This is a genomic window from Nocardia sp. NPDC058666 (genome assembly GCF_042714895.1).
Taxonomy (GTDB): domain Bacteria; phylum Actinomycetota; class Actinomycetes; order Mycobacteriales; family Mycobacteriaceae; genus Nocardia.
In genome coordinates, this window is record NZ_JBHXRY010000001.1 from 254647 (window position 1) to 367947 (window position 113301).

At 65.7% G+C, this 113301-nt stretch carries 116 protein-coding genes, 2 tRNA genes and 4 pseudogenes (2 of these 122 cut by a window edge); 55 read left to right on the forward strand and 67 right to left on the reverse strand.

Translation table 11 applies throughout. From position 1 onward, the window contains the following. Nucleotides 1-114 carry the 3' end of a class II glutamine amidotransferase gene (locus ACFWVD_RS00970; RefSeq protein ID WP_379239852.1) on the forward strand. Its footprint begins 765 nt before the window's first position, so 114 of the gene's 879 nt are visible here — the last part of the coding sequence; its start codon lies beyond the left edge, outside the window; its stop codon occupies nt 112-114. Further along, complete coding sequence (gene egtD / locus ACFWVD_RS00975; RefSeq protein WP_379239853.1) at nt 111-1082, forward strand: L-histidine N(alpha)-methyltransferase; 972 nt, start codon at nt 111-113, stop codon at nt 1080-1082. Before ACFWVD_RS00970 ends, egtD begins: the two co-directional genes overlap by 4 nt. Nucleotides 1083-1124: 42 nt before the next feature. On the opposite strand, the gene ACFWVD_RS00980 is transcribed toward egtD, so the two are convergent. From ACFWVD_RS00980 to ACFWVD_RS01005, 6 genes are all read right to left on the reverse strand, one after another. Continuing rightward, nucleotides 1125-1499 carry a hypothetical protein gene (locus ACFWVD_RS00980; RefSeq protein ID WP_379239854.1) on the reverse strand — a complete coding sequence of 125 codons (375 nt, stop codon included), beginning with the start codon at nt 1497-1499 and terminating at the stop codon, nt 1125-1127. Between the two features lie 48 nt (nt 1500-1547). Next, entirely contained in the window at nt 1548-2189 is a 642-nt protein-coding gene (locus tag ACFWVD_RS00985) for a DUF2461 domain-containing protein (protein ID WP_379239855.1), read from the reverse strand. Between the two features lie 13 nt (nt 2190-2202). Beyond that, the gene (locus tag ACFWVD_RS00990) at nt 2203-2919 is read right to left on the reverse strand and encodes a hypothetical protein (RefSeq protein WP_379239856.1); all 717 of its coding nucleotides are present in this window, start codon (nt 2917-2919) and stop codon (nt 2203-2205) included. Between the two features lie 286 nt (nt 2920-3205). Then, nucleotides 3206-4186: a ribose-phosphate diphosphokinase gene (locus tag ACFWVD_RS00995; protein ID WP_379239858.1), complete on the reverse strand. Its 981-nt coding sequence runs from the start codon at nt 4184-4186 to the stop codon at nt 3206-3208. Beyond that, nucleotides 4183-5673 (reverse strand): bifunctional UDP-N-acetylglucosamine diphosphorylase/glucosamine-1-phosphate N-acetyltransferase GlmU, encoded by a 1491-nt coding sequence (gene glmU / locus ACFWVD_RS01000; protein ID WP_379239859.1) that lies wholly within the window; start codon nt 5671-5673, stop codon nt 4183-4185. Before glmU ends, ACFWVD_RS00995 begins: the two co-directional genes overlap by 4 nt. Nucleotides 5674-5762: 89 nt before the next feature. After that, nucleotides 5763-5833 (reverse strand) — tRNA-Gln (locus ACFWVD_RS01005). 225 nt (nt 5834-6058) lie between these two features. Here ACFWVD_RS01005 and ACFWVD_RS01010 point away from each other — a divergent pair. Both ACFWVD_RS01010 and ACFWVD_RS01015 read left to right on the forward strand, forming a co-directional pair. Next, nucleotides 6059-6697: a TetR/AcrR family transcriptional regulator gene (locus tag ACFWVD_RS01010; RefSeq protein ID WP_379239860.1), complete on the forward strand. Its 639-nt coding sequence runs from the start codon at nt 6059-6061 to the stop codon at nt 6695-6697. 160 nt (nt 6698-6857) lie between these two features. Beyond that, a complete protein-coding gene (locus tag ACFWVD_RS01015; protein ID WP_379239861.1) occupies nt 6858-7505 on the forward strand; it encodes a TetR family transcriptional regulator in 648 nt (215 codons plus the stop codon). A 1-nt stretch (nt 7506) separates the two neighbouring features. Here ACFWVD_RS01015 and ACFWVD_RS01020 read toward each other — a convergent pair whose 3' ends face one another. Beyond that, entirely contained in the window at nt 7507-8130 is a 624-nt protein-coding gene (locus tag ACFWVD_RS01020) for a TIGR03085 family metal-binding protein (RefSeq protein ID WP_379239862.1), read from the reverse strand. 147 nt (nt 8131-8277) lie between these two features. Between ACFWVD_RS01020 and mfd the strand changes: the two genes are divergently transcribed. Continuing rightward, nucleotides 8278-11889 (forward strand): transcription-repair coupling factor, encoded by a 3612-nt coding sequence (gene mfd, locus ACFWVD_RS01025; RefSeq protein ID WP_379239863.1) that lies wholly within the window; start codon nt 8278-8280, stop codon nt 11887-11889. Between the two features lie 71 nt (nt 11890-11960). Beyond that, nucleotides 11961-12593 (forward strand): MazG family protein, encoded by a 633-nt coding sequence (locus ACFWVD_RS01030; RefSeq protein WP_379240930.1) that lies wholly within the window; start codon nt 11961-11963, stop codon nt 12591-12593. 4 nt (nt 12594-12597) lie between these two features. On the opposite strand, the gene ACFWVD_RS01035 is transcribed toward ACFWVD_RS01030, so the two are convergent. After that, on the reverse strand, nt 12598-13179 hold the full coding sequence (locus ACFWVD_RS01035; protein WP_379239864.1) for a hypothetical protein: 582 nt from the start codon (nt 13177-13179) through the stop codon (nt 12598-12600). A 212-nt stretch (nt 13180-13391) separates the two neighbouring features. On the opposite strand from ACFWVD_RS01035, the gene ACFWVD_RS01040 reads away from it, so the two are divergent. Both ACFWVD_RS01040 and ACFWVD_RS01045 read left to right on the forward strand, forming a co-directional pair. Further along, nucleotides 13392-13877 (forward strand): hypothetical protein, encoded by a 486-nt coding sequence (locus ACFWVD_RS01040; protein ID WP_379239865.1) that lies wholly within the window; start codon nt 13392-13394, stop codon nt 13875-13877. 39 nt (nt 13878-13916) lie between these two features. Next, nucleotides 13917-14492 (forward strand): TerD family protein, encoded by a 576-nt coding sequence (locus tag ACFWVD_RS01045; RefSeq protein ID WP_379239866.1) that lies wholly within the window; start codon nt 13917-13919, stop codon nt 14490-14492. A 40-nt stretch (nt 14493-14532) separates the two neighbouring features. Here ACFWVD_RS01045 and ACFWVD_RS01050 read toward each other — a convergent pair whose 3' ends face one another. The 5 genes from ACFWVD_RS01050 to ACFWVD_RS01070 all read right to left on the reverse strand — a co-directional run bounded on the left by ACFWVD_RS01050 (nt 14533) and on the right by ACFWVD_RS01070 (nt 20568). Beyond that, nucleotides 14533-15924: an MATE family efflux transporter gene (locus tag ACFWVD_RS01050; RefSeq protein WP_379239867.1), complete on the reverse strand. Its 1392-nt coding sequence runs from the start codon at nt 15922-15924 to the stop codon at nt 14533-14535. A gap of 112 nt (nt 15925-16036) precedes the next feature. Beyond that, nucleotides 16037-17065, reverse strand: coding sequence for a PLP-dependent cysteine synthase family protein (locus tag ACFWVD_RS01055; RefSeq protein WP_379239868.1), 1029 nt, complete (start codon nt 17063-17065; stop codon nt 16037-16039). A gap of 20 nt (nt 17066-17085) precedes the next feature. Beyond that, nucleotides 17086-18375, reverse strand: a complete 1290-nt coding sequence (locus tag ACFWVD_RS01060) for a Y4yA family PLP-dependent enzyme (protein ID WP_379239869.1) — start codon at nt 18373-18375, stop codon at nt 17086-17088. A gap of 113 nt (nt 18376-18488) precedes the next feature. After that, a complete protein-coding gene (locus tag ACFWVD_RS01065; RefSeq protein ID WP_379239870.1) occupies nt 18489-19499 on the reverse strand; it encodes an ornithine cyclodeaminase family protein in 1011 nt (336 codons plus the stop codon). After that, the gene (locus ACFWVD_RS01070; RefSeq protein WP_379239871.1) at nt 19471-20568 is read right to left on the reverse strand and encodes a TauD/TfdA family dioxygenase; all 1098 of its coding nucleotides are present in this window, start codon (nt 20566-20568) and stop codon (nt 19471-19473) included. The genes ACFWVD_RS01065 and ACFWVD_RS01070 overlap by 29 nt, the downstream gene beginning before the upstream one ends. Before the next feature lie 301 nt (nt 20569-20869). Here ACFWVD_RS01070 and ACFWVD_RS01075 point away from each other — a divergent pair, with 301 nt between their 5' ends. The 8 genes from ACFWVD_RS01075 to ACFWVD_RS01110 all read left to right on the forward strand — a co-directional run bounded on the left by ACFWVD_RS01075 (nt 20870) and on the right by ACFWVD_RS01110 (nt 30174). Next, a complete protein-coding gene (locus tag ACFWVD_RS01075; RefSeq protein WP_379239872.1) occupies nt 20870-22375 on the forward strand; it encodes an ABC transporter substrate-binding protein in 1506 nt (501 codons plus the stop codon). Beyond that, nucleotides 22375-23304, forward strand: a complete 930-nt coding sequence (locus tag ACFWVD_RS01080) for an ABC transporter permease (RefSeq protein ID WP_379239873.1) — start codon at nt 22375-22377, stop codon at nt 23302-23304. The genes ACFWVD_RS01075 and ACFWVD_RS01080 overlap by 1 nt, the downstream gene beginning before the upstream one ends. A 169-nt stretch (nt 23305-23473) precedes the next feature. Further along, on the forward strand, nt 23474-25879 hold the full coding sequence (locus ACFWVD_RS01085; RefSeq protein ID WP_379239874.1) for an ATP-binding cassette domain-containing protein: 2406 nt from the start codon (nt 23474-23476) through the stop codon (nt 25877-25879). Between the two features lie 70 nt (nt 25880-25949). Continuing rightward, nucleotides 25950-26678 (forward strand): lytic transglycosylase domain-containing protein, encoded by a 729-nt coding sequence (locus tag ACFWVD_RS01090; protein ID WP_379239875.1) that lies wholly within the window; start codon nt 25950-25952, stop codon nt 26676-26678. 115 nt (nt 26679-26793) lie between these two features. After that, nucleotides 26794-28080 (forward strand): phosphopyruvate hydratase, encoded by a 1287-nt coding sequence (gene eno / locus ACFWVD_RS01095; protein WP_379239876.1) that lies wholly within the window; start codon nt 26794-26796, stop codon nt 28078-28080. Nucleotides 28081-28103: 23 nt separating this feature from the next. Then, nucleotides 28104-28667 carry a septum formation initiator family protein gene (locus tag ACFWVD_RS01100; RefSeq protein WP_379239877.1) on the forward strand — a complete coding sequence of 188 codons (564 nt, stop codon included), beginning with the start codon at nt 28104-28106 and terminating at the stop codon, nt 28665-28667. Continuing rightward, the gene (locus ACFWVD_RS01105) at nt 28664-29179 is read left to right on the forward strand and encodes a DUF501 domain-containing protein (RefSeq protein ID WP_379239878.1); all 516 of its coding nucleotides are present in this window, start codon (nt 28664-28666) and stop codon (nt 29177-29179) included. The genes ACFWVD_RS01100 and ACFWVD_RS01105 overlap by 4 nt, the downstream gene beginning before the upstream one ends. 38 nt (nt 29180-29217) lie before the next feature. Continuing rightward, the gene (locus ACFWVD_RS01110) at nt 29218-30174 is read left to right on the forward strand and encodes an exopolyphosphatase (RefSeq protein ID WP_379239879.1); all 957 of its coding nucleotides are present in this window, start codon (nt 29218-29220) and stop codon (nt 30172-30174) included. Between the two features lie 25 nt (nt 30175-30199). Here ACFWVD_RS01110 and ACFWVD_RS01115 read toward each other — a convergent pair whose 3' ends face one another. Next, nucleotides 30200-31009 (reverse strand): alpha/beta fold hydrolase, encoded by an 810-nt coding sequence (locus ACFWVD_RS01115; RefSeq protein WP_379239880.1) that lies wholly within the window; start codon nt 31007-31009, stop codon nt 30200-30202. A gap of 168 nt (nt 31010-31177) precedes the next feature. Then, complete coding sequence (locus tag ACFWVD_RS01120) at nt 31178-31444, reverse strand: YdeI/OmpD-associated family protein (protein WP_379239881.1); 267 nt, start codon at nt 31442-31444, stop codon at nt 31178-31180. 95 nt (nt 31445-31539) lie between these two features. On the opposite strand from ACFWVD_RS01120, the gene ACFWVD_RS01125 reads away from it, so the two are divergent. Genes ACFWVD_RS01125 through ACFWVD_RS01135 form a run of 3 tightly spaced genes read left to right on the forward strand, consistent with a single transcriptional unit; the run spans nt 31540 to nt 34626 of the window. Further along, entirely contained in the window at nt 31540-32772 is a 1233-nt protein-coding gene (locus ACFWVD_RS01125; protein WP_379239882.1) for a cytochrome P450, read from the forward strand. After that, on the forward strand, nt 32769-33347 hold the full coding sequence (locus tag ACFWVD_RS01130; RefSeq protein ID WP_379239883.1) for a TetR/AcrR family transcriptional regulator: 579 nt from the start codon (nt 32769-32771) through the stop codon (nt 33345-33347). Before ACFWVD_RS01125 ends, ACFWVD_RS01130 begins: the two co-directional genes overlap by 4 nt. Before the next feature lie 52 nt (nt 33348-33399). Continuing rightward, the gene (locus ACFWVD_RS01135; RefSeq protein WP_379239884.1) at nt 33400-34626 is read left to right on the forward strand and encodes an acyl-CoA dehydrogenase family protein; all 1227 of its coding nucleotides are present in this window, start codon (nt 33400-33402) and stop codon (nt 34624-34626) included. A 42-nt stretch (nt 34627-34668) separates the two neighbouring features. On the opposite strand, the gene ACFWVD_RS01140 is transcribed toward ACFWVD_RS01135, so the two are convergent. Continuing rightward, the gene (locus ACFWVD_RS01140) at nt 34669-35217 is read right to left on the reverse strand and encodes a carboxymuconolactone decarboxylase family protein (protein WP_379239885.1); all 549 of its coding nucleotides are present in this window, start codon (nt 35215-35217) and stop codon (nt 34669-34671) included. 137 nt (nt 35218-35354) lie between these two features. Between ACFWVD_RS01140 and ACFWVD_RS01145 the strand changes: the two genes are divergently transcribed. The 3 genes from ACFWVD_RS01145 (at nt 35355) to ACFWVD_RS01155 (ending at nt 36921) form a co-directional block, all read left to right on the forward strand. Next, nucleotides 35355-35975 (forward strand): YdeI family protein, encoded by a 621-nt coding sequence (locus ACFWVD_RS01145; RefSeq protein WP_379239886.1) that lies wholly within the window; start codon nt 35355-35357, stop codon nt 35973-35975. Nucleotides 35976-36268: 293 nt separating this feature from the next. Beyond that, nucleotides 36269-36676, forward strand: a complete 408-nt coding sequence (locus ACFWVD_RS01150; RefSeq protein ID WP_379239887.1) for an ankyrin repeat domain-containing protein — start codon at nt 36269-36271, stop codon at nt 36674-36676. After that, nucleotides 36673-36921 carry a hypothetical protein gene (locus ACFWVD_RS01155; protein ID WP_379239888.1) on the forward strand — a complete coding sequence of 83 codons (249 nt, stop codon included), beginning with the start codon at nt 36673-36675 and terminating at the stop codon, nt 36919-36921. Before ACFWVD_RS01150 ends, ACFWVD_RS01155 begins: the two co-directional genes overlap by 4 nt. 96 nt (nt 36922-37017) lie before the next feature. Here the strand turns inward: ACFWVD_RS01155 and ACFWVD_RS01160 are convergent, their stop codons facing one another. After that, nucleotides 37018-37338, reverse strand: a complete 321-nt coding sequence (locus tag ACFWVD_RS01160; RefSeq protein ID WP_379239889.1) for a hypothetical protein — start codon at nt 37336-37338, stop codon at nt 37018-37020. Between the two features lie 294 nt (nt 37339-37632). Between ACFWVD_RS01160 and ACFWVD_RS01165 the strand changes: the two genes are divergently transcribed. After that, nucleotides 37633-37800 (forward strand): hypothetical protein, encoded by a 168-nt coding sequence (locus ACFWVD_RS01165; RefSeq protein WP_379239890.1) that lies wholly within the window; start codon nt 37633-37635, stop codon nt 37798-37800. 90 nt (nt 37801-37890) lie between these two features. Here ACFWVD_RS01165 and ACFWVD_RS01170 read toward each other — a convergent pair. Next, a pseudogene (locus tag ACFWVD_RS01170) lies at nt 37891-39033 on the reverse strand (IS3 family transposase). A gap of 353 nt (nt 39034-39386) precedes the next feature. On the opposite strand from ACFWVD_RS01170, the pseudogene ACFWVD_RS01175 reads away from it, so the two are divergent. The 4 genes and pseudogenes from ACFWVD_RS01175 to ACFWVD_RS01190 form a co-directional block, all read left to right on the forward strand. Then, a pseudogene (locus tag ACFWVD_RS01175) lies at nt 39387-39858 on the forward strand (ISAs1 family transposase); the annotation flags it as partial. Between the two features lie 157 nt (nt 39859-40015). After that, entirely contained in the window at nt 40016-40309 is a 294-nt protein-coding gene (locus ACFWVD_RS01180) for a hypothetical protein (protein ID WP_379240931.1), read from the forward strand. Nucleotides 40310-40347: 38 nt separating this feature from the next. Next, nucleotides 40348-40560: a cyanobactin biosynthesis system PatB/AcyB/McaB family protein gene (locus ACFWVD_RS01185; RefSeq protein WP_379239891.1), complete on the forward strand. Its 213-nt coding sequence runs from the start codon at nt 40348-40350 to the stop codon at nt 40558-40560. A 58-nt stretch (nt 40561-40618) separates the two neighbouring features. Beyond that, nucleotides 40619-41281, forward strand: a pseudogene (locus ACFWVD_RS01190) (S8 family serine peptidase); the annotation flags it as partial. A gap of 453 nt (nt 41282-41734) precedes the next feature. On the opposite strand, the gene ACFWVD_RS01195 reads toward ACFWVD_RS01190, so the two are convergent. The 3 genes from ACFWVD_RS01195 to ACFWVD_RS01205 all read right to left on the reverse strand — a co-directional run bounded on the left by ACFWVD_RS01195 (nt 41735) and on the right by ACFWVD_RS01205 (nt 44978). Continuing rightward, nucleotides 41735-41808 (reverse strand) — tRNA-Leu (locus ACFWVD_RS01195). Between the two features lie 116 nt (nt 41809-41924). Continuing rightward, complete coding sequence (locus ACFWVD_RS01200; protein WP_379239892.1) at nt 41925-43436, reverse strand: amino acid permease; 1512 nt, start codon at nt 43434-43436, stop codon at nt 41925-41927. A gap of 54 nt (nt 43437-43490) precedes the next feature. Then, nucleotides 43491-44978 (reverse strand): peptide MFS transporter, encoded by a 1488-nt coding sequence (locus ACFWVD_RS01205; protein WP_379239893.1) that lies wholly within the window; start codon nt 44976-44978, stop codon nt 43491-43493. Nucleotides 44979-45143: 165 nt separating this feature from the next. On the opposite strand from ACFWVD_RS01205, the gene ACFWVD_RS01210 reads away from it, so the two are divergent. After that, complete coding sequence (locus tag ACFWVD_RS01210) at nt 45144-45590, forward strand: SRPBCC family protein (RefSeq protein ID WP_379239894.1); 447 nt, start codon at nt 45144-45146, stop codon at nt 45588-45590. 149 nt (nt 45591-45739) lie between these two features. Continuing rightward, complete coding sequence (locus ACFWVD_RS01215) at nt 45740-46570, forward strand: MHYT domain-containing protein (RefSeq protein ID WP_379239895.1); 831 nt, start codon at nt 45740-45742, stop codon at nt 46568-46570. Between the two features lie 37 nt (nt 46571-46607). Here the strand turns inward: ACFWVD_RS01215 and ACFWVD_RS01220 are convergent, their stop codons facing one another. The 9 genes from ACFWVD_RS01220 to ACFWVD_RS01260 all read right to left on the reverse strand — a co-directional run bounded on the left by ACFWVD_RS01220 (nt 46608) and on the right by ACFWVD_RS01260 (nt 52142). Then, complete coding sequence (locus ACFWVD_RS01220) at nt 46608-46820, reverse strand: hypothetical protein (protein WP_379239896.1); 213 nt, start codon at nt 46818-46820, stop codon at nt 46608-46610. A gap of 44 nt (nt 46821-46864) precedes the next feature. Beyond that, on the reverse strand, nt 46865-47020 hold the full coding sequence (locus tag ACFWVD_RS01225; protein ID WP_379239897.1) for a DUF6131 family protein: 156 nt from the start codon (nt 47018-47020) through the stop codon (nt 46865-46867). 114 nt (nt 47021-47134) lie between these two features. After that, the gene (locus tag ACFWVD_RS01230) at nt 47135-47383 is read right to left on the reverse strand and encodes a hypothetical protein (protein WP_379239898.1); all 249 of its coding nucleotides are present in this window, start codon (nt 47381-47383) and stop codon (nt 47135-47137) included. A 79-nt stretch (nt 47384-47462) separates the two neighbouring features. Continuing rightward, nucleotides 47463-48200, reverse strand: a complete 738-nt coding sequence (locus ACFWVD_RS01235) for a GntR family transcriptional regulator (protein WP_379239899.1) — start codon at nt 48198-48200, stop codon at nt 47463-47465. A gap of 107 nt (nt 48201-48307) precedes the next feature. Continuing rightward, the gene (locus ACFWVD_RS01240; RefSeq protein ID WP_379239900.1) at nt 48308-49606 is read right to left on the reverse strand and encodes a serine hydrolase domain-containing protein; all 1299 of its coding nucleotides are present in this window, start codon (nt 49604-49606) and stop codon (nt 48308-48310) included. A 93-nt stretch (nt 49607-49699) separates the two neighbouring features. Next, a complete protein-coding gene (locus tag ACFWVD_RS01245; protein WP_379239901.1) occupies nt 49700-50239 on the reverse strand; it encodes a hypothetical protein in 540 nt (179 codons plus the stop codon). Nucleotides 50240-50396: 157 nt separating this feature from the next. Next, the gene (locus tag ACFWVD_RS01250; protein WP_379239902.1) at nt 50397-50996 is read right to left on the reverse strand and encodes a DUF305 domain-containing protein; all 600 of its coding nucleotides are present in this window, start codon (nt 50994-50996) and stop codon (nt 50397-50399) included. Between the two features lie 59 nt (nt 50997-51055). Then, on the reverse strand, nt 51056-51523 hold the full coding sequence (locus ACFWVD_RS01255) for a hypothetical protein (RefSeq protein ID WP_379239903.1): 468 nt from the start codon (nt 51521-51523) through the stop codon (nt 51056-51058). 37 nt (nt 51524-51560) lie between these two features. Then, nucleotides 51561-52142 (reverse strand): hypothetical protein, encoded by a 582-nt coding sequence (locus ACFWVD_RS01260; protein ID WP_379239904.1) that lies wholly within the window; start codon nt 52140-52142, stop codon nt 51561-51563. Nucleotides 52143-52535: 393 nt separating this feature from the next. Here ACFWVD_RS01260 and ACFWVD_RS01265 point away from each other — a divergent pair, with 393 nt between their 5' ends. The 3 genes from ACFWVD_RS01265 to ACFWVD_RS01275 all read left to right on the forward strand — a co-directional run bounded on the left by ACFWVD_RS01265 (nt 52536) and on the right by ACFWVD_RS01275 (nt 54917). After that, nucleotides 52536-53684, forward strand: coding sequence for a class I SAM-dependent methyltransferase (locus ACFWVD_RS01265; RefSeq protein ID WP_379239905.1), 1149 nt, complete (start codon nt 52536-52538; stop codon nt 53682-53684). A gap of 149 nt (nt 53685-53833) precedes the next feature. Continuing rightward, complete coding sequence (locus ACFWVD_RS01270) at nt 53834-54691, forward strand: Bax inhibitor-1/YccA family protein (protein ID WP_379239906.1); 858 nt, start codon at nt 53834-53836, stop codon at nt 54689-54691. Nucleotides 54692-54758: 67 nt separating this feature from the next. Then, complete coding sequence (locus ACFWVD_RS01275; RefSeq protein WP_379239907.1) at nt 54759-54917, forward strand: hypothetical protein; 159 nt, start codon at nt 54759-54761, stop codon at nt 54915-54917. A gap of 64 nt (nt 54918-54981) precedes the next feature. On the opposite strand, the gene ACFWVD_RS01280 is transcribed toward ACFWVD_RS01275, so the two are convergent. The 3 genes from ACFWVD_RS01280 to ACFWVD_RS01290 all read right to left on the reverse strand — a co-directional run bounded on the left by ACFWVD_RS01280 (nt 54982) and on the right by ACFWVD_RS01290 (nt 58297). Beyond that, nucleotides 54982-55881, reverse strand: coding sequence for a nucleotidyl transferase AbiEii/AbiGii toxin family protein (locus tag ACFWVD_RS01280; RefSeq protein WP_379239908.1), 900 nt, complete (start codon nt 55879-55881; stop codon nt 54982-54984). Next, complete coding sequence (locus ACFWVD_RS01285; RefSeq protein ID WP_379239909.1) at nt 55878-56792, reverse strand: type IV toxin-antitoxin system AbiEi family antitoxin domain-containing protein; 915 nt, start codon at nt 56790-56792, stop codon at nt 55878-55880. The genes ACFWVD_RS01280 and ACFWVD_RS01285 overlap by 4 nt, the downstream gene beginning before the upstream one ends. 122 nt (nt 56793-56914) lie before the next feature. Continuing rightward, nucleotides 56915-58297 (reverse strand): cystathionine beta-synthase, encoded by a 1383-nt coding sequence (locus ACFWVD_RS01290; protein ID WP_379239910.1) that lies wholly within the window; start codon nt 58295-58297, stop codon nt 56915-56917. A gap of 165 nt (nt 58298-58462) precedes the next feature. Between ACFWVD_RS01290 and ACFWVD_RS01295 the strand changes: the two genes are divergently transcribed. Further along, the gene (locus ACFWVD_RS01295) at nt 58463-59332 is read left to right on the forward strand and encodes an SGNH/GDSL hydrolase family protein (RefSeq protein ID WP_379239911.1); all 870 of its coding nucleotides are present in this window, start codon (nt 58463-58465) and stop codon (nt 59330-59332) included. A 63-nt stretch (nt 59333-59395) separates the two neighbouring features. Further along, nucleotides 59396-60616: an acetyl-CoA C-acetyltransferase gene (locus ACFWVD_RS01300; protein ID WP_379239912.1), complete on the forward strand. Its 1221-nt coding sequence runs from the start codon at nt 59396-59398 to the stop codon at nt 60614-60616. Between the two features lie 214 nt (nt 60617-60830). Here ACFWVD_RS01300 and ACFWVD_RS01305 read toward each other — a convergent pair whose 3' ends face one another. Next, complete coding sequence (locus ACFWVD_RS01305) at nt 60831-61793, reverse strand: LysR substrate-binding domain-containing protein (protein WP_379239913.1); 963 nt, start codon at nt 61791-61793, stop codon at nt 60831-60833. A 157-nt stretch (nt 61794-61950) separates the two neighbouring features. Here ACFWVD_RS01305 and ACFWVD_RS01310 point away from each other — a divergent pair, with 157 nt between their 5' ends. Further along, the gene (locus tag ACFWVD_RS01310; protein WP_379240932.1) at nt 61951-63171 is read left to right on the forward strand and encodes a Glu/Leu/Phe/Val dehydrogenase dimerization domain-containing protein; all 1221 of its coding nucleotides are present in this window, start codon (nt 61951-61953) and stop codon (nt 63169-63171) included. A 64-nt stretch (nt 63172-63235) separates the two neighbouring features. Here ACFWVD_RS01310 and erm read toward each other — a convergent pair whose 3' ends face one another. Continuing rightward, on the reverse strand, nt 63236-64060 hold the full coding sequence (gene erm, locus ACFWVD_RS01315; protein ID WP_379239914.1) for an ErmE/ErmH/ErmO/ErmR family 23S rRNA (adenine(2058)-N(6))-methyltransferase: 825 nt from the start codon (nt 64058-64060) through the stop codon (nt 63236-63238). Between the two features lie 324 nt (nt 64061-64384). On the opposite strand from erm, the gene ACFWVD_RS01320 reads away from it, so the two are divergent. Next, nucleotides 64385-65188 (forward strand): hypothetical protein, encoded by an 804-nt coding sequence (locus ACFWVD_RS01320; RefSeq protein ID WP_379239915.1) that lies wholly within the window; start codon nt 64385-64387, stop codon nt 65186-65188. 28 nt (nt 65189-65216) lie between these two features. Here the strand turns inward: ACFWVD_RS01320 and ACFWVD_RS01325 are convergent, their stop codons facing one another. After that, nucleotides 65217-65582 (reverse strand): DUF6401 family natural product biosynthesis protein, encoded by a 366-nt coding sequence (locus tag ACFWVD_RS01325; RefSeq protein WP_379239916.1) that lies wholly within the window; start codon nt 65580-65582, stop codon nt 65217-65219. 227 nt (nt 65583-65809) lie between these two features. On the opposite strand from ACFWVD_RS01325, the gene ACFWVD_RS01330 reads away from it, so the two are divergent. Then, the gene (locus tag ACFWVD_RS01330) at nt 65810-66106 is read left to right on the forward strand and encodes a hypothetical protein (protein ID WP_379239917.1); all 297 of its coding nucleotides are present in this window, start codon (nt 65810-65812) and stop codon (nt 66104-66106) included. Here ACFWVD_RS01330 and ACFWVD_RS01335 read toward each other — a convergent pair. Next, the gene (locus tag ACFWVD_RS01335) at nt 66099-67280 is read right to left on the reverse strand and encodes an acyl-CoA dehydrogenase family protein (protein ID WP_379239918.1); all 1182 of its coding nucleotides are present in this window, start codon (nt 67278-67280) and stop codon (nt 66099-66101) included. The two genes, ACFWVD_RS01330 and ACFWVD_RS01335, sit on opposite strands and share 8 nt — an antisense overlap. 63 nt (nt 67281-67343) lie before the next feature. Then, entirely contained in the window at nt 67344-67922 is a 579-nt protein-coding gene (locus ACFWVD_RS01340; protein ID WP_379239919.1) for a TetR/AcrR family transcriptional regulator, read from the reverse strand. 256 nt (nt 67923-68178) lie between these two features. Between ACFWVD_RS01340 and ACFWVD_RS01345 the strand changes: the two genes are divergently transcribed. Then, nucleotides 68179-69777 (forward strand): MFS transporter, encoded by a 1599-nt coding sequence (locus tag ACFWVD_RS01345; protein WP_379239920.1) that lies wholly within the window; start codon nt 68179-68181, stop codon nt 69775-69777. A gap of 71 nt (nt 69778-69848) precedes the next feature. After that, nucleotides 69849-70991 carry a cystathionine gamma-synthase gene (locus ACFWVD_RS01350; protein ID WP_379239921.1) on the forward strand — a complete coding sequence of 381 codons (1143 nt, stop codon included), beginning with the start codon at nt 69849-69851 and terminating at the stop codon, nt 70989-70991. Nucleotides 70992-71099: 108 nt separating this feature from the next. Here ACFWVD_RS01350 and greA read toward each other — a convergent pair whose 3' ends face one another. Together greA and ACFWVD_RS01360 are read right to left on the reverse strand one after the other, a co-directional pair. Further along, the gene (gene greA / locus ACFWVD_RS01355; RefSeq protein ID WP_056813695.1) at nt 71100-71591 is read right to left on the reverse strand and encodes a transcription elongation factor GreA; all 492 of its coding nucleotides are present in this window, start codon (nt 71589-71591) and stop codon (nt 71100-71102) included. A gap of 225 nt (nt 71592-71816) precedes the next feature. Further along, nucleotides 71817-72278: a DUF4307 domain-containing protein gene (locus tag ACFWVD_RS01360; protein ID WP_379239922.1), complete on the reverse strand. Its 462-nt coding sequence runs from the start codon at nt 72276-72278 to the stop codon at nt 71817-71819. A 119-nt stretch (nt 72279-72397) separates the two neighbouring features. Between ACFWVD_RS01360 and mca the strand changes: the two genes are divergently transcribed. The 4 genes from mca to ACFWVD_RS01380 all read left to right on the forward strand — a co-directional run bounded on the left by mca (nt 72398) and on the right by ACFWVD_RS01380 (nt 75061). Next, nucleotides 72398-73258, forward strand: coding sequence for a mycothiol conjugate amidase Mca (gene mca / locus ACFWVD_RS01365; RefSeq protein ID WP_379239923.1), 861 nt, complete (start codon nt 72398-72400; stop codon nt 73256-73258). Beyond that, entirely contained in the window at nt 73258-73506 is a 249-nt protein-coding gene (locus ACFWVD_RS01370; protein WP_379240933.1) for a hypothetical protein, read from the forward strand. The genes mca and ACFWVD_RS01370 overlap by 1 nt, the downstream gene beginning before the upstream one ends. Nucleotides 73507-73586: 80 nt before the next feature. After that, on the forward strand, nt 73587-73907 hold the full coding sequence (locus tag ACFWVD_RS01375; protein ID WP_379239924.1) for a hypothetical protein: 321 nt from the start codon (nt 73587-73589) through the stop codon (nt 73905-73907). Continuing rightward, entirely contained in the window at nt 73904-75061 is a 1158-nt protein-coding gene (locus ACFWVD_RS01380) for an amidase domain-containing protein (protein ID WP_379239925.1), read from the forward strand. The genes ACFWVD_RS01375 and ACFWVD_RS01380 overlap by 4 nt, the downstream gene beginning before the upstream one ends. A 384-nt stretch (nt 75062-75445) precedes the next feature. Here the strand turns inward: ACFWVD_RS01380 and ACFWVD_RS01385 are convergent, their stop codons facing one another. The 8 genes from ACFWVD_RS01385 to ACFWVD_RS01420 all read right to left on the reverse strand — a co-directional run bounded on the left by ACFWVD_RS01385 (nt 75446) and on the right by ACFWVD_RS01420 (nt 83391). Further along, nucleotides 75446-75634, reverse strand: coding sequence for a hypothetical protein (locus tag ACFWVD_RS01385; RefSeq protein ID WP_379239927.1), 189 nt, complete (start codon nt 75632-75634; stop codon nt 75446-75448). A 76-nt stretch (nt 75635-75710) separates the two neighbouring features. Continuing rightward, nucleotides 75711-76109, reverse strand: a complete 399-nt coding sequence (locus ACFWVD_RS01390) for an NUDIX domain-containing protein (protein ID WP_379239928.1) — start codon at nt 76107-76109, stop codon at nt 75711-75713. Nucleotides 76110-76172: 63 nt separating this feature from the next. Next, nucleotides 76173-76976, reverse strand: coding sequence for an ethanolamine ammonia-lyase subunit EutC (gene eutC, locus ACFWVD_RS01395; RefSeq protein WP_379240934.1), 804 nt, complete (start codon nt 76974-76976; stop codon nt 76173-76175). A gap of 56 nt (nt 76977-77032) precedes the next feature. Further along, nucleotides 77033-78445, reverse strand: coding sequence for an ethanolamine ammonia-lyase subunit EutB (locus ACFWVD_RS01400; protein WP_379239929.1), 1413 nt, complete (start codon nt 78443-78445; stop codon nt 77033-77035). A 73-nt stretch (nt 78446-78518) separates the two neighbouring features. Next, entirely contained in the window at nt 78519-79997 is a 1479-nt protein-coding gene (gene eat, locus ACFWVD_RS01405) for an ethanolamine permease (RefSeq protein ID WP_379239930.1), read from the reverse strand. 166 nt (nt 79998-80163) lie between these two features. Then, nucleotides 80164-80553 carry a DUF779 domain-containing protein gene (locus ACFWVD_RS01410; protein WP_379239931.1) on the reverse strand — a complete coding sequence of 130 codons (390 nt, stop codon included), beginning with the start codon at nt 80551-80553 and terminating at the stop codon, nt 80164-80166. Nucleotides 80554-80566: 13 nt separating this feature from the next. Beyond that, entirely contained in the window at nt 80567-82084 is a 1518-nt protein-coding gene (gene adh, locus ACFWVD_RS01415) for an aldehyde dehydrogenase (protein ID WP_379239932.1), read from the reverse strand. 101 nt (nt 82085-82185) lie between these two features. Next, the gene (locus ACFWVD_RS01420) at nt 82186-83391 is read right to left on the reverse strand and encodes a transcriptional regulator (RefSeq protein WP_379239933.1); all 1206 of its coding nucleotides are present in this window, start codon (nt 83389-83391) and stop codon (nt 82186-82188) included. A gap of 123 nt (nt 83392-83514) precedes the next feature. Here ACFWVD_RS01420 and ACFWVD_RS01425 point away from each other — a divergent pair, with 123 nt between their 5' ends. Further along, a complete protein-coding gene (locus ACFWVD_RS01425; protein ID WP_379239934.1) occupies nt 83515-84135 on the forward strand; it encodes an alpha/beta fold hydrolase in 621 nt (206 codons plus the stop codon). 5 nt (nt 84136-84140) lie between these two features. Here ACFWVD_RS01425 and ACFWVD_RS01430 read toward each other — a convergent pair whose 3' ends face one another. Genes ACFWVD_RS01430 through ACFWVD_RS01445 form a run of 4 tightly spaced genes read right to left on the reverse strand, consistent with a single transcriptional unit; the run spans nt 84141 to nt 89270 of the window. Beyond that, nucleotides 84141-85412, reverse strand: coding sequence for an ABC transporter permease (locus ACFWVD_RS01430; RefSeq protein ID WP_379239935.1), 1272 nt, complete (start codon nt 85410-85412; stop codon nt 84141-84143). Beyond that, nucleotides 85409-86659, reverse strand: a complete 1251-nt coding sequence (locus ACFWVD_RS01435; protein WP_379239936.1) for an ABC transporter permease — start codon at nt 86657-86659, stop codon at nt 85409-85411. The genes ACFWVD_RS01430 and ACFWVD_RS01435 overlap by 4 nt, the downstream gene beginning before the upstream one ends. Beyond that, nucleotides 86656-88173 carry an ABC transporter ATP-binding protein gene (locus tag ACFWVD_RS01440; RefSeq protein ID WP_379239937.1) on the reverse strand — a complete coding sequence of 506 codons (1518 nt, stop codon included), beginning with the start codon at nt 88171-88173 and terminating at the stop codon, nt 86656-86658. The genes ACFWVD_RS01435 and ACFWVD_RS01440 overlap by 4 nt, the downstream gene beginning before the upstream one ends. Continuing rightward, complete coding sequence (locus ACFWVD_RS01445; RefSeq protein ID WP_379239938.1) at nt 88173-89270, reverse strand: BMP family protein; 1098 nt, start codon at nt 89268-89270, stop codon at nt 88173-88175. Before ACFWVD_RS01445 ends, ACFWVD_RS01440 begins: the two co-directional genes overlap by 1 nt. A 330-nt stretch (nt 89271-89600) precedes the next feature. Between ACFWVD_RS01445 and ACFWVD_RS01450 the strand changes: the two genes are divergently transcribed. Both ACFWVD_RS01450 and ACFWVD_RS01455 read left to right on the forward strand, forming a co-directional pair. After that, complete coding sequence (locus ACFWVD_RS01450) at nt 89601-91262, forward strand: recombinase family protein (RefSeq protein WP_379239939.1); 1662 nt, start codon at nt 89601-89603, stop codon at nt 91260-91262. A gap of 58 nt (nt 91263-91320) precedes the next feature. Then, a pseudogene (locus ACFWVD_RS01455) lies at nt 91321-93397 on the forward strand (thioredoxin domain-containing protein). Nucleotides 93398-93416: 19 nt separating this feature from the next. Here ACFWVD_RS01455 and ACFWVD_RS01460 read toward each other — a convergent pair. Together ACFWVD_RS01460 and ACFWVD_RS01465 are read right to left on the reverse strand one after the other, a co-directional pair. Further along, on the reverse strand, nt 93417-94898 hold the full coding sequence (locus ACFWVD_RS01460; protein WP_379239940.1) for an adenylate/guanylate cyclase domain-containing protein: 1482 nt from the start codon (nt 94896-94898) through the stop codon (nt 93417-93419). 115 nt (nt 94899-95013) lie between these two features. Then, nucleotides 95014-95649: a hemolysin III family protein gene (locus ACFWVD_RS01465; RefSeq protein WP_379239941.1), complete on the reverse strand. Its 636-nt coding sequence runs from the start codon at nt 95647-95649 to the stop codon at nt 95014-95016. A gap of 125 nt (nt 95650-95774) precedes the next feature. Between ACFWVD_RS01465 and ACFWVD_RS01470 the strand changes: the two genes are divergently transcribed. The 3 genes from ACFWVD_RS01470 to ACFWVD_RS01480 all read left to right on the forward strand — a co-directional run bounded on the left by ACFWVD_RS01470 (nt 95775) and on the right by ACFWVD_RS01480 (nt 98337). Beyond that, a complete protein-coding gene (locus ACFWVD_RS01470; protein ID WP_379239943.1) occupies nt 95775-96563 on the forward strand; it encodes an isoprenyl transferase in 789 nt (262 codons plus the stop codon). A gap of 29 nt (nt 96564-96592) precedes the next feature. Next, on the forward strand, nt 96593-97159 hold the full coding sequence (locus ACFWVD_RS01475; RefSeq protein WP_379239944.1) for a hypothetical protein: 567 nt from the start codon (nt 96593-96595) through the stop codon (nt 97157-97159). Nucleotides 97160-97233: 74 nt separating this feature from the next. Then, nucleotides 97234-98337, forward strand: a complete 1104-nt coding sequence (locus ACFWVD_RS01480; RefSeq protein WP_379239945.1) for a hypothetical protein — start codon at nt 97234-97236, stop codon at nt 98335-98337. Here the strand turns inward: ACFWVD_RS01480 and coaA are convergent, their stop codons facing one another. After that, the gene (gene coaA / locus ACFWVD_RS01485) at nt 98338-99270 is read right to left on the reverse strand and encodes a type I pantothenate kinase (protein ID WP_379239946.1); all 933 of its coding nucleotides are present in this window, start codon (nt 99268-99270) and stop codon (nt 98338-98340) included. Between the two features lie 199 nt (nt 99271-99469). On the opposite strand from coaA, the gene ACFWVD_RS01490 reads away from it, so the two are divergent. From ACFWVD_RS01490 to ACFWVD_RS01505, 4 genes are all read left to right on the forward strand, one after another. Then, nucleotides 99470-100675, forward strand: coding sequence for a DUF885 domain-containing protein (locus ACFWVD_RS01490; RefSeq protein ID WP_379239947.1), 1206 nt, complete (start codon nt 99470-99472; stop codon nt 100673-100675). A gap of 407 nt (nt 100676-101082) precedes the next feature. Further along, nucleotides 101083-102378 (forward strand): serine hydroxymethyltransferase, encoded by a 1296-nt coding sequence (gene glyA / locus ACFWVD_RS01495; RefSeq protein WP_379239948.1) that lies wholly within the window; start codon nt 101083-101085, stop codon nt 102376-102378. A 182-nt stretch (nt 102379-102560) separates the two neighbouring features. Beyond that, complete coding sequence (locus ACFWVD_RS01500) at nt 102561-102770, forward strand: hypothetical protein (RefSeq protein WP_379239950.1); 210 nt, start codon at nt 102561-102563, stop codon at nt 102768-102770. Nucleotides 102771-102774: 4 nt separating this feature from the next. After that, a complete protein-coding gene (locus ACFWVD_RS01505; protein WP_379239951.1) occupies nt 102775-104073 on the forward strand; it encodes a hypothetical protein in 1299 nt (432 codons plus the stop codon). Between the two features lie 19 nt (nt 104074-104092). On the opposite strand, the gene ACFWVD_RS01510 is transcribed toward ACFWVD_RS01505, so the two are convergent. The 3 genes from ACFWVD_RS01510 to ACFWVD_RS01520 all read right to left on the reverse strand — a co-directional run bounded on the left by ACFWVD_RS01510 (nt 104093) and on the right by ACFWVD_RS01520 (nt 106004). Continuing rightward, nucleotides 104093-104476 carry a type II toxin-antitoxin system VapC family toxin gene (locus ACFWVD_RS01510; RefSeq protein WP_379239952.1) on the reverse strand — a complete coding sequence of 128 codons (384 nt, stop codon included), beginning with the start codon at nt 104474-104476 and terminating at the stop codon, nt 104093-104095. Next, a complete protein-coding gene (locus ACFWVD_RS01515) occupies nt 104463-104708 on the reverse strand; it encodes a type II toxin-antitoxin system Phd/YefM family antitoxin (RefSeq protein WP_379239953.1) in 246 nt (81 codons plus the stop codon). Before ACFWVD_RS01515 ends, ACFWVD_RS01510 begins: the two co-directional genes overlap by 14 nt. Before the next feature lie 312 nt (nt 104709-105020). Next, nucleotides 105021-106004, reverse strand: coding sequence for an LLM class F420-dependent oxidoreductase (locus ACFWVD_RS01520; RefSeq protein ID WP_379239954.1), 984 nt, complete (start codon nt 106002-106004; stop codon nt 105021-105023). Nucleotides 106005-106098: 94 nt separating this feature from the next. Between ACFWVD_RS01520 and ACFWVD_RS01525 the strand changes: the two genes are divergently transcribed. Further along, a complete protein-coding gene (locus ACFWVD_RS01525; RefSeq protein WP_379239955.1) occupies nt 106099-106380 on the forward strand; it encodes a hypothetical protein in 282 nt (93 codons plus the stop codon). Then, nucleotides 106377-106775 (forward strand): PIN domain-containing protein, encoded by a 399-nt coding sequence (locus ACFWVD_RS01530; protein ID WP_379239956.1) that lies wholly within the window; start codon nt 106377-106379, stop codon nt 106773-106775. The genes ACFWVD_RS01525 and ACFWVD_RS01530 overlap by 4 nt, the downstream gene beginning before the upstream one ends. An 83-nt stretch (nt 106776-106858) precedes the next feature. Here the strand turns inward: ACFWVD_RS01530 and ACFWVD_RS01535 are convergent, their stop codons facing one another. From ACFWVD_RS01535 to ACFWVD_RS01575, 9 genes are all read right to left on the reverse strand, one after another. After that, the gene (locus tag ACFWVD_RS01535) at nt 106859-107332 is read right to left on the reverse strand and encodes a hypothetical protein (protein ID WP_379239957.1); all 474 of its coding nucleotides are present in this window, start codon (nt 107330-107332) and stop codon (nt 106859-106861) included. A gap of 265 nt (nt 107333-107597) precedes the next feature. Beyond that, nucleotides 107598-108473, reverse strand: coding sequence for a hypothetical protein (locus ACFWVD_RS01540; protein ID WP_379239958.1), 876 nt, complete (start codon nt 108471-108473; stop codon nt 107598-107600). 74 nt (nt 108474-108547) lie between these two features. Then, nucleotides 108548-109663 carry an RDD family protein gene (locus tag ACFWVD_RS01545; protein ID WP_379239959.1) on the reverse strand — a complete coding sequence of 372 codons (1116 nt, stop codon included), beginning with the start codon at nt 109661-109663 and terminating at the stop codon, nt 108548-108550. A gap of 190 nt (nt 109664-109853) precedes the next feature. After that, nucleotides 109854-110453 carry a hypothetical protein gene (locus ACFWVD_RS01550; protein WP_379239960.1) on the reverse strand — a complete coding sequence of 200 codons (600 nt, stop codon included), beginning with the start codon at nt 110451-110453 and terminating at the stop codon, nt 109854-109856. After that, on the reverse strand, nt 110446-111681 hold the full coding sequence (locus ACFWVD_RS01555) for a hypothetical protein (RefSeq protein ID WP_379239961.1): 1236 nt from the start codon (nt 111679-111681) through the stop codon (nt 110446-110448). The genes ACFWVD_RS01550 and ACFWVD_RS01555 overlap by 8 nt, the downstream gene beginning before the upstream one ends. 56 nt (nt 111682-111737) lie before the next feature. Next, complete coding sequence (locus ACFWVD_RS01560) at nt 111738-112076, reverse strand: hypothetical protein (RefSeq protein ID WP_379239962.1); 339 nt, start codon at nt 112074-112076, stop codon at nt 111738-111740. Between the two features lie 18 nt (nt 112077-112094). Then, nucleotides 112095-112688: a DUF3558 domain-containing protein gene (locus tag ACFWVD_RS01565; protein ID WP_379239963.1), complete on the reverse strand. Its 594-nt coding sequence runs from the start codon at nt 112686-112688 to the stop codon at nt 112095-112097. An 11-nt stretch (nt 112689-112699) separates the two neighbouring features. Then, complete coding sequence (locus tag ACFWVD_RS01570) at nt 112700-113077, reverse strand: hypothetical protein (protein WP_379239964.1); 378 nt, start codon at nt 113075-113077, stop codon at nt 112700-112702. Further along, nucleotides 113074-113301 carry the final stretch of an ESX secretion-associated protein EspG gene (locus ACFWVD_RS01575; protein ID WP_379239965.1) on the reverse strand. 543 nt of this gene lie beyond the right edge of the window, so 228 of the gene's 771 nt are visible here — the last part of the coding sequence; the start codon falls outside the window, past its right edge; the stop codon is at nt 113074-113076. Before ACFWVD_RS01575 ends, ACFWVD_RS01570 begins: the two co-directional genes overlap by 4 nt.

Consider the following 113301-nt stretch of genomic DNA (forward strand, 5'->3'; position numbering starts at 1 on the left):
CCGCGCTGGCAGCCCATCGCCGATCACCACCTGATCACCGCCACCCCCGGCCACTGCACCATCACCGAGCTCCACGCTCTCGAAAGCCCCACAACCGAAAGGGCCCGTTCATGACCGCGCCGCTGCTGGACATCCACCTCACCGACGACGATCTCACCACGGCCTTACGCACCGATGCCCGCACCGGCCTGACCGCGACCCCGAAGTCCTTGCCCCCCAAGTGGTTCTACGACGCACGCGGCAGCGAACTGTTCGAGCAGATCACCGAACTGCCCGAGTACTACCCCACTCGCACCGAACGCGCCCTGCTCGAACGCGTCGTCGGCGAGATCGCCCAGGCCGCGCGCGCAGAGGTGCTGGTCGAACTGGGTTCGGGCTCGGCCGCCAAGACCCGCCTCCTGCTGGACGCGCTCACCGCCGAGGGTTCGCTGAAAACCTATGTTCCGCAAGATGTCTCCGCATCCGCGCTGAAAGGCGCAGCAGACCAGATCGCGGCCGAATACCCGAACCTGTCCGTGCACGGCGTGGTCAGCGACTTCACCGACACCCTGCACAACCTGCCCCGCGGCGGCCGCCGCATGATCGCCTTCCTCGGCGGCACCATCGGCAACCTGATCCCCGCCGAACGCGCACAATTCCTGGCAGGCATCAACGAGGTCCTCGAGCCCGGCGAACTCCTGCTGCTGGGCGCGGGCCTGGTCATCGACCCCGCCGTCCTCGTCCCCGCCTACGACGACGCCGCAGGCGTGACCGCCGAGTTCAACCGCAACGTCCTGCACGTGCTCAACAACCGCCTCGACGCGAACTTCACCCCCGAAAAATTCGACCACATCGCCATCTGGGACCCCGAAAACGAGTGGATCGAAATGCGCCTACGAGCCACCGAACCGATGACCGCCACCATCAAAGCCCTCGACCTCACCGTCGAATTCACCGCAGGCGAAGAAATGCGCACCGAGATCTCCGCCAAGTTCCGCCCCCAGTCCCTCACCGAAGAACTGGACAAAGCAGGCTTCACCCCCACCCGAACCTGGACCGACCCCGACAACCGCTTCATCCTGGCCCTGGCCGAACGCCGCTGACCCCCGCGGTCACCGACCGCGGCGAACAGCAGAGAGGACGAACTACAGGTCGAGTTCGTCGGCGAGGTATTCGCCGCTGATCAGGTTTTCGTCGCCTTCCAGGTCTTTTTCGACGCCTTCTTCGCCGTTGATGCGGTCGTCGTCGAAGAGGTCGCCGTCGACGTTGTCGTCGCCGACGACGCGCATCGCGACTTCTTCGGCGGGGCGCTCGTCCTCTTCCATCGCCTCGTGGCGGGCGCCGCGTTCGGAGTACTCCTCGGAGACTTCCTCGTTGATGCCGAGAAAGCCGTCGGCGTCGGCTTCGTGGTTGCGGATCACGTAGTCGGCGGGCGGGTCCTCCACGTAGCGCTCGTACTCGACGATCTCGTCGGCTTGTTCGTCGTCGCCCATGTCCATGTCCAGCGGTTCACGGCTCATGGGTTCCAGTATCGGCCTCGAAGGGCCATCCGTCACGAACCACGCCCGTCAGTCGACGCCTTCCAGGACCGCGGCGAACCACTCGACCAGCGGTCGCAGCTCGTTCCAGGCGCGGCGGATTTCTTTCGCGGCGGCGGGGGTGGGCAGCCAGTCGGGTGCGCCGAAGTCGCGGTGCACGGTCAGCGATTTGTAGCGGAGCAGGTCGATGCGGGGGTGGTCGGCGGGGTAGCCGCGCGGTTTGGTTTTGAGCTTGTCGTCGCCGAGTGCGAAGCCGGCGGCCGAGGTGGAGGCCAGGATCTTCTCGAGTTCCGGGCCTCTCACGTCGTCGTCGATCGTGGCTCGCAGGACGGCCAAGGCGGCGGTCGAAGGACGGAAGCAACCGCCCGCGATGAACAAGCCCGCCGCCCCGATCTGCACGTACCAGCCGACGCCGGGCGCGACGCCGGCCACCGCGCCCTGGTGGGTTTTGTAGGGCAGCTTGTCGGCGGAGAACCGGACATCACGGTAGGGCCGGAAGATCTTCGCCTGCCCGAACTCCGCCGCGAGTTCGGCGGTCAGCGCGACCATCGGCGCGCGCACCGCCTCGTCGTACACGTGTTTGTGCGCGTTCCAGAAGGCCTTGGAATTGTCAGCCTCGAGATCTTCGTAGAAGTCCAGGCCGGTGAGCGGGAATCCGGTGAAAGCGTCCATCGGTGCGGGTGTCTCAGTCCTGTTCGGGGATCAGTGCGGCGTCGAAGAAGTAGATCCGGATCGCCAGGCCCGCCAGCAGCGCGGTCAGTGCCGCGATCGCGGACCAGTACCCGAGCTTCTCACCCTTCTTGTGGGCGTACAGGCCGAAGCCGATGCCGAGCACGCCGAAGATGATCGGGAACAGCAGCAGCGCGATCGTCGCGAAAACGAACGCGACCATCGACCAGGTCTGTCGTCCGGGGGTGCCGGAATCGGTGTCGTCGGTGTCGGACGGCAGGCCGCCGTAGTCGACCTGGGGTCGTTCGGGGTGTTTGTGGTCGCCGGGCACACCCGACGCATCGGGGGCCGTCTCCGAGACAGCATCGGACAGCGAATACGACACCGCGGGTCGCTGCGGCTTCTTGTCCTCGGCGCGCCGGTCCGCGGACGTCGGCGCGGTATCGAAGATCGAAAAAGTCACCTCGGACTGCCCCTCGTCCGACGAACTCTGCTCGGCAGGTTCGTCGACCGCTGAGTACGACACCTCGGGCCGCTCGTGCTGCCCCAACGGCTTGCGCCGCACACCCTGCCGCGGAAGTTCGGACTTCGAAGACAGCTCGCGCCGCGCTGATGCGTCGGGCTTCGCGGAGGTCTCGGGTTTCGCGGATGACTCGTCCTGCCCAGATGGCTCAGGTTTGGCGTGGCGAGGCCGATGCTCGGCAGGCGAATCGGGGTCCTGCGGTGTGCTCATCGAAACCTCCCTGGTCGGGGCGATCGGTGCAACTAACCGCTACCAGTATCGCCCGCCGCACCCCCGCAACCCCCGATCGGCCACACCAACGCGATAACGACCGGCCCCGACGACGAGCACACCCGACCGTCCCCGAACCGACGCGAGGCACCCGTGAGCGGGGATTCCATACCGAGGATTGCCAAAAGCGGGAAAACCCGTCCGCGGGATATCCAGGAGCGGGAAACAGCACCACCAGAAACGGCCCCCCGGCGAATGCCGAAGGGCCGTGCTGGAGGTCGAAAGACTAGGCGTTGCCGTTGAACAGGCCGGTCACGGAACCGTTCTCGAAGACCTCACGGATGGTGCGTGCCAGCAGCGGCGCGATCGACAGCACCGTCAGCGTCGGGAACTTCTTGTCCTCGCTGATCGGCAGCGTGTTGGTGATGACGACTTCCTTGGCACCACAGTTGGCCAGCCGCTCGGCGGCCGGATCGCTGAGCACGCCGTGCGTGGCCGCGATGATCACGTCGCCGGCGCCGGCTTCCTTGAGCACCTTCACCGCACCGGCGATGGTGCCACCGGTGTCGATCATGTCGTCGATCAGCACGCAGGTGCGGCCTTCGACGTCACCGACGACGCGGTTGGACTTCACCTGGTTGGGTACCAGCGGGTCGCGGGTCTTGTGGATGAACGCCAGCGGCGTGCCGCCGAGCGCGTCGGCCCACTTCTCGGCGACCTTCACGCGGCCCGCGTCGGGGGAGACGACCGCGAGGTTGTCCGACGGGTAGTTGGTGCGGATGTAGTCCGATAGCTGCACCAACGCGTGCATGTGATCGACGGGGCCGTCGAAGAAGCCCTGGATCTGGTCGGTGTGCAGGTCGACGCTGATGATGCGGTCGGCACCGGCGGTCTTGAGCAGATCGGCGACCAGACGAGCCGAGATCGGCTCGCGGCCACGGTGCTTCTTGTCCTGGCGCGCGTACGGGTAGAACGGCAGCACCGCGGTGATCCGCTTGGCCGAACCGCGCTTGAGCGCGTCGATCATGATGAGCTGTTCCATCAGCCACTGGTTCAGCGGCGCGGGGAAGCTCTGCAGCACGAAGGCGTCGGAACCGCGAACCGACTCCTCGAACCGCACGAAGATCTCGCCGTTGGCGAAATCGGTCGCGGTCTGCGGCGTGATGTCGACGTCGAGTTCCTTGGCGACCTGCTCGGCCAGCTCAGGATGTGACCGGCCGGCGAAGAGCATCAAGTTCTTCTGGTTGTCGATCGAGAACGCGGTCACTGCTGGTTGCCATCCTTTTGCTCGATTGTCTTCGAAGACGTCTCGTCTGCCGCGATGGCTTCCGCCGCCGCGCGCGCCGCAGCGGTTCCTGGACGGTTGCGCTGCACCCAGTTGTCGAAGTTGCGCTGTGGTCCACCCGACACGGCAAGTGCGCCCGGTGGAACGCTTCTGCGCAGTACAGTACCCGCCCCCGTATAGGCCCCGTCACCCACGGTGACCGGCGCGATGAACATGGTGTCGCTGCCGGTTCGCACGTGGGAACCGACCACAGTGTGGTGCTTGGTCACCCCGTCATAGTTCACAAAAACGCTGGACGCGCCGATGTTGCTGTGCTCGCCGATGGTCGCGTCGCCGACGTAGGTGAGGTGCGGCACTTTCGAGTGGGCACCGATCGAGGCGTTCTTGGTTTCGACGAACGCGCCGAGTTTGCCTTCCTCGCCCACCACGGTCCCGGGCCGCAGGTAGCTGAACGGGCCGATGGACGCGCCGTCGCCGATCTGGGCGTGCGTGCCGTGCGTGCGCACCACGCTCGCGCCGGTCCCGACGAGCACGTCGGTGAGCGTGGTGTCGGGTCCGATCTCGGCGTCCTCGCCGATCTCGGTGGTGCCGAAAAGCTGGGTACCCGGCCGCAATACGGCGTCGCGGCCGATCCGCACGCTCGCATCGATCCAGGTCGAGGCCGGGTCGATGATCGTCACGCCCGCGCGCATGTGGCGTTCGAGGATGTAGCGATTGAGAGTGGCGCCCGCCTGCGACAGCTGCACCCGGTCGTTCACACCGGTGACCTTGTTCGAGTCGATCAGCCGCGCGCCGTGCACGGGATGACCGGCCTCGCGGGCCAGGCGCAGCACGTCGGTGAGGTACAGCTCGTGCTGGGCGTTGGCGGTGGACAGCCGCCCGATCATGGTCCGCAGCACCGACGCGTCGAACGCGTAGACGCCGGAGTTGACCTCTTTGATCTTGGCCTGCGCGGGGGTGGCGTCGGCGTGCTCGACGATCTCGGCGACCTGGCCGTCGTCGTCGCGCACGATCCGGCCGTAGCCGTTGGCGTCGTCGGGTACGAAGGTCAGCACCGTCACCGCGGGGCGGTCGGCATAGCTGCGGTGCTCGTCGAGCAACGCGGAAAGAGTGTGTCCGTCCAGCAACGGCACGTCGGCCGAGGTCACGAGCAGGTCGCCGTCGAAGTCCGCCGGGATCGATCCCAGTGCGCACTGCACCGCGTGGCCGGTTCCCAGCTGCTGTTCCTGCAGCGCGCACACGATCTCACGGCCGAGTTCCTTGCCCACATCCGCCACGGCGGCACTGACCTTCTCGCGGTCGTGCCCGACAACGGTGATCAGGTGGGTCGGATCGATCTCGACGGCGGCGTGCAGCGCGTGCGACAGCATCGAACGGCCTGCTAAGGGGTGCAGCACTTTCGGAGTCTTCGACCGCATTCGCGTTCCTGCACCTGCTGCGAGAACGACGACGGCGGTCTGCGGTGGCATGGATCTCCCTCGGCTGCCTGTCAGCGAGTGCTGTGGCGGGTTCGGTCGGTAGACGGTGCGGGCCGACGATACGTCACTGTGTCCGTGTGCTCCGCCGCCAGGACTCGAACCTGAACTATCTGAACCAAAATCAGAGGTGCTGCCATTACACTACGGCGGATTGCGACACCAGTGGGCCGCGAGAGCCCACCACTGTGCTACGGCACGGCTAGATCCTCGCACACGATCCCGCCGTCGGGCGAATCTTGTCCACGCCTGTCGTGCCCGACCTCGAACGACGTTGTTAGCCTTCTGGAACGCACGTACTGATCTCGTGAGTCGAAAACGCGGAGAGGCGGGGGAGCTCATGTCGTCTGGTGAGCCAGGTCGGACAACCAGGCCGAGGATGACCGGTACGCAGCGCAGGCAGCAGTTGATCGAGATCGGGCGGGCGTTGTTCGCCGAGCGCGGGTACGACGCGACCTCGATCGAGGAGATCGCCCAGCGCGCGCAGGTGTCCAAGCCGGTGGTCTACGAGCACTTCGGGGGCAAGGAAGGCCTCTACGCGGTGGTGGTGGATCGCGAGATGTCGATGCTGCTGGAGATGGTCACCTCCTCGCTGACCCGCAATCGGTCGCGGGTGCGGTTGGAGCAGGTGGCGCTGGCGCTGCTGACCTACATCGAGGAACGCACTGACGGTTTCCGCATCCTGGTGCGCGATCAGCCCGCGCCGTCGGTCGACGGCCGGTACTCGAGCTTGCTCAACGAGGCCGTCAACCAGGTCGCGCATCTGCTCGCCGGTGATTTCGGTCGACGCGACCTGGATACCAGCCTTGCCACGCTGTACGCGCAGGCCCTGGTCGGCATGGTCTCGACCACCGCCACCTGGTGGTTGGACGAGCGCACCCCGCCGAAAGAGGTGGTCGCGGCGCATCTGGTCAACCTGTGTTGGAACGGTTTGAGTCATTTGGAAGCCGAACCGGGTCTCAGCTCCGAATGGAATACGGGGACTACACCGACCAACGGTGGGATAACCGGACGATAGCGCGCGTACGTGGAACCGAATCCTTGATTCGGCTGCCGCATTGCTGCCTGGTGGTACGGTTCACCCATCCTTTTGGGTGCTGCCGGGCGGTATGTCGAACGAATTTCGGGATGTCGGTCTACTTCAGGATGGCTGGATTATTGGATGACAGGCGGATCTGATGGCTAGGCAAGCACGCGCGGAGATCACCCGCGACTCCGTCCTTGCTGGCGCTGCCGATGTCTTTCTCCGTTTGGGCTACGCCAACGCGAGCCTGAGCGAAATCATCGCGCAGTCCAATGTGACCAAGGGCGCCTTGTACTTTCACTTCGGCTCCAAGGAGGAGCTGGCTCGGGCGGTGGTCGATCAGGGCAACGAACGCCTGATCGGGTCCTGCCAGGGTTTCTTCGATTCCCGAGTCCCCGCGCTGGAAGCGGCCATCGGGATCACCTACGTGGTGGCCGATCTGTCGATGAACGATCCGATGGTGGGCGCGATGCTCAAGCTCACCCATCAGATCGGCGACTATCGCGGCGCCCAGGGCGACAACATCGCCAAGACCTGGGGCGAAACCTACCGGTTGCTGTCGGAGCGGGCGATCGCCCAGGGCGACCTCAGCGCCGACCTGGACCCGGATGTGGTCGGGGTGCTGCTGCAGGAACTGATCGCGGGCGTGCACATCGTGGCGGTCGGGACCGAGTCGATGGAGCAGATGGCGGCGCGGATGGAGCGGGCCTGGTATTTCGTGCTGCCGTCGCTGGTGCCGTCGGAGAAGCTGTCGTACTTCCGGGAGTTCGCCGCACGTCGGCTGCGTCGCTACATCGTGTAGTTCATACGCTTCTGTCGGTGGCGAGGACTGCGTTGACGTCGGCTTCCGCGCCCGTCGGGACGATCCGGACTTCGTCGCGTCCGAAGGCATGCAGCAGCAGTTCCGAGGGTGGCCCGGTGAGCACGACTTCGCCGCCGTCGCCGCGATGTGCGGTGATCCTGGCGCCCTGCGGGGTCGCGAGGACGACCGGCACGGGTGACTTGCGATAGGCCGTACGGGCTACCGCGCGCAGTGCGGTCCACAGCCGGTCTTCGTCGCGGGCAGCCAATTGTCTTGGCTCCCATCCTGGTTCGGCCCGGCGGACGTCTTCGTGGTGGATGAACATCTCGGTGAGGTTGGCGAACGCGTCGACCGGGCGCAGCGGCGACCACCACGGCGGTCCGGTGCGGACCAGCTCGAGCAGTGCGGGAAACGATTTCCGCGCGTATTCCGCCTGTTTCGCGTCGAGATATCCGGCCAGCGGGCTGAGCACGATGCCCGCGGCGGCGTCGGGCCTGCGTTCGCGGACCACCAGGTGGGCGGCGAGGTCGTGCACGGTCCAGGTCCCGCACAGGGTCGGCGCGGTCTGTCCCGCCGCGGCCATGGTGTCGGCGAGGGCATGTCGTTCACGTCGAGCCAGACTCACCCTTGCACCCTACGCGCGCAACGTGCATCGGCGAACGCACCCGCGTGGGGGCGGGCGCTACCGGCGGCACCGGACTTGTCGGACCCGGTGACTAGACTTCGGGATGGTCACCTCGCCCATTCCCGTCTGCGCATTCAGGAGCGAACAATGTCCTCCCTTCGTCCTCCGCTCGCCGGTCTGGCCGAGGCGGTCGCGGGTGACGCCGCGCTGCGGAAGGTCACCGATCTGGTCGGTAAGTCCGGGGTGGAACTGGTCGCGCCGTCGGCGGTGCGGCCGTTCGTGGCCGCGACGATGGCCGACCAGCGTCCGCTGGTGGTGGTGACCGCGACCGGCCGCGAGGCCGACGATCTGACCGTCGAGCTCACCGAGATGCTCGGCCCGCAGGTGGCCATGTTCCCGTCGTGGGAGACCCTGCCGCACGAACGGCTGTCGCCCGGCCCCGACACCGTGGGCCGCAGGCTCGAAGTACTGCGCAGACTGGCCCATCCCGAGGACACCGTCTATCCCGAACCGCTGCGCGTGGTGGTCACCACGGTGCGATCGCTGATGCAGCCGATGACGGCGGGTCTCGGCGATATCGAACCGATCGTGCTGCGGGTGGGCAGCGACTACGAGTTCGACGAATTGCTGTCCCGCCTGGTCGAATTCGCGTATACCCGGGTGGACATGGTCGGCAAGCGCGGCGAGTTCGCGGTGCGCGGCGGCATCCTCGATCTGTTCGCGCCGACCGCGGATCATCCGGTGCGCGTGGAGTTCTGGGGTGACGAGGTCTCCGAGATCCGCCCGTTCTCGGTCGCGGATCAGCGTTCGCTGGGGGAGTCCACCCTCGACGTGGTGGTCGCGCCGCCGTGTCGCGAGCTGCTGCTCACCTCGTCGGTGCGCGAACGCGCGGTCGAGGTCGCCGCCGATCACGAAGCCGACGCGTCGCTGGTCGAGATGCTGAACAAGATCGCCGAGGGCATTCCCATCGAGGGGATGGAGGCGCTGCTGCCGGTGTTGGCGCCGGGCAAGCTCAGCCTGCTCACCGAGGCGCTGCCGGAGGGCACCCAGCTGCTGCTGTGTGATCCGGAGAAGATCCGTACGCGCGCAGCCGATCTCGTGCGCACCGGCGAGGAATTCCTCGAAGCGTCGTGGACCGCGGCCTCGTTCGGCAGCGACGCGCCGCTGGGTGCCAACGGACTGGACCTGGCCGCCTCCGGCTATCGCGGCCTGCCCGAATTGCACACCAGCGCAGATCTTCTCGGCCTGCCGTGGTGGACGATCAGCCCGCTCAGCTCCGGCGATCCGATCGAGGTGACCCTGCCGGTGCAGGCGGGGCCGACCGCGCGCGGGTCCGAGGAACTGGTGGCCACGATCTTCGCGTCGCTGCGCGCGCACGTGGCCACCGGTGGTCGCGCGGTGGTCGTGGTGACCGGCCACGGCACCGCGCAGCGTGTGATGGAACGCCTGGGCGAAGCCGAAGTGCCCGCCGCGCTGCTGCCTTCCGGCGGCGTCCCGGAGCCCGGAGTCGTTGGCGTGCTGTGTGGTTCGCTGCACGACGGTCTGATCTTCGATGACGCGGGTCTGGTGGTGGTGGCCGAATCCGACCTCACCGGCAACCGGGTCACCGCGCCGTCGGAGGGCAAGCGACTGCCCGCCAAGCGCCGCAACCAGGTCGACCCGCTCGCGCTGACCTCCGGCGACATGGTGGTGCACGACCAGCACGGCATCGGCCGGTTCGTGGAGATGATCGAACGCACCATCGGCGGTGCGCGCCGCGAATACCTGGTCATCGAATACGCGCCCGGCAAACGCGGTCAGCCCGGCGACCGGTTGTTCGTGCCGATGGAATCGCTGGACCAGTTGTCCCGCTACGTCGGTGGCGAACTGCCGAGTTTGTCCAAGCTCGGGGGCAGCGACTGGGCGAACACGAAACGCAAGGCGCGCAAGGCGGTTCGCGAGATCGCCGGCGAACTGGTGCAGCTGTATGCCGCGCGTCAGGCCGCGCCCGGCCACGCCTTCGCCCCTGACTCGCCGTGGCAGTTGGAGATGGAGGACGCGTTCGCGTTCACCGAGACCGTCGACCAGATGACCGCCATCACCGACGTGAAGTCCGATATGGAGAAGCCGGTCCCGATGGACCGCGTGGTCTGCGGTGACGTGGGTTACGGCAAGACCGAGATCGCGGTGCGCGCGGCGTTCAAGGCGGTGCAGGACGGCAAACAGGTCGCCGTGCTCGTGCCCACCACCCTGCTGGCCCAGCAGCATCTGCAGACCTTCACCGAACGCGTCGCGGGCTTCCCGGTGACCGTGCGTGGGCTGTCCCGGTTCACCGATGCCAAGGACTCCAAGGAGATCCTGGCCGGGCTGGCCGACGGCTCGGTCGACATCGTGGTCGGCACGCACCGGCTGTTGCAGACGGGCGTGCGCTGGAAGGACCTGGGCCTGGTGATCGTCGACGAGGAACAGCGTTTCGGTGTGGAGCACAAGGAACACATCAAGGCGCTGCGCACCCACGTCGACGTGCTCACCATGTCCGCCACGCCGATTCCGCGCACCCTGGAGATGAGCCTGGCCGGCATCCGCGAGATGTCGACCATTCTCACCCCGCCCGAGGAACGGCACCCGGTGCTCACCTATGTGGGCGCGTACAACGACAAACAGGTCACCGCCGCTATTCGCCGTGAGTTGATGCGCGACGGTCAGGTGTTCTACGTGCACAACCGGGTGTCCTCGATCGACAAGGCCGCCAAGAAGATTCGCGATCTGGTGCCCGAGGCGCGCGTGGTGGTGGCGCACGGCCAGATGAACGAGGATCAGCTCGAGAAGACCGTGCAGGGCTTCTGGGAGCGCGAATACGACGTGCTGGTCTGCACCACGATCATCGAGACCGGCCTCGACATCTCCAACGCGAACACCCTGATCGTGGAACGCGCTGACTCGCTTGGCCTTTCGCAGTTGCACCAGTTGCGTGGTCGTGTCGGGCGTTCGCGGGAGCGCGGGTACGCCTACTTCCTGTACCCGCCGGAGAAGCCGCTCACCGAGACCGCCTACGACCGTCTGGCCACCATCGCGCAGAACTCCGACCTCGGTGCGGGCATGGCCGTGGCGATGAAGGATCTCGAAATCCGTGGCGCGGGCAACGTTCTCGGTGCCGAGCAGTCCGGTCACGTCGCCGGTGTCGGTTTCGATCTGTATGTGCGACTGGTCGGCGAGGCCGTGGAGGCGTATCGGGCCGCGGCCGATGGCAAGCCGATCACCACCGAGGAGAACAAGGAGGTGCGCATCGACCTGCCCGTCGACGCGCACATCCCACCCGACTACATCGCCAGCGACCGCCTGCGCCTCGAGGCCTACCGCAAACTCGCGTCCGCACAGGACGATACGGCCCTCTCGGCGGTGATCGAGGAGCTCGTCGACCGCTACGGCGCCCTGCCGGTGGAGGTCGGCCGTTTGGTGGCGGTGGCCAAGCTGCGGCTGCTCGCGCGCGAGTACAACGTGTCCGAGATCGTGGTCACCGGCCCGTCGTTGAAGATCGGCCCGCTGGATCTGCCCGATTCCAAACAACTTCGGCTCAAGCGCCTGTATCCCGCCGCCACCTACCGTCCCGCCAGCGGCCTCATCCAGCTGCCGCTGCCGCGCGTGACCGACAGTGTCGGCGCCGACCGGGTGCGCGACGTGGCCGTGCTGCAGTTCGTCGCCGACTTCCTGCTGGCGATGGACGGCAAACCGCAAGGGATGGTGGATCTTTCGGTCCCGACGGAAGCCTCGCAGCGGTGAGCCCCGACGTTTCGCAGGAACAAGCCGACACGGCAGTAGTGGCAGCAGGCCTGGCCGACGCGGTCGAGGTCATGGACCGCCTCTGGAACTTCGGCGGCTGGGAACGCACCCAAACCCACGACTCGCTGCGCCCCTACTTGCTCGAGGAAACCTATGAACTCCTCGACGCCATCGGAGCAGGCGACGCCGAAACCATCAAGGAAGAACTCGGCGACCTACTGCTACAGGTGCTGTTCCACTCCCGAATAGCCCAGGACGCAGGCGAATTCACCGTCGACGACGTAGCCGCAGCCCTGGTCGACAAACTGGTCCACCGCAGCCCCTACCTCACCGACGCGGACTTCTCCCACGGCACCTCGGTGGCCGACAAGATCGCCGCACAGGAAAAGGCCTGGGAGGAACGCAAATCCGCGGAGAAGGCCCGCCGCTCCTGCCTGGACGGCATAGCCATGGCCCAACCCGCTCTGGCCCTTGCCGAAAAGATCCGCACCCGCAGTGCCGCAGCAGGTCTGCCCGACGACCTGATCCCGCAGACCCTGCGCGTGGTCGAGTTGGGCGGCCCGGATTCCGCTGAGGAACGCCTCCGCAAGGCCGCCCTGGCCTTCGCCGACGCCATTCGCTCGGCCGAGGATGCCGCCGAAGCCGACCGGGGCACTCGCACAGCTCTCACCGCCGACGACTGGCGCACCTACTGGCCACGCTGAGCGCTCACGGCACGAAGATGTCTGCACCGGCAGGAACGCTGGGGTGGTTGGTCGTGAGGTCGATGTGTACGCGGCCGCGACCGGTGGCGAGATCGACCGTGGGCGATGCGCGGTCGAGCAGCTCGGGCTCGCAGTAGACGTTGATGCACAGGTACGGCTCCACCGACCGGGTTTCCGCGCCCGCCGCACCGGTATCGAGGTTGCGCCAATGCACGGTGGCAGTCAGATTGCATGCTCCCACCGGGACCGACGGAAGCAGCCAGAAGCCGGCGGTGAGGTGCAGTGAGACGACGTGTTCGGCACCGACCGGAGTGTTCGGGACGTACGGGTTTCCGACGAGCGGACCGTCGTAGGCCGTGCCGCCCGCGGTGACCGGCCCCACGCAGACGCCATCGCCGATGGTGGCGGTCGGCCCGATCGTGAACCGCGACATCACACACGGCCGCGTGCCGTCGTTCGGATCCGAGTGATAGGGCACGCACCCGTTCTCCGGATCACCATGGTCGGCCTGGGCCACAGCGGGAACGAAAGCAGCGACCCCGAGCAGACCGGCCGCCGCTGCGCACAGCGATTTCCTGACGTTCATGACTCACCCTGTCGTCGTCGACAAATGGTCAGTTACCGATGAGCTAACGATACTCCGCCGGTCAAGGTGTCCTCGCTGGATCTGAGACCTTGCTGAGATCTTGTGGACAATCTCGCGCGCGCCAGCGGGCAAGGGCCACACCGCTTTAGACTCGAAGCAGCTCGTCGTGCGCGGCGGGGAGCAGGGGTCCGGCGAGTGTCGAGGTGGCATTGATGGGTACAGAGGTAGATCCGGCGAAGCAGGACGTGATGACCGATCATCCCGAGCTCGAGGTGCTGCCGGTGTGGCCGCAGGAAACCATCGCGGTGTTGGTGACCACCGATCCGGCCCCGCACGCGATTCCCGTGTCCTGGCCCGTGCGCGCGGGTGATCGGCGGATCCTCATCAGCTTGAAATCCGATCGCGGGTCGTTGGCGCGGTTGCGGGCGCGGCCGGAGGTGGCGTTGCTGATTCTGGGCGGCGGCAATGTGGCGTTGTGTGCGCGGGGTCGGGCGACGGTGCTCGCCGAGCAGATGCCGGACGCGCAGGACTACACCGCGGTGCAGCTGGACGTGGACGTGATCGACGACCATCGCCAGTCCGCGTTCGCCGTGGATCGCGGCATCCAGCGCACCGTCCTCGACGACACCGAATTGCGGGCGCTCGAGGGTCGCGTCGAGACCCTGCGAACCTGGGCCGACAACGGACCGGCAGCGTAAGTTCTTCTACGGCATACCATCTGGACAGAAGGGTTCTCCATGAGCGTCACACTCGCCAAGGGCGGCAACGTCTCGCTGTCGAAGCAGACCGACAACCTCACCAAGGTCGCGGTCGGCTTGGGCTGGGACGTGCGCACCACCACCGGTGCCGACCACGACCTGGACGCCAGCGCGCTGGCCACCGGCACCAACCTGAAGGTGCTGTCGGATCAGCACTTCGTGTTCTACAACAACCTGCGCTCGCCCGAGGGCACCATCGAACACACCGGCGACAACCTCACCGGCGAGGGCGACGGCGACGACGAGGTGATCAACGTCGACCTGGCCGCCACGCCGCCGACCATCACCAACATCTTCTTCCCGGTCTCGATCCACGACGCCCAGGCCCGCGGCCAGTCCTTCGGCCAGATCCGCAACGCCTACATCCGCGTCACCGACGGCAACACCGGCGTGGAACTGGCCCGCTACGACCTGTCCGAGGATGCCTCCACCGAGACCGCGATGGTCTTCGGCGAGCTGTACCGCCACAACAACGAGTGGAAGTTCCGCGCCGTCGGCCAGGGCTACGCCTCAGGTCTGGCGGGCATCGCACGCGATTACGGTGTGAATCTCTGACGAACCGCGACCGAGGCGGGCGACATCGCGTCGCCCGCCTTTATCGTGACTGGCCGACGGGCACGCGCGGCGGCTTCGCCGTACTGGCCTGATCGAGCAGCGCGAAGTACTTGCGCAGCATGAGCGCGGCCGTGGTCGCCAGACCTGCCGTCAGTCCCCACCACACGCCTGCCGCGCCCAGATGCAGAGGGAACGCGAGCAGTAGCGCGGCCGGAAGACCCACGCCCCAGTAGCCGACTAGCGACAGCCGGAAGCCCGCGGAAGTTTCCTTGAGCCCGCGCAACAGTCCGGTGCCGATGTTCTGGGCGGCGTCGAAGAACTGCAGCACGATGCCGATGAGCAGCAACGTGTGCGCGATGGCGACCGTGTCGGTGTCGGAGGCATCGAGGAACGGTGCCAGCACGATGTCGGGCGCGAGTACGTAGACGACACCGGTGACGATCGCGATCACCGCCGCCATCCGCAACGCCAACCAGGCCAGCGCCCGCGCATGGCTGAATTCGTCACGCGCCACCGCATGGCTGACCAGGATCGACGCACCGTGCGAGAGGCCGATCGCCATCTGGAACACGATGTAGATGATCTGGTAGACCACACTGTGCGCGGCCAGGGCGGCGGGCCCGAAACTACCCATCACCAGTGCGAGCACTGAGAACATGCCCGCTTCCGACCCGTAGGTGAGCGCGATCGGGGTGCCCAGGCGCAGTTCCTCGCGCACGGTCTCCCAGCGCACCGGCCACGGCGTCGTCGGCAGGGTGCGACCCAGTTGTTCGTCGTGGCGCACCATCGCCCAGAACACCCCGAAGGTGATCAGGAAAACCAGCGAGGTCGCGATACCCACACCCGTCAGACCCATCGCCGGAATACCCGCCCAGCCGTGGATGAACGCCAACGCGAGCACCAGGTTCAACGCCACCGAACCGAGCGTGACCAGCAGTAACGCCTGTGGACGTTGCATCCCGACGGTGTACTGCCGCAACACCTGGAACCACAGACACGGCAGCAGTCCAGGCGCGAGCGCGATCATCATCGGCCGGGCCAGTTCGAGCACGGCCGCGTCCTGACCCAGCCACGGCAACACCCAGCCCAACCCGATCAACAGCGCCCCGCCGAGCAGCCCGGCGATGGTCGCGATGACGAACGCGGCCCGCACCACCGCCCGCACTTCGTCGTCGGCGCAGTCACCACGCTTGCCCGCCGCGCCGAGCGCCCCCGCGATCTGATTCCCGGTCCCGGTGATCAGCCCGACGCACATGGTCCGAATCTGGTTGAACAGCACCAGCGCCAACCCACCCGCAGCCACCTCGCGCACCCCGAGCGTGCCCATCAGCGCGAGGTTGGTGGTGGAGACCGCGATCTGCGCCAATTGGGTGAGCGCGATCGGCGTAGCCAGCTTCGCCAGCGCCCCGCCGTCACTGCGTGTGCCGGTCATCGGCTCGCTCCGACTGGCGCAGTTCGTGTCGTCGGTGCGGTTCGGTGTAGCGCGTGTGCGTTCACCTGGCCGCTCCGGGCCGGCTGTTCGGGTAGCGCGCGATCGCGCTCACTCAGACCTCCATCAGTTCATCGTGGCGCACCGGCGAATACCGGCGCAGCAGCGTGGTCACCGCGGCCTCGGCGTCGGCGTCGAGCAGGTCGCGCGCACGCATCCACTCGTCGTCGAACACGGTATCGAGGTACTTCTCGCCACCGTCACACACGATCGTCACCACGGTCGACCCGGCCGGGAACTCCTCGAGCCGCGCCAAGGCATTGTGCACCGAACCGCCCGCCGACCCGCCGATCAACAGCCCGTGTGTCCTGGCCACGGCCCGCGCGGTCGCGAAGGCGTCGACGTCGCCGACCTTCACCCCTTCGTCGAGCAGCGAATAGTCCACGGCGGTGCCGATGGTCGCGCCGGGCGGCGTGCCCGTGCCCGACTGCCAATACGGCCCACCTTCGCCCCCGAACGCGATCGACCCGACCGGCTCGACGCCGATCACCCGAGCGGGCAGCCCCAGATCGCGCAGGCGGGTGGCGGTGCCGAACAGCGACCCGCCGGTGCCGACCGCGGACAACAGAATGTCGACCCGTTCGACGTCGGCCAGCAATTCCTCGGCCACGGCGTAATACCCCACCGCGTTGGCGTCGTTGTTGTGCTGTTCGGTGAAGTACGCGTCGTCGCGGGCGGCCGCCATCGCCTCGGCGAGGTCCTCGCGTGCCGAGGTGGCCAGTTCGTCGCTGCCGTCATCGGCGACGAACACCAGGTCGGTGCCCATGGCTGCCATCGCGCGCAACTTGTCCTTACAGGCGTGGTTGTCGACCACGGCGGTGAATCGGTAGCCACGTTCGGCCGCGACCACCGCCAAGCCGAGTCCGGTGTTCCCGGACGTCGACTCGATGATATGCCCGCCATCGCCCAGCAACCCTCGCCGCTCGGCGTCGAGCACCATCGACCGGGCCATTCTGATCTTGGCGGCGCCGGTGGGATTGAACTGTTCGAGCTTGAGCAGCAGCCGCGTGCCGGTGTCGGTGACGGCGAGTTCGAACAGGGGAGTGCGGCCGATCAGATCCGTCACGCGCGTGACGACAGCCATGGGGTTTTCCTCCATCGGGATCAGCGGGAAGTGGCGTCCAAGGTCCAGCGCAGGCGGTCCGCCGCGGCGTGCAGGACGACTTTCGGGGGCAGTGGGAGTTCGTGGAACGTGGACTCGTTGGAATCCATCTGGTACCCGGCGGTGTTCGGGTAGACGAGCAGGTCGCGCAGGTGTGCGCGGCGGGGCAGCGGGATACGCCGTCGGCTGAGCAGGTCGGACTCCAGGCAGGTGGTGGCGCCGACGCAGGTGGGGGTGAGCCGGCCGGGGCGGGTGGGCCACAGGACGGGGTCGGGGAGGTATTCGCTGTCGAACCACTGTTCGGACAGGCTGAGGCTGGTGCCGTCGACGGTGAGAATGTCGTACGGGTTGCCCTGTGCAGTACGGGTTTTCACGCCCTGTATGCGAAAGACTGAGCTGCCGGCGCGGTCGAGTAGGGCACGTCCCGGTTCGATGGCTAGACGTATTTCGTTGTCGCGCAGCAGTTCGGCCAGATTTTGGTGGTCGAGGATGGCGCTGAGCATCGCCGCGCCGGGAACCGGGAAGTGGTACGGGTAGTAGTCGGTGGCCGGGTTCGTATGAAACCAGTTGGCGCTGAGCGTGTTCTGGAACTTCGCCCAGAACTGAGCATCGAGATAGTCGACGCCGAAGCCGCCGCCGATCGAGATCGTGTCTGCCGGATGGCCGTTGGCCCGTGCGCGGAGGCAATGCCCGACCAGTGCGGCTGCGAGCTCGGAGCGAGCTACCACGTCGTAACCCGACAGGTGAAAGCTGAAGCCGGACAACGTGATCGAACCACTGATGGCTTGAATCGCCTGCTCGAGTTCCATCGGATCGAGTCCGAACCGACTGTTCGAACCCTCGGGCAACACCCGCAGCAGCACTCGCACCGGCAACTCCAGTTCGCCGAGTCGCCTCAGCTCGTCGAGCGCGTCGATCGCGATCAACGCCCGATGCCGAGCCGCCAACCACAGCAGTTCGTCCGATTTCGCAGGCCCGGTGACCATCAAATCCTCGCCGCGCACACCCTGAGACAGTGCCGCGACCAACTCGCCGGTACTGGCGACATCGACCCCCGCACCGCTCTCCGCACACGCCCGAACCACACAGGCCGCCTTGTTCGCCTTCTTCCCGAAGTACACGAACCCATCGACACCCGCAGCAGTGAACGCCTGCTGAAAAGTCTTTATATTCAAGGAAACCCGCTCGGGAAACAGCACATGAAACGGCCCACCGACCGCCTCGGCGATATCGCCGAGCAGCACGGGATCAGCAAGCAACCGCCGCTCGATCGGGTCGACGTAAGCGGGCATCGGCGGAGCACAGTGCTCCGCCACGCTCCCGGGCCGTCCAGCGGTAGCGGGCACTCGCGCCGACAGGCTCATATCGGGTGGCGACGCGCTATCTTTCCCAATCGGCACGTCCGTCAGTCCCACAACGGCACCTCCGTGCCACGCCCTTCGGCAATTGCCCTGGCAGCCAACGCATGTGCAACCGCGATATCGGTCAGCACCAGCCCACTGTTGTAGACGAAGATCTTCTCGTCCTCGGTCCGCCGCGCAACAGCGCTACGCGTAAGTACCTGCGGCAGTTCGGCATCCACCGCGCGCAGAGTCCCATCGGGCCCGACCATGTCGGTACCCGTCAACGCCATCTGCGCCGCACTGGTCGCCACCACCCGATCGGCATCCACCAGCGTCGACGGCGCCAATCCGTAACCGACCAGCACCACAGTCGAACCCGGTGCCAGATGCGAAGATTCGAGCGCGACCTCGGTGCCGGGCCCGGCGGTAGCAAGCACCACATCGGCGGTGGCCGCGGCAGCGTACGGATCGTCGACCACTTCGAGCAGCGCGTGCGGAACCGCGTCAGCCAGCTGCGAATGCACCGCGGCCAGCCCCTCGGGATGCGTACCGAACACCATCAACTTGCGCAACCCTGGATTGGCAGCAAGCAAGTGCGGCAACGCATTACGTCCCTGCGTCCCGGTCCCGATCAGCAACACACTCTCCGACCCACGCCGCGCGGTCTCCCGCACCAGCAGCGCCGACACCGCGGGCGTACGCAACGCACCCACCCGCGAGCAATCCATCAGCGCGATCGGTGCCCCGGTGGTGTCGTCGTAGAGCGTGATGGTCGTGTAGTACCGCTTGGTGCTGCGGTCGTGCCCGGGATCGAACTTGTAGGAGGTCTTCATGGCCACCACCCGCCGCCGCCCGTCGCGACCCAACATCGCGTACGACACCGACGACCCGTCGGGATCGGCGACGCTGAGCTTGCGCGGATTGTCGGATTCGCCTGCCGCGAAGGCGAGATAGGCCTCCTCGACGGCGCGTACGACGTCGGCCGGACTGATCGGCACGTCGGCCAGGTCGCTGCGCGAGAGCACCCGCAACGGGGTGCTGCGGTCACGGTTGTTCAACGGATCCTCGTTCATCTGCCCTGCCCCGCTCTGCTGTCCGATCAGCGGTCGCCCGGAACGGCGCGACCACCCGTTGCCCATACCCATTCTCGGCCGCTTCCTGCGCGCGCCGACGTCGTTCGGGCAGCCTGATGTTCACGCGTTTGAGCCAGCGGTCGGTCCCGTCGTAGCGGGCCCGGAACGGTACGCGCCCGTGCACGGCGACGTCGTTGTCCACCAGCAGGATCTCGCCGGGGGCCAGCGCGGGGGCGTGGCAGACCCTGGCGAGTTCGGCGGTGAGTCGGGCGTAGGCGATCCGGAAGGTCGCGTCGGCGTCGTCGAGTGGGGTGTAGGCGGGGTCGTAGCGGGTTGTGGCGCAATCGTTCTCGTCGAACCACAGCGTCGGCAGCGGAGCGTGCTGGGTGAAACCGGTCCCGTAGGACACGTCCGGCAGGATCGGCAACGTCGGCGTGGTCAGTGTGCGCAGATCCTCGTCGGACAGGCGAACCTGCCGCACCGAGGACACCGTGGTGGCGACCCGGTCGGGGTTGCGCAGGCAGATCAGCATCAGCAGATTCGCGCGGTCGGCGTGGAAGGCGTCCTCGGTGTGCGGACTGAGCAGGGTGGCGCTGCTCGCGCCGGACTGCTCGTGTTCGTGGCCCGCCGCGGGCACGATGTTGTTGACCAGTCGGCCGTTCTGCTGCCCCTGCCAGCCGAACGGTTCGCCCGCACACCGCGCGAGCAACAGCATCGCGATGTCGAGTTCGAACGATCCGGGATGCGTGTGTCGCGCCGCGTCCTGCCAATCCGCCGGGGTCGCACCGAAATCGGCGTCGACCCGCAGCCCGCGCACCACGGCCGCGCCGGACGCAGTGGCAGGCGGTGCGACGGCGCGCCGGACGCTGTCGGGCAATTCGCCCACGCGATCGGCGATCTGGGCGAGCAATGCGGGATCGTGCAAGGTGTCGGTGTGTGCCGCGTCACCTAATCGGTGGCGAATGTCCGCGGCGAGCGTGCGAAGCGCCGCAGCGGCGTCGTGGTCGAGCTCGCGGGTTTCGATATCGGGCTGGTGAGACGTAATACGTTCGGAGAGAACGCTTTTCACCGGCTTCCCTTCTGCGCATCGGTCGATCATGGGTGATCATCAGGCTCGATGAGCGAAGGTAGTGCCTCGAATTGAATTAGGCAAGACTTACCTAACGTGTCGGCCAGAAAATAGCCGATCTATATAACGTAGTTTTCTACCCGCCTCGCCGATGTGGCGGTCGAGCGGGGTGTCCGCGTCGCGCTGCGGTTCGGTGACAGTCGGCGGGAAGGTCCCCACGCGCCGCAGTATTTAGGCTAGCCTCGCCTGAGTTCGCTGCGTCGGGAAAGGGATCTCGGTGCGCGGTTCGAGGAGGAACACGATGAGTTTCACGCGCAGGCAGCTGTTTCGGTCCGGAGTCGGCGTTACCGCGCTGCTACTGGCGGCCGCATGCACCAGCGACGATCGAGTCGGCACCGCACAGCGCGGCGGCACCCTGCGCGTCGGAGCGCTGGGCACCGCCTCCCGCAGCGAACGCGATCCGCACGCGAACCTCAGCAACGACAGCGACTTTCTCATCGCCTCGCTGGTCTACGACGCGCTCACCGTCCCCGGCGGCGACCCGAACGTCGCCCCGCGCCTGGCCTCACGCTGGGAAGCCAGCGCCGACAACCGTCGCTGGACCTTCACCATCGCCGACGGCGCCACCTTCCACAACGGCACCCCGGTGACCGCCGACGACGTGGTGTGGTCGATGCGCCGACTGCGTTCGGTGGGCGGCGCGTCGAAGATGCCGGTGGCCGAAAACGACATCGTCGCCGACGGTCCCCAGCGCGTGGTGTTCACCGTGCCCGAACCCAATACTCAACTGCCGCTGCTGCTTCGGTTGATGACATTCACCGTCCCGAAGGACACCACCGACTTCGCCGCCGCGATCGGCACCGGCCCGTTCCGGCTCGAGTCCTACCAGAACGGCAACGCCCGCCTGGTGCGCAACGACCGCTGGCACGGCACGCCACCGCTACTCGACGCCATCGAAGTGACCATGTTCGACAGCGTCACCGCCCTGGGCAACGCGGCGCTGGGCGGCCAGATCGACCTCGCCTCCAACGTGGGCGCCATCGCCGGCCGCACCGCCGCCGGACGTGGTGACCTGCAGGTCATCCGGCGCGCGAACGACACCATGCTCGGCGTGGCCATGCGCGCGGCCGACGGCCCGTTCGCCGACGCCAGGGTGCGCACCGCCCTGCGCCTGGGTGTCGACCGCACCGCCCTGGTCAACCAGGTGCACTCCGGTTACGGCACCGTCGCCGCCGACGTCCTGGGCACCGCCGACCCGCTGTACGACAAGTCGCTGCGCCGCGACCGCGACATCGACCGCGCGAAAACCCTTCTCCGCGAGGCGAATTTCGACACCGCTCGCAGCTACCCGTTCGTCACGAAGGCCGAAGTGCCAGGCGAGGTCGAATCCGCGAAGGTGATCGCCTCGCAGCTGGCCGAGATCGGCGTGCGCCTGGATGTCCAGGTGGTGGAATCGGCCGCGTTCTACGACCAGACCTGGCTCAATGCCCCGCTGTACACGGTGTCGTGGGGCACCAACGACTCGGTGCTGTTCCTGGCCGACAAGCTGATGACCTCGGCCTCCAACCGCAACGAAACCGGCTTCCGCGACACCGAATTCGACACAGTCGACGCCAAAGCCCTGGCCACCTCCGGCGACGAATACGCCCGCGCCGTCCGCGAACTGCAACGCATCGAATTCGAGCGTGGCGGCTACCTGGTGTGGGGCATGGCCGACGGTGTCGACATCGCCGCGTCGACGGTGCGCGACCTGCCCACACTCGGCGGCTTCGCGCGGGTCCAGCTGGAACGTGCCTGGTTGGCGTGATGAAAACCTTTGCCCTGCCGATGTTCCGGCGCCTGGCGCTGCTGGTGACCTTGCTGGCGATCGTGTTCGTCGCGGTGGATCTGCTGCCGGGCAACGCCGCCCGATCGGCGCTGGGCAGGGAGGCGGGGGCGGCCGAGCTCGCGGCGAAGGAACGCGAGCTCGGGCTGGATCGCGCACTGCTGGTGCAGTTCCTGGATTGGATCTCCGGGGTGTTCACCGGGGACTTCGGGCACACGGCGCGCGGGAATTCGATCGGCGCGTTGCTGGCCGACAAGTTCCCGCAAACCCTGCTGCTGGGCGGGATCGCGTTGCTGTTGACCATCGTGTTGTCGCTGGGGCTCGGCTGTTGGTGGGCAATGCGTCCGACGGCGGTGGTTTCACGAATCCTGCAGCCGGTCAGCACCATTGCCGTCGCGGTGCCCGAATTCGTCTGCGGCACGTTGTTGATCCTGGTGTTCTCGCTGGCCACCGGTTGGCTGCCCGCCGTCACTATCACCGGTCGCTCCGGGTTCCCGCTAGGACCGGAAATGTTGGTGCTGCCAGTGCTGGCATTGGCGATTCCGCAGATCGGCTGGAACGCGCGCGTCGTGCGTTCGGCGCTGCTCGATGTCGCCGCCGCACCGCACGTGGAAAGTGCTGTGCTCGACGGTCTCCCGACCCGAACAATTCTGCTGCGGCACATGCTGCCATTCGCCGCGCCGACCATCGTCGCCGGTTACGCCACCTCCGTCGGAATGCTCTTCGGCGGAGCCCTAGTGGTCGAGACCCTGTTCAACTACCCCGGCATCGGCGCCGTACTCGCCGGATCCGTCGCCGACCGCGACGCCACCACGGTCGCCGCGGTGGTCGCCCTGACCGCGATCGTGATCATGGTGCTGCTGGCCGCCGCCGACATCGTGCGCGCGTGGGCCTCCCGGAGCTCGCGATGAAAGTGCCCGAAATGCGAGGTTCCGAGTGGGAGGTCGAGTAATGCGACAGGATCATCCCCCGGCGGATCAAGATCACCAGGCTCTGGTGGATTTTTCTACTCGGCCGATGTTTACCGGAAAGCCTGGTGATCAATCGTCCAGATGGGGGACCGCGCTCTGGCGGTGCTCAGTGGCCGTCGGCGTGGGGGTTGTCGTGCTGCTCGCGGTGGTGGGACCGCTTCTCGCACCCCATCCAGCGGAGCAAGCCGTCGGAATGCCGTTCGCGCAACCCGACGCAACGGCACCGTTGGGGACCGACCGGCTCGGCCGCGACGTCCTCAGCCACCTACTCACCGGCGGCACCCAACTACTGGTCGTTTCCGCGGTGATCGCGATCGCGGTTACGGTCCTGTCGGCCATCCTCGGCGCCGTCGCCGCCGTACGTCCCCGCGCGGGCAAGATCATCGAATTGTGCGGCGACCTGGTGATCCTGCTCCCCGCCGTCCTCGGCATCCTGCTGGTACTCACCGCCTGGCCCGGTGGCGGCGTCATCGCGCTGATCGCCGTTTCCCTGCTGTTCGGAGTTCCTTACTGCGCCAGACTCTTCGCCGCCTCCGCCGCGACCATCGCCACCACCGGCTACGTCGAAGCCGCCATTGCCAGCGGAGAATCCCTGCCCCACCTGGTCTTCCGCGAAATCCTGCCCAATCTGCGCGCAGTCTTCACCACCCAACTGGGCTTGCGTTTCGTAGTAGCCATCTACCTGGTCAGCACCGTCGCCTTCCTCGGCGTCCCCGCCCTCGGTGCCGACAACTGGGCAATCATGGTCCGCGACAACGCCTCCGGACTTCTCCTCAACCCCTGGGCGGTTCTCGCGCCGAGCGCCGCCATCGCGATCGTGGCAGTGGGTGTGAACCTGGTGGTCACCAGTGGGCCGAAGACCCGTCCCGCGACGACCAGCTCTTTCGGCAGCGCAGGTCGGATTTCGGTGGCGGACTCGGGGGAGTCCGCGGTAGTCGATGACTTGACCGTTGTCGCCGACAGCGGGGCCGTACTGCTGGCGCCGTTGTCGTTCCGGTTGAAGGCGGGCACGGTGACCGCGCTGACAGGGGCATCGGGCGCGGGCAAGTCCACGGCGATGCGTGCGCTGCTCGGGCATCTACCCACTGGCGCTCGCGGAGCGGGAACGGTGCTGGTCGCCGAGCATGACGTGTTCGCGCTCGATGCCGGAGCCCTGCGCAAGTTCCGCCGCGAAAAGATCGCCTACGTCGGCCAGGACCCAGGCTCCGAACTCAACCCGCTCCTGCGCGTCCGAGCCGTCCTAGCCGACGCCGCTCCCACCAGTACCGAAGCCGACCGCCTAGCCGTCCTCGAACAGGTAGGCCTCGACCACACCCATCTCCGCCGCCGCTGCGCCCGCCTGTCCGGCGGCCAACAACGCCGAGTAGCCCTGGCCCGAGCCATCCTGCGCCGCCCCGAACTCCTCATCCTCGACGAACCCCTCGCCGGCCTGCACGGCACCCTCCGCACCGACATCGCCCACCTGATCTCCACCCTCGCCACCGACCACGCCACCACCGTCCTGCTCTCCGGCCACGACACCGAAGCGATCAACACCATCGCCGACACGGTGATCGAAATCCGCCCACCCAGCGAACAGTCAGCGAATCATTCAACCGCGGTTGCTGATCCGCAGGACGGCAGCCACGCGCCGAGCAGGTCCCGCAGAAGTGAGGCGTCCGCTGATTGTCAAGGCAAGCAACCTCCTCAGGTTCGCGCCAAAGCCGCCAACGAGATGGCAGGTACCACCGATCCGGGCAGTGGCCGCCTGTCGACGGGTGTCGATTCGTCGATTACCAGGCCGAACCCGGCAGACGATATTGTCCTGCGCGCCAAGGGAATCAACGCGACAGCACACGGTCACATGGTCCTCGAAGAAGTCGATCTCAGCCTGCGAGCCGGTGCCGCCCTAGCCGTGGTCGGCCCATCCGGCGCCGGAAAAACCACCCTCGCCCGAGTGATCGCAGGCCTACATCCCGCCGAAACCGGTTCGCTGGAAGTGTGCGGAACGGAGGTGCGTCGAATCGAGCCCGGGGCCAACAGAATTCAACTGGTCACCCAGAATCCTCGCGCCGCACTGAACCCCCGCCGAACCGTCGAACAAACCCTGGCCCGCCCCCTCCGCAGAATCGCCAGAATCCCCAAACACGAAATCCCCGACCACATCACCGCCCTACTCACCGCCGTCGACCTTCCCGCCGATCTCACCACCCGCCACCCCCACCAACTCTCCGGCGGCCAACGCCAACGAGTAGCCCTGGCCCGAGCCCTAGCCGCCAACCCGGCCGTGCTCATCTGCGACGAAATCACCACAGCCCTGGACTCCGAAACCGCCACCGCCATCATGTCTCTGCTCGACAGAGTCCGCGCCGACCGCAACACCGCCGTCATCCTGATCAGCCACGACATGACCTTGGTCCGCGGCCACTGCACCGACCTGCTCGTGCTCGATCGCGGCCGAGTGGTCGAATCCGGCACGCCGACACAAGTTCTCACCACGCCCGCGCACCAAGCCACCGCGGACCTACTCGGCTGAGCGCGCGCAAGAAGTTATCCACGACTCTGAGAACCTGCTGTGAGACGTGCGCAAAGTGCCGTGGATCTGGATGATTGAGCAGGTGACGGTGCAAAAAATCGGCGTGCTCGCCGCAGTCGCGATCACCGCGCTCCTGTCGGGGTGCAGTTCGCTCGCGTCGATTCCCGGCGATATGCCGCCGGGGCCGGGAGTCGCGCTGCCCACCATCGATGTCGACGCGCCCGGCCGCGCGTCGGAGCAGTTACGTGACTGGGCGCACGAGCAATCCGGCGCGGTCGGCATCGAACCGGTCGCGCTCGAGGCCTACGGGTACGCCGCCGCGGTGCTGGCGAAGTCGAAGCCCGAGTGCGGGATCGCCTGGACCACCCTCGCCGGAATCGCCAGCGTGGAAAGCGGGCACGGCACCCATCGTGGTGCCGGGATCGACGGTGACGGGGTGGTGCGCCCGGCGATCATCGGCGTCGCGCTGGACGGCACCAACAACAATGCCGAGATTCGCGACACCGACGGTGGCCGTCTCGACGGCGACACCACCTACGACCGCGCGGTGGGTCCGCTGCAGTTCATTCCGGAAACCTGGAAACGCTGGGGCGTGGACGCCAACGGCGACGGCGTGATCGACCCGCAGAACATCGACGACGCCGCGCTGACCGCCGCCCGCTACCTGTGCACCCGCGGCGGCGACCTGACCTCGGCAGACGGTTGGCAACGAGCCCTGTTCGCGTACAACCAGGACAACAAATACATGCGCGTGGTCCGCGATCGCGCCGCGATCTACAGCATCGGCCGCCGCGTGTAGTTCGCCCCGGCCCGGAGTGCCGGTTACTGCGCACCCCGCCGAGACGATAGGCTCGGCAGCGCACGGCCCCATCCCGTGATACCTACCGTGCCTTCCGTCGTAAGGAGCAGTTTTCGTGGCCATTATCGAACAGGTCGGAGCTCGCGAGATTCTGGATTCGCGCGGCAATCCCACTGTCGAGGTCGAGATCGCCCTCGATGACGGCACCTTGACCAGGGCAGACGTGCCGTCCGGCGCGTCCACCGGCGAGCACGAGGCCGTCGAGCTGCGTGACGGCGGCGACCGCTACGGCGGCAAGGGTGTGCAAAAGGCCGTCGAAGGTGTGCTCGACGAGATCGCGCCCGCCATCATCGGCCTCGACGCCGTCGAGCAGCGCACCGTCGACCAGGCCCTGCTGGACCTGGACGGCACCCCCGACAAGTCCCGCCTCGGCGCGAACGCCCTGCTGGGTGTGTCGCTGGCCGTGGCCCGCGGTGCCGCCGAGTCCTCGGGTCTCGAGCTGTTCCGCTACCTCGGCGGCCCGAACGCCCACGTGCTTCCGGTGCCGATGATGAACATCCTCAACGGTGGCGCACACGCCGACACCGGCGTGGACGTGCAGGAATTCATGATCGCCCCGATCGGCGCGCCCACCTTCCGCGAGGCGCTGCGCTGGGGCACCGAGGTGTACCACACGCTCAAGGCCGTGCTGAAGGAAAAGGGCCTGTCGACCGGTCTCGGTGACGAGGGTGGCTTCGCCCCCGACGTCGCGGGCACCATCGAAGCCCTGGACCTGATCAGCGTCGCCATCGAGCGCGCCGGCTACAAGCTGGGCACCGATATCGCGCTGGCTCTCGACGTGGCCGCCACCGAATTCCACACCGAGGGTGAAGGTTACAAGTTCGAGGGCAAGATCCGCACCGCCGCCGAAATGGGCGACTTCTACGCGGACCTGCTCACCAAGTACCCGCTGGTCTCCATCGAAGACCCGCTGTCGGAAGACGACTGGGACGGCTGGGTCGCCCTCACCGACGCCATCGGTGACAAGGTGCAGCTGGTCGGCGACGACCTGTTCGTCACCAACCCCGAGCGCCTCGAAGAGGGCATCGCCAAGGGTGCCGCGAACGCGTTGCTGGTGAAGGTCAACCAGATCGGCACGCTCACCGAGACCCTCGACGCTGTCGAGCTGGCGCACCGCAACGGTTACAAGACCATGATGTCGCACCGTTCGGGCGAGACCGAGGACACCACCATCGCCGACCTCGCGGTCGCCGTCGGTTCGGGCCAGATCAAGACCGGCGCCCCCGCGCGTTCGGAGCGGGTCGCCAAGTACAACCAGCTGCTGCGCATCGAGGACGCCCTCGGTGACTCGGCACGCTATGCCGGTGACGTGGCCTTCCCGCGTTTCACCGGCGAATTCTGAAAGCAGTACAGGGGCGGTAGGCAATGACCGAGCGGCGTGCGCGTGGAACCAGTCCGGGTGGACGTGGTGACAGGCGCACGTCGCGCACCCGCCCCAAGCTGGACGCGCCCGGCCGCCCCACCGCGGCCAAACGCCCCACGCGCCGCCATCCCGAATCCGCCAAGCGCAAGCCCACCGGCAAGCTCGACCGCGGCGAACACACCATCCTGGGGCTGTCGACCGGCAAAGCCGTGATCCTGGCGGCCGTATTGTGCGGTCTGGCACTGACTTTGGCCGTGCCGACCCGCACCTACTTCAGCCAACGTGCCGAAGCGGTAGCACTGGCCAAACAGCGCGTCGAACTGGACGCCGACCTGGCCGCGTTGCGCGATCGCCGTGCGCAACAACAGGATCCGGCCTACATCCGCTCCCAAGCGCGCGACCGCCTGCGCCTGGTGATGCCCGGCGAAACCCCCTACATCGTGCAGATTCCCGGCATCGAAGCACCAGCGCCGCCGCCGATGAGCACCCGAACCGCGGCGCCCGACCCCTGGTACACCGACCTGTGGCGCAGCATCTCCGAACCAGCCCCGGAAGGACCCCGGTGACGACACCGAACGCCAGCGACCTCGAGATCATCGCGAAGCAGTTGGGCCGCGAACCTCGCGGCGTGCTCGAAGTCGCCTACCGCACCCCCGACGGCCTGCCCGCCGTGGTCAAAACCGCGCCCCGCCTGCCCGACGGCACCCCGTTCCCGACGCTGTACTACCTCACCGACCCGCGCCTGACCGCCGAGGCGAGCAGGCAGGAATCGGCCGGTGTCATGCGCGACATGACCGAACGCCTGGCCGCCGACCCGGAACTGGCCGCCGCCTACCGTCGCGCCCACGAGAGCTACCTGGCCGAACGCAACGAAATCGAGTCCCTGGACACCGATTTCAGCGGTGGCGGCATGCCCGACCGCGTCAAGTGCCTGCACGTGCTGATCGCGCACTCCCTGGCCAAGGGCCCCGGCCTGAACCCCTTCGGTGACGAAGCCGTCGCCCTGGCCGCCGCCGCGGGCTTCCGCGGCACCGCGATCCCCGCCGACTGGCCCGCCGCACCCGGCGAACAGGCATAATCGCGGGAGTGCCCGGCGCACCAGACCTGGAGGACACCATGAGTGAGCGCATCGCCGCAGTGGACTGCGGAACCAACTCGATCCGACTGCTGATCTCCGAAGTCTCCGCTGATGGTGGGCTCACCGATGTGCATCGGGAGATGCGGATCGTGCGGCTGGGTCAGGGTGTCGACGCCACCGGTCGGCTCGCGCCCGAAGCGATCGAACGCACGCGTCTGGCCTTGGCTGACTACGTCGATGTGATGGTGGCGCAGGGTGTTTCGCGGGTTCGCATGGTCGCGACCTCCGCGACTCGCGATGCCGCCAACCGTGACGACTTCTTCTCGATGACCCGCACCGAACTCGGTCGCGTGGTGCCCGGCGCGGTCGCGGAAGTGATCTCCGGTGACGAGGAAGCACGACTGTCCTTCGCCGGTGCCGTCGGCGAATTGGCCTCCGACGCAGGTCCTTTCGTGGTCGTCGACCTCGGCGGCGGCTCCACCGAACTGGTGGTCGGCGACGAAAACGGCGTCCAGGCAGCTTATTCCGCCGACATCGGCTGCGTCCGCATCACCGAACGCTGCCTGCCCGGCAACCCGCCGACTCCCGACCAGGTCACTGCCGCAAGGGAATTCGCCCAGGAACGCCTCGACGAAGCGTTCGCGAAAGTCCCCGTCGACAAGGTCCACACCTGGGTAGGCGTAGCAGGCACGATGACCACGATCACCGCCGTCGCCCTCGACCTCCCCGAATACGACTCCGCGCGAGTGCATCTCACCCGCCTGAGCCTGGCCGAAGTACACGACGTCTGCGACCGTCTCATCGCCATGAACCACGACGAACGCGCAGCCCTCGGCCCCATGCACCCCGGCCGCGTCGACGTCATCGGCGGCGGCGCGGTCATCACCGAGGTCCTGGCCGACGAACTGGCCCGCCGCGCGGGAGTCTCCGAACTCGTCGTCAGCGAACACGACATCCTCGACGGCATCGCCATGTCCATCGTGAACGCCGCCTGAGGTAGTTCCCGTCGGTCGCCGACACTCACTGGGCCTGCTGATCAGCCGCCCTGATCAGGTGGGTGCGGAGGGCATCGGCGACGATGTCGGGGTTCTCGAGCATCGGGATGTGCCCGACACCCGGGAGGGTGACCTCCTCGACGTGGTCGGGCAGTTCATCGATCAGCCGCTGCATGGACTTGTTCCGGGTGAGGAAGGTGTCGAACTCGGACAGGATCAACGATGTCGGCGCTGTGACACGACGGATGTCGTCGTCGGTGAGCGGTCCATCGCGCAGATACGCCAGTTGCATCGGCAGGTAGATGGGGCAGTGGGCGACTGCGCGGATCGTGTTCGCCGCGTCAACGGGGTCGACCGCCGTCATGTCGCTGACGCAGTTCCTGATGATCGGGCGTTGAAAGACCTCGCGAGTAGTTACTCGATCACCGAACATGCGGGCAGCGGCGGCAAGCGGAAATTGTGCGACGAATACCAGACCGAGATGAAACTCGTTGTAGGAGAAACGCTTCCATCCTCCGCTGGGGTTCAGTGCGGCAAGGGATCGCGCCCGGCCGCGGCGTTCGAGTTCGAACGCGATCTGTCCGCCGAGTGAGCTCCCGGCTATGTGGCAGGTTTCCCAACCGAGCTTGTCGAGTTCACGTTCGACGCCGTCGGCGATCCCGCGGACGCCCACATCGCGCAGTCGCAGCTGCGGCCCGCCCCAGTGCCCTGGCATCGTCATCGCGAGAACGTCGTAGTCGCGCGAGAGATTGTCGACAACCCTGTGCCATGAATGATGGGACAGGGTGTAGCCGTGCAGCAGCAGTACGGGCTCACCCGAACCAGCCCGGTTCATCGATGTCACAAATCCCCCTCGCGCCTTTGATCACCCAGTGGTAGCACAACTTCCACCGCGGGCCTACCCGCCGACGCAAGGTCATCCCGATGAGCGAGGCGCCACACGCGGTGTGAGCTGCGGTTCGATCTCCTCGGCGGCGGGGACCGGATGCTCGGAATTCCCAGCTCAGCTGCCGGTGCGCTCGCGATGCGCGCACCCAGGCCAGCAGCACGGCCGCCGCTGGCCCTCCTCGAGCTCCTCTTGGGTGCGTCGGATCCGCCGTGCGCGTGTCGCGTCCTGTTTGGCGTCCTCGACCCAGCAGATGAACTCGTTGCGGGCCAGTGGGGTGATGTCGCGCCAGGCGGTGAGTGCGGGCGGGTTCGCGAGCAGTGCCGTGCGCAGATCCGTCGGCAACTCGTGCACCACACCACCGGGAACTCCTCGACTGCTCATCAGTCCAAGGTAGCGCGCACACGTTCGACCTGCGGTGACCGACGAAAATAGAACCGGTTCTAGACAAATTGGTGCAGATGTCTCACCATGGAGTCATGAGCACAACGTCGTCTCATTCGGTGCGGTTCGAACTGCGCTCCGGGGAGACTTGGCGCGATCCCTGGTCCATGTATTCCGCACTGCGCGAGCTTGATCCGGTCCATCGGGTGATCCCCGAAGGGCAGGAATCCAACGACTTCTACGTGCTGTCTCGGCACCCCGACGTGTGGGCGGCCGCCCGCGATCCCGAGACGTTCTCCTCGGCCTCGGGTCTGACCGTCGACTACATCGACCTGGCCGCCGCCGGGTTCGGTGGCGTCAAGCCGTTCGTCTTCATGGACCCGCCCGAGCACACCGACTTCCGGCGCCGGGTGTCGCCGGGATTCACACCGCGCCAAGTGAATTCGGTCGAACCGGCGGTGCGCAGGTTCGTCGTCGAACGGATCGAGCGACTGCGCGCGGCCGGTGGCGGCGATATCGTCGAGGAGCTGTTCAAGCCGCTGCCCACGATGGTGGTCGCGCACTACCTCGGCGTGCCCGAACGCGACCACGGCAAGTTCGACGACTGGACCGAGAACATCGTCGGTGGCGCCGTCGCGGGCGCCGGGATCGCCGCGGGTGACCAGAACGCGTTCGCCGCCGTGGGCGAGCTGGTCGGCTACTTCACCGAGCTGATCGCCCGTCGCCGCGTGGAACCGGGCGACGACACCATTTCGCACCTGCTGGCCTCCGGCCTCGGCGCCGAGGGCGACAACGACGGCCTCATCGCCATTCTGGGCTTCGCGTTCACGATGATCACCGGCGGCAACGACACCACCACCGGCAATCTCGGCGGCGCGGTCCAGCTTCTCACCGCGAATCCCGACCAGCGCAGGCTGCTCGCCGACGACCCGTCGCTCATCCCCGATTCCATCGAGGAGTTCCTCCGGATGACCTCCCCGGTGCAGGGTCTGGCCCGCACCACCACCCGCGATGTCGAACTGCACGACACCACGATCCCGGCCGGCCGCCGCGTGCTGTTGCTCTACGGCTCCGCCAACCGCGACGAACGCGAATTCGGTTCCACCGCAGCCGAACTCGACGTCCGCCGCAACCCCAAGCGCATCCTCACCTTCAGTCACGGACACCATCACTGCCTCGGCGCGGCCGCCGCCCGCATGCAGGCCAGGGTGGCGCTCGAGGAACTGCTCGCCCGGTGCCCCGATTTCACCGTCGACCTCGATGCGGTGCGATGGTCGCAGGGTAACTACGTGCGCTGGCCCGTCGCGGTGCCGTTCAGTGCGACATGAGTGGTGACTGGTTGGCGACCGACCGGGCGGACCTGGCCGCCGAACGCATCATCGACGCGGCCGCCGAACTATTCGCCGAACACGGGGTGGCCGCGGTCGGCATGGCCGACATCGCCAAGGCCGCAGGCTGTTCCCGTGCCACGCTCTACCGCTACTTCGACAACCGGCAGGCGGTGCGGCTGGCGTTCGTGCACCGCGAGACCCGCCGCATCGTCGCCCAGCTCGACGAGCGGTTCCGCGACATCGCCGACCCCGGCGAACGGATCATCGCGGCGATGCTCGGCGCGGTCGCGCAGGTTCGGGCCAACCCCCTGCTCATCGCCTGGTTCCGGCCCGCCGATTCCGGCACGGCGGGCCGCATCAGCCAGGACTCCGACGTCATCGAAGCCTTGGCTGCGACCATCTTCGGCCCCACTGGCCTGACCGACCCGCAGCGAAGCCGCCTGGCCCGCTGGCTCACCCGCGTGATCGTCTCGCTGCTGTCGGCGCCCGGTCGCGATGCCGCCGACGAACGCGCCATGCTGGAGGAGTTCGTCGCACCGGTCATCACCCGGAACTTCGTCGCACCAAAATAGAACGTGTTCTATATTTGGGAGAAAGTTCCGGCGATCCCTCGGGAGTCCAGAGATGTACCAGTGGTCAGACGAAGACCTGATGTTCCGCGAGGCCGTGCGCGGCTTCATCGCCAAGGAGGTCACCCCGCACGTCGACCAGCTGGAAAGCGGCGCGCTGCCGCCGTTCGGCATCATCCGCAAGCTGTTCGCCACCTTCGGCCTGGACGAGATGGCGCGCGACGGGCTCGAGAAGGCGCTGGCCCGCGAAGAGGCAGGCACCACCGGCTCCGGTAGCTCCGGCGGCGGGCTCAGTGGTGCGGGCAGCATGGGCGTGGTGCTCAACAGCGAACTGGCCGGCGTCAGCCTCGGTCTGGTGGCCTCGATGGGGGTGAGCCTGGGTCTCACCGTCGGCACCATCCGCAGCCGCGGCACCCTCGCGCAGAAGAAGCGCTGGCTGCCCGAACTGGTCACCATGGACAAGGTCGGCGCCTGGGCCATCACCGAACCCGATTCGGGTTCGGACGCGTTCGGCGGCATGAAGTCCTACGTCCGCCGCGACGGCGAGGACTACATCCTCAACGGCCGCAAGACCTTCATCACCAACGGCCCGTACGCCGACGTCACGATCGTCTACGCCAAGCTGGACGAACAGGACGGCGCCGACCGCCGCGACCGCAAGGTCCTGACCTTCGTGCTGGACAAAGGGATGCCCGGTTTCACGCAGAGCCCCCCGTTCAAGAAGATGGGCATGAACTCCTCGCCCACGGGCGAACTGTTCTTCGACAACGTCCGCATCACCCCCGACCGGCTGCTCGGCGAAACCGAGACCCCGGCCAAGGGCGACGGAAAGGACAGTGCCAAAGAGTCTTTCGTGGTCGAACGCGTCGGCATCGCGTCGCTGGCGCTGGGCATCATCAACGAATGTCACCGCCTGTGCGTGGATTACGCCAAGTCCCGCACCCTGTGGGGCAAGGAGATCGCGCAGTTCCAGCTCATCCAGCTCAAGCTCGCCGAGATGGAGATCGCGCGAATCAACGTGCAGAACATGGTGTTCAACGCCATCGAGCGCACCGCGGCAGGCGACAAGGTGACCCTCGCCGAGGCGTCCGCGATGAAGCTGTACTCCTCACGCGCCGCCACCGAGGTCGCGATGGAGGCCGTGCAGCTGTTCGGCGGCAACGGGTACATGGCCGAGTACAAGGTCGAACAGTTGGCCCGCGACGCCAAGTCCCTGATGATCTACGCGGGCAGCAACGAAATCCAGGTCACCCACATCGCCAAGGCTCTGACCAGCGGGTAGTTGCATCCTCCGGGAGCCGCCCAGGCTCCCGGAGGGTTTCGTCTACGGCACCCGCCGAGGTTCCGGCATCGCACACGCCATCCCATCGGCCATCCCGGTTGGCTGCACGCCGAGCCCCTGATTCAGCCGAGCCCGCTGATTCTCCCAAGCGATAGTCGCCGCCAACTCCGCCACCTGCGCCTTCGACAGATGCGTCAGCAACTCCTCCCGCAACTCATCGAGCTCAACAGCCGGCGTCACCGTCATCGCCTCAGCGAACCCGATCACCAACTTCTCCAACTCGCTATAGGCATCGCTGGTCTTGTACCGAGGCAGATCGGTCAACTGCCGCTCACTCAACCCCGACGTATGCGCCAGCGCCGACCCGATATCCAAACAGAACTGACAAGCCACCAACCCGGCCGTCTTGAGTTCAGCCAACTCCTTCAACCGAGGATCCACCTTGTTGCTGAACAACAAAGCCGTCTCGTAGACCACCTGCGCCCCCGCAATCTGCGGCCGCCGCCCCAACCACCCCACCAGATCGCCCTTGTTCCGCCGAGCCTGCCCAATCACCTTGACATAAGCCCGAATTCGCTTGACCACCCGCATCGAGAACACCCCTTCGTGTCAACGGTTCGCTTCCCCCTGAACCTACGCCGGGACCCCACAGAACCCCAGCGTGATCTGCGTCGCCGCTCGCCGCATTGCGGACAGGATCTGTCCGCAATCGGTGCGACACTGAGAAAATGCGGAAAGATCCCCTCGGGCCACCCGTTTCCACACACCCACCGACGTGGAAATTCGACTACCCGATCTTCCACGCCGAAACGCGGACCCAGTGGCGAACCTGGCTCACGGCCAACCACGCGTCGGTCCGAGGCGTGTGGTTGTGCTCGTGGCGCAACACCACCGGCCGACCACGCTGCCCGTACCCCGAGGCCGTCGAGGAAGCCATCTGCTTCGGCTGGATCGACTCGACCACCACCATCCTCGACGAAGAACGCGGCTTGCAACTGTTCACACCGCGTCGACCCAAAAGCTCCTGGACCCGCCTCAACCGCGAACGCGCCGCCGACATGGAAAAGCACGGCCACATGACCGACGCAGGCCGCCACGCCATCGCCGCCGCCGAAGCCAATGGCTGGTGGACGATTCTCGACCAGGTCGAAGACCTCACAGAACCACCAGACCTGACCGCAGCACTGGACGCAGCCCCACCAGCCCGAACCAACTGGGACACCTTCCCTCCCAGCGCCCGCAAACAAATGCTGTGGTGGATCGTCAGCGCCGCCCGAGACACCACCCGATCAGCCCGAATCGCAGACATCGTCACCAAAGCCGCCACCGGCCAACGCGCCCGCGGCTGACGATCTCACCGGCGACGAGATCACCTAGTGCTGAACTGATTCAGCACATCACGGCGCGGCCGGCCCGACCGATCACGGTCGCCCTACCCCGGCGTAATCGTACAAAACGACGCTCGAAAATCAGTTTTCTGACTATTCGGAGCCGAATTGGTCGATTATGCCGGGCTGGGTGGCCCGCAATGCACGCCGCGTGGCCCAGACTCACAGCAACCGCGGCCGGGGCACCTTGTCATCTCGTACACAGGGTCTCACTGCCCGCGGTGGGAACAGTTGGGCGCACTACGAAACGTCCGGTGTCTGAAGTGGCAATCGGGCAGGTCGTTTGGGGCCGCAGCGCCCTGCTCTACGCGGCACGCGACGGCGATGTTGAAGCCATCAACCGCCTGCTGGTGACCGAGGACGTCAACTCTGCCGATTCCCAGGGCTGGACACCGTTGCACTTCGCCGCACAGGACGCGCACCCCGCCGCAATCGAGCGGCTACTCGATGCGGGCGCCGATGTCGATGCCTTGACCGAGAAGGGTTGGCCTGCCATCTACTTGGCCGCACTTGCTTCTGGCAATGACCCGGTGGCCTCGATTCGTGTCCTGCGGGCCCACGGTGCAGACCCTCGGCGCGAGACGATGCACAGCTATTTCGGGTTGAAAAGTCCGCTGTACCTCATCAATTCACTACGACAGCAAAGGAACTCACCCTCATGACCGACAACCGAGACCACCTCGACACACCCCCGCCCCTGGACCTCGCCGTGGGAGTCACCTGCGGTACGTGCCAGCAGAGCGCGACCTTCCACGTCAACGAGGACCGGTTCATCGCGTGGGGTGAGCGTCGTCTGGCGATCCAGGATGCCTTCGCGTACCTGAGCGCGCCCGACCGCGCGTTCATCAAATCCCGTATCTGCCTGTCCTGCTGGACCGACCTGCCCGGAGCCCGCCCCGGTCGCTGACAACCCCGGGAGCCCCGGACACGACACCGCGCCCGGGGCACCACAACCGGGTGCGCGCCTACCGCCCTGCTCCCTTGTTCACCCGACAACCAACCGTCAGTTGGGACAGGACACGCGCACAAATCCCGCAATGCTCGTGCCGCAGGCGAGCACGTTGTTGCTGGAAACGAATATGCCGTGGACGAGATTGCTGATGGCGTGGCCGCCGACATTGGCTACCTCGCCGAGGAGGGGTTCGAGAGCTTCCGCGGTAAACGTGCAACTCTTGCCGTTGCTACTGACCACTCCCACCGCGGTGACTGCGTCCACATCCGCAGTGCATTGAGAGCCGGGCGTGGCAGCGCTGGCGGGCGCGGCAAGGCCGATCAACGAACCCACGGCGACAGTGGCTGCAGCGACAACGCTGGCGGTTTTCATTTTCATGAGAATGAGCCTTCCCTCGAAAATAGATGCCGATCACCATTGAGGAACGCAAAAAGAAATGTGCGTGCTCGCCGGGCGAGCTACTGAGACTTGGGGAGCCTCTCGCTTATCTTGCCGCGTTCCAATTTTCAGACTATCGGCAAATGTGTGATGTGCATGACAAGTCATTGGATTGTTATGGATCATCGACGTGGGGTGTGAGTTTCGCGAGCGACCAGTCCCTTTCGCTCAGTTCGTCATCTACGCCCCGGCCCGCGCGACGAACGCGGCATGTACACCGTCGCGCACGTGACCGACCGGATTGCCATCGCGCGCGTTCACCTCGTGCACCCCGACGACATCGCCGCCTACGCCACCGACGCGATGAACCGGCTACGGGACCGCCACGCCGGGTGGGCGGTGATCGTGTGGCTCAACCACACTACCGGCCCCCTCCACGAGCACCTACCCCAATGAACCCGCCAGCGACACAACCGAACCCAATCCCACACCGCGAATAGGAGACGGGACTGCCCCGAGTTCGGTTGACTCGCGGGGTGTGGTGTTTCAGGCCGCGAGTGCGGGCTGATTGATTGTCTCAAATTCGATCGGTGTCAGGCGGCCGAGTCGGCGTTGCCGTCGACGGCGATGGTAGGTCCGTTCGATCCAGACGACGACGGCCAGCCGCAGTTCCTCGCGGGTCGCCCAGCGGCGGCGGTCGAGGACATTGCGTTGCAGCAGCACGAAGAACGACTCCATCGCAGCGTTGTCACCACATCCCCAACTCGCCCCATCGAGCCATGTAATCCGCTGGCCGACAACGCATGAACGAATCGCCGAGAACGAAATTGCTCAGGTTCAATCGGTGGACGATCGTGCCTACCGGCGAGCGGATCGCGACCGCGTTGCGCAGCGCTGCGACCGCCAGGGCGGCGGTCATTCGTTCGTCGATCGAGTAGCCGACGATGCGGTTGGAAAAGCAGTCCTTGATCGCGCAAAGATAAAGCTTCCCTGCACCGGTTCGATGTTCGGTGATATCGGTGAGCCACAACCGATTTGGTGCTTCCGCGGTGAACTCGCGAACGACGAGATCGTTATGAACAGGTGGCCCCGCCCGTCTGCTGAGGCCGCGTTTGCGGGCGAACACCGACCAGATCCGTTGCTGCGAGCACAGGCGTTGCACCCGATTCTCACCCACGTGGATGCCGCGATCACCGAGTTCGTCGGCGATGAAGCGGTAGCCGAACGCGGGGTCGTCGGCGTGGATGTCGAGAGCTGCATCGATCAGGTGGGCGTCGTCCCAATCACGCTGTGAGACAGGCATTTTCTTCCACTTGTAGAACGCCTGTGGAGTGAATCCGAGCACCCGGCAGATCACCGCGACAGGGAACCCGTCAGCGGCCAGTTCGAGGACCAGCGGGAACCTCATTTTGGGGGCAGCTCGCGGGCGAAGAACGCCGCCGCGCGTCGCAGGATCTCGTTCTCCTGTTCCAGCTGCTTGGTACGTTTACGCAGCTCACGCAGCTCCGCAGACTCTTCCCGAGTCAATCCGGGCTTGTTCCCGTCCTCGATGTCGGCCTGTTTGAGCCAGTTGTGCAGGCACGCTTCGGAGATCCCGAAATCCTTGGCGACCTGCTTGATCGAGGAGCTGCCCTTGCGGGCAACCGCGACGACATCGCGGCGGAACTCCTCCGGATACGGCTTCGGCATGGTGGACATCCTTCCAGCGAGGACGCAGTCCTCACAGATCAGGAATCAACCAAACCGGGGGCAGTCCCGACATTCATTCGCGAGATGAAAAGCACCAAAGGTCGCGACCAGGACGGCGTGATCAAACCCGGGCCAAACTCAGCGGCAACGACTACGTCTTGGTGACGCCGCGCGACAGCGGCGACCCTGACGGCCGGATCCTGCTGGTGCGGAACACCTTCCGCTGCCTCCACGGCTGCACCATCTGCGTCGAGTGCGCCGAGAGCTGGGAACTCGACCACGACGTGCACTACCAGCGGACCGGCGGCGGGCGACGGCTACGCGAGGCCCTCGATACCCAACATCTTTCCGCGTGGGGCGACGAACCCGCCGAGACCGGCTCCACCCAGGGCCGCGGGCATGGCCGCGTCGAGCACCGCGACCTGCAAATCCTGTCCGCGCCACGAGGAATCGGTTTCCCCTACGTTCGTCAGCTGATCCGCATCACCCGCGACCGCCTCGTCACTACCACCGGAAAACGATCAGTCGAAGTCGTCTACGCCGTCTGCAGTCTGCCGTTCGAAGAAGCGAAACCCACCCAAATAGCCGGGTGGTTGCGAGGCCACTGGGGGATCGAGAACTCGGTCCACTGGTGCCGCGACGTCACCTACGACGAGGACCGCAACACCGCCCATACCGGGGCCATCCACCACGTCCTGGCAACGCTCCGCAATACGGCGATGAACCTACTTCGTCTCGATGGCGCTACCAACATCGCTGAAGCCTGCCGCGAGACCGCGTTCGCTCCGAACAGGCGAATCGACCTCCTCAATCCGCATACGCTGAGGTCACGGGCCCGCTAGTCAACAACGCCGCGGCCCTGCGGCTCCACCGAGCCCGACTCGGACCGACAGTGACCCGCGGCGAGGCCGCCGGCACAACGAACCGGGCTCACCCAAACAAATAGAGCCGAGTCGAAATTCCTGACCAAGGTGTATTTCGACTGCGCAACCTCGGGGCGACCTCGCGGGACCGGGCGCTGAACTTCGCGGCCACCAACGCCTTCCAGGCCGCGAGCACCTTCGCGACCGCCCTGGCAGCCGGGATGGCCCTGGACACGATCGGGGTGGAGAAATCCCCGTTCGGGAGGATCGACAGCGACTGCTGGGACGTGAAACTGCGCTTCTTCGACCCCGAGAACTCACGGCGTGCGAAGAAGGTGTTCTGGTTCACCATCGACGTGTCCGACCCGCTGCCGGTCACCCTCGGTGATGTCCGCACCTGGTCCGAATCCTGACCGGAGGCTCGGATCCCGATCAGAGAGGAGATTCCGCCATGTGGCTGCCCATCCAGGCGCCCCCGGTACACCGACCCGACCTCATACAACCGCACACGGTCATCGACGTCACCCACGGCACCGCCGACCAGTTGATCAAGGTTCGCCTCGACCTGATGCACGGAGCGAACTTCAACGACCCCCCGTATTTCGCGTTCCCGAGCTACCGGCGGATGCAGCAATCCGCCGTGGTGGGTGGGCGCAGTGCCTGACTTGGCCGCTGTCCCCGGCGTCGCACAGTTGTGGGTCTCGACGCTCGGCGACCCGCGGGTGCGGGTCGCCGTCGTCGACGGACCCGTCGCCAAGTCTCATCCCTGCTTCGACGGTGCCGACATCCACGAAGTAGGTACCGGCTGGCTCCCCGATACTCCTGCTGACGATGCCATCGTGGATCATGGAACCTGGGTCGCCAGTGTCCTGTTCGGTCAGCACGGCAGCACCGTCACCGGGTTGGCGCCGCGCTGCACCGGCCTGAGCATCCCCACACTGCGCGACGAATCGAGTATCGCCGACCCGATCAACGCCGCCCGCACCCTCAACGCGGCGGTGCGGGCCGGTGCGCACATCGTCACCTTCTCCCATTGCCTGCCGACCAGCTCCGGCGACGTCGATCACCTATGGGCCGACGCCGCACAGCGGGCCGAGGACGCCGGGGCGCTGCTGATCACCGCCGCTGGCAACGACAACGCCGCGTGCCGCTGCTACCCCGCCGCCCTACCTCAGATGTTGGCGGTCGGCGCCCACGACGACGACGGAATCATGTTCAAGTTCAGCAACTTCGGCCCCGAATACTTGCCGAACGCGATCGTCGCCCCCGGCGGCAACATCTCCGGCGCCACCCCCGACGGCGGGCTGGCGGTGCACAAGGGCACCTGCTGCTCGACGCCCGTCGTCGCCGGGGTCGCCGCCCTGCTGATCAGCCTGCAACTGCAACAAGGACAACCCGCGAACCCACTCGCCGTGCGACAAGCCCTACTCGACAGCGCCACACCATGTTCGGACGCGGACACCCACGGTGAACCAGCACGGTGCCTCGCCGGGAAACTGAACATCCCCGCCGCGACCCGACTCATCCACACCGGTCGCAACGGTGTCGTGACCTCCGCCCAACCACGCGGGGCACCCGGCAAGATTTACGCGCTGGGCACCCTCGGCTACGACTTCGGCACCGAGGCCCGGCGCGACACCTACAAACAACTCATGGCCCCTGTGCCGGTCGTCGACACCATGGTCCCCGCGAACCCGTATGACCCGCGCCAGATGATCGAACACCTCACCACCCACCGCAGCGAAGCCGCACCGCTGAAATTCTTGGTGTTTTTTTGGGAATCGTCCGCATTTTGCAAGTTCCCAGACCCAGTAACCGGGCCTGACCTGGCATTTGAGTGCCCCCACAGGGACTCGAACCCTGACTGTGCGGATTTTAAGTCCGCTGCCTCTGCCAATTGGGCTATAGGGGCGTCCCGGACAGCGTAGCGAATCGTACGGGTGTACCGGAATCGTGTTGGCTGACAAGGTCGGCCCGGCGTGTCGGAAGGGACCACGCCGGGACCGATCATGTCATCGAAGGGGCTGGTCAGTCATCGATCGTGGCCTTATTGCCCAGGATCGAGTGGCGGCGGCCGTAGGCGAAGTAGACGACGAAGCCAAGGGCCATCCAGATCAGGAAGCGCAGCCAGGTTTCCACCGACAGGTTCACCATCAGCCACAGGCAGGCCAGCACGGCCAGGATGGGGATGAGGGGGACGAAGGGGACGCGGAAGCCGCGGGGCAGGTCGGGGCGGGTGCGGCGCAGGATGATCACGCCGATCGAGACCAGCACGAAGGCGAACAGCGTGCCGATGTTCACCATTTCTTCCAGGGTGCCGAAGTCCACGAATCCGGCCAGGATCATGCAGAGCACGCCGACGATGACGGTCAGCCGCACGGGGGTGCCCCGCTTGCCGGTGTGGGCAAGGGCGCGGGGGAGCAGGCCGTCGCGGGCCATCGCGAATCCCACGCGGGTCTGGCCGAGGAACAGCACCATCACCACGGTGGTCAGGCCGGCGAGCGCGCCGATGGAGATGACGTTCTTGGCCCAGTCCACGCCGTGGATCTGGAATGCCGTTGCCAGCGTGGCGTTCTCGCCCGCCAGTTCGGTGTAGGGCACCATGCCGGTGAGCACCAGCGTGACCGCCACGTAGAGCACGGTCACGATCAGCAGCGAGCCGAGGATGCCGCGCGGCACCGCCTTCTGAGGGTTCTTGGTCTCCTCCGCGGCGGTGGCGACCACGTCGAAACCGATGAACGCGAAGAACACCAGGCTGGCCGCGGCGAGCAGGCCGTACCAGCCGAAGTTGCTGTCACCGGCGCCGGTGACGAACGAGAACAGCGACTGGTGCAGCCCACTGGCACCACCGTCGCTGGGCTGCGAGGGCGGGATGTAGGGGCTCAGGTTCGAGGCCTTGAAGTAGGTGATGCCGAGCACGAGCACCAGCGCGATGACGGCCAGCTTGATCGCGACCGCCACGGCCGACACCCGCGAGGACATCTTGGTCCCCAGCGCCAGCAGCACGGTGAGCACGGCGAGCAACAGCACCGCGCCCCAGTCGAACGTGATCGACCCCCATTGCACTGTGGCCGAATCGAATCCGAAGACGGTGCCCAGGTACTGCGACCAACCCTTGGCGACCACGGACGCGGCGAGGGTGAATTCCAGGATCAGATCCCAGCCGATGATCCACGCCACCAATTCGCCGAAAGTGGCATATGAATAGGTGTAGGCACTACCGGCCACCGGCACGGTCGAGGCGAATTCCGCGTAGCAGACCGCGGTGAGTCCGCAGGCGATCGCCGCGAAAACGAAAGCCAGCGATACCGAGGGCCCCGCGACATTGCCCGCGGTGCGTGCGGTCAGGGTGAAAATGCCCGCGCCCACGACAACGGCGACACCGAAGATCGTCAGATCCCAGGCCGTGAGGTCTTTGCGGAGTTTGGAATCGGGTTCGTCGGTATCGCGAATCGACTGCTCCACCGATTTGGTGCGGAATGCTCCGCCCCATCGGCTGGGCGATCTACCCACCCCTGGAGTGTCCTGCGGACTCGGCACGGTATTTCTCCTTCTCTTGCGAAAAAACGTAATCGGGGGTTACCCGGAATCGGGTCAGTGCACGCCCTGCATGCGGCGCTTGATCCAGGGGGCGCACGCGACCACGACGAAACCGGCCACGATGGCCGCGCCGCCGCTGAACCCGAAGTAGGCGGCCTCGCTGTCGGGGCTGTAGAAGCGGGCCAGCGTGCCCGCCATCGACGTGCCGATACCGACCGAGAAGAAGTACAGGGCCATCATCTGCGAACGGAACGCGGCGGGCGCCAGGTGCGTGGTCACCGCCAGCCCGATCGGCGACAGCAGCAGTTCCGAGACCGCGAAGCCGCCGAGGATGGCGAACACCGCCAGCACCGGCACGGTCTTGCCGTCGAACCCGCTCAGCAGCGCGAACATCCAGAACGCCACACCCATGCCGATCACGCCCAGCGCGAACTTGATCGGGGTGCTGGGCGCGCGGTTGCCCAGCTTGGTCCACAGCAGCGCGAACAGCGGCGACAGCGCGATGATCCACACCGGTTCCACCGAACCGATCCAGCTCGCGGGCGCTTCCCAGCCGAAGATGCGCCAGTCCACGCGTTCGTCGGAGTACACCGCGAGCATGGTGAACATCTGCTGGAACAGCGACCAGAACACCGCGTTGGCGATGAACAGCGGGATGAACGCGATCACGCGGGTGCGTTCGATCTGGGTCACCTTGGGGCTGCGCAGCATCACCGCGAAGTAGACGATCGAGGCGACCACGATCACGCCGGTGGTCACGTCGGAGATGTTCTCGAGGGTGAGCAGCCCGGTCAGCACGGCCACCAGCACCACGACCGCGGCGACCGCGACACCGATCAGCACCGGGGTCAGTTCCCTGCGGGTGACGGGGTTGGGCACCTCACGCCCGTGGGTGCCCAGGTTGCGGCGGAAGGCCACGTACTGGGTCAGGCCCAGCGCCATGCCGATCGCCGCGGCGCCGAAGCCGACGTGGAAGCCCCACTCGCGCTGCAGCAGCCCGGTCAGCAGCGGGCCGGAGAACGCGCCGATATTGATGCCGAGGTAGAACAGCGTGAAGCCGCCGTCCACGCGCGCGTCGGTCGGCGCGTAGAGGGTGCCGAGCAACGACGACGCGTTCGCCTTCAACCCGCCACTGCCCACCGCGACCAGGACAAGGCCGACACCGACACCGACCAACCCGGGCAGCACCGCCAACGCGATGTGACCGACCATGACCACGACACCGCCGTAGAACACGGTCCGCTCCATGCCCAGCACCCGGTCGGCAATCCAGCCGCCGAGCACCGTGGACAGGTACACCAGGCCGCCGTAGGCGCCGACGATGCCCAGCGCCGTGCTCTGCGCGATCCCCAGACCGCCGTCGGCGGTGGAGTAGTACAGGTAGTAGCCCAGGATCGTGAGCATGCCGTAGAACGAGAATCGCTCCCACAGCTCGACGCCGAACAGGTTCGTCAAACCGATCGGGTGCCCGAACAGGGTGCGTTCGGCTGCCGCGTCGGGGTCGCCGGGCTGGTCGCCGGGCGGGGTCTCTTCCGTGGACATGAGGCCAACGATCCCACGTCGAAACCGTGGACAGCAATTTTCCCGCATCGTCGCGGGTTCGGCGTGCCGCGCCCGTCGTGTCGCGACAAACCCGTCCGGCGGCGGTGGCCGACACGAATTACCCTGGGGTAAACCGCAATCGCGCGACGGACGAGGTAAGCAGACGTGCTCACAGCCCAGGTGACCGTGCCCGTGCCGCCACCGCGGGCGTTCGCGAGCCTGGCCGACGGGTGGCTGTACGCGAGCTGGGTGGTCGGCGCCTCGCATATCGGCGAGGTCGACGACGACTGGCCCGCCGTGGGCAGCCGCATCCACTACCGCTTCGGGCTGTGGCCGGTGCTCATCAGCGACACGACGGTGGTGCGTGCGATCGACCCGCCGCATCGGCTCGAACTGGAGGCGCGGTTGTGGTCGGTGGGGTCGGCGTGGATCACCCTGACCCTGGCCGAGGAACAGCCGGGGCACACCACGATCAGGATGGTCGAACGGGCCGCGCGCGGGCCCGCGCAGTTCATTCCGGGGCCCGCACAAGATCTTCTTTTCGCGGCGCGTAATCAAGAATCACTCGATCGATTGGCGAATTTGATTCGTGCTCGTTCGCACAATGAATGACTCGGGGTAAAAGCCGACCGGTACGTACTTCTCGCTTGCGAGGATTGCGTGCCGAAAGTCGTTGAATCGAATTACCTGTCCCTGTGTCGAATCCGCATAGTTGGTTTAGTCTCATGGCCACATCGAAATGTGTAGGTCAGGGGACGCGCGTGCTACATGTCGAGCACTTCAACAATGGCTGGTTGAATCCGGCACTGGCTTTCGGCCTGTCCTTCATCGGATCGGTATTGGGGCTGCGGTGTGCGGTGCACGCCAAGACCTCGCCCGCGCCGATGGGCTGGCTGATCGCCGCGGCCATCGCGCTGGGCGGGGCGGCGATCTGGGTCATGCACTTCACCGCCATGCTCGGATTCAGCATCCACGGCACACCGATTCGCTACGACGTGCCGCTGACACTGCTCAGCGCGGTCATCGCGATCGTGGTGGTGTTGATCGGCCTGACCATCGTCACCGGCGGCGGCAACGAGTGGGTGACGCTGCCGATGGGCGGCGCGATCACCGGCCTCGGTGTCGCGGCCATGCACTACCTGGGGATGTGGGCCATGCGCACCCAGGGTGTCATCGAATATCACCCGGTGCTGATGGCGCTGTCGCTGGTGATCGCGGTCGTGGCGGCCACCGCGGCACTGTGGTTCATGCTGCACGTGAACGGGCTGCTGATGACCGCCGGTGCCGCGCTGGTGATGGGAATCGCGGTGTGCGGCATGCATTACACGGCGATGGCGGCCATGCGTGTGCAGCCCGGCGCGGCGCTGACCGAGGTGGACGGGGTCACGCCGATGCAGTTGCTGTTTCCGTTGATCGCGACGGTGTCACTGGTGGTCACCGCGTTGGTGGTGGTGGTCGGGCTGGCCGAGTTGGAGGTCGGCGAGAGCCGTGCGCACACCGAACCGCTGCGCGCGAGCACGGGTGGGATGTACAGCACCGATCCGGCCACGTTGTCCGACAGCGGAAAACACTGGCCACGCCTGCCGAATTAGCCGCCGTGGCCGAATGTTTCGGCCACGGCGGCTGGTGTCAGCTGGGCTGAGGCAGTTCGCAATTGTCGACCTGCGGATTGACGCCCGCGTAGTTGAGCGGGCCCGCGATGATCGTCACCGCGATGGTGCCCAGCGTCGCGCAATTCTGGTCACGCTCGGTGTAGTAACCACGCTGTCCTGCGGCGAGGATGCCGATCAGCAACCACACCATCACGACGATCGACACAATGCGAGGTGTATTGCTGGACATGGCATTTCCTCTTGGTCTGCGGGTTCTGCGGATGCTTCGCATGATCAGTAGTAGTGCCGACGGCCACCGACCGGACGCCCGAAGCCGCCGATCAATGCCAGCGCCACGCCGACCACGAGAAGGATGACGCCCACTGTATTGAGAAGTGGGATGCCGAAAACCAGTCCGGCTATGAGGAGCACTGCGCCGAGAAGAATCATTAGAGCTCACCTGTTCGGTGTCGGGACCATGGATACCGGTGGGCACCCACAGTGGCCGCATGCCCGGTTTTCCCGAACCGAAACAGGCTGTGGCACAAAAGCGCTAGACCGTGATCAGCGTCCGAAGATGGGCAGCGCCGCCGAGCCGGTCGAGGGCTGCACGGGGGCGCTCGAGCCCAGATCGGCGTCGAACGAACCGGTCCCGCTGCCCGTTCCGCTACCGGTGCCGAGTTCGGCCGAACCCGACGGCAGCAGATCCCAATCTGCGCCGCCGATCGCCTGGGCGGAGCCCGCACCGAAAACGGTCGCGGCGGCGAATGCGGCCAGCAGGGCCGCGCGCGTGGTGGTGTGACGGATGGACATGGTGAAACCTCCGAGTGCTTCGCTGTGATAGCACTGCAGACGGTATCTGAAATAGTGTGATTTCACACCGGATCGGTGGTTATCCCGAGCCTTGCGGGCGCTGACCCACTTCCATCTGCACCCGATAGCGATCGGACCGATACCAGCTGGCCGTGTGCTCGATGGGCACCTCCGCGCTGAACGACACCCGGTCGAAATGTAGGACGGGAGCGCCCTTCTTGATCCGCAGCAGCGCCGCGACACCACCCTCGGCGGCCTGCGCGTCGACGGTCTGCACGGCGCGTTCGATCGGGCGACCGTAGTGGTCGGCGGTGGTGCGATAGATCGACCCGGTGAGGTCGTGCGAGATCAGGCCGGGCACCAACTCGGGATTGAACCAGGCGTCGTCGACACTGATCGGATCATCGTCGGCCAGGCGCAACCGACGCACGTGATAGGCCGACGCGCCCTGCGGCAATCGCAGCGCGCGGGCGGTGGCTTCGGGCGCGACCATTTCCTCGGCGACCAGCACCAGTGTGGTCGGGTGATGGCCCAGCGCGCGCATCTCCTCGGTGAACGAGGCCAGGTGCAGCCGCGACTGCACGGGTCGGTGCGCCACGAACGTGCCCTTGCCGCGAACCCGGACCAGATATCCTTCGTTGACCAGTTGGCCCACCGCCTCGCGCACGGTGATCCGGCTGACGCCGTAGTCCTGCATCAGGTTTCGCTCGCTGGTCAGCAGATCGCCCGGCTGTAGCTCGCGCGTGCACTTCTGCAGCAGAATCGCGCGTAGCTGTTCGTGTTTGGGCACTGCGCTGTCGCGCAGCGGTGCGGGCATCGCCAGTGGCTCCTTTTCGCTGGTGGACCAACCGGTCCCTACTGGTCCTATCCGGTTGATTCGAGAGTACGCGACCAGCGCCCGACAGCCCAGCGATGTTTTCGCGGCTAGCGGATACCCGGCGTGCGCGGATCGGTGCCGAGGCACCCCAGGATCACGCACCCCGGCGGCGAATCCGCGAACGGCGCCTTCGGAGTCTGACCTAGACAGTCCACGAAATTGCAGCCGGGGTAGGCATACGGGCCAACGCCCAGCGTGCCGAAGAAGGCGTCGGGCCGCGAGATCATCGGGTCGGTGATGCTCACGTCCGGGCGCTCCCGGTAGGGTCCCGGATCGGGGATCTGCTGGTCACGGAACGCGGACACCAGCGTGCGCAGCACATCGTGGGTGTAGGTGGTGGACGCGCCGACGGTCGCCACGCCGGTCCAGTTCAGCACCAGGCCCAGACTCGGCACGATGAAGCTGTCGTTGCGCAGCATGCCCGACATCTTGACCGCGTCGTCGGGAAGGCCGGGGAATTCGGGACGGCACTGCGGGCCGTTGATCACGAACAGGAAGCCGTAACAGGGCATGCTCGCCGAAGGCGACAGCGCGGCCCGCAGATAGTCGCCGGAGATCACCTGTTCGGTGTTCCAGCGTCCCCGATTGGCAACGAGCAGACCGAGTTTCGCGAAATCATCGGGCGGCAGGATCAAATGCGCGTGCCCGTAGGTGTTTCCGGCGCGATCGCGCGCCCAGTAGTAGTCGGTGCGCGCAATGCCCAACGGGTCGAACAGCTTTCGCTGGGCGAAGGCTTGAAAGTCCTCACCGACCGACTGCCCGATCACGTAGGCCAGCAGGTCGACGGCGCGCTGGCTGTAGCGGAACATCGTGCCCTGCGGACGTTCGATCGGCATCGCCAGTGCCTGCGCGACGATATTGGGGTCCAGTTGCACCAGCCCCGTCGCGCCCTCGGCGGCGATGGCGACCTCCATGCCCGAGGATTCGGTGAGCAGGTTGCGCACGGTGATCTCGCGGTGCGCGGCATCGCCGAGGCCCGGCGGCAGGTAGCGGTCGATCGGCGCGTCGAGCTCGAGTTTCCCGTCGTCCACCGCGGCGCCGGCGACCAGTGCGACAACACTTTTGGTCCCGCTCCACAGATTCCACGCCACCCCACCGGATTCGGCATTGCGCGGGCCCGTCGCGACGAGGCAGTTGTTGCGGTACAGCGCGATGTTGAAACGGGTCACGTCGGCGGCGCGCGCCATGGCGGCGGCGAGGATATAGGGGTCGAGCGCCGCCTCGGTCGGGGTGGCCGACTGCGGTGTGCGGCCGGAGCTGACTTCACACTGTTTCGCGGTGACCGGTTCGGCGTTCGCGCTGGGCAGCCCTGCCCCCGAAATCAGGGGCAATACCGTAATCGCCACTGCCGCAAGGTATTTCAGATAGCCGCGCATGTAACCCTCCGGGTGGTGTGTCAGGAGGGAAATCGTGAACGGTCACGTTCTTGTTACCGCGGATCAGCTGCCGTAGGGGCCGCACGCGTCGATCGCGTGGTCCTTGGAAACGTTGAAAGTGTCGATCACGCCGTTGAGTTCGTCGGTGGCGGCGCGGCGTTCGAGGGTGTCGGCGAGGGTGTTGGTCTTGGCGATGTAGTCGCGCAACGGGCCCGACAGGTCGGCGATGACGTCGCCGGTGATGCGCCGGTCCAGGTCCTTGGCGCTGTTGCGCAGCGTGACCACGGCGTCGCCCGCCTTGGTGTCGGTGTCGGGCGCCTGATCGTTGGACGCGGCGATGTAGGCGTTGAACGAGGTGACCGACGTCTTGTTGGCCGTGCGCAGGCCGTCGCAGGCGCCGTCGTTGGCCGCCTCGATCTTCGCCAGCCGCGAGGAGGTCGCGGCCGCGGACGAGGACGCCATCTCCACGGTGTACGAGGACAGGTCGTTCTGGTTGACCTCGGCGGTACCGCGCACCTGCTTCGAACAGGCGCCGATCAAGATCACTCCGGTCACGGTGGCCGTCATCGCGGTCCCCAAGCCCAGCCGTTCCAGTACGCGCATTCTCTCTCTCCTGCCTCGATATTGCAGGCACCGGGTCGGGCCGGAGCCGAACATATCGACCGTACTGGCTATCGGCGGGCGTCGTCAGGTCGCGGTGGCGATTTCGATGACGAAACGAGACGCGGCGCCGGGTTCGCGGACCCGGCGCCGCACTCGATCAGTTCTGCGCGAGCATCCCGCGCATCGTGGCGATCTCGGCTTCCTGATCGGCCGCGATCTTTGTCGCGAGCTGCCGTGACGGCGGGTTCACGCCGCTGCTCAGCTCGGTCTGCGCCATGCCGACCGCGCCCTGGTGATGGGCGATCATCATCTCCAACCACTGCTTGTCGAAATCGGCGCCGTTGGCCGCCTGCAGACTGCTCATCTGCTGCTGCGTCATCATGCCGGGCATGTCGTGTCCGGCATGGCCCTCGCTCGCGCTGGGCGCGGGCTTGCCGAAGCTGGTGAGCAGGTCGGTGATCTGCTGCATCTCCGGCGCCTGCGCCTTCTCCACCTGCGCGGCCAGCGTGATCAGCTGCTGATTCTGCGTGTGGCTGGGCACCATCTTCGCCATCTCCACGGCCTGCGCGTGATGCGGGTACATCATCTGCAGGAAGGTGACGTCGGCGTCGTTGAACTCAGGCCTCGCGGCTGCGGTTGTTGTCGTAGTCGAGTGCTCGGTGGTGTGTGCGGGGGTGCTGCTGTCGTCGCTGCAGCCCGCCGCGAACAACACGGTGGCGGTAGCGGCGATGACGATGTGGGTACGGCTGATGAACATGGTGATCCTCCTGAGGATTGTGGGTCGATACGGGTGAGGCAGGTGAACTGCCGCACCTGTCAGATCCGCAGAATCGCCAGTTGGGAAAGGGTCAGGACGGTCCACGGGGGTGGGCGTTCGCGGCGGCCGCGCCAGAGTCTCGGGGCGCGGTGGGTGGATTCGGCGGTGGTGCCGAGGCGGTAGAGCAGGACCAGGGTCAGTGCGATGGACAGGGCTGCGAGCACGAAAACGCAGGGGTGGACGGCGGCGTGTTCCTCGCAACCTGATGCGCCGCAGCCGGTGTCGAGGTCGGGTGTGGCCATGACGGGGTTGTCATGAGGTGCGGGATGGTCTGCGGGCGGTGTCGCGGGTTGCTGGTGCGCTCCCACGGCTTCCGGGTGGGCAGACGACCCCGTGGCGACGGCTTCGTGGGCGTGCGCGGTTCCGAAAACCGCAGAATGCATGGCGACGATTCCGGCCAGCAGCATCAACACCGCCAGCGCCCGGGCGATCCCCGAGGCGCGCGGCGGCTGATGCTGGTCCATCACGTCAGCCAGTGTAGGCAATACCGGGTAGGGGTAATCATCACTGGGTCGCGATGTCGACGACCAGGCGCGGGGGATCGGTCAGCGCGGTCACCGCGAATGGCGGCTGAGCTGCGTCGATGCCGATGAACGACTGGGTGACACCCTCGTAGACCAGCTTCTTGTAGACGCCGGTGATGCCCGGCACGCCGGGGTCGGTGACGGGATCGGGCCCGGCGAACGGCGGCACCACCGAGTCGAACGGATACGCCGACCCGAGGATCCGCACCTCGAGAATCGACCGTCCCGCCACGTCGACGGGCCTACCGCTGCCGTCCTGCACCGCGCTCTCGGTATAGGCCACCTGCCACCCGGGCGTTCCCGTGCCGCCCAGCGCGAACACCACCCGGTCGAAGCCGGCCTGTCGGCCGACCCGAATATCGCTCACCGTCAATGCCGCGCCCGCGGATGCCTGGCCGGACTTCGGACCCGCGTCGGTGGGCACCTCGCCCGTGGCATCGGCGAAGGTACTGGCGGTGCTCGTGGTGGTGGGTGGCGCCGTGACCGGGGCGCTGTCGGTGCCGCAGCCGGACACTGCCACCGCGGCCGCGGCGATCAGCACGAACACGAGGGCGTTGCGCATGCCGCCGATGCTACGCACGTCGACCGCGGCCGTGGGCGAAGGAACGCGGGGTGTGTTCGGCAACGGAAAGTTTGCTGAGAGCGTGTCCGAAGCCGGTGATCCGCGACGATGCGCGCAGGTCGCAGGCACGAATTTCGGTGAACGCGTACCAGATCAGGCGTTAGCGCCGGCCACGCGAATCGACCGACGGGACGACATCCCAGTCGACGGATTGGAGAACAACACAATTCATGAGATCCATCGATTCGGCAGCATTCGCAAGGCCGTCGCAAATCCATGGGACCCGTTCTCCCTCATCGAAATACATCCCATGAGGTCCCCTCGAGAGCCACCGCACGCACCGATCGCGGGCCCGGATGTGACGCGAGGGCAACGATCTAGCACACTTGCCGGGTGGACAGTGTTGAGGACGTATTCGACCGACTACGGCGGTTTCCGGATGTGGAAGCGCCGAACCTCTATGCCGTCGACGCCGCCGACAGGCTGATCCTCGACACCGCCGCGGACGCCCTGGCCGCGGCGGGTAGCGGCGAGGTTGCGGTGATCGGCGATGCCTACGGCGCGCTCACCCTCGGCGTCGCCGCGCAGCACGGACTGTCCGGCATTCGCGTGCACCAGGACCTGATCACCGGCGAATCGGCGCTGGCAGGCAACGCCAAAACCCTCGGACTCACCGACCGCTTCACCACCCACGCGCTCGACGCCGACCTGCTCACCGGCGCGCGCGTGGTGCTGATGCGGTTGCCGCGGATGCTGGCCGGCGTGGCCGAGATCGCCGAGACCATCGCCCGCTACGCCGCCGACGACGTGGTGGTGTTCGCGGGCGGGCGCGACAAATACCTGACCCCCGCCATGAACGAGGTGCTCGCCGAATCCTTCGCGCAGGTACGCGCGGGCCGCGGCAGACAGAAGTCGCGGGTGCTCATGGTCAGCGAGCCGCTGCCCGTGGGCGAATCGCGATTCCCGGTGCGGGAGAACATCATCGAGATCGACGGTGACGTGGTCGCCTACGGTTCGGCCTTCTCAGGACCGCGCTTGGACATCGGCACCCGCTTCCTGCTCGAACACCTCGACCGGATGAAGCCCGACGCGCGCGACGCCGTCGATTTGGGTTGCGGCACCGGCATTCTCGCGGTCGCACTCGCCAAATCCCGCCCGCACATCCGCGTGGTCGGCACCGACCAATCCGCTGCCGCCGTGGCTTCCGCGCGCGCCACCGCCGAAGCGAACGGCGTCGCCGACCGGGTGACCGTGGTGCGCGACGACGCCATGACTTCGGCCGCCGACAACAGTGCCGACCTGGTGCTGTGCAATCCGCCGTTCCATGTCGGGGCGGCCGTGCACACCGGCTCGGCGATCAAGATGTTCGTCGAAACCGGGCGCGTGCTTCGCCCCGGCGGCGAACTGTGGACCGTCTACAACTCGCACCTGAACTACCGCGGCGTGGTCGAACGGATGGTCGGCCGCACCGACGTGATCGCCCGGAACCAGAAGTTCACGGTGACGCGGTCCGTTCGTGGTCTGCGCGACGTACAACGATAGGGCGACCCGAAAGCGGTAGAGTCCGATTTGTCCGAACGGGCGGGTGGTGCGGTCCTCGACCGAACCGCCGGGAACTTTGTCCGATCACGGCGCGTTGAACTCAGCAGTTGGAGCTTCACAGCTACTCGTAACTCCAAGAAAGGCGCACGGTGCGTACCTCATCGAATCCGGTGTTCAAGAACCTTCCTCGCCAGGAGGGTGTCGGCGGTTACGCGAACTTCGGTTCGGGCGTAGCCGGCGCAGGCCAGCTCGGTAACCAGCAATACGGCGAATACGGGCAGCAGTACGGCCAGCAATTCCAGCAGGCCCCTGCCACCCGCGCGATGACCATCGACGACGTGGTCACCAAGACCGGTATCACCCTCGCGGTGCTCACCGTCTCGGCGATCGTGTCCTTCGCGCTGTCCACCGCGAACCCGTCGCTGGCCCCGATCTTCGCCATCGGCGGCGCCATCATCGGCCTGGTGCTGGTCCTGATCGCGACCTTCGGGCGCAAGATGGACAACCCGGCCATCGTGCTGTCCTACGCGGTCTTCGAAGGCCTGTTCCTCGGCGCGCTGTCGCTGATGTTCACCGACGTCACCTTCGGCGGTGTGGGCGGCAGCGCCCTGATCGGCCAAGCGGTCCTGGGCACCTTCGGCGTGTTCTTCGGCATGCTCGTGGTCTACAAGACCGGCGCCATCCGCGTCACCCCCCGCTTCACCCGCATGCTCATCGGCGCCATGGTCGGCGTGCTGGTGCTCATGGTCGGCAACCTGATCGCGAGCTTCTTCACCGACGGCGGCTTCGGCCTGCGCGACGGCGGCCCCCTGGCCATCGTGTTCAGCCTGGTCTGCATCGCCATCGCCGCCTTCAGCTTCCTGCTGGACTTCGACTCCGCCGACCAACTGATCCGCGCCCAGGCCCCCGAAAAGGCCGCATGGGGCGTGGCCCTGGGCCTCACCATCACCCTGGTCTGGCTCTACGTCGAAATCCTCCGCCTGCTGAGCTACTTCCAGCGCGACTGAGTTAGTCGATCACCAACAAAGCGGCTCTCCACCACGGTGGGGAGCCGCTTTCTGTCATCATCAAGAGATGGGCATCCAGCTTTCACGCCAACAAGCCGCAGAGCGAGACCGCCTGCGCAGGTCCGCTGAACGCGACGCCGAAACCCTCGCGACATCGCCCGCCGACGACGACCTGGAAGCACTGGCCCAGTACGCGGCGACCGTGCCGATGGGCGACATTGCGTGAGAGGCTGGCACGCATGCTCAGTGCTCGAACTGATTTCGCGTTAGGCCCTGTAATTCAGTAGCGGTTAGTCTGCCCAGCCCCCGGCGGTTGGGATCCATGTGGCGGAGCGGTCGGCGGCAGGCAAGGAAGTAAGCACGCGGTCGTAGCAGCGTCCAGCCGCGGCGAGCGCCGCCTCCAGGCGGTGGTGGTCATCGCTGAGTGGACTCTTCTTTGCTTCCCGTGCCCAGCTATCGACCCACTCCGGGCCCGGAGCCGCAAGGGCAGTTGGCAACTCAGCGATACCCCGAAATGTCCGTTCCTGTTCGAGGGCATCGACGACGGTGCGAAGGTCGATCGGCAGATAGTGGGCAATGAGCAGCAGGTCGACCAAATCACGGAATCGTCCCGATGGGTGTGAGCGGTGAAGTTCGTACATCGCGCAAATCTTGTCGGCTATTTGATCTGCGATCGGGTAGAGCTGCACTTCGGGGTCCGCTGGGAAGTCCGCAGAATCGACCAGTCGGGGAACCCGCTTGCGCTCGATCTCGCCGACAAGTTCGCGGCGGGGGTGCACAACATCGATTTTGAAGGTGTCGAACACGGTGGGGCCGAGTCGTGCCTCAACGGTGATTCTGATTCCCTTGCCATCTGCCAGGGCGGTTCGCTTCTTCACCTGGAACCGGAACGAATCGACGTTGTTGTCCCGAACGATGTGTTCCAGTTCGGCGGCCGGGTCATCAGTGACACTGGCCGATTGGAGATCGATGTCGGTGCTGTGGCGTGCTCGGGGTAGACGCACCATCATGCTGACACCGCCTTTGAGGATCCATCCCTCAGGATCTGCAGTGAAGACTCGGGCGAGGAACTGCGACATGACGAATCGGCGCTGGACCTCGCTGAACTGTTGCCCATGCTCTGCGGCATGCCGCTTGAGGTGTGCGGTGACACTTGTGCGGGTGGCACCCGGAGTCCGTTGCGACGTCACCGTTCCTGCTCCTGATCGGTGGCTTCGGTCATCGCAGCAAGTTCATCGCCGAGGCGGGTAATCGCCGACTCCAGTCTCTCGAAGGCTTTGATCGTTTCCGGCGTGGTGTCGAGGACCTGGTGCATTCGTTCCAGGGACTCGACCGTCGCGTCGAACGCTGACATGGCATCGGCACGCTGCCATCCTGGGCCTGGCGTTGCTGCCTTTCGCTGTTGCGCGGCAAGCGAATTCGAGGCGATCTCGGCCAGCGCGATAGCGTTCGCGGGGACACCGGCCTGGTCGATCAGTGCGTCACGAAACCCCGCTCCGTCGAATTGCTGATATCCGTATCGAAAGACGTGGGGTGACAGTGCCTCGGCAACCTTTTCGAAGGTCAGCCGGTCGTCGGCAACCGCATCACGAACGATCGATGCCAGGTGTCCGGCGTCGATGGACGCGGCCGCTAGATCGCTGATCGTGCGTGCGGGGGTCGTCACGGGCAGGCCGTCGATGACCTCCCAATCGTCGCGGGTGAGATCGCCGCGGTGAACGACTGCGTCGGGAATCCCGAGGCGAATCCGGCGGATCGCGGTCAGTTCGACGGTGTCGGCCGCCATGTCGCCGAGGTTCTGCATCTGCGCCGCGGTGGCATGCGACAGCACACCGACGGGCACGTCCTGGTCCAGACGTTCCCACGACACAATGCCTGGGTCCAGCGCGAGCCAGGCCGCCCGCTGGGCCTGGTGCTTGTCGTGGGGGAAGCGAGTCACTCGATAGATGCCGTGGTGCAGTCGCTCCAGCTGACCCGAATCGGCCATGCGCTTGAGTTGGTGAGCGGTGACGCCGACGACGCGCGCCTGCCGACTGGTGACCAGACCGCCCTGCTCGGCCGCTAGTTCCACCACCCCCGCAGCGCGACTATCAGCTCTCATGGCATAAAAATATACGTTATAGCCACATTTTGTGCCATGGTTGCAGCTTTAGCGGGCACAAGAAAATCGAGCGGCTCCCCGCAAAGGCAGGGAGCCGCTCGACTGGGTCGGGTGGTTGAGGGTCAGATCGAGCCGGTGCTCAGGAAGCCGAGGAGGTCGTGGCGGGTGATGACGCCGACTGGCTTGCCGTCTTCGACGACCATGAGGGCGTCGGAGTCGGACAGGGCCTTGGTGGCGGTGGAGAGGGGTTCGCCGGAGCCGATGAGGGGGAACGACGGGCTCATGTGTTGGGCCACGGAGTCGGTGAGGTTGGCGCGGCCTTCGAAGACGGCGGACAGCAGGTCGCGTTCGGTGACGCTGCCTGCTACCTCACCGGCCATGACGGGCGGTTCGGCGCCGACGACGGGCATCTGGGAGACGCCGTATTCGCGCAGGATCTCGATGGCGTCGCGCAGGGTTTCCGACGGGTGGGTGTGGACCAGGTCGGGCAGTTCGCCGGACTTGCCGCGCAGCACGTCGCCGACCAGCGGTTCGGGGCCGGCTTCCAGGGGGGTGCGGAGGAAGCCGTAGGAGCTCATCCACTTGTCGTTGAAGATCTTCGACAGGTAGCCACGGCCACCGTCGGGCAGCAGCACGACCACCACGGCGTCGGGATCGCGGCGGGCGACCTCGATCGCGGCGACCACGGCCATGCCGCAGGAGCCGCCGACCAGCAGCCCTTCCTCGCGGGCCAGGCGCCGGGTCATCTCGAAGGAGTCGGCGTCGGAGACGGCGATGATCTCGTCGGGGATCGACGCGTCGTAGGCGGTGGGCCAGAAGTCCTCACCCACGCCCTCGACCAGGTAAGGGCGCCCGGTGCCGCCGGAGTACACCGAGCCTTCGGGATCGGCGCCGATGATCTTGACCTTGCCGCCGGACACTTCCTTGAGGTAGCGGCCGGTGCCGGAGATCGTGCCACCGGTGCCCACACCCGCGACGAAGTGCGTGATCTTGCCGTCGGTGTCGGCCCAGATTTCGGGACCTGTTGTCTCGTAATGGCTTTCGGGGCCGCCCGGGTTGGAGTACTGGTTGGGCTTCCAGGCGCCTTCGATCTCGCGGACCAGGCGATCGGAGACGTTGTAGTAGCTGTCGGGGTGCTCCGGCGCGACGGCGGTCGGGCAGACCACGACCTCGGCGCCGTAGGCACGCAGCACGTTGCGCTTGTCCTCGCTGACCTTGTCCGGGCACACGAACACGCACTTGTACCCGCGCTGCTGCGCGACCAACGCCAGCCCCACACCGGTGTTACCCGAGGTCGGCTCCACGATCGTCCCGCCCGGCTTCAGCAGCCCGTCCTGCTCGGCGGCGTCGATCATCTTGACCGCGATCCGATCCTTCGAGCTGCCGCCGGGGTTCAGGTACTCGACCTTCGCGGCCACCAGGCCGGCGTCGGGGCCGACCACCGAGTTCAGACGAACAAGGGGCGTGTTGCCGATGAGGTCAACGACATGATCCGCGATGCGCATAACCCCATCGTTGCAGAACCCCCGATTTCGCGAGTACATGGGTAACTCAGGGGGTACGGGCGGACCCTCACACCGCCTGAACCGCCGCCCGCGTCCGATGTCCCTCCGACACCTGAGTCCGGCTAGAGACTCGGGGAGGCGGACCGCGCCGTAGAATTTTCGGATGTGAGCGCACCTCGGATCAGCTGGCGTACCGCGGTAGTGACCGGCGCGACCACGGTGCTCGCCGGATCCAGCGCCGGAACGGTCTCCTGGGCGACGTATCGGTTGCTGATGACCCAGGCGGGCGCCGCACGCGCGGTAATCGGCCGCGACACTTCCAAGCCCCCCGAGGCCGACGGCGTGTACGCACCGGGCGCGATCCTCCCCGAGCCATGGCGCAAAACCACCCCCACCAACCTGCACCTGATGGTCTTCGGTGACTCCACCGCCGCAGGCCTGGGCTGCCTCAGCGCCGCGGAAGTCCCCGGCGTGCGCCTGGCACGCGGCCTGGCCGACGCGACCGGCCTCCGAATCCGCTTGAGCACCAAGGCAATATCGGGCGCCACTTCGAAGGGCCTGGCCGGTCAGGTCGACGCGATGTTCATCGCCGGACCCCCACCCGACGCCGCGGTGATCTTGGTCGGCGCCAACGACATCACCAAGAAACACTCCATCCGAGCCTCCGCCCGCCGACTGGCCGCGGCGGTGTCCCGACTGCGCGCCGCCGACGCCCTGGTCGTGGTCGGCACCTGCCCGAACCTGGGCACCGTCGTGGCGATCCAACAACCGTTGCGCACGATCGTGGCGAACTGGAGCGTGCGCCTGGCCAAGGCGCAAACCGTGGCCACGACCATCGCGGGCGGCGTCGCGGTGCCGATGGGTTCACCGCTGGTCGCCTCCGAATTCCGTGCCGCGCCCGAGATTCTGTTCGCGACAGACGGATTCCACCCGTCGGCCGCCGGCTACGAATTGGCCGCTGCGCAGCTGCTTCCGGTCCTGATCGAGCAGGTGCGCCACCGCCCTGCCCTTCCCGTGGCGCACCAGGAGACGTAGATTCGAATCAGACCGGCAAGTAAACAGCCGTTCACATCACAACACCGCGAATAAGGAGTCCTCATGCCCGAGGCCGTCATCGTCTCCACCGCCCGTTCCCCGATCGGCCGTGCCGTGAAGGGCTCACTGGCGGGAATGCGCCCGGACGACCTGACCGCGCAGATGGTTCGCGCCGCGCTGGCCAAGGTGCCCTCGCTGGACCCCACGCAGATCGACGACATCATCCTTGGCACCGGCTCGCCCGCCGGTGAGGGTGGCTTCGGCATGGGCCGCAACGTGGCGATCCAGCTCGGCCTCGACGTCGTGCCCGGCACCACCGTGCAGCGTTACTGTGCGTCGTCGCTGCAGACCACCCGCATGGCCTTCCACGCGATCAAGGCCGGCGAGGGTGACGTGTTCATCTCCGCCGGTGTGGAGACCGTCTCGCGCTACGCCAAGGGTTCGGCCGACAGCTGGCCCGACACCAAGAACCCCGAGTTCGCCGAGGCCGAGGCCCGCACCGCCGAGACCGCCAAGGGCGGCAAGGGCGCATGGCACGACCCGCGCGAAGACGGCCTGCTGCCCGACGCCTACATCGCGATGGGCCAGACCGCGGAGAACGTCGCGTCGCTGACCGGCATCTCCCGCGAGGACCAGGACCGCTGGGGCGTGCGCTCGCAGAACCGTGCCGAAGAGGCCATCAAGGCCGGTTTCTTCGAGCGCGAGATCACCCCGGTGACCCTGCCCGACGGCTCGATCGTCAGCAAGGACGACGGCCCGCGCGCCGGCGTCACCTACGAGGCGGTCAGCGGCCTGAAGCCGGTCTTCCGTCCCGACGGCACCGTCACCGCCGGCAACTGCTGCGCGCTCAACGACGGCGCCGCCGCGCTGGTCATCATGAGCGACACCAAGGCCAAGGAACTGGGCCTGACCCCGCTGGCCCGCATCGTGTCCACCGGCGTCTCCGGCCTGTCGCCGGAGATCATGGGCCTGGGCCCGGTCGAGGCCGTGCAGCGCGCGCTGGCACTGGCGGGCAAGTCGGTCTCCGACATCGACCTGTTCGAGATCAACGAAGCCTTCGCCGTGCAGGTGCTGGGTTCGGCGCGTGAGCTGAAGATCGACGAGGACAAGCTCAACGTCTCCGGTGGCGCGATCGCGCTGGGCCACCCCTTCGGCATGACCGGTGCCCGCATCACCACCACCCTGCTGAACAACCTGCAGACCTACGACAAGCAGTTCGGCGTGGAAACCATGTGCGTCGGCGGCGGCCAGGGCATGGCCCTGATCATCGAACGGCTGAGCTGATCCGCCTCCCCGCGTCTTTTGGCCGGACTTGGGTGCCGTGAGGTATTCGACGCGGCCAGACTTCGCGGGTGGTTGAGTCAGCCCGTCCCCGGTGAGTTACCCATGTGCTCGCCGGGGACTGTTCGTCTGCCTTGCGGCTGAGGGCAGTGATGAATCCGAGCGCCGCTCGAGAAGTTTGAAAATGCCAGCGGGACTTGCGATCTCATCGGCCGTCTCATGGAGAACCAATGCCATCTGAGGTTCGGTGTTCCCCAGGTGCGGTGCGGATTTCGGTGCCGAGGCCCTTTTCCGCCGCGGCGGTTCGGATCGCGTCGACCACTAGAAGAAGTGCGGCTCGGCCCGCGGAGTTGGTGCGGTAGGCCAGCGACACTGTGCGGGTGAAGTGGTCGGTGAGGGTGATGATGTCCACGCCGGGTGGGCGTAAGGCCAGGCCCAGATCCGATACCAGCGTGACGCCGAGGCCGGCCGCGACCATGGCCATCGCGGTCGACTGTTCTTCGACTTCGTGATCGATGCGCGGCCGCAGACCCGCGGATTGGAATGCCAGCCGAGCCGCGTGTCCGAAGTGGGAGCGGGCGGGCGCGATGATCCACGGGTGTTCGGACAGCTCGGCCAGGCTCACGCCGGCGGCGGGCACCGCACCGGCGGGCACGGCCGCGTGGATCCGCTCGACGGCGATGATCGCCCGCTCGAGGCCGCGGTCCCAGGTCATCGAATAGTTCGAGTAGTCGAGCACGAACGACAGGTCCAGCGTGCCGTCACGCACCGCGGCGGCGGTCGACTCCGGTGCGAGTTCGGTGGTGCGCACCAGAATGCCCGGGTGTGAGGCGGCGAGGGTGGTCAGCGCGGAGGGGAGCAGGCCCGCGGCCACCGACGCCCACACCCCGGCGGTGATCGTCGCGGTCACCGACCCGCCCGCTTCCTCCAACGCCTGCGTCGCGCGTTCGACCGCGGCCAATATCTCCTCGGCGTGCTCGGCGAGCACGATCCCCAGGTCGGTGAGTTGCACACGGCGCCCGCGTCTTTCGAACAGTCGGGTGCCGACATCACGTTCGAGTTGCGCCAGCTGTTGGGAAACCGCCGACGCGGTGTAGTGCAGTGCCGCCGCGGCAGCCGTGATCGTGCCGCGGCGGTGTAGTTCGCGCAGCATTCGCAGGCGGGCCAGTGACAGGTCCATAGTCCCGAGGGTAGGCAGCGGGGTGACACTGTGCAGCAACGGTGAACGGTGGCGTGAACGAACAGTAAATAGACGCGCGCGCACCGGTGACGCACGCTGATGTCTACCGGGACGACGAGGTCCACACGCCACGCACGAGGAGGTGGGCACCATGACGATGCTGGACCCGGGCGCAGGCCCGCCGCAGGTGACCGATACGGCAGTAATACCCACGACCCGCCGCAGCGAACCATATATGCGCCTGCACTGGACGGATTCGCACACCGACGCCGTCGGCTACCTCGTCGTCCACACCCTGCGCGGCGGCCTCGCCACCGGCGGCACCCGTATGCGACCCGGTTGCACCCTGAGCGAGGTCGAGGATCTCGCCCGCGGTATGGCCAACAAGACCACCACCTTCGACCTGCCGATCGGCGGCGCCAAGGGCGGTATCGACTTCGACCCCAAAGACCCACGCGCCGTGGAAGTTCTGGAACGCTTCTGCGAAGCGATGCGCCCCTGGCTGGACGCGCACTGGGTGACCGCCGAGGACCTGGGCGTCCCCCAACACCTGATCGACGCGGTCTTCGAAAAGCTCCATCTCGGCCAGAGCTTCCACGCCGCGATCCGCCGATCCGCTGACCCCGCAGCAACTTTGACGCGAGTTCGCAACGGACTCAACGCCGCGGTCGACGGCGGTTTCCTGCTCGGCGACGTCATCGGCGGCTACGGCGTCGCCCACGCCTGCCTCGCCACGGCCGTGCAATGGGGCCAAGCCCCCGCCGAGACCACCGCCGCGATCCAAGGCATCGGCACCATGGGCGGCGCAGCGGCCTACTACCTGCACGAAGCCGGCATGAAGATCACCGCGATCGCCGACGCCGCAGGCACCCTCTACTGCGCCGCCGGCCTCGACATCCCCACCCTGCTGGACCTGCGCGACGGCTACGGCGAAATCGACCGCACCCGCCTGCCCGCGGGCATCGACCAACTCCCACGCAACGCCATCATCGCCGCCGACGTGGACATCCTTGTCCCAGCAGCGATCTCGTACGCGATCACCCCCGACAACTCGTACGACATCACAGCCCGCGTGATCGTAGAAGCCGCCAACGCCGCCACCACCCCCGAAGCCGAAGCCATGCTCGCCGCCCGCGACATCCCGGTCCTGCCCGACTTCGTAGCCAACGCAGGCGCGGTCGCCTGGGCCTGGTGGCTCCTACTCGGCGAGGTAGACCACACCCCCGCCACCTCCTTCGACCGCCTCCGCACCACCATGCACACCAAAGTCGCCCAACTCCTCACCCCCTGGACCGACAACCACACCACCCCCCGAGAAACAGCCCACCACTGGTCCACCACCCCCACCCCACCCCCCACCCCGGTCGTCATCCCCTGAGAATGCACCGCCGCGGGGACGTCGGTGCTGCCGTTGCAAACAGCAGGCAGCACCGACCTCCGCGTCACTGGGTGAGTATCGAGTGCAACTTCACCCATTGATCCGGGTGGACGTAGGCGACGACGGTGTTGTGGTCGATGGCGGCGGCGGTCATTGCCGCGTCGACTCCGTGGTAGCGGGTGTGTAGGGACGCGCGGACTGTGCCGCCTATTCCGGAGAAGGCGGTTCGTACCAGGTGTGTGTAGGAATCATGGTGGTGGACAAGGGGTTCCGGTCGGCGGGTGATTTGTAGGATCGCGGAATCCACCGAGGGGATGGGGCGGAAGCTGGTGCGGGGGATATGGCCGCGGAGGTTCCAGGTGAACCAGGGCCAGGTGGTTGCGGTCAGCAGGCTCCAGCGGCCGTAGTCGCCGGTGCGTTTGCGGGCGTATTCGCGTTGGGTGAGCAGGGCGGCCGAGGTCAGGGTGGGGGCGGTCAGGCACCAGTCGACGATGTCGGCGGTGGCGGAGAACGGGATATTGCCTACGACGGCGAAAGGTTCGCGAGGAGCCTTGGCCTTGGTGAAATCACCACGGACAACACGGATTCCGTCGTCGGAACGTGTCTGCGCCGAGAGCTTGGCCGCCAGTAGCGGATCGATCTCGTACGCGGTGACCTGCGCACTCCGTCGAGCCAGGGCCCGCGTCAGAATGCCTTCGCCCGCACCGGGTTCGAGAATGATCCCCGCCGGATCGGCCGCCGCCACGATCGCGGCGACCGCCGCATGATCGACCAGAAAGTTCTGCGACAGAGCCCTTCTCGCGTGATCACGGGTGGTGCGACCGCCACCGCGACCGGTGACCTTGCGTTGAGTGTGTGAGTAGTTTCGATGTGCGAAATCCTGCGCCACGGCAGTGTGCCCCTTCGGGTCTTCGAGTCGGATGCAAGCTCGAAGGGCCCTGGGCGCGCCGGTGGACGCCGATGAAGTTATCCGCGTCCGCTAGCGGGCCAGAGCCCGGTAGTGGCGGATGCGGATGAAGAAGTGACACGACATGCCATCGACTCTAGGAAGCGCCCCGACGGCGGCACAACCGATTTTCCGGGCCGGTGCGGGCGACAAGTCGGCTTCGGTCGAGCAAATTTCTCGTTATCGGATGGTTTGGCTCACCTTTCCCGGGTATCCCCCGGTAGACATACTCGGTAATCGGGCGGGAAGAGCGAAAGGAAGTGCGCTGTGGAAGCCTCCGTCGTTGCGATTGATTTCCAGCAGGGCTTGACCGACGCGTGGAGTTCGGTCGCGCAGTTCGTCCCGAAAGCGGTGGCGTTCGTCGCCATTCTTCTCGTCGGCTGGATCATCGCGAAAGTAGTCGCCAAGGTCGTCAAGGCGGTGCTGGAACGGGTCGGGTTCGATAAATTGGTCGAACGCGGCGAGCTGCGAAAAATGCTGTCGCGCAGTAAATATGACGCGTCCGGCATTCTGGCCAAGCTCGCCTATTACGCGATCCTGCTGATCGCGCTGCAGGTCGGTTTCGCGGTGTTCGGACCGAACCCGGTCAGCGCACTACTCACCAGCATCGTGGCCTGGCTGCCCAAGGCCGCCGTCGCGATGGTGATCGTGGTGATCGCCGCCGCCATCGCGCGCGCGGTGAGCGAACTGGTCACCAATGTGCTGGGCGGGCTGTCCTACGGGACCATGCTGGGCAAGATCGCGGCGGTGTTCATCTGGGGTATCGGCATCATCGCCGCGCTGAATCAGATCGGCGTCGCGACCTCGGTGACCACCCCGATCCTGATCGCGGTGCTGGCCACCATCGGCGGCATCCTGGTCGTGGGTGTGGGCGGTGGCCTGGTCAGGCCCATGGAACAGCGGTGGAGCAGCTGGTTGGGCAATCTCGAATCGGAGATGCCCGCGATGAAGGGACAGGCGCAGGCCTACCAGCGCGGTCGTGAGGATGTGGCGCGGCAGCAGACCGGCGTGAGCACCGAGCAGACCACCGAATGGGTGACTCCCGCTGGGGGAGCACCCGAGGCCAGGTAAACCAACCGGCGCCGGCGTTCCGTCACGATCACGTGGCGGGGCGCCGATTCCGTGCGCTCGCCGCAGCAGCCGCGTGCTGGCAGACAGCGGCCAATCGCATCGGCAACCACTCGGCGTCGTGCCAGCTTTCCGGTGTGGCCGAACACAATTCGTCGGCCCCGTCGAGCAGCCCGCGAACATAACCGGCGAGCAGAATGGGCAGCGGAATCCGCGCCGAATCCTCGACGCCGAATTCGAGAATGTCACGCACCGCGGCGGCGTGCTGATCCAGCTCGGCCAGCACGGCCGGATACGTGGCCGCGGCGGCGGTCGCGGGAATCCCGTAGTCGATATTCAGTTGTCGAAGATGTCGCAATGCCGATATTTCGAGCAACGCGTGACCGGGCGAAAACACCCTCGGATAGTAGCAATCGGCACCACGATATGAAACTCGACTGTTTCACGATCATGATCATTTCAGCAAACATGCAGCAACATTGAGACTGTCGATCATCCTGGTTGCGAGGTGCGGTCGACGCGTCCGAGAAGTTGCGCGAACCTGCCCGCCGTTGGATTCTGGGCGTGTATAACCATCCGTAGACAACTTTCGGCAAACCAGCTCGGCGAGCGAAAGGATCCGCAGTGCACGCCACCGACTCGGCCGTTCAGCTGCTCGGCATGAACCCGATCATCGCAGCTAGTGCGGGGTATTCGGCCCGCGCGGGCATCGCGGAAATGCTGCACACCCCCTACGCGGCGGTGCTCGGCCGCTTCACCGCCGCCTTGATCTGGGGTTGCGGAGGTGTGGCTACTCTCACCGCCGCGGGCGTCTCCACCGCGATCACCGTGCCGCTGGCGCTGACCGTGCTGACGGTGGTCGTCGCCGCGCTGGCGCTGGCTTTCGCCGGTGGTCTGATCCGGCCCGCGCCGACTACCTGAACGCGTTGGCGTCGGTGAGCGCCTTGCCGATGACCAGCTGGTGCACCTCGGCGGTGCCTTCGTAGGTCAGCACCGACTCGAGATTGTTCGCATGCCGCAGCACCGGGTAATCGAGCGTAATGCCATTGGCGCCCAAGATCGTTCGGCACTCACGCGCGATCTCGAGGGCTTCGCGAGTGCTGTTGAGCTTGCCGGCACTGATCTGCTCACCAGTGATCTCATGGCGATCCTTCAACCGCCCCAGATGCAGCGCCAGCAACTGCCCCTTGCCCAGCTCCAAGGCCATATCCGCCAACTTGGCCTGCGTGAGCTGGTAGCCGGCGAGGGGTTTGTCGAAAACCTCACGCGTGCGGGCATATTCGATCGCCGAGGTCAGGCAATCCCGTGCCGCGCCCAGCGCACCGAAGATGATCCCGAACCGTGCCTCGCTCAAACAGGCCAGCGGCGAACTCAACCCCAGCGACTCCGGCAGCACCGCATCGGCGGGCAACCGCACATCATCGAAATCCAGTGCGGCAGTGATGGATGCGCGCAGCGACAGTTTCCGATGGATCTCGCGCGTGGTGAACCCCGGCGTGCCCGCGGGCACCAGGAACCCACGCACCCGCGGCTTGTCCGAACCCGGCTCGTCGGCATAAGCCCACACCACCGCGATATCGGCCACCGACCCGTTGGTGATCCACATCTTCGACCCGTTGAGCACCCAGTCGTCACCGTCGCGCCGCGCCCGCGTGCGCATCCCCCCGGGATTGGACCCGAAATCCGGTTCGGTCAGCCCGAAGCACCCGATCACCTCACCGGCCGCCATCGCGGGCAGATACTGCTGCTTCTGCTCCTCGGACCCGAAGAAGTGAATAGCCGCCATCGCCAGCGACCCCTGCACCGACACCATGCTGCGCACCCCGGAGTCGATGGCTTCCAATTCCTGACACGCCAGCCCATAAGCGGTAGCCGAAGCCCCCGCGCACCCGTACCCCTCGAGATGCATCCCCAACAACCCGAGCTTCCCCAGCTCCGGCGCGATCTCCCGAGCCGGAAACGTCCCCTGCTCGAACCAGTCACCGATATGCGGCCGCAGCCGACGTTCCCCGAATCGCGCCACCGTGTCCCGGATTTCGCGCTCCTCGGACGACAGCAACGGATCAATGGCGAACAGCTCTTCGACGGTGACCATGGCGTGAGCTTAATCGGCAGGGTTGCGCGGTGTTCGCCGTTCTTCGCACACCGCCGACGCCACTCAGATCGCGGATCCGCCGAAATCGCATTCCCTCGCGCACTCCGCCAGCGATGCCAGCCCGGGATCGTCGTTCACGTGCCCCATGGCGTCCATGGACAACAGGGCATTGAGCAGCATACCGTTGGCGATGAACTCGCGTGCGTGCTGTGGTGTGCAGCCGGTGCGCGTGATCAGTGTGGTGAACAGTGTCGACATGAACTCGCGTGCGGAACGCGAGATCTGGGGATAGGCGGCCCCGGCGCAGAAGCCTTGCGACAGCACCATGAGTACGTCACGGTCGGCGACCAATTCACTGTAGGCCGCACCGAGGTTGTCCCAGACCTGAGCCGATTCCGCTTTTTCTGGATCGTTCAGCTCGACAGCGAACCGTGCCAGTACCGCGGCGGTGGCGCGATCGAACACCTCCTCGAACAGGTCGATCTTCGTGCCGAACTTCTGCACGACATAAGGCTGCGACACCCCGGCCTCGCGCGCGACATCATCGGTGCTCGTCCCGGCCATACCGCCACGTGAGAACGCGCGTGCGGCGGCTTGGAGGATCTGCTCGCGACGGTCCTGAGCGCTCAATCTGGTTGCCACACAACGAATCTACCATCCACCTGATCAGCGACTGGCGTTGACAACCTATCGAACGATAACTACCGTTGCGTAAACGCGTCGGATGCTCGACGAGCAAAGGGGTTCAGGGGAATTTCCACAAATATAGAAATGCCGTGACCGGCGCTTTCGGTGCCGAATCTGTCAGTGGCAGCCTGGCGCGTACATGAATTTCCGCTATTCCCGCCGCGCCCATACAGGGCACGATCGCGGCCCATTTCTCTGTGAAAGAAACACCGTGACAACTACGAAAATTGCCCAACAGGCACAACGATCCGCAAGCGCACCATGGACCCTGATAGTCGTCGCACTCGCGACGTTCATGCTGATGCTGGACCTGACCGTGGTCAATGTCGCTCTTCCGGACATTCGGGCCGACTTCGACGCCAGTTTCACTGCCCTACAGTGGATCCTGGACGGCTACGCGCTGGGCCTGGCCGCCGTTCTGCTGGCGGCAGGCGCGTTGGCTGACCGACTCGGTCGAAAATTGGTCTTCGTCATCGGACTCGTCGTGTTCGTGGTGTCTTCGCTGGCCTGCGGCCTCGCACCGAACGACACCGTCCTGATCGTCGCCCGCCTCGTGCAGGGCCTCGGTGGTGCCATCTTGTTCGCAGTCGGACCTGCTCTGATCGGTCACGAATTTCGCGGCAAGGACCGCGGCATGGCTTTCGGTGTCTTCGGGGCTGTGGCCGGGCTTGCCATCGCGTTCGGCCCGTTGATCGGCGGCGCGCTGACCGAAAGCTTCGGTTGGCGTTGGATTTTCCTGATCAACGTGCCGCTGACCATCGTCACCCTGGCGATCGGCTACTTCACGGTGCGCGAATCCCGCAGCGCCACCGCGGCACCGGTCGACTGGATCGGCATGGTCACCTTCTCCTTCGGCCTGTTCTTCCTCGTCCTCGGCTTCCTGCGTGGCCACGACGACGGCTGGACCAGCGCCGCGATTCTCGGCTACTTCACCGTCGCGGTGGTGCTGCTGGCCGCGTTCACCTGGTCCCAGATCTCGCGCCCCGACCGGGCCATGTTCGACCTGAGCCTGTTTGCCAATCGCACCTTCAACGGACTTTCGGTCGTGACCGCACTGTGCGCGGTTTCGGTGATGCCCGCGCTGTTCCTGCTCATCGCCTATATGCAAAATATGCAGGGATACGGCGCATTTGCGACCGGTGTACGGTTCCTGCCCCTGACGTTGCTTCTGTTCGTTGCCGCGGCGGTCGCCGGCAGACTGGTCGCCACCATCGCACCCGCCGTCATGGTCGGTGCTTCCCAGTTGCTGATCGCTGCCGGGTTGTTCGCGGTCCTGCTCGTGGACGCGGATTCGTCGTGGACCGCACTGATTCCGGCGATGATTCTCATCGGACTCGGCATGGGCGTATTCAACCCGCCACGAGCGGCTTTCTCGATCGCGGTGACCACCCCGGAGAAGGCAGGCATGGCCTCAGGGGTCAACGAAACCTTCCAGCAGGCCGGTCTCGCCATCGGCATCGCCGCGGTCGGCGTGTTCTTCCAGAGTCGAGTCGAGGGCAACTTCGCCGAGTCCGATATCGCGAAGAGCGCACTGGGCGGTCAGGCGTCCCAGATCGCCGACGTCGTCTCGGCCGGCGGGCCGAGCACTGCGGCCGCTCTGGTCCCGGCGCCGATCGCCGAACCAGTCCGTGCTGCCGCTGAAGCGGCCTTCGTCAACGGCATGCACGACGCGATGCTGCTGACCGCAGCGCTGGCGACGCTGTCCGGCCTCATCGCCTTGTTCACTCTGCGTACCCGCGACCTGGACGAAGCAGCTCTCGCGACACCCGGTGTCCCCGGTGGCAACGTCGAACCCGTGTCGGTCGCCTAGTCATGCGCGCATCGTTTCGCGTATTGCAACCCCTGCGCGATAATCCAAATCCGGCCATCTACTCTGGGGCCATGAGTGAGCTGGGATTCTCCACCAGGGCCGTGCATGCCGGATATGAACCCGATCCTCAGACCGGTGCGGTCAACGTGCCCATCTACGCGAGTTCGACCTTCGCTCAGGACGGCGTGGGCGGGATGCGTGGCGGGTATGAGTACGCGCGCACCGGCAACCCGACTCGCACGGCACTGGAAGCCAACCTCGCCGCCCTGGAATCGGGCAGCTTCGGGCGTGCGTTCGCCTCGGGCATGGCGGCCACCGACTGTGCGTTGCGCGCGATGCTGCGCCCCGGCGACCACATCGTGATTCCCGACGACGCGTACGGCGGCACCTTCCGGCTCATCGACAAGGTGTTCAGCCAGTGGGGCATCGAGCACTCGCCCGCCCACATCGCCGACCTGGACGCGGTGCGCGCGGCCATTCGCCCCAACACCAAGCTGGTGTGGATCGAAACCCCGACCAACCCGTTGCTGAGCATCGGCGACATCCCGGCGCTGGCCGATATCGCGCACGCCGCGGACGCGAAGTTGGTCGTGGACAACACTTTTGCCACCCCCTACCTGCAGCAGCCGCTGTCGCTGGGCGCCGACGTGGTGCTGCACTCGACCACCAAGTACCTGGGCGGGCACTCCGATGTGGTCGGTGGCGCGCTGATCACCAACGACGCCGATCTCGACAAGGATTTCGCGTTCCTGCAGAACGGCGCGGGCGCGGTCCCCGGCCCGTTCGACGCGTTCCTGACCATGCGCGGCATCAAGACCCTGGCCGTGCGCATGGAGAAGCACTGCGACAATGCCGAGGTCATCGCGGAATTCCTGTCCAACCACCCGGCCATCTCGCAGGTCATCTACCCGGGCCTGCCCACGCATCCCGGGTACGAGATCGCGCAGAAGCAGATGCGGCGCAGCGGCGGCATGATCTCGGTGCGCCTGGCCGGTGGACGCGAAGCGGCACTGAAGTTCTGCTCGCGCACGGAGATCTTCACATTGGCCGAATCGCTGGGCGGCGTCGAATCGCTGATCGAGCACCCCGGCGCGATGACCCACGCCAGCACCGAGGGCTCGGCGCTGGAAGTGCCCGCCGACCTGGTGCGCCTGTCGGTCGGCATCGAGGACATCAGCGATCTGCTCGCTGACGTCGAGCAGGCACTGAGCTGAGCAGGGCTCGAGCTGAGTAAGGACGCACACATGACGAAGCGGCCGCATCCGGGATCCGGATGCGGCCGCTTGCGTTCGGGTTCAGTTCGTGTGGGTTCGAAGACGAACTCAGCTGTGGTACGGCTCCGCGCTGACCAGCGTGACCTTCATGGTGTTGCCGTTGGGGAGCGTGTACTCGCGGGTCTCGCCCACCTTGGCGTCGATCAGCGCGCCGCCCAGCGGGGAGTTGGGCGAGTAGGCCTCGAGGCCGGTGGCGCCAAGGCCCTCTTCGCGGGTGGCGATCAGGAAGGTCTCGGTATCGCCTTCGTCACCGTCGTAGTAGACCGTGACGACCGAACCCGGAAGTGCCACACCGGATTTGGTGGGGGCGACGCCGACCTTGGCGTTGTTCAGCAGTTCCTGCAGCTGGCGGATACGCGCCTCTTGCTGACCCTGCTCTTCGCGCGCGGCGTGGTAGCCACCGTTCTCCTTGAGGTCGCCTTCTTCGCGACGCTCGTTGATCTCGGCGGCAATGACCGGACGATTGGCAATGAGCGAGTCGAGCTCGCCCTTGAGCCTGTCGTGCGACTCCTGGGTAAGCCAGGTCACATTCTCGGTCATCTCGATCACTCCCTAGTAGTTGTTCCCGGCGAACCGGGATTCCCTGAAACCGGCGCGATGCCCCCTGTGCGAGGACATGCACCAGCCCGACGGCTGGAGCGATCCTGGGGGTGAACCCGTAACCCGCCAACAGCACCGCTGGCCGCCAATGCAGCAAACACGGCTCCGAACCCCGGAACCGTGTATCAGACCATTTTAGCATGTCTCACAAATATGCAGGTCAGGCTAGCCGGGTAGGCGTAAGTAGCCCGGAACGTGGTCGCTGCAGCCATAGATGTCGCCCGCCGAAGCGCGCGCAGATGACCTGACCATAGTGCTCACCTGCACGCTGGTCGAATCCGATCCGGGCACCAGCACTTCGCGTCGTCCGACCTCGGCGCCGTCGCGATCCATGGCCCGCACGAAGCAGACCACGGCCTGCTGTGGGTGGTCGCGCGTGACCTTGATGCGCATCTCGAGGGTGCTGTCGTCGACGACCACGTAACCCAGCTGTTCGGTTTCCACCGCCTTCGGGCCGTATTTCTGGAAACCCAGGTAGGCAACAACGGACCCGGCCACGAGCACGCCGACACCGAGCAAAACCACCAGCCACAGGCGACGCGCAGGAGGTTTTGTGCCGTAGCGATCGGCGTGTCGCGCGGCTGCGGCGGCCGAGGTCGCGGCGGAGTCCGGTGCGGGCTCGGTCATCGGTTCGCGCTCCCGGGGGTGGTCGGAACAAACAGGGGGTCGGATGGAACTATAGGGAACGACATCTGACACCCGGCAGCGAGAGCGACGGTGAACGAGAAGTGAGTGGCCTTCGCCTCATGGCAGTGCACGCCCACCCCGACGACGAATCGAGCAAGGGCGCCGCGACGATGGCGCGCTATGCCGATGAGGGCGCCGAAGTACTGGTGGTGACCCTGACCGGCGGGGAACGCGGCAGCATCCTCAACCCGGCCATGGACACCCCCGGTGTCCTGGACCGCATTCTGGACGTCCGACGCGAGGAGATGGCCGCCGCGGCCGCCGCGCTCGGGGTGAAGCAGCACTGGCTGGGCTTCATCGACTCTGGCCTGCCCGAAGGCGACCCGCTGCCGCCGCTGCCCGAAGGTTGCTTCGCGCTGGTGCCGCTCGAGGAATCCACCGAGGCGCTGGTTCGCGTGATCCGCGAGTTCAAGCCGCAGGTCATGACGACCTACGACGAGAACGGCGGCTACCCGCACCCCGACCACATCCGCTGCCACGAGGTGTCCATGGCCGCCTTCGAAGCCGCGGGCGATCCCGAGGCGTTCCCCGACGCGGGCCCGCCGTGGACGGTGTCGAAGATCTACTACGACCACGGTTTCTCGGTGAAGCGGCTGGCCGCGTTCGCCGCGGAGTACGAGGCCAACGGCGAACCGTTCCCGCTGCAGGAGTGGCTGGACCGGATGCGCGAGTTCGGCCGCGAGGACATGTGGGGCCGGATCACCACCCAGATCGAATGCTCGAAATACTTCCCCCAGCGTGACGACGCCCTGCGCGCGCACGCCACCCAGATCGACCCCAACGGCGCGTTCTTCGCGATCCCGTTGGAAATGCAACAGCGGCTGTGGCCGACCGAGGAGTTCGAATTGGCCAAGACACGCGTGTCCACCGCTATCCCGGAGACGGACCTGTTCGCCGGCATCGAGGACACTGACCGGTGATGTTGATCTACCTCGCGCAGCAACCCACCGGCCCCGAATTCGGCAAGGCCTCCCCGCTCGGCCTGCTGGTCATCCTGATCCTGCTGGCAGGCACGGCCCTGCTGGTCCGCTCGATGAACAAGCACCTCAAGGGCCTGCCCGAATCCTTCGAACCCGAACACCCCGAACCGGACCAGAAGGCCGACGACGGCACCGAACCCGGCGTGATCACTCCAGCACCTCACGATGCTTCCCCCAACGGGGGATAACCACATCGTGCATCCGATCGCTCCAGCGATTACGGCGACGCAGGTAAGGTCCGGAGCGTCCGCAATCGAAAGGTGTTGTCGTGGAGGTCGATCCGTCCAGTCTGCGGGATGCCGCAGTCGAACTGAAGAAAGAGTCCAACAAGGTAGGTGAATGGACCGCGCTCGGGGGCGCGGGGGTCGCCCCTCGGCTGATCGGGCTCGCATCGGCGGCCCTTTTTATCGACGCGGATGCTGCGAGTACCCAGGCGAAGACTGTCCTCAAATCGAGAATTGGACAACTGGGCAATCTGTTGGAAGTATCAGCGGCCGCTTATGTTGACACGGACGCCGATGCGGCTGCTCGATTGTCCAAGTTTGCTGACATGAATTCGGTTGACGGGCCGAAGGCGAGCTATCGATGAGCCCTACTGTTATCCCCACTCGCGATCAGGTCTTGTCATGGGACATCTCGACATTGAAATCGTTCTCGGAGAACGCGGGAAAGATCGGCAATTCGATTCTCCAGTCGTCGAACTACGTCTTCAAGATAATTCATGATGACCTCCAGTGGTCTGGAGCCGCCAGGAATTCGGCCGACGATCGCGCGGAGCATGAGCAGCGTGACATGCGCGAGGTTGCGAGTGCCTATTACAACCTCGAAGATGCGACCTTGAAGTTGTATCAAGCAATTGAATATTCTGTCGAGCAGATCAAGCAAGTAGTTAAACTGCGAGAGGTCGAGCCCGTCGTCATAGGAAATGACCAGGGCTGGACTGTCTACAACATGGAAGACGAGAGTGAAGCGCAGCAGTTGAGCGGCAGTTTGGTTGGATTTGCAACCACTATTGCAGATTCAGATGAGCTGTGGAAGGTAAAAATTCGCGAAGCTATCGATGACATTTTTCGCATGGCTCCGATTTCGAACGGCTCCGTCGTAGGGCCGCAGTCGCTGTCGCCGGAGCGTCAGGCGGCTGTCGACTACGCGAACGAGTGGGCGATGGGCCGGAACCCCGACTACCCTGACTTCGGCGATTCCGACTGCACCAATTTTGTTTCACAGGCACTTCGTGCGGGTGGATTCGATGACGAAGGTGATGGCGGTGCGCCGCGGATGCACCGAGCCGACGATGGGCGCTGGTATTACGACGATGACACGCTGGTTTCGGATCAGTCTCATACGTGGAGTGGCGCTCCGAATATGTATGAATACTTGACTCGCGACGACCCGAAGTCTGGCACGCCGAACGGGAATGACGTTCAAACCGGAACAATCCCATCGACTACTGCAGCTGTGGATCCACTTGCTCTTAGTAATGCGGGCTTGAAGCCGGGCGACATCGTCCAGTATGAGCTGAGCGATGGGGCGAACTCCAGCGCTGGCACTATTAACCACACCGCTATCTATGTTGGGCAGAAGCCCGTTACATTGCCGAATGGGCAGACTGTCATGGCCGATGTGGTCGACTACCACTCGAAAGATAGTAAGCAAGTACCTTGGTCGCTGCAGCAGGGCGGTGAAAGTTCATTTCCCGTGAAATATCATATGATCAAAGTGAACTACCCGGGGGAGCAGTGATTCCGTTGAAGGGGAACAGATCGAGAGTCGTGTTGATCTCGCTCGGGATCGCTGTTCTCGGTTTTGTGCTACTGGTGTTCGTCGTCGATGCATCGATCACTTACGGATCGTGGACCTGGATGCTGACACCACCCCCGATGATCGATGAAGTCATGTACACCCGTGTGGATTCCGCGCCAGAGGGTAGTGCGGAGTACCGACGATTGACCGAGTTGTATGGCGGCCCGGTGTCGGCGGACAGGATGTGGCCCCTGCCGTTCGCTGTGGAGCACTCTGCCAGGGGTTGTGTGAAGAGTCCATGGTTGCTCTACGTCCACGACCACACCGGGACGGTTCATCTCTATCGACTGAACTCTGGTTGTGCTTGACCGCTCCGAAGTCGAGCTAGCGGGCTGCGGCTAGGTCGGCGACGAGTTCGCCGACCAGGTCGCGGGCGGCGGTGGCGTGTTCGGCCACCGATCGTGGCGCGCCGCTGTTGCTGAGTTCGATCATGGTGTTCATCAGGCCGAACAGGGCGATGAGTTGACGCAGCGCCGCACGGCGCTCGGAGGCGGTCATTGCTGCGGTGGTCATCGTCATGTTCACACTGATGGAATCGCCGCAGGTGGTGCGATCGTTTCGCCCGAGATTGAATCGTTGCCTCGGCGAACTACCAGTCGATCAGGTCGAGTTCGTGTAGGCGCTTGAAGACCATCATCGAGCCGGGGGCGACGTGCTCCATGGCCGCGTACTCGCTGACGGTGAAGTAGCGGAATTCGGCGATTTCGCCGGTGGCGTGGGGTTCTCCGGTGAGTTCGGCCCGGAAACAGGTCATGTGCAGGCCGGTGTTCCTGCGGTGTCCGAAGGCCTCCGCTTCGAAGATGCCGAACTCGGCGACTCCCTCCAGGCCCACGCCCAGTTCTTCCTCGATCTCGCGATGCAACGCTTGTAAAGGGGTCTCGCCGGGGTCGATCTTGCCGCCCGCCATATAGAAGACATCCTTGCCTTCGGGGCGCGTCTGAATCAGCCTGCGGTCGCGGACATGGGCGAGGGCGGCGGTGCGGATCATGGGTCCACTGTATGGACCGAACGGCTCCGGTTCATGTCGAACCGCGTTGGTGTCTGGGTCAGCTCACGGTGCCGGCGTGATGACGGTGGTGTCGGGGCCGGTCAGGGCGCGGGAGGTGTCTTTGAGGTCGACACCGGAGCGGCCCAGTGCGCGCGCGCCCGCGACCAGGCCCGCCACCACGCGGGCGGCGTCGGTGTAGGTGAGGCCGTCGGGTGGGTGGATGTTGGAGATGCAGTTGCGTTCGGCGTCGGTGCGGCCGGGACGGGGCAGGTGGGTGAGGTAGATGCCGAGGCTGTCGGCGACCGAGAGGCCGGGGCGTTCGCCGATGATGACCAGCACGGTGCGCACGTTCATGGCTTCGGCGATGTGGTCGCCCAGTGCGACCCTGGCTTGGGTGGCGATGACGGGTGGGGCGAGGGTGTAGGTGTCGCCGAGTTGTGTTGCGAGAGCGGCTAATAGGCCGGGGGCGTGTTCGGTCAGCGCCAGGGGGGATAGGCCGTCGGCGAGGACGAAGCCGATGTCGGCACCGGTGTCGGGGACCGCGGTGAGGTCGTCGGGGAGTCTGCCGAGGTCGGGGCGGCGGAGGTATTCGGCGCGGTCGGCGGCCCGGCTGGCGACGGCGACCGGGGTGCCGAGGCCGAGTGCGGCGATCTGGTCGGTGAAGGTCGCGACGTCCAGGGGTAGGTGTACGGCGTCGCGGGCTGCGGCGTGGGCGGCGCGCAGTGCGAGGACGTCGGTCGTGGGTAGTGCGTCGCCGGTGCGGCCGAGGCCGATTCGGGCTTGCGTGCTACCACGAAGGTCGCGCCAGAAGTCTTCGGCGACACGCGATTCCGTCTCCTGCTCGACGGTGATCGGGAGGTCCGGCAGCGTCACAGGTGGTTCCGCTTCTGTGTGGATGGGCTCGTTGGGGTGGCTCGGGGCGCTCATCGGGTAGCCGTCAGGGCACGTAGCGGTGACGACAGTGGTTCCACTTGTCGCACACGACCATTCGCGTCGAGCATGCCAAGTCCCGACAGCCACGCCTCGAATTCCGGTGCGGGGCGCAGGTTCAGGACCTGGCGGGCATACAGGGCATCGTGAAACGACAGGCTCTGGTAACCCAGCATCACATCGTCAGCACCGGGCACCGTGATGACGAACGCGCATCCGGCCGCGCCCAACAGCGTGAGCAGGGTATCCATGTCGTCCTGATCAGCCTCGGCATGGTTGGTGTAGCAAACATCCACGCCCATCGGCAGCCCGAGCAACTTCCCGCAGAAGTGGTCTTCGAGCCCGGCTCGGATGATCTGTTTTCCGTCATAGAGATATTCGGGCCCGATGAAGCCCACGACCGTATTCACCAGCAGCGGTTGAAGATCCCGCGCCACGGCGTAGGCGCGCGCTTCGAGTGTCTGCTGGTCTACCGGCCGATCACCAACGCCCAGATGGGCATTCGCGCTCAGCGCCGATCCCTGCCCGGTTTCGAGGTACATCACGTTGTCGCCGACGGTCCCGCGTCCGAGCGAGCGCCCGGCTTCGTTCCCTTCGCGCAACAGCGAAATATTCACGCCGAAGCCAGTATTCGCGCCTTCGGTGCCCGCGACCGACTGGAACACCAGATCCACCGGGGCACCCGCTTCGATCAACCCGATGGTCGTGGTGACGTGGGACAGCACGCACGACTGGGTGGGAATGTCGAAGCGCAAGCGCACCTCGTCGAGCAGGTGTAGCAGGTCCGAGGTGGCCTGCGGTGAGTCGGTGGCCGGGTTGATCCCGATCACCGCGTCGCCGCAGCCGAGCAACAGTCCGTCCAGGGTGGCAGCGGCGATGCCGCGCGGGTCATCGGTCGGATGATTGGGTTGCAGCCGGGTGCTCAGCCGACCCGGTAACCCGATGGTGGTGCGGAATGCCGCCGTCACCTCGGTCGCCTTGGCCACCGCGATCAGATCCTGATTGCGCATGATCTTGCTGACCGCGGCCACCATTTCCGGCGTCAGCCCCGGCGACACCGACGCCAGAGTCACAGCAGAATCTTCGGTCGCGGCGACCGCGAGCAGCCAGTCGCGCAAACCTCCGACGGTCAGATGCGAGATCGGCGCGAACGCCACCCGATCATGACTGTCGATGATCAGCCGGGTGACCTCGTCGGTTTCGTAGGGGATGAGCACGTCGTCGAGAAACGTGGTCAGCGGCACCTCGGCCAACGCCCACTGTGCCGCAGCACGTTCGGCATCGGTCTCCGCCGCACAACCGGCCAGCTCGTCGCCGCTGCGCAGCGGAGTGGCTTTCGCCATCAGCTCGATCAGACCGTCGAACGTGTGGGTCGTGACGCCGATTGTGCTGCGGTACAAGGTCATCGGGTCCCCTTCGCAAGGATTTCTCGGCCGGCCGAAACCCGGCAGCGATCGTGCCGCCGCCGGGCCTCGACGACTACTCCAGTTCGGATTCCGCCTTGGCGATCGCCGCGAACTCCTCGTCCGGCGACTTGGCGACCAGGTGTTTGCGACTGTAGAGCCCGAAGTAGGCCATGAAGGCCACGAACACACCCAGCGTCCACAGCGCGGCGGTCGGGTCGACCAGGAAGGTCGCCGCCACCGAGGCCGCCGCGATGACCAGCGCGAACCCGGTGGTGATGATGCCGCCGGGCGTGCGGTACGGGCGCGGCATGTTCGGTTCACGCTTGCGAAGCACGATGTGCGACACCATCATCAGCACGTAGCTCACCGCCGCGCCGAACACGGCCATGTTCAGCAGCATCGCGCCCTTGCCGGTGAGCGAGAGGGCGAAGCCGATGACGCCGGGCACGATCAGCGCCAGCACGGGCGCCTTGCGGGAGTTGGTGATCGACAGGACGGTGGGCAGGTAGCCGGCGCGCGAGAGGGCGAAGGTCTGGCGGGAGTAGGCGTAGATGATGGAGAAGAAGCTGGCGACCAGACCGGCCAGGCCGATGTAGTTGACCACCTTGGCCATCGAGCTGTCACCCAGCGCTTCTACCAGCGGGTTTCCCGAGGAAGACGCGGCCTGGGCGCCGAGCGCGCCGGTCACCAGGAACAGCACGACCGCGCCGGTGACACACAGCACCAGCATCGCCACGATGATGCCCTTGGGCACGTTCTTCTCCGGCTCACTGGCTTCCTCCGCGGCCAGCGGCACGCCTTCCACGGCCAGGAAGAACCAGATCGCGAACGGGATCGCGGCCCAGATGCCCAGGTAACCGAACGGCAGGAACGACGACGACCCGGTGGCCGCGGGGTCGGCCGCGATATTGGTCAGGTTGGCCGCGTCGAACTTGCCCACGGCCGCGAACGCGAAGATCACCAGGCCCACCAGCGCGATCGCGGTGATCACGAACATCGCCTTGAGCGCCTCACCCGCACCGGCCAGATGGATGCCGATGAACAGCGCGTACACCGCCAGATACACCCACCAGCCGTCGGTGATTCCGAACAGGTTCAGCGATTCCACGTAGGCGCCGATGAACGTGGCGATCGCGGCGGGCGCGATCGCGTATTCGATGAGAATGGCTGTGCCGGTGGCGAATCCGCCCCACGGGCCCAGCGCGCGTCGGGCGAAGGTGTAGCCGCCACCTGCCGCGGGCAGTGCCGAGGACATCTCGGCCATGCCCAGCACCATGGCCAGATACATCGCCGCGATCACGACCGTGGCGATCAGCAGGCCACCGAAACCGCCTTCGGCGAGACCGAAGTTCCAGCCGGAGAAGTCGCCGGAGATCACGTAGCTCACGCCGAGGCCGGCCAGCAGCACCCACCCGGCTGTGCCCTTGCGCAGGGTGCGTTTGGCGAGGTAGTCGTCGACTGGTGCGCCCTCGCCGGTGGCGGGGGTGCGTTTGGCGAGGTAGTCGTCGACTGGTGCGCCCTCGCCGGTGGCGGGACTGGCTTCTGTACTCACGTGGTGCTCCTCATCAACAAACAAATGCGCGTTCGGCCGCAACGGTGATGGTCGAAGGTTGAAGAATGGTTGACGACTGTTACGGCCGTGGATCGGCCAGGTCAGCGGTGCGTATCCAGCACCGCTGACCTGCCGAAATGATCTGATTACGCGTGTTTCAGATCACCTAGTGCACGGTGTTGCCGGTGGGCAGCGGCGCCGGGTCCAGCGCCGCGGTTTCCTCGTCGGTGAACAGGCGTGAACGGATCAGGAACCGCACGCCCTCGGGGGCTTCCAGGGAGAATCCGCCGCCGCGGCCGGGCACCACGTCGACGGTGAGATGGGTGTGTTTCCAGTATTCGAACTGGTCCGCACTCATCCAGAACGGCGTCTCGCCGGGTAGGTAGCCCAGCAGCACGTCGGAGCCACCCACCCGGAATTCGCCGCGCGGGTAGCACATCGGCGAGCTGCCGTCGCAGCAGCCGCCGGACTGGTGGAACATGACCGGGCCGTGTTGCCCGGTCAAGTCCCGCAGCAGCGCCGCCGCCTTGTCCGTCAGGGCTACTCGCTCGACCATCAGCGCCGCACCATCAGAAGAAGCCGAGCTTGTTCGGCGAGTAGCTGACCAGAATGTTCTTGGTCTGCTGGTAGTGATCCAGCATCATCTTGTGGTTCTCGCGGCCGATGCCGGACTTCTTGTACCCGCCGAACGCCGCGTGCGCGGGGTAGGCGTGGTAGCAGTTGGTCCACACCCGACCGGCTTTGATGCCGCGGCCGAGGCGGTAGGCGGCGTTCATATCGCGCGTCCACACGCCCGCGCCGAGGCCGTAGAGGGTGTCGTTGGCGATCTCGAGTGCTTCCTCGGGGGAGTCGAAGGTGGTCACCGCGACGACCGGGCCGAAGATCTCCTCCTGGAACACGCGCATGTCGTTGGTGCCCTTGAAGATCGTCGGCTCGATGTAGAAACCGTCGGACAGCCCGTCGACGCTGCGGACCGCGCCGCCGGTGAGCACCTCGGCGCCTTCCTTCTTGCCGATGTCGATGTAGGACAGGATCTTCTCGAACTGGTCGTTGCTGGCCTGCGCGCCGATCATGGTCGCCTCGTCGAGCGGGTTGCCGCTGATGATGGCCTTGGTGCGTTCGACGCAGCGGGCCATGAACTCGTCGTAGATCGACGACGCGATCAGCGCGCGCGACGGACACGTGCACACCTCGCCCTGGTTCAGGGCGAACATGACGAACCCCTCGATCGCCTTGTCCAGGTAGTCGTCGTCGGCGGCCATCACGTCGGCCAGGAAGATGTTGGGGCTCTTGCCACCCAGTTCGAGGGTGACCGGGATGATGTTCTCGCTGGCGTACTGCATGATCAGCCGGCCGGTGGTGGTCTCGCCGGTGAACGCGACCTTGGCCACGCGCGGGCTCGAGGCCAGCGGCTTACCCGCTTCGACACCGAAGCCGTTGACCACGTTGAGAACTCCCGGCGGCAGCAGGTCCGCGACCAACTCCACGACCTTCATGATCGAAGCCGGTGTCTGCTCAGCGGGCTTGAGCACCACCGCGTTTCCCGCGGCCAACGCCGGTGCGAGTTTCCAGGTGGCCATCAGGATCGGGAAGTTCCACGGAATGATCTGTGCGACAACGCCGAGCGGCTCATGGAAGTGGTAGGCGATGGTGTCCTGGTCGACTTCGCTGATGCCGCCCTCCTGTGCGCGCAGCACGCCCGCGAAGTAGCGGAAGTGGTCCACGGCCAGGGGCAGGTCGGCGGCGAGGGTTTCGCGAACCGGCTTGCCGTTGTCCCAGGTCTCGGCGACGGCGAGGGCCTCGAGACTGCCTTCGATCCGGTCGGCGATCTTGTTCAGGATGTTGGCGCGCTCGGTCGGGGAGGTCTCACCCCAGGCCGGTGCGGCGCGGTGGGCGGCATCCAGGGCCAGTTCCACATCGGCGGCGGTCGAGCGGGCGATCTCGCAGAACGGCTGCCCGTCCACCGGGGAGGTGTTCTCGAAATACCGGCCTTCCACCGGCGGCACCCACTTGCCGTCGATGAAGTTGTCGTACCTCGGGGCGTAGCTGACGATGCTGCCTTCGGTGCCCGGCTTGGCGTAGATCATGGGTGGTGGCTCCTCGCTGATTCCGGTGAATCGTGACGCCCATCACTATCCGCCTCGGAGGTTGATAAAGGGTTGAACCCTGACCGATCAGACTGAATCGGTTATGTCCGCAGCGCGCTGTGCAAGCGGGCAGCGGCGACTGCGCGGCGTGCGTCGCGGGTGGGGAGTAGGGCGAGGGCGTGTTCGTGGACGGCGAAGTCGTCGGGGGCGGACTCGCCGTATGCCAGTGCGTGATTCGCGTCCGGGCTGTTCAGGACCGCGTTGCGCATGGCGACTTCGAGGTAGTCACGCCATTCGCTGATGCCCGGTGTATCCGAATCCGGTAGCAGCGGACCGTGATACAGCCGCACGGCGGCGTCGAGATCGCCGGATTCCAACGCGTGCAGTACTTCTACGGCGTCGCAAGCCAGGGGAGTAGTGAATCTGTATATGCGACTGGTGATTTCACCACCCGTTGCGCGCCGCAGGTAGGACATCTCCGACTTGAGCGTGCTCGCCCCGACCGCCCGATCCCCATAGACCGCGTAGTGCAGCCGCTCATGGTTGTACCCGTCCTCATCGAGCGCGAGCAACGTCAGGATCTCGAGCTGCCGCGGCCGCAACCGGATCTGCCGACCGTCCCGCATCAACCGCCCCGTCCCCAGACAGGTCAACCGCATCCCGGCGGGCGCGGGCACCGCCGCGTGCAATTTCGCTTCGATCGCGCTGGTCATCGTGCGCACCGTCGCCATGGCCAGCGGATGCGACCGCTTCCACGTCGTCGACAGGTCGAGCACCCCGAGCAACGTCCCATCGGCAGCCCGAATCGGCGCGCAGTAACACACCCACCCATGCAGCGCCGCGACCAAATGCTCGGCGGAGAACACCGTATGCGGCTGATCGGTCCGCAACGCCAACGACAACGCGTTGGTCCCCATATGCGCCTCGTCCCACCGCCCACCCGGCGCGAAATTCACCTGCTCGGCCCGCCGCTGCATCACCGGCCCGCCATAGGTCCACAGAATCGTCCCCGAAGCATCGGTCACCGCCGCGACATACCCCGCGTCATCGGCGACACTGTGCAACTGCTCTTTCAACTCCGTCACCGGCCCCCGCAACGGCGACTCCGCCCACCTAGGCCCGATATCGGTCTCACTGACCGGCGCATGATCGCGCCCCGGATCCACGGTCTTCAACGACCGCAACCAAGACTGCGCCACCTCACTGCGCACCCCCGAACTCCCGATGCCAGAACCCCCACCCGGCACCCACAGCGCCCATTCCCGCTCCAACGCAGCCCGCTGCGCCGAAAGCGTGAGCTGCACCATCCCAGGACTTCCTATTCGAAGTTTTGCGACAAAGTCTGCCCCTCCATCATGCCCCAGCAGCCCCTGCTGAGCAGCAGTTTCCCCAGTCGCGGATGTTGTCGGTGGCCCTTGGTATCAAGGTGTATGAGCACATTCATGCTGATCCCAGGGGCGGGATGCGATGCGGGGTATTGGGGTCAGGTGGCCGACGAACTGCGCGGACTCGGTCATGACGCGATACCCGTGTCGCTGCCCAGCGAGGACGACTCCGCTGGGCTGGCGGAGTACGCCGACGCGGTGGTCGAGGCGATCGGCGAGCGCCGGGACGTGGTCGTAGTGGCGCATTCGTTCGGCGGATTCACCGCACCGCTGGTGTGCGATCGGGCGCCGGTCCAGCGAATGGTGTTGGTATCGGCGATGATCCCGGCACCCGGCGAGGCACCCGGCGACTGGTGGGCTGCCACCGGACACAGCACCGCCGGCGACGACGACGTGTTCTACAGCGGGCTCACCGACGAGCAGCGGGCAGCCGCGGAGAAGTACGAACGCGGCCAATCCGAAACTCCGATGACTCTGCCATGGCCCCTCGGGGCCTGGCCCGACGTGCCCACCCGGTTCATCCTGCTCCGCGACGACCGATTCTTCCCCGCCGACTTCATGCGCGAACTCGTGCGAACCCGGCTGGGGATCGAACCGGTCGAAGCCGATGGCGGGCACATGGTGATGATGTCCAGACCTGCCGAACTGGCGCGACTACTGCTCTGAGGCGGCTATTTGTCCCCCGGTGTGTACGGGATGCCGTCGGCGGCCGGGGCTACCGCTTTGCCGATGAAGCCGGCGACCACGACCAGGGTGACGATGTACGGGAGCATGCCGAGGAATTCGGTGGGGATCGGGTTGCCGGGCATGGTGTTGAGGAAGCGTTGGATGGCGCTGGAGAAGCCGAACAGCAGGGCGGCGGTGAGGACACCGAAGGGGTGCCAGCGGCCCACGATCATCACCGCGAGGGCGACGAAGCCGAGGCCCGCGGTCATGTTCTTGCTGAAGGACACATTGTTGGCGATGGTGAAGAACGCGCCGCCGAAACCGGACAGGGCGCCCGCGACGGTGACGTTCCAGAACCGCAGACGGTTGACGTTGATGCCCGCGGCGTCGGCGGCGGCGGGGTGTTCGCCGACGGCGCGGGTGCGCAGGCCCCATCGGGTGCGGAACAGCAGGAACGACACCAGGAAAACGCAGGCCAGCGCGACGTAGACGAAGATGTTCTGGTCGAACAGCACCGGTCCCAGGATCGGGATGTCGGCCAGGAAGCCCAGCGAGTCGCCGAGTTTCTGGACGCCTTCGGGTTGGTTGAGCGAGCCGTCCACGCGCATGAGTCGCTCGTAGAGGAAGCCGGTCAATCCGAGGGCGAGCAGGTTGAGGATGATGCCGGTGACGACCTGGTTGACCTGGAATCGAGTCGCGAGCCAGGCCAGCAGCAACGTCGAGCAGACACCGCTGATGGTGGCGCCCAGCATCCCGATGTAGGCGCTGCCGGAGATCGACGCCAGCAGTGCCGCGGTGAACGCGCCGGTGAGGAACTGTCCTTCGATCCCGAGGTTGATCACCCCGGAGCGTTCCGCGACGACACCAGACAGGGCGCCGAAGATGAACGGCAGCGACAGGAAAAGTGTTGTCGCCAGGACGAATTCGATCGGAAAGCCGACGCCGGGCGTGACGGTCCACGACAGTGCGGCGATCACCAACACGGCGACCCCGCCACCGATCGCGATGCCACCGAGACGCGGCAGCAGGCGATCCGGCATGGCCAACAACGCAATGCCGGCCAGCGCGGCCACCACACTCAGCGCGGCGACTACGGGGAAAGTCCCTACGGTCCAACTGGATTCGACCGTTTGATCCAGCCGGTAGGTGGTGGTCCGCCCGGCCTCCATCAGCAGCAGTCCGAGCCCGCCGAGCACGACACCGCTACCGATCAAGCCGTAACCCGCCGAGGTATACCGCCGCTGAACCTTGTCGGGCACCACGACCTGCGTACTCACCAGCCCCTCGCTTCCAAAGTATTGAGTCCACCGCGCGGCGTTCGCAGCCGCAACAGCGTTTTGACCAGGGCGGGCGCCGCGACGAACAGCACGATCACCGCCTGCAGCAACGTCGACATCTCGACCGGAATGGCGGGCTGCATGTGCAGCGTGCCGGACTTCAACGCACCGAAAAGTAGTGCGGCGGCGACGATTCCGCCGGGATGCGCGCGCCCGAGCAGCGCCACGGTGATCCCGTCGAATCCGTATTCGACCGCCGTCCCCGGATTCAGCGTGTACGGGCTCAAACCCAACGCCATCGCCGCACCACCCAGCCCCGCGAGGGCACCGGCCACACCCATGGTCGTGGTGAACGTGCGCCCGATGTCCATGCCGGCGGTCTTCGCGGCTTGGTCGTTGGCACCGACCGCACGGATCCGAAAACCGAAGGTGGACTTGCTCAGTAACCACCAGGTCGCCGCGGCCAAAGTGATGCCGATCAACAACCCGACACTGACCCGCAGTCCCGATCCAGCCCACCCCAGCAGCTGCGGCAGCCGCGCCGACTCATCGACCGGCTTGGACACCAGCTCCCGCGAGGTGACCGAATGGATGAACGTGGTCCCCAACGCCCACACCAGAAAGTACGCGGCGATGTTGTTCAGCATGATCGACGAAATGACTTCGTGCGCACCGGTTCTCGCTTTGAGATAGCCGGGTATCGCACCGAACAACCCACCCGCGAGCGCACCCGCCAGCAACGCCAACGGCAGGTGCAGCACGAACGGCAGCTCCAACGCGAACCCGATGATCAGCGCACCGAGCATCCCGAACACGAACTGTCCTTGCGCACCGATATTGAACAGGCCCGCCCGAAACGCCAGTCCCACAGCCAATCCGGTGAAGATCAGCGGCGTGGCATAGGTCAGCGTCTCCGAGATCGGGCGCAGCACCTGAGCCAGCGTCGCATCGCCCGCGAAGAACAGTTGCAGGCGACCGACATCCAGAATCGAGCCTTCGAACAGGTCCTGATACGCCGTGGCGACCGCCCACCACGATGCACTGAGCGCATCGCCGGGCCGTGCGAACAGGTAACTCCACGTCCCGCGCACGCCGGGATCGGACACGATGATCAACACCGCGCCGATCGCGAACGCCAGCAGCAGCGAGTAGACCGTCACCATCACGCTGTTGGCTTCGGTCAGATAGCGAATGAATGTGGGGCCGAACCCTTTTCGGGTCGGTTTGGTTTCTACTGTGGTGTTCACACATTCTCCGGTGAGGGATCAGGCCGGTGGCCGATCATGAGCTGGCCTACCTCTGATCTCGGGCGATCAGGCGACACTTCGCCCACGATCTGGCCGTTGAAGATGACAGCGACGCGGTCGGACAGCGCGAGAATCTCGTCGAGCTCGGCGGAGATCAGCAGCACCGCCGTGCCCGCGTCGCGTTCGGCGACCAGCCGGGCGTGGATGAACTCGATGGCACCGATATCGACGCCGCGGGTCGGTTGCGCGGCCACCAGAACCTTGCGGGGACGCGAGAATTCGCGCGCGATGACGACCTTCTGCTGGTTGCCACCCGACAGCGCCGACACGTGCTCCGTGGGACCCTGCGTGCGAATGTCGAACTGCGCGATGGCTTTTACCGCCACCTCGCGCACCGCCGCGTCGTCGACCACACCGCGTCGCGACAACGGAGCCTCTCGGTACTGGTTGAGCACGATGTTCTCCGCGACCGTGAAATCGCCGACCACACCGTCGCGCGCCCGATCCTCCGGGATGTAGCCGAGCCCGGACTCGATGCGCCGCGACGGGTGCCAGCGGGTGATGTCGGTGCCGAGCATGTCGATGGTGCCGCCCGCGGGTGCGACCGTGCCGAGGATGGCGCGCGCCAGTTCGGTCTGACCGTTGCCTTCCACCCCGGCCAAACCGACGATCTCCCCGGCGCGCACGGTCAGATTCAGGCCGTCCAGGACCGGCAGGCCCCGGTCGTCGAGGACGGTGAGGTCCTTGATCTCCAGGGCCGTCGCGCCCGGTTCGGCGGGTGACTTGTCGACCGTGAGCGTCACCTCGCGGCCTACCATGGCCGCGGCCAGCTCCGCCTCGCTGTCGCTGGGGGAAGCCTGCGCGACCACCTTGCCGCGGCGGATCACCGTGATCGTGTCGGCCACCGCCTTCACCTCCTTCAGCTTGTGGCTGATGAAGATGATCGACATCCCCGAATCTGCGAGTTTGCGCATGATCGCCAACAATTCGGCGACCTCCGGCGGGGTGAGCACCGCGGTGGGCTCGTCGAGGATCAGCAGTTCGGTATGACCCGACAGCGCCTTGACGATCTCCACCCGCTGCTGCACGCCGACAGGCAGGTTCTCGCAGATCGCATCCGGATCCAGCGCGAGGCCGAACCGGCGCGACACGTCCAGCACCGCCTGTCGGGCCGCGGCACGGTCGAGAATCCCGGCCTTGGCGTGCTCGCGGCCCAACTGGACATTGTCGGCGACGCTGAACGGACCCACCAGCTTGAAGTGCTGATGCACCATGCCGATGCCCGCCGCGATGGCGTCGCCGGGCGATCGAAACCGCACCGGCGCGCCATCGACCAGGATCTGGCCTTCGGTGGGCTCCAGAATCCCGTACAGCATGTTCATCAGCGTGGACTTGCCCGCGCCGTTCTCACCGAGCACGGCATGGATCTGGCCTGGTGTCACTTCCAGATCGATGGCGTCATCCGCGACGAAGTCACCGAACTTCTTTGTCAGGCCCCGTAATTCGAGATGCACTACTTCGGCGCGGCAGGCGAGGCGACCACCACGGTGCCCGCGACGATGTCAGCGGCCAGCTTGGTCAGTTCCTGCTTCAACGCGTCGGGGACCTTGCTGTCGAAATCGTGGAACGGGGCCAGCGCCACGCCCTTGTTGTTCAGCGTGCCCACGTAACGGCCGTCCTTGGCGCCGTCGGCGACCGCGTTGTCGATGGCGACCCGGATCGCCGAGGAGATGTCCTTCATCGACGACGACAGCATGATCTGCTTGTACTCCGGAACCGCCTGGAACCCATCGGAATCCACCCAGATCATGGTCGCGTTGCCCTTGTCCTTGATGGCCGACGCGCCACCAAGACCCACCGGACCCGCGACCGGGTGCACCACGTCGGCACCCTGCGCGAGGAAGTTCTCGGTCAGCGAGCGGCCCGCGCTGGTGTCATCGAAATTGCCGGTGAACGAACCCTTTTGGGCCACGGTGTCCCAGCCGAGCACGGCGGTGGTGGTGTTGTGCACCTTGTTGTACTGGGCCACGCCCGCGGCGAAACCGTCCATGAAGATGGTGACGGCGGGGATCTGCATGCCGCCCCACGTGGCGACCTTGCCGGTCTTGGTGGTGCCAGCGGCCAAATAGCCTGCCAGATAAGAAGACTGGGCCGCGTTGAACTCCATCGAGTACACATTCGGCAGGTCGACATGGGAGTCCACGATCGCGAACCGCTTGTCCGGGTTCTCCTTGGCCACCGCGGTCACCGCGTCGGCCATCAGCCCGCCGACCCCGATCACCAACCCACACTTCTCGTCATCGGCGGACGCGCGCAGGTTGGGCTCGTAGTCGGCACTGCTGTTGGACTGCCGGTAGCTACCCGACACCGCCGCGTTGGCGTCGACCGCGGCCTTCACCCCGCCCCAACCTGATTCGTTGAACGACTTGTCGTCGACGCCGCCCGCGTCGGTCACCATGCAGGCGCGGAACTTCGCATCGGCAGATCCGTAGGTGTTGCCGGAGGCGGCGGAGTCCTTACCGGCGGGCGGTGATCCGCAGGCGGGAAGCAGTGCGAGCGTGATAGCGGCACCAGCGGCGACGGTGGCCCGCAGGGCAGTGGCAGTTCTCATTCGTCACATTTACCCGATTTCGGACGTGGATGCTTGGAAATGAAACATTGATTTACACAACTGGCGCAGGAGAATTACCAGCACAATATGAACAGAATCATCGCGCTCGTTCCTGATCGAGTAGCAGTCTGTGACCGTGGAGCGCGGGGTGGGTTCTGGAGCGGCCGCACCGATCCGGGCCTGGACTCGCTCCGCGCGGGCGCGGATGTGCCGCCTGCGCGTCAGGTCTCGCGTAGATCGGGGGGTGACGGCGGGCGACGGCAATCCCGGTTCCATCGACCGATTCCCACTGGTGTGGACCGCCATACGGAAAGTACGATAGGTACTGTTGTGTCCAACACTCAGGGGGTTGATGTGGCGCTTGATGATTCGCACGTTCCGGTCTCGGGATCAATCCCCCGAATCGACGTAGCCCAGCGCGGCATACCCTTCGGAATCCCGAGTCCCGCAGAGCTTATCGAAGACGAGGCGTTGTGTGTCCTTGTCTACGCTCGGATCAGCGATATCTCAGGAAAGCGCGGCGACGTCGAGAAGTGCTTCAAGGGTGTCGCCAACCAACATGCAACGGCTTGTCGAATTGCCCGCCGGGAAGACTTGGTAGTTGTCAAGCGATATACCGACAATGGATACTCGGCAAGTAAAGGCGACTACCGGCCAGACTTTGAATCCATGCTGATGGACCTACATCGAGGGCATACTTGCGAGGGCTACCCAGTCCATGGCGTTATCGCGGTTGACGACGATCGAATTTGCAAGACCCCGGAACAGTGGCACCGATTTATTTCGGCGTTTCGTTCGTTTCCCGATCGCGTCTTCGCTGATGATATCGGAAAACGAGACCTGTACGCAGATGATGCTGACGATGCCGGATTGCGCAGCGTGGAAATTTCGATAGGCGAGAACCAGAAACGCCGAGCGCGAGTTCGGCGCTGGCATGAAGGGCAAGCTCGCCGGGGTATCGCTCACACCGGCGGTCGGGTGTTCGGGTACCGCGCGGTAGAGGGGCAGCCAGGGAAGATCGAAGTAGTCCCGGAGGAGGCGGATATGATCCGTCAGGCTGTGGAAGCCTGCGTTGCGGGGAACTCCCTGGCGAATATCGTTCGGCTATTCCAGGCTTCCGGTCTGAAGACCGAGAAGGGTGGCCCGTGGCGTTGCCAGACTGTCAAGCAGATCATCTCGAGTCCACGCAACGCCGGACTGCGGATTCTGGGCGAGAAAGGTGACATACTTCGTGACGACAGCGGGCAACCAGTGATCGGGGAGTGGGAAGCAATCATTTCCGCTGGTGATTGGGAAATAGTTGCGGCGCGGTACCCTCGGCGGCGCCGTAAGGCGCGTACCGACCCGTTGTCGATCGCCAAAGATGCAGGTGCCCGAAAGTACCTTTGTTCGGGGCTTCTTCGTTGCGGTAAGAGTGTAAACGGCCGAGTGTGCAACGGGGTAATGGTTGGACGTTCGACGGAGAAGGACCCCCGTAGTAGATCGAAGTATCGTTATTCGTGCAGGGCTACAGGAGATGGGGGATGCGGCGGCGTCAGTATCGCCGGGGAGGTGATCGACAAAGCCGTCTGCGAGGCAGTCCTCGATATGCTCGAATCGCGTCCGGCTGCCCAGCGGGATCCATGGCCTGGTGAGACTGCGCTTGCTGACGCCGTTCATCGCCGCGACGCCTTCGAAGCGCGGTGGAGCAGCGGAGAGGAGTCCGACGAGCGGTTCTTCCGACTGTCGATGCTGCTCGACCAAAATGTTGACACCTTGCGAAAGCTGAAGCAGGAGCACGAGCGTTCACGTGCTTCTTCGCCAGAGGTTCTGGCCCGATGGTCGGCACCGGATAGTGACGGCGGAGACGACGTGGACCGGAAGCGATCGATCATCTTCGCGGAACTGTCCGCCGTCGTGATCTACCCGGTGGGCAGGGGGACGCAGAAGCGTCCGCCCAGCAGTGTTCGCATGATCCCGCGAGACGCGGGGCAGGCAGAGCTCGCCGCGTAGAAGCGACCCGCATCCACGGTGGCCATGCCGTGGATCGAACCCGGGGTACGGTGAACGAATGAATCGGTTAGGCGAGGCCACATCGCCCTACCTGCGCCAGCACGCGGCTAACCCCGTGCACTGGCAGGAGTGGGGAGAGGAGGCGAGTAGCGAAGCGACCAGGCGAGACGTGCCCATTTTACTTTCAGTAGGGTATGCGTCTTGCCACTGGTAGCTGAGCTACTAACCCATCATGGTGTCACGTAATGGCGCACGAGTCCTTCGAGGACCCCGCCACTGCCGAGCAGATGAACGCGAACTTCGTGTGTGTGAAGGTGGATCGGGAGGAGCGGCCCGATCTGGATGCGGTGTATATGAACGCCACCGTGGCCATGACCGGGCAGGGTGGGTGGCCGATGACGTGTTTTCTCACCCCCGACGGTGCGCCGTTCTACTGCGGGACCTACTACCCGAAGCAGCCGCGTGGGGGGATGCCGTCGTTCACGCAGTTGCTCAGTGCGGTGGCCGAGACGTGGCGTGAGCGGCGTGCGGATGTGGACAAGGCTGCTCGGCAGGTGACGGATGCGTTGCAAGCGCAGTCTTCTGGGCTCCCTGAATCCGAATTCGTCGTTGGCCCTGAGCTTCTCGACAAAGCAGTGCTGGCTATCGCCGCCGATGAGGACCCGGTGCACGGAGGTTTCGGTGGGGCGCCGAAGTTTCCGCCGTCGGCGATGTTGGAAGGGCTGCTTCGCAATTGGGAGCGGACCGGGGATCAGGCGGTGTTCGATCTGGTCGAGCGCACCGCCGAGGCGATGGCGCGCGGCGGGATCTATGACCAGTTGCGGGGTGGGTTCTCGCGGTACTCGGTGGATGCCGGGTGGCTCGTGCCGCACTTCGAGAAGATGCTCTATGACAATGCGCTGCTGTTGCGCGCGTATGCCCACCTCGCGCGATGTGCGCCAGCTACACCATTGGAGTCGTTGCCGCACAGGGTGACTCGCGAGACTGTCGAGTTCTTGCTCGGTGATCTCGGGACGGCCGAAGGTGGGTTCGCGTCGGCGCTGGATGCCGACACCCACCTCGAACCGGGCGGCCCCGGCGTCGAGGGTGCCACCTATGTGTGGACGCCCGCCGAGTTGATCGGCGAGCTCGGTCCGCTCGAAGGTATGTGGGCCGCAGACGCTTTCGGTGTCACCACGGCGGGGAACTTCGAGCAGGGTACATCGGTGATGACCCGGCACAGCGATCCTGTCGACGTCGAACAGTCCTCGCGTTTCGATCGGTTGCGCGCCCAGCTGTACGCGATTCGCACGCAGCGCCCACAGCCCGCCCGTGACGACAAGGTGGTCACCGCCTGGAACGGCATGGCGATCACCGCGCTCGCGGAATCCGGTGCGGCACTGGAAGAACCCTCGTGGGTTGCCGCCGCCGTGCGCTGCGCGCGCTACCTGCTCGACGTTCACCTCGTCGACGGAAGACTGCGCCGCGCCTCCCTCGACGGTGTCGCGGGCACCCCGCCCGGCGTGCTCGAGGACTACGCCTGGTTCGCCACCGGCCTACTCGCGCTCTACCAGGCCACCGGCGAACCCGACTGGCTCGCCGCCGCACAACTGTTGCTGGACAACACCATCGAACACTTCGCCGACCCCGACCACCCCGGCAACTGGTTCGACACCGCCGACGATGCCGAAACGCTGGTCGCCCGCCCCCGCGACCCCGTCGACGGCGCCACCCCGTCCGGCGCCTCCACCCTGGCCGAAGCCCTGCTCACCGCCTCGGCCGTGGCCGACACCGAACGCGCCGTCCGTTACCGAGAACTCGCCGACCAAACCCTGGCCCGCGGTGCGATCCTGCTCGCGCGCGCCCCGCGCACAGCCGGTCACTGGCTAGCGGTCGCCGAGGCATCAGTTCGCGGCCCTTACCAAGTAGCGATCGCCGCGACCGAACAGTCCTCGGCCACAATGGAACTGCTCGCCGCGGCACGTGCGTCGGCCCCCGGCGGTTCGATCATTCTGGCCGCGCCACCGAACGCCGCACCACTGCTGACCGACCGCCCACTCATCGACGGACGGCCCGCGGCCTACGTCTGCCGAGGTTCGGTCTGCGACCTGCCGGTCACCAGTCCGACCGCCCTCACCGCAGCACTACGAAGCTAGCGCCGCGTTGTCCCCGATCTCACCTACTCGGGGGGATATCCGTCCATGTCCTGGTCCGGCCAGGAATACCGCGCAATCGTAAATCCTTGTAGCGCTTCCACTTCGACCGCTCAGCGGGAGTAGCCGCCTGCCACACCGAATCGCTGACCAACACCCGCCGCGGCGCATCCTTCGCCACGGCGGTCAGGCGGGCCGCCTCGTTGACCGCATCACCGATCACCGTGAATTCCAGACGAGTATCCGCACCCACATCACCGGCGAACACCTGCCCACGCGCGACCCCGATGCCGACGTCGAGTTCACCGGTGGCGACCACCTCGTCGCGGATCCGACGCGCGGCGCGCAGGGCGGGGGTCGCGTTGTCTTCCAGCGCGGACGGCGCACCGAAGATGCACAGCGCCGCGTCGCCCGCGAACTTGTTCACCAGTCCGCCGTTGTCCTCGGTGGCCGCCACGACCGTGGCGAGCAGCCGGTTGAGCTTGTGCACGAACTCTTCCGGTTCCATTTCCGCCGACAACTGCACCGACCCGGTGACGTCGACGAACAGCGCCGACACGATCCGCAGGTCACCGGTCAGATCGGTGGTGCCCGACAGTGCCCGTTCGGCCACCGTCGACCCCACGTGTCGACCGAACACGTCCTCGGTGTGCAGTTGGTCGCGCAGGGTGGCGGCCAGTTCGTTGACCGAATGTTCCAGCCGCCCGATCTCACTCGCGCTGCCCACCGGCACCCGCACATCGAGTTCGCCGCGGGTGATCCGGTCCAGCGCCCGGTACATCGTGCGCATCGGAGTGGCCACCGAGCGTGCGAGCAGAGCGGTGGCCAGCGCGCCGACGCCCAGGGCGACCCATGAGAACAGCCAGGCCGCGCGCACCCGATCCGATGCCGGGGTGGTGGTGTCGCTGAGGACCACGATGATGATCAGTCCCGGCAGCGCGCTCGACACCGCCCAGGTGACCAGCACACGCACCAGCACGGTCGAACTGGGATGCACGGTGGGGCCCAGCACCGCGGCGATGATCGGCACGGCGGGTCGGATCAGCCGGTCCAGGATCAGGTAGATCGCGCCGGCCGCCTCCAGCCCGCCGAGGGTGAAGCCGGCCAGCAACACGGGGACGTTGTGGTACTCGGTGAACCGGTTGACCAGCCATACCGTCAACACCACACCGGGTGCCCACAGCGCCATCGCGCGCAGGGTGACCGCGGCGGGCAGGCGGACCAGCACCCGCGCTTCGGTCGGGGTGGGTTTGCGGTTGTCGTCGAGCCAGCGCATATAGCGGCGCCGGTCGTACAGCGCGATCCCGATGCCGACCGCGAAGGCGACCACCGGATAGATCAGGATCAGCGCCGCCGCGTCACTCCAGTCGTCGCCGACCCGGCTGAACACCCCGCCCGCCCAGCAGACCAGGAAGATCGCGGTGACCCCGACCATGTTGGCGGAGATCACCACCAGCGCCAGCCCCCAGTACGACCGCAGCGCCCACCGGACCAGCCGGTTCACCGCGCACGCTCGAACCCGGCGCCCGAGGGTGCCCTGGTATCACGAGCTGCGCTGACGGGTGACACAACTACCGAGCATAGAAGGCGTGCCGGTGCGCACCGCGCGCACGCGCCGGTCAGCCGAGCACGACCAGCCAGATCGCGATGTAGTGACACAGCGCGGCGACCACGGTCATGGCGTGGAAGAACTCGTGATGGCCGAAGTCGGGCCACGGGTTGGGCCATTTGGTCGCGTACAGCACCGCGCCCACGCTGTAGATCACCCCGCCGACGGCGAGCAGCACCAGCGGCGCGACGCCCACGTTGTGCAGCAGTTCCCCGACCACCGGCACGATCGCCCAGCCCAGCAGCAGGTACAGCGGCACCCCCACCCACGCGGGCGCGGTCGGCCACAACAACTTCAACGCCACCCCCGCAATGGCGCCCGCCCACACCACGATCAGCAGCGTCTGCCCGGTCTTGCCCGGCAACCCCAGCAGCGCGAACGGCGTGTAACTGCCCGCGATGAACAGGAAGATCATCGAATGATCGGCCCGCTTCATCCGAATCCGAGTCCGCACACTGGACCAGGTCACCCGGTGATACACCGCGCTCACCCCGAACAGCGCACACACCGAAATCCCGTACAGCAACGTCGACAACCCCGCGGTCAGCGAGGTGAGAAACCCGAACACCACGAGCACAGTCACCGCAACAGCGGCAACCCCCACCGCCCAGGTGTGAATCCACCCCCGAAACCGCGGCTTCCCCACCCCACCGACCTCAGTCAGAACCGCCTCCACGAAACCTCCCAAGACAGAAACCTACGGTACCGTAGGTTATCGACTTCAGGTTACGGCAAGCCGGGGAGACGGGGCAGCGGCGGCCCAGGCGTAGTGTGCGGGCTGTGGAGTTTCTTGGTCGGGTGCGTGGATTGCCGTACCGCATCTACGAAGCCAGGCTGTCGCAGCAGCTGGTAGACAAGCAGCACCCTCGTCATGTCGCGGTCATGTGCGACGGCAATCGTCGCTGGGCGCGCGAGAACGGGTTCACCGATGTCAGTCACGGCCATCGCGTCGGTGCGTTGAAGATCGCCGAGCTGGTGGGTTGGTGTTCGGATCAGGGCATCGAGATGGTGACCGTGTACCTGCTGTCCACCGAGAATCTGCGCCGCGATCCCGAAGAGCTCGAGACCCTGTTCGAAGTCATCACCGACGTGGTCGAGGAGTTGTCCGCCCCGGAGCAGAACTGGAGTGTGCGGATCGTCGGGTCGCTCGAGGGGTTCCCCGAGTTGATCGCCGAGCGTCTGCGGGTGGCCGCCGAGCGCACGAGTGGGCGTGACGGCGTGCACGTCAATGTCGCGGTCGGGTACGGCGGTCGGCAGGAGATCACCGATGCGGTGCGTTCGCTGGTGCGGCAGGAAATCGCGTCGGGGGAATCCGATGAGGATCTGGTGCAGTCGATTACGGTCGACGCGATCGGTCAGCACCTGTACACCTCCGGCCAGCCGGACCCGGATCTGGTGATCAGAACCTCTGGGGAGCAACGGCTTTCGGGGTTCCTGTTGTGGCAGAGCGCCTATTCGGAGATCTGGTTCACCGAGGCGTACTGGCCGGAGTTCCGCCGCGTCGACTTCCTGCGTGCCCTAAGGGATTACGCCGCACGTCACCGCCGTTTCGGCGTGTGATGTCGTAGGGGTCGCGTACTCTGCGATCAGTGCAGCCCGAACAGCCTTCTTACATCAGCTATGAGGAGTTCGGCAGGCGTTTCCTGGAATACGCCGTGTCCGAGCAGCGCATCGCCGACGCCTTCGGCCAACTCACCGGTGCCGCTTTCGATTTCGGGCCCGTGGGTGTCGGTCCGGGACGACTGGCGAAGGTCACCGCGCAGGTGGAGCTGGGCCAACCGCGGATCCTGCGTTTCGTCGACGCGTTCATCTCCTTCGAACTGACCATCCCGTTGCATGTGGATCTGGTGCTGGATCTGGCGGTGGACCGGTCGCGTTTCCGGGTCGACGGCACCGTGCACCTGCATCTGACCGCGCGCACCGCCGACCCGTTGCGGGTGGTCATCGACATCGCCGAACCGCGCCCCGGCGACGTGCGGGTCAATGTCGCCAGCAATTCCAAGCGCGGCGAGTTGTTGCGCGTGCTGGCCAGTGTCGATCACGAGATCCGGCGGTTCGTCGCCCGGTATATCGCGCAGGAGATCCGCAAACCCGAGATCGCGGCGGTGCGCAATATCGACGTGGCGACCAGGCTCGACGCGGCCTGGACCTTGTAGCGCGTAACCCCCGATACGGTGCCGCCACGGGCTAGGCTGCCACCCGAGACCAGGCCGGATGACAGGGGTGAGCTGTGGGGATTGTTTCGAAGGCGAGCGTGTGGTGCGCGGTGCTCGGCGTGGCGGCGGTGTTGGCCGGCTGCGGTGAGGTCGACAAGCCCGCGCTGCCTCGGCTGACCCCCGAGCAGGAACAAGCCGCGAAGGGTTCGGTGTTCGCCTACCGCACCGGTTCCGAATTGGCGGTGGTGCGCGGCAGCGAAACCATCCGCGCGACAGGCAGTTTCGGCTACTCCTCGGGCACGGTGTCGTTCACCAGCGACGGTCAGTACGCGTTCGCGGTGGAGCCCAACACCAAGGCCTTGGTCGCGCTGGGCGTGCGCGACGGCTCCGTCACCCGCATCGACTGCGAGTGCACCGACGCCGTGGCTTTGCGCGGTTCGGTGGTCGGTTGGTGGCGCGAACCGGGCCAGATCGTGAGCATGGACCTGGCGGGCACCGAACCTCCCGCGGCCGAACGCGAGATCGAACTGCCGGATTCGCCGAGTCCGCTCACCGGCGGCGCGTGGGACGGCGCCAAACTCGTTGCCGCCACCGATGAATACGTGCTGCTGGCCCGGGTCGAATCGCGCGGACTGTGGTGGGAGAAGAGCCACCTGTACGCCATCGGCGCCGACACCATCCTGCCGCTGGGCCGCGTGCCCGGGATCGACGCGGGACTGTCGGCCGCCGCCGGACCCGACGGTCACACCTTCGTGCTGGCCGGTGCCACCGCGCGCAGTGCGACCTGCGGCAGCGGCAATGTGGCCACCATCGACGCCACCACCAACGGTGTCCGCTCGCTGCCGACCCTGCCCGGCGAATGCTCGGCCGCCTACAGCCCGCGCTGGAGCGCCGACGGTTCGATCACCATCGCCACTCGCAAATGGATCGACGCCGTCGGCGCGCCCAGCATGGTCGACCGTTTGCAGTCCGCGGCGCAGGGGTGGGCGCCGGTCGCGGAGTACCCGGTGGTCGACCTGCTGCCGCGCGCGCAGGAGTCCGCGGTCGAGGTGGTTGCCGGTGACCCCACCGACGCGCGCGGCACCCCCAGCGGCGTGCTCGTGATCCAAAAGGGCACGGCCCGTGAGGAACTCGCGAAGCAGGTCGTGTCGCTGGGTGCCCCGGTGGGCACCAACTGATCAGAGTTTGCGCAGTCGCAACCGGTTGATGGTGTGGTCGGAGTCCTTGCGCAACACCAGGGTTGCGCGCGGACGCGTGGGCAGGATGTTCTCCACCAGGTTGGGTCGGTTGGTGGAGTTCCAGATGTCGCGCGCGGCCGCGGTGGCCTGCTCGTCGCTGAACGCGGCGTAGTGGTGGAAGTGCGCGTCGGGGTCGGCGAAGCCGGTCTTGCGGAGCGCGAGAAAGCGCTGCACGTACCAGTTTTCGATGTCCTCGATGCGGGCGTCGACGTAGATGGAGAAGTCGAACAGGTCCGACACCATCAGTCGCGGACCGGTCTGCAGCACGTTCAAGCCCTCGACGATGAGAATGTCGGGCTGATGCACGCAGTGCTTCTCGTTGGGCACGATGTCGTAGGACTTGTGCGAATACACCGGCGCACACACCTCTTCCGCGCCCGACTTCACCTCGGTGACGAACCGCAGTAGCTTGCGCCGGTCGTAACTCTCGGGGAAACCCTTGCGGTGCATGATCCCGCGACGGGTGAGTTCGGCTGTGGGATAAAGGAATCCGTCGGTGGTCACCAGATCCACGCGCGGGTGGTGATCCCAGCGCGCCAGCAGCGCCTGCAGCACACGCGCGGTGGTCGACTTGCCGACCGCGACACTGCCCGCGACACCGATCACGAACGGCACCTGCTTGTCGGGATGTTTCTCCCCGAGGAAGGTGGCGGTGGCGGCGAACAACCGCTGCCGTGCCGCGACCTGCAGGTGGATCAGTCGGGCCAGCGGCAGGTAGACCTCGGCGACTTCCTCGAGGTCGATCTGCTCACCCAGACCGCGCAGTCCGGTCAGTTCGTCCTCGGTCAGCACCAGGGGAGTCGACTTGCGCAGGGTGCGCCACTGGCTTCGATCGAACTCCACGTAGGGGCTCGGTTCACTCATCCGTGCCACCTACCCGATCCTCCGTCCGGGCGCATACGTACAGCTTCGCTGCCCGTCTGGTGGGATCGGGGATAACTCTGACCACATAGCGAGATTGTGCTCCGTGCTCGCCGTTCGCGCGCAACAGGGGGTTTGGCTACTGGTCGGTAACTAGTCGCGATGCCGAGGTAAAGCCCGCTTTTTCGACCGACCCAGTAATGTCGCCCACATGGGTTCACATCCACTTGTCACCGAGTATCTGCGGCTGGGGCTGGCGTTCGATCGCCTCGAAGAGGGCTTCGTCGACGCGTTCACCGGCGACCCGCAGCTGCGCCGCGATGTCGAGAACGCGCCCGTGCCGCAGCCCGCCGAGCTGGCCCGACGCGCTGTCGACCTGCGCGCGGCCCTGCCCGATGCGGGGCTGTCGGCGCAGCGCACCGAATTCCTCGACGCGCACCTGGTGGCGATGGAGTGCTCCGCGCGCAAGTTCGCCGGCGAGCAGATCGGCTTCGTCGACGAGGTCCGCGCCTATTTCGACGTCGATATCGCGCCCGGCGACCCCGACGACTACCTCGAAGCGCACCGGCAGATGGACGAGGTGCTCGGCGGCGAGGGGCCGCTGGCCGAACGTGCCGCGGCCTACCGTCGCGGCGACGAGATCCCGCCGGAAAAGCTGGCGATCTGCGTGGAAGCGTTCTCCAGCGCGCTGCGCGAACGCGTGCGCGACCGGTACCCGCTGCCCGACCATGAGCACGTCAACTACGAGGTCGTGGGCGACAAGCCGTGGTCCGGTTTCAACTATTACCTCGGCAATTTCACGTCGACGGTCGCGATCAATTCCGATTTGAAACAGCACATGGGCAACTTGCCCGCGCTGATCGCGCACGAGTCCTACCCGGGCCATCACACCGAGCACTGCCGCAAGGAAGCCGGACTGGTCGCGGCGGGCGAGGACGAGCAGACGCTGTTCCTGGTCAACACCCCGCAGTGCCTGATGGCCGAAGGTCTGGCCGACCTGGCCCTGCAGTCGATCGTGGGACCGGGCTGGGGTCTGTGGGCGCAGGAAATCTACGCCGACCTGGGGCTTCGCTTCGATGGTGAACGCGCCGAACGGTATTCGACCGCGTCGGCGAAGTTGCTGAACGTGCGCCAGGACGTCGCGTTGCTGCTGCACGACCAGCATCGCAGCGAGGACGAAGCTGCTCTGTACCTGCAGCGATGGGTGCTGGCGACGCCGGAGCGGGCGCGGCAGATGTTGCGGTTCCTGTCGTCGCCGCTGTGGCGGGCCTACATCAGCACCTATGTCGAGGGATACCGCCTGTTGGGCGGGTGGCTCGACGGTGCCGTCGACGCGCAGGATCGCGTCGAGCGGTTCGGGCGACTGCTCGACGAACCGCTCACGCCGGGGGCGATCCGGCGGATGACTACTGGATGATCACGCAGCCGCCGGGGTTGAACAGCGAACAGATCAGGTAGTTGAGCTGCAGCAGCAGCGCTTCGATCGGGTTGGACGGTGCGATGGCGGGGGTCACGGGCATGACAGGTCCTTACGGTCGGGGATCAGGTGTAGATGACGCAATTCTGGCCGCCGGTCCAGGTGCAGATCAGCTGCTGAACCGCCATCCAGAACGCTTCCAGCGGTCCTACGGGTGCGAAGTTCATACCCGTGTCATCGGTGCCCGCGGGTCGCGCCGTTACGGTTTTCGCCCTGTTCGACGGCTATCGAACCTGGTCAGACGCATCAGTTCGCCGGTGTGAACTGGGTCTCTCCGGTGGCGTCCGCACCGGTGTTGCGCTATCCCCGTGCTGGGCGCGCGGTACCCGGCCCATAGACTTGCGGTCGTGACGCAGACGACCGCTTCGGTGAATACCCAGTCTCTCGGTGAGCTCGATCCCGAGTTGGCCGCCGCGATGGCGGGCGAGCTCGCCCGCGAACGCGACACCCTCGAGATGATCGCCTCGGAGAACTTCGTGCCGCGCGCGGTCCTGCAGGCGCAGGGCTCCGTGCTCACCAACAAGTACGCCGAGGGGTACCCGGGCCGCCGCTACTACGGTGGCTGCGAGGCCGTCGACGTGGTGGAGACCCTGGCTCGCGACCGGGCCAAGGAACTGTTCGGCGCCGAGTTCGCCAACGTGCAGCCGCATTCCGGCGCGCAGGCCAACGCCGCGGTGCTGATGGCGCTGATGGAGCCGGGCGAAACCCTGCTGGGCCTGGACCTCGCGCACGGCGGTCACCTCACCCACGGCATGCGCCTGAACTTCTCGGGCAAGCTCTACGACGTGCACTCCTACGGCGTGTCCAAGGAAGACCACCGCATCGACATGGACGAGGTGCGTGACATCGCACTGAAGGCCAAGCCGAAGGTGATCGTCGCCGGTTGGTCGGCCTACCCGCGTCACCAGGACTTCGCGCGATTCCGAGAGATCGCGGACGAGGTCGGCGCCTACCTGTGGGTCGACATGGCGCACTTCGCCGGCCTGGTCGCCGCCGGTCTGCACCCGTCGCCGGTGCCCTACGCCGACGTCGTGTCCTCCACCGTGCACAAGACTCTCGGCGGCCCCCGCTCCGGCCTGATCCTGGCCAAGCAGGAATTCGCCAAGAAGCTCAACTCCGCGGTGTTCCCCGGCCAGCAGGGCGGCCCGCTCATGCACGTGATCGCCGCCAAGGCCGCCGCGTTCAAGATCGCCGCCACCGACGAGTTCGCCGACCGCCAGGTCCGCACCCTGTCCGGCGCCCGCATCCTGGCCGAGCGTCTGCTCGGCGAGGACGTCAAGGCCAAGGGCGTGTCCGTGCTCACCGGCGGCACCGACGTCCACCTGGTCCTGGTCGACCTGCGCAACTCCGAACTCGACGGCCAGCAGGCCGAAGACCTGCTCCACGAGGTAGGCATCACCGTCAACCGCAACGCCGTCCCCTTCGACCCGCGCCCCCCAATGGTCACCTCCGGCCTGCGCATCGGCACCGCCGCCCTGGCCACCCGCGGCTTCGGCGACACCGAATTCACCGAGGTAGCCGACATCATCGCCGCCGCCCTGGCAGGCACCGCCGACACCGAGTCGTTGCGCGCCCGCGTCTCCCGCCTGGCCCAGAGCGTCCCGCTCTACCAGGGCCTGGAAGACTGGCGCCTGCTCGGCTGAGCCGAAAGTCTTTACCCGACAGCCCCGCTGATCATTCAGCGGGGCTGTCGTGTTCTCGGGTGACCCGTCGGGTGGTGGCTCTGCGTCGCCGCGACACAGGGTGGGGGGGTGTGATTGTCGGAACACACAAAGATTTGGCGAATTGCCTACGGGGCTACTGAAATACGGCATGGTCAGTGCGTATGGAATATCGGCGTGAGCTGGCGCGTGAGGTCGGCGCGGTGCACGCGTTCGAGTTGTTGTCCGAGGCCGAGGCCAAGGAGCTGCTCGAGCTGTTCCGTGAGGTGCGGTCGAACGAGGTGCGGGCGTTGAATCGGTCCATCGATGCCGCGATGACCGCGATGCCTGCTTCCCTGCGCACCGTCACGCGCAAGATGATCTTCGGGCGCTGACGCGATGATCGAAACCGAACTGGAAGCCCAGACCCAACTCGTCGTCCTCGCGCGCACTCTGCACGTGCCGCCGCAACATCTCGCACCGCTGGCTCGCCTCGGTGCGGTGCATCTTTCGGCGATGCACGAGCAGATCCTGCGATCGCTGCACGCCGAGCACGCGGAGACCTTCCGACGCGTCCGCCCGCTGGTGCCGATCTTTCCGGTCGGCCTCGGCGTCGCGCTGTTCGAGCGGGTGGTGCCGCCGGTGCTCGCGGCCCGGTTCCTCGGCGCGGTCGGCATCCACCATCCGCAGAAATGCGCGCAAGCGTTGTGCGCGGTCGATGCCATCTACGCGGCCGACGGTGCCCCGTTCCTCGACCCGAACGTCTTCGAACAGTTGATGCGCTACGGCAGACCCGAGCCGATCACGTTGATCATCAACGAACTGCTGCGCCGACGCGACTACGTGACCGCGGCCCGGTTCCTCTCGGTGGTGAACGAACCGCTGATCGCGGCGCTGGAACAGTCCGTGCTCGACGACGCGGGCCTGATCTTCACCGCCGCCTACTCCTACCCCGCCCACACGCTGAGCCAGATCGTGCGCCAACTGCTGAGCGGCCCCCGCCAACGCATTCCGGGGATGCTGCAAACCGTACTGGCCGGACCGCCCACCCTGCACCACGCGATGCTGGCCCTGTTCTGCAAGGTCGACCCCGCCGTCGCTGCCACCCTCGGCGACATCTTCTTCGGCCGCGGCACTGCCCACGAGGTCGGCCGATTCCTGCGCACCGCCGTCGACCGCAACGCGTCACCCGCCCTGCTCACCGTGATCGGCAGACTCAATCCTGTTGCCCTGTGGGCACTTTCGGTGAACCCACAGTTCGCCGACACCGGCATCCTCGGCGCGCTGGTCCGATCCCTCGACGGCAAAGACGAAGCCGACCCCTGGCGCGGCCTGTTCGCCCTGTCGGCCCGCCTGAGCGAACCGGCCCGCCGCCACATCGCCGCCACCCTCGCCGAACTCGACGAAGCCTCGGTGGCAGCCCTGCCCGCCCACGCCACCGACGCCACCTACTGGCCGGCCCTGCTGCAACTGCTCGCCGAATCAGAACCCGCGGCCCAATCCCGCGTCGCCGAGATCTGGTCCCGCCTCACCCCCGAATGGCAAGCGGGCATCGAACGCCACATCCGCGAAAACCGCTACGACACCCGCCTGAGCCGCATCACCGAAGCGCTCACCACGGTCACCCCGGAAGAAGTGTTCTTCCGTCGTCGCCAGCAGATCCGTCAACGGGGAGAAGACCACTTCGCGTCGTGGTGACAGCCGCCACAGCCGCTCGCTACCTTCTCGAGTCCGTGATGAAATCGCGATTCATGTCGAGTAGCACATGGTCTGCGGTAAGGAGTTGGAGCCCTTCGCAGTTGGCTTGAGCAACGATCAACCGGTCGAATGGGTCGTGCTTGGCCAGTTCCGGGAACTCGCGCAGGCCCTCAGCATGCTCACCGGTGACGTCGAGAACGCTCAGGCCCTGAGTGGTCAGCAACTCGGTGAACGCAGGCGGAATGCTGAGTTTGCCCAGCATCGACTTGATTGTCAGCTCCCACACCGACGCCGCGGAGACATAGACCTCCGCGGTGGTGGAAATCGACTGACGAGCGGCGGCTCCCAGTCGAGGATTGCCATCGAGCGTCCACAGTGCGGTTTGGCTGTCAAGCAGAAGCATCGGCGTCGTCTCCGTAGAACATCCGCTGAATGTCCGCGTCGACATCGAACGCCGCGTCGTCGTAGGTGAGTTGGCCACGCAGGCCGCCGATGGTAACCGGGGCGCTTCGATGCGGCACAAGGTCGGCGATGGGATGACCTGCCTTGGAGATCACGATCCGCTCGCCCTTGGACACCCGCTCGAGCAGCCTCGACAGGTGCGTCTTCGCTTCGTGGATGTTAACCGTCGTCATTCCTCGGATTCTACCGGACTTAGTTCAACTTAGTCTATGCAAGCAGGGGCTCGCGGACTTAGCGCCACGAATCGATGACGTCGGTCGCGTCCCAGCTCGCGTGGATCGAGCTGGAATCCCAGCCGGGCGATCAGACTCAGGTCGACATCGGTCGCCAGCTTCCAACGAAACGACGCGTCGGCGAGGTCGACGGCGTATACGGCCCGCGATATCGACTGGACCACGCGTCCGTGGCCGAACCGTGGACAAGGTGCTGCCGTGGTCGCCGTGAACAGGGCTTCTGTGGATAACTTCCGCGATTGTGGACAACGCTCAGTTCACCATGGGGCGCAGAGCCTGACCGACTCGGTCGATCACGCCGGGCTCGTGACCGTTGGCGATCATGTTCACGATGATCCCGTCGATCCCTTTGTCGAGCACTCGGGTTTGAACCTGTTCGGCGACTTCCTCTGGGGTGCCGACGAATTGGCGGTCGGCGACGGTGGCGCGGCGTTCGGCTTCGGACAACGACGAGAGGTCGATTCCGAGACGGGACAGACTGTCGGACTGCATCTTTCGGGCCCGATCGCCGTCCTCGTCGACAATCACCAGGGCGAGGAAGCTGGTGTCGAGGGTGGCAGGGTCGCGGCCCGCCTCATCGCAACGTTGGTGCAGCGCATCGAGTTTGCGCGGCAGCTCGGAAGCGTTGCAGATGATGTTGAGGTGATCGGCGAACCGTGCAGCCATCCCGAAAGTCTTCTTCTCGCCACCGCCGCCCAGCAGAATCGGCAGGTCGTCGCGGACGCGCGGCTCGTTCATCGCGTTCTCGGTGCGATACCACTGACCGTCGAAGGTGGACCGCTGCCCGCGCAGCATCGGCGTGATGATCTGCAACGCCTCGTCCAGGCGCTCGAACCGCTCGGTGAACGTCCCGAACTCGAACCCGTACTGCCGATGCTCCAACTCGAACCACCCCGCCCCGATCCCGAGCACCGCCCGCCCACCACTGACCACATCGAGCGTGGTCACGGTCTTGGCCAGCAGCGCCGGATTCCGGTACGTATTCCCAGTCACCAAGGCGGACAACTGAATTCGCTCAGTTGCCGTAGCCAAGCCGGATAATGCCGAGTAAGCCTCGAGCATCGGCTCCTCGGGCGCCCCGATCAACGGCAGCTGATAGAAGTGATCCATCACGAAAGCAGCATCGAACCCCGCCGCCTCCGCCTCCCTGACCTGCGCGATCACCGCGGGAAACAGCTCCCGCACCGACGAGGTGTTGCCGAAGTTGGGCATCTGATAACCGAGGCGAATGCTCATGTCATCGACGATAGGACCTGGAGTGCACTCCAAGTCAAGAGCAGCTATCGACCCAAGCTTGGGCGAATAGCATTTTGAATGGCATACTGGGTTCATGAGTGATGACTCTGACTTCGTGCCAGGCGAGGGTCCTGCGGATGGCATCTCCGTGACCCTGACCGCCGGTACCCTGCAAGCGATCCGCGCTCGGGTGGGCAAGCGCGGGGTTTCGGCGTATCTGGAGCGTGCTGCCCAACGACAAATCGAGCGGGACAACCTCGACGAGCTGATCGCGGACTTCGAACGGGTAAACGGTCCGTCGGACCCGGATGCGGTGGCGGACAAGCAGTCTCGATTGGGCGCCGGCACACATGGCGCGGCCACGGATGCTGCGTGAGCGGCGCGCTGGTACTCGACTGCGAAGCCTTGTCCAAAGCTGTGTGCCGGGATCGTGAGGTCCAAGATTGGCTGACGGCCGCGCGTCGGTCAGATCTGCCGGTCCTCACGTCCGCGGCGGTGTTGGTCGAGGTGATTCACCCGAAAATCGACGATGCCGCCCTGCGGTGGACTTTGTCCCGGCTGCGAACCGAGCCGGTCACCCAGGACCTGGCCTACTCGGCTGCGGCCCTGCTGAAAAGCGCGGGCCTGCACGGGCACAAGTACGCGATTGACGCGATGCTCTGCGCAACGGCGTTGTCGGTCCAAGGGTCTGTGGTGATCTTGACCTCCGATGTCGACGACATCGAGAAGCTGACCTCAGCGCATCCGCGGGTGCGAGTCGAGAAGGTCTGAAATCGTTCCCTCGCTGCGGAGGCTATCCTCGCTCGTGGTTGTCGATGATGCCGTCGTGCACGATGCTGTGGCATTCGTCCCGGCTACCAATTCCGCTGGATGATCTCTCGGGCGACCAGGTTGGCGAGTGCTTCGGTCTTATCGTGCGATGTAGGCCATTTCCACCACAGGAACTTGTCTTGTGCACTGAACTCGACGACCAAGAGTCGGTTCGACTCCACGACCATTAGTCGAACTTCACACGTGTCGAATACCCCGTTGTCGAGACGCTTGACATGTGCTGGGCCTGTGAACCCGTCGACGTCACGCTGGTCGAAATCGGCGACCTTGTACTGAGGCCCTCGATTATAGACATATTCCTGATATTTGCTCGATGCCCGCTGGGGGCCATCTATCCCATCGAATCGATAGAAGTCCCAGCGCACTTGTCGGTTATCGACACCGTCGGTGTATTGGCCCCAGGTGCAGGACCCGTCGAAGGCGAGCCCATCGCCGTCGAGGCCCTGGCGAACATCTTGGAACGAGAGGAAGTTCGGTGTCTCAGTTTGCGACAGCACTGACTCCGGAAGTACGCAATGGGTGGACGGTGCATTCGACGTATCTGGTCTAGCGCCCGCCGATGACCGGGGCTCGAGAGCTACCGCGGTCCACCAGATGGTCGGTATTGCAACAGCAATGAGAACCAATGTGACAGCCAGGATCCGGGGCAGAGTATATCTTCGCCCAGGTCGACCTGTCACGATGAAACCCCTGCCTGGTTGCCGTGCTCCAGCTGAATCGCAAGGATCGCCGCGACAGGGGCCGGTGGCGGGGAAATATCGCTCATCGAGTGGTGCCTTCGGTAGCGTGCCATCGATCCAGCCCGGATTGCGTTCCGAGTTCTTTTCGCGACGCGGGATTCTCCGCATAGAACGCGAGGTACCGATACAACGCAGTCCGATCGACAGCGAATCGTGCACATTCCAACGTGATCCACCCTGTATGGGGTGGGCTATCCATGGTCCACAGCGGATTCGGCTTGCCGCGGACGATCGAATAGGGCATGTAGTAGCGATGGCTCCATCTTGCGCCCGACAGGCCGACGATATTGATGAGCGGGCGACGATCCATGGGTAGCTGGACAGTGGACGTTATTACACGGTCCAAATCGTCCCAGTGAAGTTCTGTTGCCGAGGTCCAGTCGCAGTGTGCGATTATTTCCGGAGTCAGTACCAGCTTGCTCGGTCGAACGCGGTTGAACAGCGCGAGGATCGGCAATACCGCGAGTACGAGTCCGGTCCCGATGCAGAACAAGATGAAGTGCCAGTACGCGTTCCATGCTGATGCGGCCACGATCTCCACTGCTGCAACGAGGAGCATCACTGCGTAGCAGGCGAACAGGGCTTGTGTGAGCCAAAAATATGTTCGTGAACCGGCGACGATTGTCGAGTCTTGTCCGTCTATCTGACCTGTTCGAACCGGTCGTCGATTAATCGACGACAGATGTGGGGTGATTGCCAGTGCGAGCAGGATGAACCAACTGGCGCCGAACGCGGCCAGATACTTCGAGAGGGTTCGTGCCATGGGATCGCCGCTGCACCACATCGCGATGGTTCCTATGGTGCATAGCGCGGCAATGCATGTCACCATGGCTAGCAGCACGATGCGACGACGCAACTGCCTTGGGGGTAGGTGCCAGGCATAGAGTTCTGGTTGCATAGTCAGGGTTGGATCCAGACAGGTCGGGTCGCAACGTCCAACGCCGCGAGCGAGTCATTCGGGCTGTTTCGCGGTCATCGTGGCACAGGACCGATGACGCCGTCGCCGAAAGCATCCTGGATCCCCGGGCCATTCGATTGATCGGAATCAGCGGGAGGGTTGTCGGTCAGCGGATTCTCGCGGTTCGGTGCGCCGGCTCGCACATCGCGACGGCGGACTGCGGGCAGCATGTACCGCTCCGGGCGCTCAGGCCCGATGCCACCGAGTTCGATCAGTGCGAACGGAAGCTGAATCGCCAGGAGGCCGCTGACCAACCAGGAGGCAAGCAGCCAGCGAAAACGTGGATAGCGGCCGGTGTCGCGGTCGATGATGACCAGGCCGAAGAAGGCCTTACCGATGGTGGTGTGGGCGATGGCTTGGACGATGACCCGGTCGATGAACGATACGAGCACCGCACAGCAGATCACCGCGAACCAATCGATCGGCAGGTTGTGCCAGTCGTGGCTACTGACTGCGGATTGGAGTGCCGGGGTGACGGCGAGATAGACGCCCGCGCCTATCGCCACGTGGAGAACAACATCGAGCAGATAGGCGAGCGTTCGTCGAAGCTTGCGTGGGGAGGGGAATCGATCGTCGTCGAGGCCGCCATAAAGGGGGCCCTGTGGATGGCCACGCGGCGGTCGCATGACCGTCTGATTGCCGTTCCGTTCGAGGGTGAATTCGTTTGGCGCCGTGCTCGGCCGGGGCTTGGACAGCATGGTTGGCTCCGCGATGCGCGGCGTGATCGTACTGCCGAACGGAGATGGTGTGTAGAACAGCGATCGGTAGGCCAACCGAGTCTGCGCGCCACCGGGCTTCGCGATCAGTCCGGCCTTTGTCGGATGGCCGGCAAACCAGACGACCTCATCTTCGCGTTGGAAGGTACGAGAGATCCACCTTCGCAACACAAGGGTGGCGGCAACGGTTCCATGATCATCGATCAGGTGAACCCATTCCTGGATTTGTGGGCGATGAGTTTCGATATGCCATACCTGCCAGCGATGCCGTGCTGCCCACAAGCGACGAACAGAGGTACGAACCATCACGACGCCGGTGATAGTGAATGGAAGGAACGCGAAAAAGTAGAAGAGCGCGTCCTCGTTGTGGGACTCACGTTGTGCTGCAAGATAAGCCGATTCAGACAGGATCATCGAATGGTAAAACGCGGGTACGCACGCAATGCCACAGGCGAGAACCGCCAGCGAGCGCAGTGTGGTCCACGTCAGGGTCCACAGGGTTCGTGGGGTTGTCCATGCCCTGGGGAGTGGTGCATCCATGTTCTGTGACAACGAGGAATTCGTTGGCATAGGCAAGCTTTCGGAATACGTCATCGGATCCACATCACAGGTTCAAGCTCGATCCCACTTGCGGTCGGAATGTCACCGAGCGGGCCATATCGGAAATCATTTTGCGACAGGCGATACCCCGCTCGACATCCGGCGTGGAGAATTCGATCGCGACGAGTGATCTCCCGTCCTCCGAAGGAACAACGGCTTGGAGTTGATACACGGCGGGAGCTCGGCTTCCTGCGGGCTGACTCGGTATCACGGAGCCGACCTTCTCGGTGAACAGCACCGGGTGGGTGTCGGTTTCAACCAGTGCGGACAGCCCGAGGGTGCCGTCGACGCTTCTGGATTGAACGAGGTCCGACAATACCAAGCGCGGATTGCGTTGGCCGCCTACAGTATCGCCCACTGTCACGGTCAGGCAGGAGTACAACGGTTCACCGTCCGGGAGGAGGTGAGCGCCGATTCCGCAGTACCGTGTGCCGTTCGCGACCAAGGATTCCAACAAAGTCGTGATCGCGGAGAGGAATGACACGCTGTCGGGCCGCGTGCCGTCGCCTATCGCGTGGACAAGGTCGGCGTGGGCGACGACATCGCCCAGCGGGATCGCGTTGTAGCCGTCGGGAATCGCGACGCTGATCGGTTGATCAGTCATTGCTGTACCACCCGCCGATCAGGTCGCCGGCTACGGTCATTCCGTACCCGGCTTTGGCTGCTCTCGACAGCAGTTCGACTCCGCCGACGGTTGTACCCACGCTGGCCGCGTGCGTGCTCGCCTGACTGAAGTCCTGGAACATGCCGGCAGTCTGGACGCCGAGAGAACCAGAAGGAATTTTTGATCCCACGCCGTCCAGTATCTTCGTCGCAATGCCGGGACTCTGTGCGCCGTCGCCGAACGCGGTCATGACCTGACTGAACTTCGACGCTGAGGATGCGGTGTCGGTCGCCGCGTTCGCGGCCGCGACCGCGGTGTCAGCTTCTGCGAAGAATACTTTGGAACCCTTGATGACCCCGCCGACTCCGGGCAGAACCGACAGGGTGTCGGTGCCGACGGTTGTGCCCAGCGTTGTGAGAGCTTCCTTATTGAAGTCGAGGTCCGCGACGTCGCCGAGCGCATCCCGAACCTCGGGGTTCAGCGCGTTCATCCCCAGCGCGCCGAGCCCGCTGGCCAGCGCGACAGCGCCGAAGGCAATGCTGATCGGAGGCGGTGTGACCAGCGCCAGCAGTCCGGTGATCGCGGATGTCGCGGCCAACGTGTCGTGGATTGCCTCCTGGTTGTCCTTGAACCAGTCCGCGATCGAGTCCCAGATGCTCTTGTCCGGCTCGCTCGGGGAGAAGTTGGCGGCGGCGTCGAGTTCGGTGGCGATGGCTCTGGCCTTCACCGTGTGGTTGGTTTGCAGGCTGGTCGCGCGGGCGATGATCGCGTCGATGGCGGTTTGGCAGTTGTTGACGGCTGTGACGGCGGCGGTCAGCTTGGAGCTGGCTGCGTCGAGGCGGGACTGTGCGGCGGCCAATTGCGCTGAATCGGTGAAGGTTTGGTTCGCGAGGCCGAGGTCTGGGTTGGTCTTGGCCTGTTGAAGTGCGGTGACGGCTTGGCCGTGTTCGGCGCGGGCTGCTGCGGCTTCGGTTTCCAGGCCTTTGGCGGTGTCCTGAAAGCCGACGAGGTCCGCGTGCCACGTGGTGATCAGGTCGGATGCTCCCTGAAGCGCGAACTGGGCGCGGCCGAGGTCTTGCGACAGGGTCGCGTCGAAATTGTCGCGAAAGGCCTGGCCCGCATCGCCTTTCCAGACGTCGTCGTTGTTGTTGCGCAGGCGGTTGAGCAGGGCGTTGGTTTCGGTGACCGCGTCGGCTGCCGCCTTGACCTTGACTCCGAGGGTCGCCACTTGTGTCGCGTCGCCTGGGGCCGGATTGAATCCGATATTCGGGTATGGGTTTCCAGTCATCGTCCGGTCACCCCCGGCGTGGGCACTGTCGGGTCGAGCTGGTCGCCCGTGGCGCTGATGACTACCGCCATGGTGTTGTCGAGTTCCTGGTACGCGGTGCTGCATTTCGCTACACCATCGGCGGTGACCTTGGCGGACTCACAGATTCGCTCGATACCGTACTCCCACCGGCGTTGGAAGTTGTCGGCGGACTCGTTGAGCGTGGTGGTGCCGATGTCAGCTTTGCTGTCCTTCGACATGGCCTTCATGGCGTCGGTGAGGACTTGCTCTGAGTTGCGTAGTGATTGGACGGTTTTGTTCAGTAGGTCTATGTCGGCCTGGAAGATTCCTGCCATGTTCCCTCCCCTTTTCTGCTATTTCGATGGTAGAGCGGCTTCGACGGTGCGGGCGGCTTCGTCTATGTGGTCGCAGCCGACCCAGTCGGTGAAGGCGGCCGAGCTGTCCACGCGCACATCGATCGTTGCGTCAGGGCCCGTGAATGCGATATTGCAGGCCTCCGCGGCACGGCTGGTGCTGAACAGCGCTTCTCTAGCGTTGACCGTCGTCGGCCGCGCCCCTTCGTAGTTACGGGCACGCATCTCGTCGAGAGTGATATTCGTCGAGGAGATGGTCAACGTACCGACCTCGAGCGGCTGGCCACGGACTGCTTCCTTCCGCGAGAACTGGCAGCCGATGAATGCGTAGTCGTCGAAAACGAAATCGCCCCGTTTCCTTGTCGTCGGATCGAATCCGAGAGCAGCGGGAACAGCGTCATCGATTTTGCTGCAAGGGTCGAAGGCGACCGGCTGGCGTCCGCCCGATGGTTGGCTCGGTGCGGGTGCGACCGGTGAGACGATCGCAACTTTCGGATCGGCCTCGGAGGGGCTGCCTGTGGGCGTCGTTGGCGAACACGCGGCAAGCGCCATGCCGCAGATCAGAGACGCTCCCAGTGCTGTGTGGTTCCGCATTGCCGGTGCTCCTAGGCGGTTTCGGGTTGGAGCATCGCGAGTCGTTGGCCGTTGAGCACGTCGGCTTCCTGGATCTTGTTCGCAGCGCGGAGCAGCCCCTCTTGCATTTGCATTGCCGCGTCGATCAGCTGCGTGATCACACCGAGACCGTCGGTTGCCTTCGTAATGAACCCCTCCTGGAGTTCTATGGCTGAGGGGAATCCGCCGAATCCGCTGACGCGACGCGCCTCGTCGAAGTGCCTTCGAACGGCGATAAGGTCGCGAACCATGTTGTCGTACAACGACACAACCGCCATTGCCGCAGCCGGGTCAAAACTGAACTCACCCGCACGCGCGGACTGGGTGAACGCGGAAATCTGCGCCTGGCCGTAGTCGATTTCGATGCTCATCGTTCATCCTGTCGTTTCGGCGTCGAGTGGAAGTAGCCGCGTTTGCTGAGTTCGCGGGCGAGGACCGTGGGGTCGGCGGGGGTGACGGTGGTGTCGTTGTCGTTGACGTCGATGAGGTAGCGGCCGCCGGCGAATTGGCCTGGGGGGATGTCTATCCAGCTCAGGTATTGGGTGGGGCGGTGGGTGCCGGGGTCGCGTTCTATGACGAAATAGCCTTCGGCGCT

Coding starts and splice junctions, on each gene's coding strand:
- egtD (WP_379239853.1), top strand. CDS start 111: ATGACCGCGCCGCTGCTGGACATCCACCTCACCGACGACGATCTCACC.
- ACFWVD_RS00980 (WP_379239854.1), bottom strand. CDS start 1,499: ATGAGCCGTGAACCGCTGGACATGGACATGGGCGACGACGAACAAGCC.
- ACFWVD_RS00985 (WP_379239855.1), bottom strand. CDS start 2,189: ATGGACGCTTTCACCGGATTCCCGCTCACCGGCCTGGACTTCTACGAA.
- ACFWVD_RS00990 (WP_379239856.1), bottom strand. CDS start 2,919: ATGAGCACACCGCAGGACCCCGATTCGCCTGCCGAGCATCGGCCTCGC.
- glmU (WP_379239859.1), bottom strand. CDS start 5,673: ATGCCACCGCAGACCGCCGTCGTCGTTCTCGCAGCAGGTGCAGGAACG.
- ACFWVD_RS01010 (WP_379239860.1), top strand. CDS start 6,059: ATGACCGGTACGCAGCGCAGGCAGCAGTTGATCGAGATCGGGCGGGCG.
- ACFWVD_RS01015 (WP_379239861.1), top strand. CDS start 6,858: ATGGCTAGGCAAGCACGCGCGGAGATCACCCGCGACTCCGTCCTTGCT.
- mfd (WP_379239863.1), top strand. CDS start 8,278: ATGTCCTCCCTTCGTCCTCCGCTCGCCGGTCTGGCCGAGGCGGTCGCG.
- ACFWVD_RS01030 (WP_379240930.1), top strand. CDS start 11,961: ATGGACCGCCTCTGGAACTTCGGCGGCTGGGAACGCACCCAAACCCAC.
- ACFWVD_RS01035 (WP_379239864.1), bottom strand. CDS start 13,179: ATGAACGTCAGGAAATCGCTGTGCGCAGCGGCGGCCGGTCTGCTCGGG.
- ACFWVD_RS01040 (WP_379239865.1), top strand. CDS start 13,392: ATGGGTACAGAGGTAGATCCGGCGAAGCAGGACGTGATGACCGATCAT.
- ACFWVD_RS01045 (WP_379239866.1), top strand. CDS start 13,917: ATGAGCGTCACACTCGCCAAGGGCGGCAACGTCTCGCTGTCGAAGCAG.
- ACFWVD_RS01050 (WP_379239867.1), bottom strand. CDS start 15,924: ATGACCGGCACACGCAGTGACGGCGGGGCGCTGGCGAAGCTGGCTACG.
- ACFWVD_RS01055 (WP_379239868.1), bottom strand. CDS start 17,065: ATGGCTGTCGTCACGCGCGTGACGGATCTGATCGGCCGCACTCCCCTG.
- ACFWVD_RS01060 (WP_379239869.1), bottom strand. CDS start 18,375: ATGCCCGCTTACGTCGACCCGATCGAGCGGCGGTTGCTTGCTGATCCC.
- ACFWVD_RS01065 (WP_379239870.1), bottom strand. CDS start 19,499: ATGAACGAGGATCCGTTGAACAACCGTGACCGCAGCACCCCGTTGCGG.
- ACFWVD_RS01075 (WP_379239872.1), top strand. CDS start 20,870: ATGAGTTTCACGCGCAGGCAGCTGTTTCGGTCCGGAGTCGGCGTTACC.
- ACFWVD_RS01080 (WP_379239873.1), top strand. CDS start 22,375: ATGAAAACCTTTGCCCTGCCGATGTTCCGGCGCCTGGCGCTGCTGGTG.
- ACFWVD_RS01090 (WP_379239875.1), top strand. CDS start 25,950: ATGATTGAGCAGGTGACGGTGCAAAAAATCGGCGTGCTCGCCGCAGTC.
- ACFWVD_RS01100 (WP_379239877.1), top strand. CDS start 28,104: ATGACCGAGCGGCGTGCGCGTGGAACCAGTCCGGGTGGACGTGGTGAC.
- ACFWVD_RS01110 (WP_379239879.1), top strand. CDS start 29,218: ATGAGTGAGCGCATCGCCGCAGTGGACTGCGGAACCAACTCGATCCGA.
- ACFWVD_RS01115 (WP_379239880.1), bottom strand. CDS start 31,009: ATGAACCGGGCTGGTTCGGGTGAGCCCGTACTGCTGCTGCACGGCTAC.
- ACFWVD_RS01120 (WP_379239881.1), bottom strand. CDS start 31,444: ATGAGCAGTCGAGGAGTTCCCGGTGGTGTGGTGCACGAGTTGCCGACG.
- ACFWVD_RS01125 (WP_379239882.1), top strand. CDS start 31,540: ATGAGCACAACGTCGTCTCATTCGGTGCGGTTCGAACTGCGCTCCGGG.
- ACFWVD_RS01130 (WP_379239883.1), top strand. CDS start 32,769: ATGAGTGGTGACTGGTTGGCGACCGACCGGGCGGACCTGGCCGCCGAA.
- ACFWVD_RS01135 (WP_379239884.1), top strand. CDS start 33,400: ATGTACCAGTGGTCAGACGAAGACCTGATGTTCCGCGAGGCCGTGCGC.
- ACFWVD_RS01140 (WP_379239885.1), bottom strand. CDS start 35,217: ATGCGGGTGGTCAAGCGAATTCGGGCTTATGTCAAGGTGATTGGGCAG.
- ACFWVD_RS01145 (WP_379239886.1), top strand. CDS start 35,355: ATGCGGAAAGATCCCCTCGGGCCACCCGTTTCCACACACCCACCGACG.
- ACFWVD_RS01155 (WP_379239888.1), top strand. CDS start 36,673: ATGACCGACAACCGAGACCACCTCGACACACCCCCGCCCCTGGACCTC.
- ACFWVD_RS01160 (WP_379239889.1), bottom strand. CDS start 37,338: ATGAAAACCGCCAGCGTTGTCGCTGCAGCCACTGTCGCCGTGGGTTCG.
- ACFWVD_RS01185 (WP_379239891.1), top strand. CDS start 40,348: ATGTGGCTGCCCATCCAGGCGCCCCCGGTACACCGACCCGACCTCATA.
- ACFWVD_RS01205 (WP_379239893.1), bottom strand. CDS start 44,978: ATGTCCACGGAAGAGACCCCGCCCGGCGACCAGCCCGGCGACCCCGAC.
- ACFWVD_RS01220 (WP_379239896.1), bottom strand. CDS start 46,820: ATGTCCAGCAATACACCTCGCATTGTGTCGATCGTCGTGATGGTGTGG.
- ACFWVD_RS01225 (WP_379239897.1), bottom strand. CDS start 47,020: ATGATTCTTCTCGGCGCAGTGCTCCTCATAGCCGGACTGGTTTTCGGC.
- ACFWVD_RS01230 (WP_379239898.1), bottom strand. CDS start 47,383: ATGTCCATCCGTCACACCACCACGCGCGCGGCCCTGCTGGCCGCATTC.
- ACFWVD_RS01235 (WP_379239899.1), bottom strand. CDS start 48,200: ATGCCCGCACCGCTGCGCGACAGCGCAGTGCCCAAACACGAACAGCTA.
- ACFWVD_RS01245 (WP_379239901.1), bottom strand. CDS start 50,239: ATGCGCGTACTGGAACGGCTGGGCTTGGGGACCGCGATGACGGCCACC.
- ACFWVD_RS01250 (WP_379239902.1), bottom strand. CDS start 50,996: ATGTTCATCAGCCGTACCCACATCGTCATCGCCGCTACCGCCACCGTG.
- ACFWVD_RS01260 (WP_379239904.1), bottom strand. CDS start 52,142: ATGCGCAACGCCCTCGTGTTCGTGCTGATCGCCGCGGCCGCGGTGGCA.
- ACFWVD_RS01275 (WP_379239907.1), top strand. CDS start 54,759: ATGGGCATCCAGCTTTCACGCCAACAAGCCGCAGAGCGAGACCGCCTG.
- ACFWVD_RS01285 (WP_379239909.1), bottom strand. CDS start 56,792: ATGAGAGCTGATAGTCGCGCTGCGGGGGTGGTGGAACTAGCGGCCGAG.
- ACFWVD_RS01290 (WP_379239910.1), bottom strand. CDS start 58,297: ATGCGCATCGCGGATCATGTCGTTGACCTCATCGGCAACACGCCCCTT.
- ACFWVD_RS01300 (WP_379239912.1), top strand. CDS start 59,396: ATGCCCGAGGCCGTCATCGTCTCCACCGCCCGTTCCCCGATCGGCCGT.
- ACFWVD_RS01305 (WP_379239913.1), bottom strand. CDS start 61,793: ATGGACCTGTCACTGGCCCGCCTGCGAATGCTGCGCGAACTACACCGC.
- ACFWVD_RS01310 (WP_379240932.1), top strand. CDS start 61,951: ATGCTGGACCCGGGCGCAGGCCCGCCGCAGGTGACCGATACGGCAGTA.
- ACFWVD_RS01335 (WP_379239918.1), bottom strand. CDS start 67,280: ATGGTCACCGTCGAAGAGCTGTTCGCCATTGATCCGTTGCTGTCGTCC.
- ACFWVD_RS01350 (WP_379239921.1), top strand. CDS start 69,849: ATGAGTGAGCTGGGATTCTCCACCAGGGCCGTGCATGCCGGATATGAA.
- greA (WP_056813695.1), bottom strand. CDS start 71,591: ATGACCGAGAATGTGACCTGGCTTACCCAGGAGTCGCACGACAGGCTC.
- ACFWVD_RS01360 (WP_379239922.1), bottom strand. CDS start 72,278: ATGACCGAGCCCGCACCGGACTCCGCCGCGACCTCGGCCGCCGCAGCC.
- mca (WP_379239923.1), top strand. CDS start 72,398: ATGGCAGTGCACGCCCACCCCGACGACGAATCGAGCAAGGGCGCCGCG.
- ACFWVD_RS01370 (WP_379240933.1), top strand. CDS start 73,258: ATGTTGATCTACCTCGCGCAGCAACCCACCGGCCCCGAATTCGGCAAG.
- ACFWVD_RS01380 (WP_379239925.1), top strand. CDS start 73,904: ATGAGCCCTACTGTTATCCCCACTCGCGATCAGGTCTTGTCATGGGAC.
- ACFWVD_RS01385 (WP_379239927.1), bottom strand. CDS start 75,634: ATGACCACCGCAGCAATGACCGCCTCCGAGCGCCGTGCGGCGCTGCGT.
- ACFWVD_RS01390 (WP_379239928.1), bottom strand. CDS start 76,109: ATGATCCGCACCGCCGCCCTCGCCCATGTCCGCGACCGCAGGCTGATT.
- ACFWVD_RS01400 (WP_379239929.1), bottom strand. CDS start 78,445: ATGACCTTGTACCGCAGCACAATCGGCGTCACGACCCACACGTTCGAC.
- ACFWVD_RS01410 (WP_379239931.1), bottom strand. CDS start 80,553: ATGGTCGAGCGAGTAGCCCTGACGGACAAGGCGGCGGCGCTGCTGCGG.
- adh (WP_379239932.1), bottom strand. CDS start 82,084: ATGATCTACGCCAAGCCGGGCACCGAAGGCAGCATCGTCAGCTACGCC.
- ACFWVD_RS01420 (WP_379239933.1), bottom strand. CDS start 83,391: ATGGTGCAGCTCACGCTTTCGGCGCAGCGGGCTGCGTTGGAGCGGGAA.
- ACFWVD_RS01425 (WP_379239934.1), top strand. CDS start 83,515: ATGAGCACATTCATGCTGATCCCAGGGGCGGGATGCGATGCGGGGTAT.
- ACFWVD_RS01445 (WP_379239938.1), bottom strand. CDS start 89,270: ATGAGAACTGCCACTGCCCTGCGGGCCACCGTCGCCGCTGGTGCCGCT.
- ACFWVD_RS01490 (WP_379239947.1), top strand. CDS start 99,470: ATGGGTTCACATCCACTTGTCACCGAGTATCTGCGGCTGGGGCTGGCG.
- ACFWVD_RS01500 (WP_379239950.1), top strand. CDS start 102,561: ATGGAATATCGGCGTGAGCTGGCGCGTGAGGTCGGCGCGGTGCACGCG.
- ACFWVD_RS01505 (WP_379239951.1), top strand. CDS start 102,775: ATGATCGAAACCGAACTGGAAGCCCAGACCCAACTCGTCGTCCTCGCG.
- ACFWVD_RS01510 (WP_379239952.1), bottom strand. CDS start 104,476: ATGCTTCTGCTTGACAGCCAAACCGCACTGTGGACGCTCGATGGCAAT.
- ACFWVD_RS01515 (WP_379239953.1), bottom strand. CDS start 104,708: ATGACGACGGTTAACATCCACGAAGCGAAGACGCACCTGTCGAGGCTG.
- ACFWVD_RS01520 (WP_379239954.1), bottom strand. CDS start 106,004: ATGAGCATTCGCCTCGGTTATCAGATGCCCAACTTCGGCAACACCTCG.
- ACFWVD_RS01525 (WP_379239955.1), top strand. CDS start 106,099: ATGAGTGATGACTCTGACTTCGTGCCAGGCGAGGGTCCTGCGGATGGC.
- ACFWVD_RS01540 (WP_379239958.1), bottom strand. CDS start 108,473: ATGCAACCAGAACTCTATGCCTGGCACCTACCCCCAAGGCAGTTGCGT.
- ACFWVD_RS01545 (WP_379239959.1), bottom strand. CDS start 109,663: ATGATCCTGTCTGAATCGGCTTATCTTGCAGCACAACGTGAGTCCCAC.
- ACFWVD_RS01550 (WP_379239960.1), bottom strand. CDS start 110,453: ATGACTGATCAACCGATCAGCGTCGCGATTCCCGACGGCTACAACGCG.
- ACFWVD_RS01560 (WP_379239962.1), bottom strand. CDS start 112,076: ATGGCAGGAATCTTCCAGGCCGACATAGACCTACTGAACAAAACCGTC.
- ACFWVD_RS01565 (WP_379239963.1), bottom strand. CDS start 112,688: ATGCGGAACCACACAGCACTGGGAGCGTCTCTGATCTGCGGCATGGCG.
- ACFWVD_RS01570 (WP_379239964.1), bottom strand. CDS start 113,077: ATGAGCATCGAAATCGACTACGGCCAGGCGCAGATTTCCGCGTTCACC.